At 41.3% G+C, this 115,343-nt stretch carries 107 protein-coding genes, 1 tRNA gene and 1 riboswitch (1 of these 109 running past the window's edge); of the genes, 75 read left to right on the top strand and 33 right to left on the bottom strand.

Annotation, left to right across the window (positions count from 1 at the left end; all coding sequences use genetic code 11):
* The 18 genes from JOC33_RS07830 to JOC33_RS07745 all read left to right on the top strand — a co-directional run.
* Positions 1-682, top strand: partial view of a helix-turn-helix domain-containing protein gene (locus tag JOC33_RS07830; RefSeq protein WP_205091936.1) — the 3' portion only. 263 nt of this gene lie to the left of the window's left edge; only the last 682 of its 945 coding nucleotides appear in the window; the start codon falls outside the window, past its left edge; the stop codon is at positions 680-682.
* A 141-nt stretch (positions 683-823) separates the two neighbouring features.
* Positions 824-1,402 (top strand): CDP-diacylglycerol--glycerol-3-phosphate 3-phosphatidyltransferase, encoded by a 579-nt coding sequence (gene pgsA, locus JOC33_RS07825; RefSeq protein WP_205091935.1) that lies wholly within the window; start codon positions 824-826, stop codon positions 1,400-1,402.
* Entirely contained in the window at positions 1,399-2,652 is a 1,254-nt protein-coding gene (locus tag JOC33_RS07820; protein WP_205091934.1) for a competence/damage-inducible protein A, read from the top strand. The genes pgsA and JOC33_RS07820 overlap by 4 nt, the downstream gene beginning before the upstream one ends.
* A gap of 161 nt (positions 2,653-2,813) precedes the next feature.
* Positions 2,814-3,857, top strand: a complete 1,044-nt coding sequence (gene recA / locus JOC33_RS07815) for a recombinase RecA (RefSeq protein WP_205091933.1) — start codon at positions 2,814-2,816, stop codon at positions 3,855-3,857.
* Positions 3,858-4,510: 653 nt separating this feature from the next.
* On the top strand, positions 4,511-6,076 hold the full coding sequence (gene rny / locus JOC33_RS07810) for a ribonuclease Y (protein WP_205091932.1): 1,566 nt from the start codon (positions 4,511-4,513) through the stop codon (positions 6,074-6,076).
* 117 nt (positions 6,077-6,193) lie between these two features.
* Entirely contained in the window at positions 6,194-6,991 is a 798-nt protein-coding gene (locus JOC33_RS07805; protein WP_205091931.1) for a TIGR00282 family metallophosphoesterase, read from the top strand.
* A 107-nt stretch (positions 6,992-7,098) separates the two neighbouring features.
* Positions 7,099-7,359: a stage V sporulation protein SpoVS gene (gene spoVS, locus JOC33_RS07800; protein ID WP_028782854.1), complete on the top strand. Its 261-nt coding sequence runs from the start codon at positions 7,099-7,101 to the stop codon at positions 7,357-7,359.
* Between the two features lie 106 nt (positions 7,360-7,465).
* On the top strand, positions 7,466-8,383 hold the full coding sequence (locus JOC33_RS07795; protein WP_205091930.1) for a membrane dipeptidase: 918 nt from the start codon (positions 7,466-7,468) through the stop codon (positions 8,381-8,383).
* A gap of 249 nt (positions 8,384-8,632) precedes the next feature.
* A complete protein-coding gene (locus JOC33_RS07790) occupies positions 8,633-10,378 on the top strand; it encodes a 2-oxoacid:acceptor oxidoreductase subunit alpha (RefSeq protein WP_205091929.1) in 1,746 nt (581 codons plus the stop codon).
* Positions 10,379-11,245, top strand: coding sequence for a 2-oxoacid:ferredoxin oxidoreductase subunit beta (locus JOC33_RS07785; RefSeq protein WP_205091928.1), 867 nt, complete (start codon positions 10,379-10,381; stop codon positions 11,243-11,245). It abuts the gene before it with no gap.
* Positions 11,246-11,604: 359 nt separating this feature from the next.
* The gene (gene tdh / locus JOC33_RS07780; protein WP_205091927.1) at positions 11,605-12,645 is read left to right on the top strand and encodes an L-threonine 3-dehydrogenase; all 1,041 of its coding nucleotides are present in this window, start codon (positions 11,605-11,607) and stop codon (positions 12,643-12,645) included.
* A gap of 167 nt (positions 12,646-12,812) precedes the next feature.
* Positions 12,813-13,988, top strand: a complete 1,176-nt coding sequence (locus JOC33_RS07775; RefSeq protein ID WP_205091926.1) for a glycine C-acetyltransferase — start codon at positions 12,813-12,815, stop codon at positions 13,986-13,988.
* A gap of 116 nt (positions 13,989-14,104) precedes the next feature.
* Positions 14,105-15,676, top strand: a complete 1,572-nt coding sequence (gene miaB / locus JOC33_RS07770) for a tRNA (N6-isopentenyl adenosine(37)-C2)-methylthiotransferase MiaB (RefSeq protein WP_205091925.1) — start codon at positions 14,105-14,107, stop codon at positions 15,674-15,676.
* A complete protein-coding gene (locus JOC33_RS07765) occupies positions 15,677-16,102 on the top strand; it encodes a YlbF/YmcA family competence regulator (protein ID WP_205091924.1) in 426 nt (141 codons plus the stop codon).
* A gap of 183 nt (positions 16,103-16,285) precedes the next feature.
* Positions 16,286-16,849: an outer spore coat protein CotE gene (locus JOC33_RS07760; protein ID WP_205091923.1), complete on the top strand. Its 564-nt coding sequence runs from the start codon at positions 16,286-16,288 to the stop codon at positions 16,847-16,849.
* A gap of 125 nt (positions 16,850-16,974) precedes the next feature.
* Positions 16,975-19,551, top strand: a complete 2,577-nt coding sequence (gene mutS / locus JOC33_RS07755) for a DNA mismatch repair protein MutS (protein WP_205091922.1) — start codon at positions 16,975-16,977, stop codon at positions 19,549-19,551.
* Between the two features lie 17 nt (positions 19,552-19,568).
* Positions 19,569-21,452, top strand: coding sequence for a DNA mismatch repair endonuclease MutL (gene mutL, locus JOC33_RS07750; RefSeq protein WP_205091921.1), 1,884 nt, complete (start codon positions 19,569-19,571; stop codon positions 21,450-21,452).
* A gap of 72 nt (positions 21,453-21,524) precedes the next feature.
* Complete coding sequence (locus JOC33_RS07745) at positions 21,525-22,073, top strand: hypothetical protein (RefSeq protein ID WP_205091920.1); 549 nt, start codon at positions 21,525-21,527, stop codon at positions 22,071-22,073.
* A gap of 39 nt (positions 22,074-22,112) precedes the next feature.
* Here JOC33_RS07745 and JOC33_RS07740 read toward each other — a convergent pair whose 3' ends face one another.
* Complete coding sequence (locus tag JOC33_RS07740) at positions 22,113-22,487, bottom strand: helix-turn-helix domain-containing protein (protein ID WP_205091919.1); 375 nt, start codon at positions 22,485-22,487, stop codon at positions 22,113-22,115.
* Positions 22,488-22,735: 248 nt separating this feature from the next.
* Between JOC33_RS07740 and miaA the strand changes: the two genes are divergently transcribed.
* The 7 genes from miaA to glnA all read left to right on the top strand — a co-directional run bounded on the left by miaA (position 22,736) and on the right by glnA (position 29,505).
* Positions 22,736-23,671 carry a tRNA (adenosine(37)-N6)-dimethylallyltransferase MiaA gene (gene miaA, locus JOC33_RS07735; RefSeq protein ID WP_205091918.1) on the top strand — a complete coding sequence of 312 codons (936 nt, stop codon included), beginning with the start codon at positions 22,736-22,738 and terminating at the stop codon, positions 23,669-23,671.
* A 39-nt stretch (positions 23,672-23,710) separates the two neighbouring features.
* Positions 23,711-23,935, top strand: a complete 225-nt coding sequence (gene hfq / locus JOC33_RS07730; protein ID WP_205091917.1) for an RNA chaperone Hfq — start codon at positions 23,711-23,713, stop codon at positions 23,933-23,935.
* Between the two features lie 136 nt (positions 23,936-24,071).
* Entirely contained in the window at positions 24,072-25,001 is a 930-nt protein-coding gene (locus JOC33_RS07725; protein WP_205091916.1) for an AAA family ATPase, read from the top strand.
* 69 nt (positions 25,002-25,070) lie between these two features.
* A complete protein-coding gene (gene hflX / locus JOC33_RS07720; protein WP_205092465.1) occupies positions 25,071-26,303 on the top strand; it encodes a GTPase HflX in 1,233 nt (410 codons plus the stop codon).
* A gap of 21 nt (positions 26,304-26,324) precedes the next feature.
* Positions 26,325-27,575, top strand: a complete 1,251-nt coding sequence (locus JOC33_RS07715) for a methionine gamma-lyase family protein (RefSeq protein ID WP_205091915.1) — start codon at positions 26,325-26,327, stop codon at positions 27,573-27,575.
* Positions 27,576-27,746: 171 nt separating this feature from the next.
* The gene (locus tag JOC33_RS07710) at positions 27,747-28,151 is read left to right on the top strand and encodes a MerR family transcriptional regulator (RefSeq protein WP_205091914.1); all 405 of its coding nucleotides are present in this window, start codon (positions 27,747-27,749) and stop codon (positions 28,149-28,151) included.
* Positions 28,152-28,173: 22 nt separating this feature from the next.
* Positions 28,174-29,505 carry a type I glutamate--ammonia ligase gene (gene glnA / locus JOC33_RS07705; protein WP_205091913.1) on the top strand — a complete coding sequence of 444 codons (1,332 nt, stop codon included), beginning with the start codon at positions 28,174-28,176 and terminating at the stop codon, positions 29,503-29,505.
* Between the two features lie 183 nt (positions 29,506-29,688).
* On the opposite strand, the gene JOC33_RS07700 is transcribed toward glnA, so the two are convergent.
* From JOC33_RS07700 to JOC33_RS07670, 7 genes are all read right to left on the bottom strand, one after another.
* Positions 29,689-31,068 (bottom strand): SLC13 family permease, encoded by a 1,380-nt coding sequence (locus tag JOC33_RS07700; RefSeq protein ID WP_239534063.1) that lies wholly within the window; start codon positions 31,066-31,068, stop codon positions 29,689-29,691.
* Positions 31,069-31,125: 57 nt separating this feature from the next.
* Positions 31,126-32,631, bottom strand: a complete 1,506-nt coding sequence (gene tcuA / locus JOC33_RS07695) for an FAD-dependent tricarballylate dehydrogenase TcuA (RefSeq protein ID WP_205091912.1) — start codon at positions 32,629-32,631, stop codon at positions 31,126-31,128.
* A gap of 12 nt (positions 32,632-32,643) precedes the next feature.
* Positions 32,644-34,149, bottom strand: coding sequence for a tripartite tricarboxylate transporter permease (locus JOC33_RS07690; protein ID WP_239534115.1), 1,506 nt, complete (start codon positions 34,147-34,149; stop codon positions 32,644-32,646).
* Between the two features lie 31 nt (positions 34,150-34,180).
* Positions 34,181-34,600, bottom strand: coding sequence for a tripartite tricarboxylate transporter TctB family protein (locus tag JOC33_RS07685; protein WP_239534062.1), 420 nt, complete (start codon positions 34,598-34,600; stop codon positions 34,181-34,183).
* Between the two features lie 101 nt (positions 34,601-34,701).
* On the bottom strand, positions 34,702-35,679 hold the full coding sequence (locus JOC33_RS07680; RefSeq protein ID WP_205091910.1) for a tripartite tricarboxylate transporter substrate binding protein: 978 nt from the start codon (positions 35,677-35,679) through the stop codon (positions 34,702-34,704).
* A 183-nt stretch (positions 35,680-35,862) separates the two neighbouring features.
* Positions 35,863-36,543, bottom strand: coding sequence for a response regulator (locus tag JOC33_RS07675; RefSeq protein ID WP_205091909.1), 681 nt, complete (start codon positions 36,541-36,543; stop codon positions 35,863-35,865).
* A gap of 16 nt (positions 36,544-36,559) precedes the next feature.
* On the bottom strand, positions 36,560-38,170 hold the full coding sequence (locus JOC33_RS07670; RefSeq protein WP_205091908.1) for a sensor histidine kinase: 1,611 nt from the start codon (positions 38,168-38,170) through the stop codon (positions 36,560-36,562).
* 344 nt (positions 38,171-38,514) lie between these two features.
* Between JOC33_RS07670 and JOC33_RS07665 the strand changes: the two genes are divergently transcribed.
* Positions 38,515-40,488: a methyl-accepting chemotaxis protein gene (locus JOC33_RS07665; RefSeq protein ID WP_205091907.1), complete on the top strand. Its 1,974-nt coding sequence runs from the start codon at positions 38,515-38,517 to the stop codon at positions 40,486-40,488.
* 88 nt (positions 40,489-40,576) lie between these two features.
* Here JOC33_RS07665 and lexA read toward each other — a convergent pair whose 3' ends face one another.
* Entirely contained in the window at positions 40,577-41,200 is a 624-nt protein-coding gene (gene lexA / locus JOC33_RS07660) for a transcriptional repressor LexA (RefSeq protein WP_205091906.1), read from the bottom strand.
* A gap of 301 nt (positions 41,201-41,501) precedes the next feature.
* Here lexA and JOC33_RS07655 point away from each other — a divergent pair, with 301 nt between their 5' ends.
* From JOC33_RS07655 to JOC33_RS07635, 5 genes are all read left to right on the top strand, one after another.
* The gene (locus tag JOC33_RS07655) at positions 41,502-42,155 is read left to right on the top strand and encodes a YneB family resolvase-like protein (protein ID WP_205091905.1); all 654 of its coding nucleotides are present in this window, start codon (positions 41,502-41,504) and stop codon (positions 42,153-42,155) included.
* Between the two features lie 111 nt (positions 42,156-42,266).
* Positions 42,267-42,500: a DUF896 domain-containing protein gene (locus JOC33_RS07650; RefSeq protein ID WP_205091904.1), complete on the top strand. Its 234-nt coding sequence runs from the start codon at positions 42,267-42,269 to the stop codon at positions 42,498-42,500.
* A 188-nt stretch (positions 42,501-42,688) separates the two neighbouring features.
* Positions 42,689-44,698 (top strand): transketolase, encoded by a 2,010-nt coding sequence (tkt, locus tag JOC33_RS07645; protein WP_205091903.1) that lies wholly within the window; start codon positions 42,689-42,691, stop codon positions 44,696-44,698.
* A 201-nt stretch (positions 44,699-44,899) separates the two neighbouring features.
* On the top strand, positions 44,900-45,322 hold the full coding sequence (gene sirA, locus JOC33_RS07640; RefSeq protein ID WP_205091902.1) for a sporulation inhibitor of replication protein SirA: 423 nt from the start codon (positions 44,900-44,902) through the stop codon (positions 45,320-45,322).
* 74 nt (positions 45,323-45,396) lie between these two features.
* Entirely contained in the window at positions 45,397-45,624 is a 228-nt protein-coding gene (locus JOC33_RS07635; protein ID WP_420825703.1) for a YneF family protein, read from the top strand.
* A gap of 43 nt (positions 45,625-45,667) precedes the next feature.
* On the opposite strand, the gene JOC33_RS07630 is transcribed toward JOC33_RS07635, so the two are convergent.
* On the bottom strand, positions 45,668-45,895 hold the full coding sequence (locus JOC33_RS07630) for a hypothetical protein (protein ID WP_205091901.1): 228 nt from the start codon (positions 45,893-45,895) through the stop codon (positions 45,668-45,670).
* Positions 45,896-46,151: 256 nt separating this feature from the next.
* Here JOC33_RS07630 and JOC33_RS07625 point away from each other — a divergent pair, with 256 nt between their 5' ends.
* The 3 genes from JOC33_RS07625 (at position 46,152) to JOC33_RS07615 (ending at position 47,913) form a co-directional block, all read left to right on the top strand.
* Entirely contained in the window at positions 46,152-46,856 is a 705-nt protein-coding gene (locus JOC33_RS07625) for a cytochrome c biogenesis CcdA family protein (RefSeq protein WP_205091900.1), read from the top strand.
* Positions 46,857-46,928: 72 nt separating this feature from the next.
* Positions 46,929-47,381, top strand: a complete 453-nt coding sequence (locus tag JOC33_RS07620) for a Na(+)/H(+) antiporter subunit B (RefSeq protein ID WP_205091899.1) — start codon at positions 46,929-46,931, stop codon at positions 47,379-47,381.
* Positions 47,382-47,427: 46 nt separating this feature from the next.
* A complete protein-coding gene (locus JOC33_RS07615; RefSeq protein WP_205091898.1) occupies positions 47,428-47,913 on the top strand; it encodes a CcdC family protein in 486 nt (161 codons plus the stop codon).
* 16 nt (positions 47,914-47,929) lie between these two features.
* Here the strand turns inward: JOC33_RS07615 and JOC33_RS07610 are convergent, their stop codons facing one another.
* On the bottom strand, positions 47,930-48,361 hold the full coding sequence (locus JOC33_RS07610) for a DUF2621 family protein (protein WP_205092461.1): 432 nt from the start codon (positions 48,359-48,361) through the stop codon (positions 47,930-47,932).
* Positions 48,362-48,467: 106 nt separating this feature from the next.
* Positions 48,468-48,564, bottom strand: a tRNA-Sec gene (locus JOC33_RS07605).
* A 154-nt stretch (positions 48,565-48,718) separates the two neighbouring features.
* Here JOC33_RS07605 and JOC33_RS07600 point away from each other — a divergent pair.
* Together JOC33_RS07600 and selB are read left to right on the top strand one after the other, a co-directional pair.
* Complete coding sequence (locus JOC33_RS07600; protein ID WP_205091897.1) at positions 48,719-49,819, top strand: ATP-binding protein; 1,101 nt, start codon at positions 48,719-48,721, stop codon at positions 49,817-49,819.
* 179 nt (positions 49,820-49,998) lie between these two features.
* Positions 49,999-51,915, top strand: coding sequence for a selenocysteine-specific translation elongation factor (gene selB / locus JOC33_RS07595; RefSeq protein WP_205091896.1), 1,917 nt, complete (start codon positions 49,999-50,001; stop codon positions 51,913-51,915).
* Positions 51,916-52,080: 165 nt separating this feature from the next.
* Here the strand turns inward: selB and selD are convergent, their stop codons facing one another.
* The gene (selD, locus tag JOC33_RS07590; protein WP_205091895.1) at positions 52,081-53,133 is read right to left on the bottom strand and encodes a selenide, water dikinase SelD; all 1,053 of its coding nucleotides are present in this window, start codon (positions 53,131-53,133) and stop codon (positions 52,081-52,083) included.
* A 134-nt stretch (positions 53,134-53,267) separates the two neighbouring features.
* Between selD and JOC33_RS20525 the strand changes: the two genes are divergently transcribed.
* Positions 53,268-53,507 (top strand): SelT/SelW/SelH family protein, encoded by a 240-nt coding sequence (locus tag JOC33_RS20525; RefSeq protein ID WP_338054488.1) that lies wholly within the window; start codon positions 53,268-53,270, stop codon positions 53,505-53,507.
* Between the two features lie 92 nt (positions 53,508-53,599).
* Positions 53,600-55,000 carry an L-seryl-tRNA(Sec) selenium transferase gene (gene selA, locus JOC33_RS07580; RefSeq protein WP_205091894.1) on the top strand — a complete coding sequence of 467 codons (1,401 nt, stop codon included), beginning with the start codon at positions 53,600-53,602 and terminating at the stop codon, positions 54,998-55,000.
* On the opposite strand, the gene JOC33_RS07575 is transcribed toward selA, so the two are convergent.
* Positions 54,988-55,095: a small acid-soluble spore protein P gene (locus JOC33_RS07575; protein WP_205091893.1), complete on the bottom strand. Its 108-nt coding sequence runs from the start codon at positions 55,093-55,095 to the stop codon at positions 54,988-54,990. The two genes, selA and JOC33_RS07575, sit on opposite strands and share 13 nt — an antisense overlap.
* Positions 55,096-55,199: 104 nt before the next feature.
* Between JOC33_RS07575 and JOC33_RS07570 the strand changes: the two genes are divergently transcribed.
* On the top strand, positions 55,200-55,457 hold the full coding sequence (locus tag JOC33_RS07570) for a hypothetical protein (protein WP_205091892.1): 258 nt from the start codon (positions 55,200-55,202) through the stop codon (positions 55,455-55,457).
* A gap of 49 nt (positions 55,458-55,506) precedes the next feature.
* Here JOC33_RS07570 and sspO read toward each other — a convergent pair whose 3' ends face one another.
* Entirely contained in the window at positions 55,507-55,656 is a 150-nt protein-coding gene (gene sspO / locus JOC33_RS07565; protein ID WP_205091891.1) for a small acid-soluble spore protein O, read from the bottom strand.
* 189 nt (positions 55,657-55,845) lie between these two features.
* Here sspO and acnA point away from each other — a divergent pair, with 189 nt between their 5' ends.
* The 8 genes from acnA (at position 55,846) to JOC33_RS07525 (ending at position 63,142) form a co-directional block, all read left to right on the top strand.
* Complete coding sequence (gene acnA, locus JOC33_RS07560) at positions 55,846-58,554, top strand: aconitate hydratase AcnA (RefSeq protein WP_205091890.1); 2,709 nt, start codon at positions 55,846-55,848, stop codon at positions 58,552-58,554.
* Between the two features lie 200 nt (positions 58,555-58,754).
* Positions 58,755-59,345, top strand: a complete 591-nt coding sequence (locus JOC33_RS07555) for a peroxiredoxin family protein (RefSeq protein WP_205091889.1) — start codon at positions 58,755-58,757, stop codon at positions 59,343-59,345.
* A gap of 51 nt (positions 59,346-59,396) precedes the next feature.
* A complete protein-coding gene (locus JOC33_RS07550; RefSeq protein WP_205091888.1) occupies positions 59,397-59,534 on the top strand; it encodes an FbpB family small basic protein in 138 nt (45 codons plus the stop codon).
* Positions 59,535-59,643: 109 nt separating this feature from the next.
* Positions 59,644-59,790, top strand: coding sequence for an acid-soluble spore protein N (locus tag JOC33_RS07545; protein ID WP_205091887.1), 147 nt, complete (start codon positions 59,644-59,646; stop codon positions 59,788-59,790).
* A gap of 10 nt (positions 59,791-59,800) precedes the next feature.
* On the top strand, positions 59,801-60,022 hold the full coding sequence (tlp, locus tag JOC33_RS07540) for a small acid-soluble spore protein Tlp (protein WP_205091886.1): 222 nt from the start codon (positions 59,801-59,803) through the stop codon (positions 60,020-60,022).
* A gap of 127 nt (positions 60,023-60,149) precedes the next feature.
* Complete coding sequence (locus tag JOC33_RS07535) at positions 60,150-62,420, top strand: AAA family ATPase (protein WP_205091885.1); 2,271 nt, start codon at positions 60,150-60,152, stop codon at positions 62,418-62,420.
* Between the two features lies 1 nt (position 62,421).
* Positions 62,422-62,841, top strand: a complete 420-nt coding sequence (locus JOC33_RS07530) for an acyl-CoA thioesterase (RefSeq protein WP_205091884.1) — start codon at positions 62,422-62,424, stop codon at positions 62,839-62,841.
* Between the two features lies 1 nt (position 62,842).
* Entirely contained in the window at positions 62,843-63,142 is a 300-nt protein-coding gene (locus tag JOC33_RS07525) for a hypothetical protein (protein ID WP_205091883.1), read from the top strand.
* Between the two features lie 55 nt (positions 63,143-63,197).
* On the opposite strand, the gene JOC33_RS07520 is transcribed toward JOC33_RS07525, so the two are convergent.
* From JOC33_RS07520 to plsY, 4 genes are all read right to left on the bottom strand, one after another.
* Entirely contained in the window at positions 63,198-63,485 is a 288-nt protein-coding gene (locus JOC33_RS07520; RefSeq protein WP_205091882.1) for a HesB/YadR/YfhF family protein, read from the bottom strand.
* A gap of 117 nt (positions 63,486-63,602) precedes the next feature.
* Positions 63,603-63,824, bottom strand: coding sequence for a membrane protein insertion efficiency factor YidD (gene yidD / locus JOC33_RS07515; protein ID WP_205091881.1), 222 nt, complete (start codon positions 63,822-63,824; stop codon positions 63,603-63,605).
* 10 nt (positions 63,825-63,834) lie between these two features.
* Positions 63,835-64,767: a GTP cyclohydrolase FolE2 gene (folE2, locus tag JOC33_RS07510; protein ID WP_205091880.1), complete on the bottom strand. Its 933-nt coding sequence runs from the start codon at positions 64,765-64,767 to the stop codon at positions 63,835-63,837.
* A gap of 291 nt (positions 64,768-65,058) precedes the next feature.
* Positions 65,059-65,640, bottom strand: coding sequence for a glycerol-3-phosphate 1-O-acyltransferase PlsY (gene plsY / locus JOC33_RS07505; RefSeq protein ID WP_205091879.1), 582 nt, complete (start codon positions 65,638-65,640; stop codon positions 65,059-65,061).
* A 273-nt stretch (positions 65,641-65,913) separates the two neighbouring features.
* Between plsY and JOC33_RS07500 the strand changes: the two genes are divergently transcribed.
* From JOC33_RS07500 to JOC33_RS07440, 13 genes are all read left to right on the top strand, one after another.
* The gene (locus JOC33_RS07500; protein ID WP_205092460.1) at positions 65,914-66,978 is read left to right on the top strand and encodes an ABC transporter ATP-binding protein; all 1,065 of its coding nucleotides are present in this window, start codon (positions 65,914-65,916) and stop codon (positions 66,976-66,978) included.
* Positions 66,978-68,498 carry an ABC transporter permease/substrate-binding protein gene (locus JOC33_RS07495; protein ID WP_205091878.1) on the top strand — a complete coding sequence of 507 codons (1,521 nt, stop codon included), beginning with the start codon at positions 66,978-66,980 and terminating at the stop codon, positions 68,496-68,498. The genes JOC33_RS07500 and JOC33_RS07495 overlap by 1 nt, the downstream gene beginning before the upstream one ends.
* 13 nt (positions 68,499-68,511) lie before the next feature.
* Positions 68,512-68,931, top strand: a complete 420-nt coding sequence (locus JOC33_RS07490) for a CoA-binding protein (RefSeq protein WP_205091877.1) — start codon at positions 68,512-68,514, stop codon at positions 68,929-68,931.
* Between the two features lie 205 nt (positions 68,932-69,136).
* Positions 69,137-71,089, top strand: coding sequence for a DNA topoisomerase IV subunit B (gene parE, locus JOC33_RS07485; protein ID WP_205091876.1), 1,953 nt, complete (start codon positions 69,137-69,139; stop codon positions 71,087-71,089).
* 14 nt (positions 71,090-71,103) lie between these two features.
* Positions 71,104-73,557 (top strand): DNA topoisomerase IV subunit A, encoded by a 2,454-nt coding sequence (gene parC, locus JOC33_RS07480; RefSeq protein ID WP_205091875.1) that lies wholly within the window; start codon positions 71,104-71,106, stop codon positions 73,555-73,557.
* Between the two features lie 159 nt (positions 73,558-73,716).
* Positions 73,717-74,346, top strand: a complete 630-nt coding sequence (locus JOC33_RS07475; RefSeq protein WP_205091874.1) for a TetR/AcrR family transcriptional regulator — start codon at positions 73,717-73,719, stop codon at positions 74,344-74,346.
* 86 nt (positions 74,347-74,432) lie between these two features.
* Positions 74,433-75,575, top strand: coding sequence for an acyl-CoA dehydrogenase (locus JOC33_RS07470; protein ID WP_205091873.1), 1,143 nt, complete (start codon positions 74,433-74,435; stop codon positions 75,573-75,575).
* Between the two features lie 22 nt (positions 75,576-75,597).
* On the top strand, positions 75,598-77,238 hold the full coding sequence (locus JOC33_RS07465) for an AMP-binding protein (RefSeq protein ID WP_205091872.1): 1,641 nt from the start codon (positions 75,598-75,600) through the stop codon (positions 77,236-77,238).
* A gap of 17 nt (positions 77,239-77,255) precedes the next feature.
* Positions 77,256-78,611 carry an acetyl-CoA carboxylase biotin carboxylase subunit gene (locus JOC33_RS07460; protein WP_205091871.1) on the top strand — a complete coding sequence of 452 codons (1,356 nt, stop codon included), beginning with the start codon at positions 77,256-77,258 and terminating at the stop codon, positions 78,609-78,611.
* Between the two features lie 12 nt (positions 78,612-78,623).
* Positions 78,624-78,836, top strand: coding sequence for an acetyl-CoA carboxylase biotin carboxyl carrier protein subunit (locus JOC33_RS07455; RefSeq protein ID WP_205091870.1), 213 nt, complete (start codon positions 78,624-78,626; stop codon positions 78,834-78,836).
* A gap of 16 nt (positions 78,837-78,852) precedes the next feature.
* A complete protein-coding gene (locus JOC33_RS07450; RefSeq protein ID WP_205091869.1) occupies positions 78,853-79,755 on the top strand; it encodes a hydroxymethylglutaryl-CoA lyase in 903 nt (300 codons plus the stop codon).
* Positions 79,756-79,773: 18 nt separating this feature from the next.
* Entirely contained in the window at positions 79,774-80,556 is a 783-nt protein-coding gene (locus JOC33_RS07445; RefSeq protein ID WP_205091868.1) for an enoyl-CoA hydratase, read from the top strand.
* Between the two features lie 16 nt (positions 80,557-80,572).
* Positions 80,573-82,102 (top strand): acyl-CoA carboxylase subunit beta, encoded by a 1,530-nt coding sequence (locus tag JOC33_RS07440; RefSeq protein WP_205091867.1) that lies wholly within the window; start codon positions 80,573-80,575, stop codon positions 82,100-82,102.
* Positions 82,103-82,160: 58 nt separating this feature from the next.
* Here JOC33_RS07440 and JOC33_RS07435 read toward each other — a convergent pair whose 3' ends face one another.
* Together JOC33_RS07435 and ppc are read right to left on the bottom strand one after the other, a co-directional pair.
* A complete protein-coding gene (locus JOC33_RS07435; RefSeq protein WP_205091866.1) occupies positions 82,161-83,651 on the bottom strand; it encodes a glycine betaine uptake BCCT transporter in 1,491 nt (496 codons plus the stop codon).
* Between the two features lie 419 nt (positions 83,652-84,070).
* Positions 84,071-86,830, bottom strand: a complete 2,760-nt coding sequence (gene ppc, locus JOC33_RS07430; protein WP_205091865.1) for a phosphoenolpyruvate carboxylase — start codon at positions 86,828-86,830, stop codon at positions 84,071-84,073.
* 260 nt (positions 86,831-87,090) lie between these two features.
* On the opposite strand from ppc, the gene JOC33_RS07425 reads away from it, so the two are divergent.
* Complete coding sequence (locus JOC33_RS07425; protein ID WP_205091864.1) at positions 87,091-88,158, top strand: AI-2E family transporter; 1,068 nt, start codon at positions 87,091-87,093, stop codon at positions 88,156-88,158.
* Between the two features lie 13 nt (positions 88,159-88,171).
* Here JOC33_RS07425 and JOC33_RS07420 read toward each other — a convergent pair whose 3' ends face one another.
* The 4 genes from JOC33_RS07420 to queC all read right to left on the bottom strand — a co-directional run bounded on the left by JOC33_RS07420 (position 88,172) and on the right by queC (position 91,323).
* Positions 88,172-89,236 (bottom strand): NAD(P)H-dependent flavin oxidoreductase, encoded by a 1,065-nt coding sequence (locus tag JOC33_RS07420; RefSeq protein ID WP_239534060.1) that lies wholly within the window; start codon positions 89,234-89,236, stop codon positions 88,172-88,174.
* Between the two features lie 218 nt (positions 89,237-89,454).
* On the bottom strand, positions 89,455-90,183 hold the full coding sequence (gene queE / locus JOC33_RS07415) for a 7-carboxy-7-deazaguanine synthase QueE (RefSeq protein ID WP_205091862.1): 729 nt from the start codon (positions 90,181-90,183) through the stop codon (positions 89,455-89,457).
* Positions 90,176-90,658 (bottom strand): 6-carboxytetrahydropterin synthase QueD, encoded by a 483-nt coding sequence (queD, locus tag JOC33_RS07410; protein ID WP_205091861.1) that lies wholly within the window; start codon positions 90,656-90,658, stop codon positions 90,176-90,178. Before queD ends, queE begins: the two co-directional genes overlap by 8 nt.
* Positions 90,655-91,323 carry a 7-cyano-7-deazaguanine synthase QueC gene (queC, locus tag JOC33_RS07405; RefSeq protein WP_205091860.1) on the bottom strand — a complete coding sequence of 223 codons (669 nt, stop codon included), beginning with the start codon at positions 91,321-91,323 and terminating at the stop codon, positions 90,655-90,657. The genes queD and queC overlap by 4 nt, the downstream gene beginning before the upstream one ends.
* 94 nt (positions 91,324-91,417) lie before the next feature.
* Positions 91,418-91,462, bottom strand: a riboswitch (PreQ1 riboswitch).
* A 234-nt stretch (positions 91,463-91,696) separates the two neighbouring features.
* Here queC and JOC33_RS07400 point away from each other — a divergent pair.
* Positions 91,697-92,257, top strand: coding sequence for an integrase (locus JOC33_RS07400; protein ID WP_205091859.1), 561 nt, complete (start codon positions 91,697-91,699; stop codon positions 92,255-92,257).
* 58 nt (positions 92,258-92,315) lie between these two features.
* On the opposite strand, the gene JOC33_RS07395 is transcribed toward JOC33_RS07400, so the two are convergent.
* Complete coding sequence (locus JOC33_RS07395; protein ID WP_239534059.1) at positions 92,316-94,277, bottom strand: AMP-binding protein; 1,962 nt, start codon at positions 94,275-94,277, stop codon at positions 92,316-92,318.
* A gap of 270 nt (positions 94,278-94,547) precedes the next feature.
* Here JOC33_RS07395 and JOC33_RS07390 point away from each other — a divergent pair, with 270 nt between their 5' ends.
* The 3 genes from JOC33_RS07390 (at position 94,548) to JOC33_RS07380 (ending at position 97,557) form a co-directional block, all read left to right on the top strand.
* Positions 94,548-95,696, top strand: coding sequence for an NAD-dependent epimerase/dehydratase family protein (locus tag JOC33_RS07390; RefSeq protein ID WP_205091858.1), 1,149 nt, complete (start codon positions 94,548-94,550; stop codon positions 95,694-95,696).
* A 12-nt stretch (positions 95,697-95,708) separates the two neighbouring features.
* Complete coding sequence (locus tag JOC33_RS07385; RefSeq protein ID WP_205091857.1) at positions 95,709-96,884, top strand: glycosyltransferase; 1,176 nt, start codon at positions 95,709-95,711, stop codon at positions 96,882-96,884.
* A gap of 157 nt (positions 96,885-97,041) precedes the next feature.
* A complete protein-coding gene (locus JOC33_RS07380) occupies positions 97,042-97,557 on the top strand; it encodes an AAA family ATPase (protein ID WP_205091856.1) in 516 nt (171 codons plus the stop codon).
* A gap of 460 nt (positions 97,558-98,017) precedes the next feature.
* Here the strand turns inward: JOC33_RS07380 and JOC33_RS07375 are convergent, their stop codons facing one another.
* From JOC33_RS07375 to JOC33_RS07360, 4 genes are all read right to left on the bottom strand, one after another.
* The gene (locus tag JOC33_RS07375) at positions 98,018-98,827 is read right to left on the bottom strand and encodes a formyltransferase family protein (RefSeq protein WP_205091855.1); all 810 of its coding nucleotides are present in this window, start codon (positions 98,825-98,827) and stop codon (positions 98,018-98,020) included.
* 27 nt (positions 98,828-98,854) lie between these two features.
* Positions 98,855-99,964 (bottom strand): UDP-N-acetylglucosamine 2-epimerase, encoded by a 1,110-nt coding sequence (neuC, locus tag JOC33_RS07370; protein WP_205091854.1) that lies wholly within the window; start codon positions 99,962-99,964, stop codon positions 98,855-98,857.
* Positions 99,961-101,016 (bottom strand): N-acetylneuraminate synthase family protein, encoded by a 1,056-nt coding sequence (locus JOC33_RS07365; protein WP_239534058.1) that lies wholly within the window; start codon positions 101,014-101,016, stop codon positions 99,961-99,963. Before JOC33_RS07365 ends, neuC begins: the two co-directional genes overlap by 4 nt.
* Positions 101,017-101,081: 65 nt before the next feature.
* A complete protein-coding gene (locus JOC33_RS07360; protein WP_205091853.1) occupies positions 101,082-102,185 on the bottom strand; it encodes a DegT/DnrJ/EryC1/StrS family aminotransferase in 1,104 nt (367 codons plus the stop codon).
* A 207-nt stretch (positions 102,186-102,392) separates the two neighbouring features.
* Between JOC33_RS07360 and JOC33_RS07355 the strand changes: the two genes are divergently transcribed.
* From JOC33_RS07355 to JOC33_RS07325, 7 genes are all read left to right on the top strand, one after another.
* The gene (locus JOC33_RS07355) at positions 102,393-103,415 is read left to right on the top strand and encodes an SDR family NAD(P)-dependent oxidoreductase (RefSeq protein WP_205091852.1); all 1,023 of its coding nucleotides are present in this window, start codon (positions 102,393-102,395) and stop codon (positions 103,413-103,415) included.
* A 251-nt stretch (positions 103,416-103,666) separates the two neighbouring features.
* On the top strand, positions 103,667-104,743 hold the full coding sequence (locus JOC33_RS07350) for a hypothetical protein (protein WP_205091851.1): 1,077 nt from the start codon (positions 103,667-103,669) through the stop codon (positions 104,741-104,743).
* A 15-nt stretch (positions 104,744-104,758) separates the two neighbouring features.
* A complete protein-coding gene (locus JOC33_RS07345) occupies positions 104,759-105,754 on the top strand; it encodes a Gfo/Idh/MocA family oxidoreductase (RefSeq protein WP_205091850.1) in 996 nt (331 codons plus the stop codon).
* Complete coding sequence (locus tag JOC33_RS07340) at positions 105,739-106,704, top strand: Gfo/Idh/MocA family protein (protein WP_205091849.1); 966 nt, start codon at positions 105,739-105,741, stop codon at positions 106,702-106,704. Before JOC33_RS07345 ends, JOC33_RS07340 begins: the two co-directional genes overlap by 16 nt.
* A gap of 19 nt (positions 106,705-106,723) precedes the next feature.
* A complete protein-coding gene (locus JOC33_RS07335) occupies positions 106,724-107,410 on the top strand; it encodes an acylneuraminate cytidylyltransferase family protein (protein WP_205091848.1) in 687 nt (228 codons plus the stop codon).
* 157 nt (positions 107,411-107,567) lie between these two features.
* Positions 107,568-109,004 carry a hypothetical protein gene (locus JOC33_RS07330; protein ID WP_205091847.1) on the top strand — a complete coding sequence of 479 codons (1,437 nt, stop codon included), beginning with the start codon at positions 107,568-107,570 and terminating at the stop codon, positions 109,002-109,004.
* A gap of 19 nt (positions 109,005-109,023) precedes the next feature.
* Positions 109,024-110,496, top strand: coding sequence for a UDP-N-acetylglucosamine 2-epimerase (locus JOC33_RS07325; protein WP_205091846.1), 1,473 nt, complete (start codon positions 109,024-109,026; stop codon positions 110,494-110,496).
* On the opposite strand, the gene JOC33_RS07320 is transcribed toward JOC33_RS07325, so the two are convergent.
* Complete coding sequence (locus JOC33_RS07320; RefSeq protein WP_205091845.1) at positions 110,484-111,551, bottom strand: YheC/YheD family protein; 1,068 nt, start codon at positions 111,549-111,551, stop codon at positions 110,484-110,486. The genes JOC33_RS07325 and JOC33_RS07320 overlap by 13 nt on opposite strands.
* 168 nt (positions 111,552-111,719) lie before the next feature.
* Here JOC33_RS07320 and JOC33_RS07315 point away from each other — a divergent pair, with 168 nt between their 5' ends.
* Positions 111,720-112,481 (top strand): YheC/YheD family protein, encoded by a 762-nt coding sequence (locus JOC33_RS07315; RefSeq protein ID WP_205091844.1) that lies wholly within the window; start codon positions 111,720-111,722, stop codon positions 112,479-112,481.
* 25 nt (positions 112,482-112,506) lie between these two features.
* On the opposite strand, the gene rlmN is transcribed toward JOC33_RS07315, so the two are convergent.
* A complete protein-coding gene (gene rlmN, locus JOC33_RS07310; protein WP_205091843.1) occupies positions 112,507-113,595 on the bottom strand; it encodes a dual-specificity RNA methyltransferase RlmN in 1,089 nt (362 codons plus the stop codon).
* Positions 113,596-113,700: 105 nt separating this feature from the next.
* A complete protein-coding gene (locus JOC33_RS07305) occupies positions 113,701-114,333 on the bottom strand; it encodes a DUF3889 domain-containing protein (RefSeq protein ID WP_205091842.1) in 633 nt (210 codons plus the stop codon).
* 161 nt (positions 114,334-114,494) lie between these two features.
* Here JOC33_RS07305 and JOC33_RS07300 point away from each other — a divergent pair, with 161 nt between their 5' ends.
* On the top strand, positions 114,495-114,785 hold the full coding sequence (locus tag JOC33_RS07300) for a hypothetical protein (protein ID WP_205091841.1): 291 nt from the start codon (positions 114,495-114,497) through the stop codon (positions 114,783-114,785).
* Positions 114,786-114,997: 212 nt separating this feature from the next.
* Entirely contained in the window at positions 114,998-115,249 is a 252-nt protein-coding gene (locus JOC33_RS07295; protein ID WP_205091840.1) for a DNA alkylation repair protein, read from the top strand.
* Positions 115,250-115,343 lie beyond the last annotated feature (94 nt).

Genomic DNA, 115,343 nt, shown 5'->3' with positions numbered 1-115,343 from the left:
TAGTCGAATGCAGCGTGCGAAAGAACAATCATCTTCAGGAGGTGGAGGCGGTTTTTCGAAGCTGTTTCCAACGATCATCACAATCTTCCTTGTAATTGTAATATTATTTGCTTTATGGTTTTTCTTAAGGGAACTTAATTCAGGGGCGGAAAAAAACAATCAGCCAAATGACGGTGACAGCGGAGATGAATTCATTATTGACGATTCCGTTGGTGAGGAAAATCAAGGCGGAACCTCTGATTCTGGACAAGAACAGGCCTCAGATGATAAGAATAATAAGGAAGAACAAAACAAAAATGAAAAATCGGATAACAAAGAGACATCTCCTGAAGAGGAGAAACCAGAAATGTCCATTAAGGTAACAGAGACAGGAAGTGGCAGCTTCCCACAGCACACCCTCGAGGTTTCTAATGCAGATAAAATCAACCTGTCAATTGAATTAGCAGGCGAATCTTACCTCGAAGTAAAACAATCTGCTGATGGAGAACCGATAATTCCAAGTGCTAATTACGGAAAATCAGATTCCCCGATAGAGGTTGACCTTTCCGGGAAAAAGCAGTTTTATTTAAAAGTCGGCTATACCCCGGCTACTAAAATTAAAATTAATGGAAAGGCAGTTGAATATCCTCTGCCGCCACAAGATAATATGTCGCAGAAATTATTATTCAATGTAACTGAATAAAAGCTGTTCCGAAAGTTTGTATAGACAGGAGGACATCCCTCCTGTCACACATCATGCCATTTTGGAACAGCTTTCTTTCTTTTTAAGGCATATATTGCAATAATCCTTTATTGTCATAGTAATAAATAGGAGTGAGAAAAGTTGAACATACCAAACAGAATTACCATTTCACGCATTTTACTTATACCGATTTTTATTGTTTTGATGAGTGCCCCATTTAACTGGGGCACCATTGAAATGGGGGAGCGGGATTTACCGTATGCCCATTTGGCAGGAGCACTTTTATTCATCATAGCTTCCACAACTGACTGGATTGATGGTTATTATGCAAGGAAACATAATCTTGTAACCAATCTGGGGAAATTTTTAGATCCTCTGGCTGATAAACTTCTAGTATCAGCAGCATTGATTTTATTGGTTGAACAGGGGCTTGCTCCGGCCTGGATTGTTATTATTATTATCAGTCGTGAATTTGCTGTCACTGGCCTGCGTCTCGTTGCTGCCGGAGAAGGGATGGTACTTGCAGCAAGTCAGATGGGTAAATTGAAAACCACTCTGCAAATCGTTGCAATATCTTTGCTGCTGCTTCATAATTGGCCTTTTGCATTCGTAGGTTTTCCACTTGGAATAATTACTTTGTATGCTGCCATGATCATTACGGTTGTTTCCGGGTTTGACTACTTTGCGAAAAACTGGCATGTGATGAGGGATTCTAAATGAAACGAACAGTGAAGGCTGAGATCATCGGAGTGGGAACAGAGTTGCTGCTTGGGCAAATCGCCAACACGAATGCACAATGGATTTCTTCCAGGCTTGCTGCTCAAGGAATAAATGTCTATTACCATAGCGTTGTGGGTGATAACCTTGATCGCTGTGCTGCTCAGTTCCGTGAGTCCCAGCACAGGTCTGATGTGATCATAGTGACTGGCGGTCTTGGACCTACAGAAGATGATATGACAAGAGATGCAGCTAAACTGTTGTTTGGCCGTGAATTGGTGGAAGATAAAGCCAGTATGGAACGGATAGAGAGTTTTTATGATCGTAATAACAGAACCATGTCCCCGAATAATCGCCGGCAGTCACTGGTCTTTCGCGATTCGATTGTGTTACAGAACCATGAGGGGATGGCTCCTGGTATGATTGTTCATCATGAAGGTGTGGTATGGGTTTTCCTTCCGGGGGTCCCTGGAGAAATGAAACATCTGATGGAAAATCATGTGCTGCCTCATTTCAGTGAACAGTTTGGTCTTGAAACAGAAATTGTTTCAGAAATGCTCCGTTTCATCGGTATCGGAGAGTCCCAATTGGAACACGAACTCTATGATATTATTCAAAAACAAACGAACCCTACTTTAGCCCCGCTTGCCAGTGAAGGGGAAGTGGGACTGCGTATTACGGCAAAAGCTGATTCAAGAAGGACAGCAGAAAAAAAGATTAAAACAGTAAAAAACAGAATTTTGAGCAGGGTCGGTGAATTTTACTATGGCTCTGATGAAATTACAATTCAGGAGAAAGTAGTTGAGCTATTAACCTCTAACAATAAAACAGTTACAGCAGCCGAAAGTCTGACAGGGGGAAGGTTCATCGAACAAATCGTTTCTATACCTGGAGCTTCAAAAATCTGTCACGGCGGGGTTATTGCCTATTCTGCCGATATGAAAAAGGAAATGTTAAAAGTTCCAAGTTTTCTTATCAAAAAATATGGAACAGTTAGTGAAGAGTGTGCCAGTGCTATGGCTTTGAACGCCCAGAGTCTAGTAAACTCAGATATTGCCATTAGTTTCACTGGTGTTGCCGGACCAGAAACCAGTGAAGGCAAAGATCCTGGTACTGTTTATATTAGTCTGCAGATGGGGGAACAAGAGCCGATTACAAAAAAATTCCAGTTTGCGGGAGGAAGAGAAACCGTGAGGACAAGGGCGGTTAAGAAAGGCTTTGAATTACTTTTCCATAACTTGAAAAAAGCATAAGTGTGTAATGTTTCCAAGCAAAAATAGCTTTTTTACAGGATAAAAAAGCCAATTCAAGGTATAAGGTTTATGAAAAAAACGGGAACATTTATTCGCTTTTTAGTTGGCAAATCGTCTAAAACAAGTTATGATTAGATTAGAAAAGTTGAAAGGGGAATAATATGAGTGATCGTAAACAGGCGTTAGATATGGCGCTTAGACAAATTGAAAAACAATTCGGTAAAGGTTCTGTCATGAAATTGGGGGAACAAGCTGAACAAAAGATAAATACTGTGCCAAGTGGATCGCTTTCCTTGGATGTAGCACTAGGGGTCGGCGGTTATCCCCGTGGACGGATTGTAGAAATATACGGTCCGGAATCTTCCGGTAAGACAACTGTTGCATTACATGCAATTGCAGAAGCACAAAGAAAAGGCGGACAGGCTGCTTTCATCGATGCTGAACATGCTCTCGATCCGGTTTATGCCCGTAAATTGGGTGTCGATGTCGATGAACTCTTGCTTTCCCAGCCAGATACAGGGGAACAGGCGCTTGAGATCGCTGAAGCTTTAGTTCGTAGTGGCGCTGTGGATATGGTCGTTATCGACTCTGTTGCTGCCCTTGTTCCAAAAGCAGAGATTGAAGGGGAAATGGGTGACGCACACGTGGGTCTTCAAGCACGTTTGATGTCCCAGGCCTTGCGTAAGCTTTCCGGTGCGATCAACAAGTCAAAAACCACAGCTATATTCATTAACCAAATTCGTGAAAAAGTCGGCGTCATGTTTGGTAATCCGGAAACTACTCCAGGCGGACGCGCACTAAAATTCTATTCTTCCGTGCGACTCGAGGTACGACGTGCTGAAACGTTGAAGCAGGGAAATGATATGGTCGGAAACCGTACGCGGATTAAGGTCGTTAAAAATAAGGTTGCCCCACCATTTAAACAGGCGGAAGTTGATATTATGTACGGCGAAGGCATTTCTGCTGAGGGTGAATTGATTGATATTGGTGCCTCTCTTGACATTGTTCAAAAAAGCGGTTCCTGGTATTCCTATAATGATGAACGGCTTGGCCAGGGACGTGAAAATGCCAAACAGTTCCTGAAAGAGAACCGGGATGTTTACCAGGAAATTAACGATCAGATCAGAAAGCATTACGATATGTATGAAGGCGCCACAGAAGAAAAAGAGTCCAGCGAAGAAAGTCAGGAATCGCTCGACGTGTAAGAAGTTCGGTCTATCCTTCAAAAACCTCGGAATTAAAACTTCCCGAGGTTTTTTTAGACCACACAGTATAATTTTAATAACGGTCTGTATGGAGCTTTTATCTCCTGCAGGCCGTTTTGCCTTTAATTTCAAAGAATTCTATGCCCTGAAATCCATCATTATAGTTGCCTTTCCTTTGTACAGGCTTAATTTCATGGATAATTGACGTTACAGCGAATCATTTACTTTTATGTAGTAATTCCATTGCACAAGAAAAAGAGTGACTTTCTATTATAAACCAGGAAGGAAAAGCCGAGAAAACTTGATTAGTAGTTATGAAGAGATAAAAAATTTTAACAATGAAGCTTGAGGCCGTTCCCGCGGTAAGCGATTCACGAGAATATATAACAAGCTATCAGCTTCATTAGATTAAACCGATTTTTTTCTGTTTGGATTTATTCCCTTGATTTAAAGGTTTTCATACCTTCAAGGAATATAATTCCAGAGTTAGGAATATATATTTGACGATTCCTTGACATTACCATTACACAAGCTTAAAATTAACGTGTATCATTTTCATTTTTTTATACACAAATCTAACAATTTTTGACTGAAAATGAACGTTTGTACATGCCGACAAATTGTACAATTTCATAGCAAGAGGAGGTGAAATCATGGATAGTATAGTATCCCTGCTCATCTTCATTTTGCTTGCCCTGATCGTCGGTATTGTTGTTGGTTATCTAATTCGGAAATCCATTGCGGAAGCGAAAATTTCTAGTGCTGAAGAATTGGCGAAACAGATTGTTGAGGAAGGGCGTCGTAATGCAGATGCCGCTAAAAAAGAGGCTCTGCTTGAGGCTAAAGATGAAAATCACAAGCTTCGTCAAGAAGCAGAAAATGAAGTTCGTGAACGCCGCATGGAGCTTCAAAAAACAGAAAACCGCTTGATGCACAAAGAAGAAAGTCTTGATCGTAAGAGTGAAACGCAGGACAAGCGTGAGCTCTCGCTCGAGAAAAAAGAGGAGACTCTTGCCGAAAGACAACAACAAATTGAAGAAATGGAAAGCAAAGTGAAAGCTATGCTGCAAGAGCAACAAACCGAGCTTGAACGCATTTCCGGCTTGACATCAGACCAGGCGAAACAGATCATTTTGGAACGCGTGGAGCAGGAAGTTTCCCATGAGTCCGCATTAATGATCAAGGAAGCAGAAAACCGCGCCAAGGAAGAAGCTGATAAGAAGGCGAAAAGCATTCTTTCACTTGCCATGCAGCGCTGCGCAGCCGATCACGTTGCAGAAACTACTGTATCTGTTGTAAATCTGCCTAACGACGAGATGAAAGGACGAATCATTGGTCGGGAAGGAAGAAACATCCGTACACTGGAAACATTGACGGGAATCGATTTGATTATCGATGATACTCCAGAGGCGGTTATCCTTTCTGGATTTGATCCGATTCGACGAGAAACTGCGCGGATAGCTCTTGAAAAACTGGTACAGGATGGACGAATTCACCCTGCGCGAATCGAGGAAATGGTTGACAAATCCCGCCGCGAGGTTGATGAATATATCCGCGAGGTCGGGGAACAGACTACTTTTGAAGTAGGTGTCCACGGCTTGCACCCTGATCTGGTGAAGATACTTGGCAGGTTGAAGTACCGTACCAGTTATGGTCAAAATGTACTGAAGCATTCCATGGAAGTTGCGTATCTCTCAGGCTTGCTTGCAGCTGAATTGGGAGAAGATGAAACACTAGCCCGCCGTGCCGGTCTGCTTCATGATATCGGAAAAGCAATCGACCATGAAGTGGAAGGAAGTCACGTGGAAATCGGTAAGGAGCTGGCAACTAAGTACAAGGAAAATGAAGTAGTCATCAACTCGATCGCTTCCCACCATGGGGACGAGGAACCGACTTCTATCATTTCTGTGTTAGTAGCCGCAGCTGATGCTCTTTCTGCTGCACGTCCGGGAGCACGAAGTGAAACACTTGAAAACTATATTAAACGTCTGGAGAAACTGGAAGAGATCTGTGAATCCCACGATGGGGTAGAGAAATCTTTCGCTATCCAGGCCGGACGTGAAGTTCGTATTATGGTTAAACCTGATGAAATTGATGATGTGACGGCTACTCAGGTAGCACGAAGCATTCGCAAACGAATCGAGGATGAATTGGATTATCCAGGTCATATCAAGGTTACTGTAATTCGTGAAACACGTTCTGTTGAATACGCAAAATAAAGTGGCCAAAAAGGCCACTTTATTTTTTTCTGCAGAGAGCTTAGGTTATTTTGACATCGATTATTTACTATGTAAAACTGAATGAGAAAAAGTGCAGAACAAGAAAGGATATGGAATATGAAAATTTTATTTATTGGTGATGTCGTTGGTTCCCCTGGCAGGGAAATGGTTCAGGAATACCTGCCAAAACTGAAAGCTAAATACCAGCCGACAGCAACCATTATTAATGGAGAAAATGCAGCGTCCGGGAAAGGTATTACGGAAAAAATTTACCGAAGTTTTCTGGAGTGGGGCGCAAATGCTGTGACATTAGGAAACCACGCATGGGATAAAAAAGAGATATTCGATTTTATAGATGATGCAGAATATATGGTGCGACCGGCAAATTATCCAGAAGACACACCTGGTAAAGGAATAACATTCATTAAAACTAATAAAGGGGAAATAGCAGTCATTAATCTCCAAGGACGTACTTTCCTTACTCCGAATGACGACCCTTTCCGGACAGTTGATAAAATGATTGAAACAGCGAAAAAACGGACGAACATCATCTTTTTGGATTTTCATGCGGAAGCGACCAGTGAAAAGCAGGCGATGGGCTGGTATGTGGACGGCCGTGTCAGCATCACTGTTGGGACACACACCCATGTACAGACTGCAGATAATCGTATCCTCCCTGGTGGTACCGGTTATATTACTGATGTCGGTATGACTGGACCATATGACGGTATTCTTGGTATGGAACGTGAGGCTGTTATGAAACGCTTTTTGACTAATCTTCCTGTACGTTTCGAAGTTCCAAAAAAGGGAAGGAAACAATTAAGCGCATTGTTGGCAGATGTAGATGAAGCGTCAGGGAAGGCAGTAAAACTACAAAGAATACTTATTAATGACGACCACCCCTTCTTCGGCTGATAATTTGAACTTTTCAAAAAATTCCTTCATAATGAAAAGGAATAATCTTCATCTCCAAGAATATAGTAGTTATAGGATAACTATAGTTTATGAAGGAGGAGCTAGTAATGGAAATATTAAAAGTCTCAGCTAAATCCAGTCCGAATTCAGTAGCAGGAGCTCTAGCAAACGTTCTGAGAGAACGCGGCTCAGCGGAGATACAGGCGATTGGTGCCGGTGCTTTAAACCAGGCTGTGAAAGCAGTTGCCATCGCCAGAGGATTTGTAGCGCCAAGCGGCGTAGATCTTATATGTATTCCAGCTTTTACCGATATCATGATTGATAATGAAGAGCGAACTGCCATCAAATTGATTGTCGAACCCCGCTGAAGCAAACAGGCTCTTCCAAATTTTCATTACGGACAAGACCACAGCCGTGCTGATTTAAGCACGGCTTAAAATATGCCTATTCAGTAAGGGAAGGTGTGGGTAGCAGGTGATTATTGACGCCCATTGTGATGCATTAGTCAAACTATGGCGGAAAAAACTCAACTTCCATGACAGCCCTGAATTGAAGGTTAATTATGAAAAGTGGAAAAAAAGTCCTGTTAAGGTGCAATGTTTTGCCGTATTTGTACCTGATAACGTTCCGGAAGAATCACAGTATTCTGCCGCACTTGAAATGATAGATATATTTTACAGGCAAATAATCGAACCGTACCCTGAAATAAAAGTAATAAAGAAAAGACAGGATATTAAAAAATTAAGACCCCATGAAAAAGGGGCAATTTTGACATTGGAAGGCTGTCATGCGATCGGATCAGATATAACCAAACTGAAAACATTAATCAGATTGGGCGTGAGGATAGTCGGCCTTACATGGAACCAGGCCAATGCTGTTTGTGACGGTATCGGTGAGAAAAGAGGAGCAGGGCTAAGCTCATTTGGTGAAGAAGTAGTAGAATATCTGAATCAGGAAAAGATATGGACTGATTTGTCTCATATTTCCTATAAAGGGTTTTGGGATGCGATTTCTATTAGTAGATATCCCATGGCATCCCATTCGAATGTTTACCAGATTGCTCCCCACAGGAGAAATCTTCATGATGAGCAAATCGCTGCACTGATTGACAGAAGGGGCTGGATTGGCGTTACTTTCGTCCCGGAATTTATTAATCTCACACATCGGGCTGCATTAACTGAATTAATTCCTCATATTGAATACATGATCAGAATGGGAGGAGCCGCTCATATTGGTTTCGGTTCAGACTTTGATGGAATCGAGGATATCGTTGAGGGTCTATATGATGTTACTGAGTTTGATAATATTATTAAAATACTTTGCCATAGACAAACAGACAATCTTGTAAAAAGATTAAGCTATGGAAATTTTATAGATAAATTTCCTCAATAATATGACTATAACTGTCTTACCATTAGGAATGTCTGCTTGAAAATTGATGATTGAAAGGATATGATTAGGACATATATCTCGCTCATAGCTTTCTGTCTTTGCAGCCTGAATGTACATAATTTCTATTTGCTTAATTGATGAAAAATGTAGATTCATAGAATTTAGCACCAGGGAGCATTTTCAAATAACGGAATTTTCAGTCTATGATGCGGCATATGACACTTGGAACCATTAAAAGGGGTGTAGTATATGGCTGAACAACTTTCATGGAAAGTTGGCGGACAACAGGGTGAAGGTATTGAAAGTACAGGTGAGATTTTCGCTATCACACTGAACCGGCTCGGATACTATTTGTATGGATACCGTCACTTTTCTTCACGCATAAAAGGGGGGCATACAAACAATAAAATACGTGTTTCCACATCACAAGTCAGATCCATTTCAGATGATCTTGATATACTGGTCGCCTTTGACCAGGAGACCATTGACATTAATGTCCATGAATTACATAGTAACGGAATTGTGCTGGCAGATGCAAAATTCAATCCCACGGTGCCGGAAGATAAGGATGTCACCCTTTATGCAGTGCCTTTTACTGAAATAGCCACTGAACTGGGTACATCTTTGATGAAAAACATGGTTGCTGTCGGAGCGTCAAGTGCCATCATGAATTTAGATCCGGAGGCTTTCCGGGAAGTAGTGGAAGAAATTTTTTCACGAAAAGGCCAGCAGGTTGTGGATAAAAATATGCAAGCCATCGAAAAAGGGGCAGCCTATGTGAAAAACCAGTCAAATGGCAGCCTGATGCAAATGGAACTGGCAAAAGCTGACGGAAAAAAACGGATGTTCATGATTGGGAATGATGCTATTGCTATGGGCTTTTTAGCAGGGGGATGCCGTTTTATGGCAGCATACCCGATTACACCAGCTTCTGAGATCATGGAATATATGATTAAGAAGCTCCCTGATTTAGGAGGAACGGTCATACAGACAGAAGATGAAATAGCTGCTGCCACAATGGCCATTGGTGCCAACTATGCAGGAGTCCGGACGATCACAGCATCAGCGGGACCAGGCTTATCCCTTATGATGGAGTCGATTGGGCTGGCAGGAATTACGGAGACACCGCTCGTCATCGTGGATACACAAAGAGGCGGTCCAAGTACAGGGCTCCCTACGAAACAAGAACAATCAGATTTGATGGCAATGATTTACGGGACCCACGGGGAGATACCGAAAGTGGTCATCGCACCTAGTACCGTTCAGGAAGCCTTCAGTGACGCAATTGAAGCATTGAATATTGCTGAAGAATATCAAGTACCGGTTATCCTGCTGTCTGATTTACAGTTGTCATTAGGAAAACAGACAGTTGAGCCGCTTGCTTATGAACAGATTCAGGTAAGAAGAGGAAAACTGGATGAAAACCCGGAACTCCCTGAACTGGGTAAAGGTGAATACTTCAAACGCTATGAAGTTACCAAAGATGGAATTTCTCCTAGAATTTTACCTGGTACTAAAAATGGTATTTTCCATGTAACTGGTGTTGAACACGATGAAACAGGAAAGCCTAGTGAACTTGCTTCCAATAGGAAAGCCCAAATGGATAAGCGTTTAAGGAAACTGGCGAAGTTACCAGAAGTATTTGATACACCGGTTTACTCCGATGCAATACATGAACATCCCGATGTTTTATTCGTAGGGTTCATTTCAACAAGAGGGGCGATTGAAGAAGCGAAAGCTCGCTTGGAAGAAGAAGGGATTCAAGTAAACCATGCTCATGTCAGGCTGATTCACCCTTTCCCGGGCGACGAGTTAAAGCCATTAGTAGAACGAGCGAAAAAAGTGATTGTCGTTGAGAATAACGCCACTGCCCAGTTAGCAAATATTATTAAAATGAACGTAGGAAACCATGATAAAATTACGAGTATTCTCAAATACGACGGTACCCCGTTCCTTCCGGGCGAAATCCATGAACGAAGCAAGGAGTTGTTATAAATGGCAACGTTTAAAGATTTCCGTAACAAAGTAAAACCGAATTGGTGCCCTGGTTGTGGAGATTTTTCAGTTCAGGCATCTATCCAGCGGGCAGCTGCAAACGTGGGCTTGGAACCGGAGGATCTGGCAGTTATTTCTGGTATTGGCTGTTCGGGCCGTATTTCCGGGTATATCAATTCATATGGCTTCCACGGTATTCATGGCCGTGTTTTACCGATTGCCCAAGGAGTAAAGATGGCCAACCGTAACTTGAAGGTTATCGCATCCGGTGGCGACGGCGACGGATTTGCAATTGGCATGGGTCATACGATTCATGCAATCAGACGTAACCTTGATATTACTTATATTGTTATGGATAACCAGATTTATGGACTTACCAAAGGACAGACATCTCCGAGAAGTGAAATGGGCTTCAAAACGAAAAGTACTCCCGAAGGATCGATTGAGTCGGCTGTCAATGTTATGGAGATGGCTTTGTCTGCAGGGGCTACTTTTGTAGCACAGAGTTTTTCCAGTGATCTGAAAGAATTGACTTCCCTCATTGAACAGGGTATCGAGCATGAAGGATTTTCCTTAATCAATGTTTTCAGTCCTTGTGTGACCTATAATAAAGTCAACACGTATGACTGGTTTAAAGAAAATCTGGTCAGCCTCGACGATATCGAAGGCTACGATAATTCGAACAGATCAAAAGCAATGTCCACTTTAATGGAGCATAATAGCCTGGTAAAAGGACTTATCTATCAAAACAAAACGCAGAAGTCTTATCAGGACCTAATTCATGGCTATGACGAGAATCCATTGAAAGATAGCGATTTAAAGATTGAAGAAGAGAAGTTTAATGAATTGATCGCTGAGTTCATGTAGAGCAGGAATAAAACGTAGCTCTCACATCTGATTTTTATTGATAGAGTATTATTGATAACATAGATTTATAATTTTAATCTTAATAAAAGCCTTGCCAGGACATTACCGGCAAGGCTTTTTTTCATATCGGCTGTCTCCAGTCCCCCTCCTCGAGGTCATACACAGACCCTATATGTAAAAAAAACTTCCCGATGAGACTTCAGTTAAGCTTGTCTGTGACTGGTAAGACGCCTCCGCTTTTGTTCAGTAGTCAATTGTCCATCTCATAAACACAGACGCTTTTGAAATTATTTGATAGCATGTTAGAATAGTTGGTAGAAACGTTTTCTACTAGATTCGTCAATAAAGGAGTGTTCGTTGTGAGTGGAACTATGAAAGCGATCGTTAAACACCAACGTGGAGTTGGAGCGGAATTGCAGGAAGTACCTATACCGGATGTAAAAGAAAATGAAGTATTGATAAAAGTGAAAGCGACTTCAATTTGTGGTACGGATGTCCATATATATAACTGGGATGAATGGTCAGCAAGCCGAGTACATCCTCCCTACGTATTTGGACATGAATTTTCCGGGGAAGTAGTCGAAGTAGGAGATAAAGTAAATACGATTGTTCCTGGTGACTATGTAAGCGCTGAAACACATTTAGTGTGTGGTCATTGCCCACAATGCCTTACAGGTAAATTCCATATTTGTGAGAATACAAAAATAATCGGTGTTGATACACAAGGATGCTTCGCAGAATACGTTGCATTGCCAGCACAGAACATTTGGAAAAACCCTGAAAATATGCCGAGTGATATTGCGTCTGTCCAGGAGCCGATGGGGAATGCCGTCCATACGGTGTTGAATGGAGAGGTTGCTGGAAAGTCTGTTGCAATCATTGGATGCGGACCTATCGGCCTAATGGCGGTTGGAGTAGCCAAAGCAGCAGGCGCCTCCCAGGTTCTTGCCTTTGATTTGAACAATTACCGCCTTGGATTAGCAGAGCAGATGGGAGCGACCACTCTAGTCAATTCCGGAGAAGAAGATCCAGTTAAAACAGCAAAATCCCTTACATCCGGTCATGGCGTGGATGTGGTTTGTGAAATGAGCGGCCACCCTGCTGCAATTGATCAGGGCTTTAAAATGATTACCAATGGCGGAAGAATGTCCATCTTAAGTCTGCCTACTAAACCGGTAAAAGTTGATATCACAAATGATATTGTTTTTAAAGGAATTGAAGTGCAAGGGATCACGGGAAGAAAAATGTATGAAACCTGGCAGCAGGTTTCCCGTCTGTTAAACTCAAACCAGGTAGACTTAACACCGATGATTACCCACCATCTGCCTTTAGAGGATTTCGAAAAAGGATTCCAATTGATGAACGAAGGAAAGTGTGGGAAAGTAGTATTGAAGCCATAAACGATTGGAAGATTGGGAAGTCTGCTCTTTCTTTCCATTTAAAGGCTTACCAATGTTTTTTGTTAAAAATAAAAGGTTTATGGGAAACTAACTGTAGGAGGAATCGACAGCCAGAAACCTTGGCTGTCGATCTAATACTTAAAATTAGTAAATAAGGAGGCGGAAGTATGAAAGGATTTGAATACTTACAAAAAGAATTGGATGAAATGAAAGACCAGGGGACATTTCGTGAATTGATTCCCCTAGAATCAGCTCAAGGATCCCGAGTGACCATTAAAGGTAAGGAAGTGATCCAGTTATCCTCAAATAACTACCTCGGACTTACATCCCATCCAAAAATGAAGGAAGCTGCCGAAAAAGCCAACAGAGAATACGGTGTTGGTACAGGATCTGTCAGGACTATTGCGGGCACATTGCAAATGCACCAGGAATACGAACGGAAGCTTGCCAAATTTAAGCATACAGAAGCGGCACTGGTATTCCAATCCGGTTTTACTACAAACCAGGGTGTTCTATCATCTATATTGACTGATAAAGATGTGGTAATCTCCGATGAGTTGAACCATGCTTCCATTATTGATGGAATACGTCTTACGAAAGCAGGAAGAAAAATTTATAAGCATGTCGATATGAAATCACTGGAAGAGAAGCTGAAGGAATCAGGTGATTACCGGACGAAACTTGTCGTCACGGATGGTGTCTTTTCCATGGACGGAAATATCGCTCCACTTCCTGAAATTGTTGAACTCGCCGAAAAATATGATGCACTTGTAATGGTCGATGACGCACACGCAAGCGGTGTGCTTGGCAAAAACGGCCGTGGAACGGTCAATCATTTTGGACTGGATGGCCGCGTCCATATCCAGGTCGGAACATTAAGTAAGGCAATCGGTGTGCTTGGCGGTTATGTAGCAAGCAGCCAGACTTTAAAGGAATATCTGATCCATAAAGGGCGCCCATTCCTTTTCAGTACTTCCCATCCACCGGCAGTAACAGCGGCATGTGATGCAGCCATCGATGTTCTTCTGGAGGAACCTGAACTTATTCAGAAACTGTGGGATAACACGAAGTTCTTCAAGGATGGCTTGAAGAATCTCGGCTTTGATACGGGGATCAGCGAAACGCCGGTAACTCCTGTTATGGTTGGGGATGATTCAAAAACACATCAGTTTTCCGATGAGCTATTCAATGAAGGCGTATTTGCTCAAGGAATTGTTTTCCCGACAGTCCAAAAAGGAAAAGGAAGAGTCCGTACCATTGTGACTGCTGAACATTCCCAGGAAGAACTTCAGGAAGCTCTTGACGCTTTTGAACGGGCGGGTAAAAAATTGAATATCATTTAAGCTTATTTGGCTGACCTGACTTTAAGGTCGGCCATTTCTTTTTGCCCACTTAATTTTTAGTGCAAATATTGATATAATATTGTAGTTAGATATGCAATAGGAAAGGAGCCCTGTTGATGAACGAGCAACAGCGTAAAGAAATGAGCCAAATCCGAGAGGCTGATTCAGCGGACGTAAAATCCGACCAGGATAACCTTCACCGGATTAAAAATAAAAAAAGTGAAGATTTTATTAAGTACTTTGAAACAAGCTATCAGCCTCCATCCTTAAAAGATGCCAAAAAGCGTGGTAAGGAAGAAGTACAAGTTCATTATGACTTTACGATACCGGAGGAAATGGCTGGTTTAGGAAAAGGCAAGAAATTCATGATTCGCACCTACGGCTGTCAGATGAATGAACATGACACGGAAGTAATGGCCGGTATGCTGGAAGAGATGGGATATGTTGCAACTGACGATACGAAGGAAGCAGATATCATCCTATTAAATACATGTGCCATCCGCGAGAATGCCGAAAATAAAGTATTCGGAGAAATTGGGCATCTGAAGCCATTGAAAACGGAAAACCCCGATCTGATCATCGGTGTGTGTGGTTGCATGTCCCAAGAGGAATCTGTTGTTAACCGCATCTTGAAAAAACATCATTTCATCGATCTTATTTTCGGAACGCACAATATACATCGTTTACCACAATTGGTAAAGGAAGCGATGTATGGGAAAGAAATGGTTGTCGAGGTTTGGTCTAAAGAAGGAGACATTATCGAAAACCTGCCGCGTTCAAGAAAAGGTAAAATCAAAGCCTGGGTCAATATCATGTACGGCTGTGATAAATTCTGTACCTACTGTATTGTTCCATACACGAGAGGGAAAGAAAGGAGCAGGCTTCCACAGGATATCATTCAGGAAGTCCGCCACCTGGCAGCACAAGGATACAAAGAAATCACCTTGCTTGGTCAAAATGTCAATGCGTATGGTAAAGATCTGGACATGGAGTATGGGCTTGGTGATTTGATGAACGAGATTCATAAAATTGATATTCCTAGGGTACGGTTCACTACCTCCCACCCCCGTGACTTTGATGACCGCCTGATTGAAGTACTGGCTAAAGGCGGAAACCTACTTGATCATATTCACTTGCCGGTCCAGTCTGGCAGCTCCAGTGTGCTGAAAATCATGGCCCGTAAATATACGCGTGAAAGTTACTTGGAGCTTGTCGATAAAATTAGATCAGCGATGCCGAATGCAACGTTGACGACTGATATCATCGTTGGTTTCCCGAATGAAACGGATGAACAATTCGAAGAAACGCTGTCTTTGGTGGAAGAAGTAGGATTTGAAGCAGCATATACCTTCATTTATTCACCACGGGAGGGGACTCCTGCAGCGAGAATGAAAGATAATATTCCGATGGAAGTGAAAAAAGAACGATTGCAGCGATTGAATGAACTAGTGAATAAACAGTCTGCTGAAGCAATGGAAAAATACGATGGTGAAATTGTCGATGTCCTTGTTGAAGGAGAAAGCAAGAAAAATCCAGATGTATTAGCTGGTTATACAAAGAGAAATAAACTCGTCAATTTCAAGGGTCCTAAATCAGCGATTGGACAGATTGTTAAAGTGAAAATTAATAATGCTAAGACCTGGTCCTTAGATGGAGAAATGGTCGAAGAAGCAGCAGAGGTGAATTAAATGGCAGAGTATACACGTCAGCAAGTGGTTGAGGAAGCTGAAAAACTCGCGAAAATGATGGCAAATATCGAAGAAATCGATCGTTTTAAACAAATTGAAGCAAAAATCAATGAGAATAAGAAAGTTCAAGAATATATTTCTCGTATTAAAGCATTGCAAAAGCAAGCAGTCAATTTCCAGGCTTATGGTAAAACAGAAGCATTACAAAAGGTAGAAAAAGAAATTGACAGGGTTCAGGATGAACTGGATTCTATTCCAATCGTTGAAGAATTCAAGCATTCACAAACAATCATCAACGATATCCTGCAAATGGTAACTACTACGATTGCTCGTGAGGTTTCCAACGAAGTCATCCGCTCGACAGGTGGAGATGTTCTAAAGGGAGAAACCGGTTCAAAAGTGAATAATAGTGCCTGCGGGCATTGATAGAAAAAAGCCGTTGAAAGGGAAAAATACCTTCAATGGCTTTTTTACGTACAATTGTCTGGGCTCTTGCATAGAATGAACTAAAACCTTATACAATATTCTGCTTGATCAAAACGGCATGTGCACATTTCGCCCAATTCAAGCATAGGATGTTGTGTATGACAAAGGGAGGTTTTAGGTGAGATGTCATTCTTTGACCAAGAGTACCGTGAAATCATCACGAAGGCTGTTTGTGGAAAAGGGAAAAAATTCACGCAATCAACTCACATCATTTCTCCGTCCCATCGTCCATCTAGCATTCTCGGTTGTTGGGTGATCAATCATATTTATCACGCCAAGAAAAAAGGGGATCACGTGGAAGTGACGGGCAGCTATGACGCGAATGTCTGGTATTCATATAACGATAATACCAAGACAGAAGTGGTGACAGAACGGGTCAACTACTGTGATCATGTGCCCCTGTACATCAAGGATGAAAACTGTATCAATGACGATCTTGAAGTGATTGCAAGGGTGTCACAGCAACCAAACTGTTTGGAATGCAATATCACCAGCAATGGCCAGAAGATTGCCGTGGAAGTAGAGAGAGAATTTTTTGTAGATGTCATTGGAGAAACAAAGCTGTGTGTCAAGGTAAACCCTGACGGCTGTGTCTGCGATGATGATGATTTTGACTTCGGGGATCTCTCCGATGAGGACTTTTCAGAAATCAATCCTGATTTCCTTGGAAGGAAGGAAGAAGAATAACGTTTATCAAATAATCCTTGCTTTTGCTGCGAGGGTTATTTTTTTATTTCTTCTTAATTCAACCCCATTTTCTATCTGTGCTATAATGATGCTAGCGAAAATATGTACGTTTTGGGGGATCTTTAATGGCAAAATATACACCAATGATGCAGCAGTACTTATCGATAAAGGCACAGCATAAGGATGCCTTTTTATTTTTTCGTCTCGGTGATTTTTATGAAATGTTTTTCGATGATGCGTTAAAAGCTTCAAGAGAACTGGAAATCACTCTCACAAGCCGGGACGGGGGGGATGAGCGTATTCCCATGTGCGGGGTTCCATATCATTCAGCAGCTAATTACATTAAAAGCTTGATCGAAAAAGGTTATAAAGTGGCTATTTGTGAACAGGTAGAGGATCCTAAAGCAGCAAAAGGTGTAGTAAAGCGGGAAGTCGTCCAACTGATTACGCCAGGTACGGTAATGGAAGGAAACATGCTTGATGATAAAGAAAACAATTACCTGGCGAGTATTACAACCTTTGATGACGGCAGTTTTACAGTTGCTTATAATGACCTGACTACCGGGGAAAACACCATTGCACTGATCCGAGAAGGCTGGGGATCCGTAGTCAGTGAATTATATAACCGTCCGGTCAAGGAAGTGGTTGTTGCCAGTTCACTGCCTGAAAAGTATCAGGAAGAACTTCAGCAGCGTTTAAATTACACAATTTCGTTTCAGGATGATACGAAAGTCGATCCTGCCTTTGACCACCTTTTCCTTAACATTAATCAACAGAAATACATAGAAGGCTTTGGACGGCTGCTCAATTATATCCGACACACCCAGAAAAGGTCGCTTGATCATTTACGGCCAGTGGAAACCATTGAGCTGAATACATTTATGTCGTTGGACATGTATTCGAAGCGGAACCTGGAGCTGATGGAAACGATTCGAAAGCAAGGAAAAGCCGGCAGTCTGCTCTGGGTAATAGATGATACGATAACTTCCATGGGCGCCCGGATGTTGAAAAAATGGCTGGAAAGGCCGCTATTGCAAAAAGAGGCAATCGAAAAGCGCCATGCACAACTGTCGGGGTTTTTAGATAATTATTTTGAACGGGAGGAACTACGGGAGCAGTTAAAGTCGGTGTATGATTTGGAACGATTATCCGGTAGAGTTTCCTTTGGCAATGTGAATGCAAGGGATTTAATTCAATTAAAGCAATCGCTTGCAAACATACCCGAAATTGTGCAATTACTGGAACGGTTTGAAAATGAGGAAATCAATGAACTTCAAAAAGGAATTGATTCGCTGCCGGAATTGTTTGAGCTGCTTGATGAAAGCCTGCATGAAGATCCGCCTGTAACGTTGAAGGAAGGCGGAATCATTAAAGATGGCTTTGATGCAAAGCTTGATAAATACCGGGATGCTGCGAGAAATGGCAAGCAATGGATTGCTGAACTGGAGCGAAAAGAACGGGAAGAGACGAAAATCAAATCCCTGAAAGTGGGATATAATCGTGTATTTGGCTATTATATCGAAGTAACAAAAGCAAATCTGCACCTGCTGCCAGAGGGAAAATATGAACGTAAGCAGACGCTTACCAATGCGGAACGTTATATCACTCCGGAGCTAAAAGAAAAAGAAACATTAATCCTGGAAGCTCAAGAAAAAAGTGTCGAGCTGGAATATGAATTGTTTTTGAGTCTGCGTGAAAAAGCCAAAGCTTACATTAAAAAGCTTCAATTACTGGCTGAACAAATCAGTGAAATAGATGTACTGCAAGGGTTTGCATCCATATCCGAGAAGAATGGCTACACACGTCCTTCCTTTAATACGGAACGTCTGATAGATATTAAAGACGGACGGCATCCAGTTGTTGAAAAAGTAATGAAGGAATCTACGTTTGTCCCTAATGATGTGTATATGGATGATCACACTGACGTCCTAGTCATAACCGGACCAAACATGTCAGGGAAAAGCACGTATATGCGCCAGCTTGCTTTAACCTCCATCATGGCACAAATTGGCTGCTATGTCCCATGTAAGGAAGCAAATTTGCCGATTTTTGACCAAATATTCACCCGGATTGGTGCTGCAGATGATCTTGTTTCTGGTCAAAGTACCTTTATGGTGGAAATGCTGGAAGCAAAGCATGCCTTAACAAACGCTACGGAAAACAGTATGATTCTGCTTGATGAAATTGGCAGGGGAACAAGCACATATGATGGAATGGCACTTGCTCAGGCGATTGTGGAGCATATTCATCATGAAATAAAAGCAAAAACATTATTCTCTACGCATTATCATGAATTGACTGAACTTGATCAGTCGTTAGAACGATTAATGAATGTACACGTAAGAGCGGAAGAATACCAGGGAAATGTTGTCTTTCTTCACCAAATCAGGGAAGGTGCTGCAGATGAAAGCTACGGCATTCATGTTGCCAGGCTGGCGGAACTGCCTGAGACACTGATCGATCGGGCCACTCACCTTCTTCATGAGTTTGAAAGCGGCGACCATTCTAAACAGGAATATGAAACAGCAGAAGAGCAATTGACACTGTTCAAAGAAGAAGCAGCTGCTACGAAAACATCGTTTAAAGGCAATTACAGTGATGAAGAATGGAAAAAACAACTTATAGAACTAGACCTCATGGAAATGACTCCGATGGATGCGATGAATGAGCTGTATAAATTGCAGAAACGACTTAAGAAATGACGCAGGGAGGGAGACCGATGGGGAAAATACAATTGATGCCCGATCAACTGGCGAATAAAATTGCTGCAGGAGAAGTGGTGGAGCGTCCAGCATCCGTCATAAAAGAGCTGGTCGAAAATAGTATTGATGCCGGGAGCAGCTGGATCAAAATCGATCTGATGGAAGCCGGTCTCCAGAAAATCCAGATCATCGATGATGGGGAAGGCATGACCGAAGAGGATTGTGAGCATGCATTTTTCCGCCATGCCACCAGCAAAATAAGAGACGAAAATGATTTGTTCCATGTGCGCACTCTCGGTTTCCGGGGGGAAGCCTTGGCGAGTATAGCTGCTGTCAGCAGGCTGGCAATTCAGAGCTCCGTAGGACAAGTGGCCGGAACCCGTCTCGAACTAGAAGGTGGAAAGCTTCTCCAAAGAGGGAAAAGCGATGCTAGAAAAGGCACAGAAATAACAGTGGAAGAATTGTTTTTTAATACACCCGCCAGGCTGAAATATATGAAAACAATCCATACTGAGCTTGGCCATATTACGGATATTTTGAACCGGATGGCATTGTCCCATCCCGAGGTGAAATTTGACTGCTCTCACAATGGGAAAAGGCTTTTTCAGACTTCCGGAAGGGGTGATCTTCTCCAGGTAATCGCGCAGATTTACGGGATGGGCGTAGCGCGGAAAATGATACCTATTAAGGCAGAGAGCCTTGATTTCACAATTGAAGGCTATATTGCAAAACCAGAAGTGACAAGGGCTTCTCGCAACTATATGTCCACTGTTATTAATGGACGTTATATTCGTAATATCACTTTGAACAAAGCGATAATGAAGGGTTATCATACCCTTTTGCCTATCGGCAGAAACCCCCTTGTGGTGCTTAATATAGAGATGGATCCAATCCTTGTGGATGTCAATGTCCATCCTGCTAAACTGGAGGTTCGGTTCAGCAAAGAGAAAGAGCTGTTTGATACAATTGAACAATCGATAAAAAAAGAATTAAGAAAAGAGTCGCTAATTCCTGAAGCACCTTCCCGGAAGAGTAAGAAACAGAAGTTACATTCTACCCAAAAATCGTTTGATTTTATGGAAGACAGGAAAGCGGAAACCAAGAAAGAAGATGCCCATTTGGAGCATAAAAACTCCTTTGAACAGTTTGTAACCTCGTTGCAAACAGATAATGGGAACAAGGAGGAAAATTTTGAATACCAAAAGCGGCAGGATGAAGCTGTCAGGGAAATGGCAGCTGAACCATTGGTTGGAAAAACAGATCATAATGAATCGCAGGAGAAAGAGGACAGGCAAGAAACCAATAACGGGAATGGGAACCGGGTACCTGTCCTGTACCCGATTGGTCAGCTTCACGGGACATATATTCTGGCGCAGAACGAAAATGGATTGTACATCGTAGACCAGCATGCTGCCCAGGAGAGAATAAAGTATGAATTTTTCCGTGACAAATTAGGCGAAACAACTAATGAGGTGCAGGAACTCCTCGTTCCAATGACATTTGATTTTTCCAAGAAAGAAGCACTCCGAATTGAAGAGCACCTGGAGGAATTGAAGAAAGTTGGTATCTTTTTCGAACCCTTCGGAGACACTTCTTTCATTATTAGAAACCATCCGAGCTGGTTTCCTGAAGGGCAGGAAGAAGCAGTTATTGATGATATGGTAGAGCAAATCATGCATGAGAACAAGATTGATATTAAGAAAATAAGAGAAGAAGCCGCTATATTGATGTCTTGTAAACGATCTATCAAAGCGAACCATTATTTAAATCATGAAGATATGAAACATTTATTAGATGATTTAAGGAGGTCGACCGATCCGTTCACTTGTCCCCATGGACGGCCGATCATCGTTCATTTTTCTGACTACGATATGGAAAAAATGTTCAAGCGGGTAATGTGATCAGAAAAAGGCTGAAGGAGGCGGAGGGCTGCCCTTCAGCTTTTTAAATTTGTAAGGAATTGGAGGATTACGATGTCACTATCTGTAAGAGTGGAAACGGATAATAAAAAAATTTGGGAAACGGCCGACTTGTTTGATGAAACGAATCGGACAGCAGAAATCCATCGTCTTTTCCAAGCAGCATATGACTATTATCGAGATGTGTTTGAGGACTATCATAAGGAAAAGGCAGTGGATAATTGGCTGAAAGGCTTAGAGAATCTAATAAAACAAGCATTCCACATTGCAAAAAAGGAAGTAGGGGAGGGGGAGAATCATGAAAAAGCAACCCTTGATGTTGCTTTGGAACTCCTCATTATTTACATTACAGATCATTATAAGATAGAAAACAAGGATTACGACTATCTGGTAGATCATAAGGAAACTTTACTAAATAACCGTATTGTAATAAAGCAGGATGACGTAGTGAGGTTTGATGAGTTCCTTAACGAAAATAATGAGGACAGGTTCGCACAGGAAATCACGCGTTACGAACGATATTTAAGTGCATTGGTTTTATCCAGGCATCCACACGTCCAAGACACGATTAAAAGAATTCTTGATAAACTGAATCTTCCTTAACGTACAGGCACTGGAAAAGGTTACATAACTGACATTATGTTAATCCTCCGTTTGTTCTGTTTTCTTTGATTGCCGGATGAAATCAAAGAAGTTTAAAATTTGGTCGATTTCTTCTTTGCTTAATTCCTCCCATACATGAACATAGAAGAAATCGGTCTCTTCAATCCCTTTTTCCTTCCATACATTATCAATTTTTTTCAGGATATCAAAAGGTTGATCGCTTCTGCCAAGTAAAAAATCAGTAGTGCAATCTAAAACATTAGCTAAGTCGATGACATTCTGCAGGTCCGGGAAAGTATACCCTCTTTCCCAATTAGAAATGACCTGGGAGGATTCACCGACATATTCAGCTAATGTTTTTTGCGTCCATTCATTGTGCATTCTTAAAAATTTGATTCGTTCAGAAATCACCATCCCAAAACCCTCCTTTGACAGTAGTTTATCATCAGCTAACGAAATACGATAGTGGCAAAAATACCGAATAACGCATTACGTTACAGCACAACTAACAAAATCCGTTAGCTGTGCATAACTTCCGGTTTTACCAACACCTAACGGAAAACGTTAGTGTGGTTGTAACGAAACTCGTTATAAGGGTGTGAATAAGCGTTATTTTATGTATAATAGCTAAGGAAGATTGAAGAATTGAGGTAATTTTATTTATGAAACCACTTGTTATATCTGTGGTTGGACCTACAGCTGTGGGTAAAACCAAATTAGGTGTTGAAATTGCAAAAAAATTTGATGGTGAGGTTATCAGTGGAGATTCTATGCAGATTTATCGCCATATGGATATAGGTACTGCTAAAGTATCGGAGGGAGAAGCTGAGGGCGTGCCGCATCATATGATTGATATCAAAAATCCCGAAGAACCTTTCTCTGTAGCGGAATTCCAGGAACGTGTTACCAGACATATTAACGACATCACCAAAAGAGGGAAGCTTCCGATTATCGTAGGGGGTACTGGATTGTATGTCCAGGCTGTACTTTATGGATTTCATTTTTCCGAGGAGAAACGAAATCCAGATGTTACTAAAGCACTTGAAGACGCGGTTGCTGATAAGGGTAATATGGAATTATATCGCCAGCTTAAGGAAGTTGATCCGAACCAGGCAAAAAAAATCCATCCGAACAATATACGGAGAGTGATCAGGGCGCTGGAGATTTATGAAACCACCGGAAAGACAATGAGCGAATATAAACAAGAGCAGGAAAGAGAGTCGCCTGTTCGGCCAATCATAATCGGTCTGGAAATGGACAGGGAATTATTATATCAACGGATTAATCAACGGGTAGACCACATGATGAAAGAAGGTCTCCTTGGAGAAGTGAAGAACTTGTATGAAAAAGGGCTGGAAAATGCTCAGTCCATGAAAGCTATCGGGTACAAAGAGTTCATTCCTTATTTTAACGGTGAATATGATTTGGACCGCGCTGTAGAACTGCTGAAAAGAAATTCCCGGAGATATGCAAAGAGGCAATACACTTATTTCCGAAATAAATTGGATGTACAATGGTATGAGGTTACCGAGGAGAATTATCATGAAAAGTTTGCAACAATTTTAGAAGATTTAGCAGGAATGATGGAATCAACCTAGAAATAAAAGTAATATAGATAGAAAAGAGGAGGAAGATTCATGGCTCAATCCGTTAATATTCAGGACAACTACTTAAATCAACTCAGAAAAGATCGTATTCAGGTAACAGTCTTTCTACTCAATGGGTTTCAATTGAGGGGGATTGTCAAAGCATTTGATAATTTCACAGTTTTACTGGAATCCGATGGGAAACAACAGCTGATTTTTAAGCATGCCATATCCACATTCGCTCCAGTTAAGAATATTACCTTGGATAAAGAGTGAATACTTTAAAAAACAGGCGTATATACGCCTGTTTTTTTATCGCTTGCCCTCTTAAAATGACGGATTATTAATCTGGGCGTTTGTCACAAATAAGCCGGTCCTGACGTATAGTGTTAGGGAATAAGGGGTGATCCAGGTGAATTCCCATTTGTCAGTCAAACAACAAGGCCAGATCAATATCATATTACGTGATCATAATAAACAGGCCGCAGAGGGAACTGCTGTACACGCAGAAACAGAAGCTAATCCCCACCCATTTCAAATTGTTGATGACCACTTGGCTTCTTTCGTTGGAATGGATCGGTTACGGGGAAAAGTAAAGGAAATTTATGCACAGGTTCTGATAGCGGAAAAACGGAAACAAGCTGGACTTTCGACAGATAATCAAGTTCTTCATATGATGTTCAGAGGGAATCCGGGTACTGGAAAGACAACAGTTGCAAGGGCGTTGGCGAAAATCTTCTATGATATGAAGCTTCTTTCAAAAGGGCATTTTGTCGAGGCGGACAGAGGTGACCTTGTTGGTGAATATATTGGTCATACCGCACAGAAAACAAAAGCCTTGATCAAAAAGTCGCTGGGTGGTGTCTTATTCATCGATGAAGCATATTCTCTTGCCAGGGGCGGCGAAAAGGATTTTGGGAAAGAAGCGGTAGATACGATCGTTAAATGTATGGAAGATCATCACAGCGAGTTCATTCTTATATTGGCGGGTTATCCTAAAGAAATGTCCCGTTTCCTATCTCTTAACCCCGGATTGAAATCAAGGTTTCCGATCACACTTGATTTTCCGGACTATACATCTGAGGAGTTACTGGAGATTTCAATGGACATGGTAAAAACAAAGGATTATAAGCTTTCAAAAGAGGCACAATGGAAATTAAAGAATCACTTTCACCAAATGCTTCAACGGTTGCCTCATAATTTTTCAAATGGCAGGTATGTAAGAAATCTCATTGAAGAAGCGATCCGAAAACACGCCACAAGGGTAATTGAACTTAGGAGCCCATCAAAAGAAACGTTAATGACTCTGGATGTTAGGGATATCGTTTTTGAGGAAAAATAGCTGGGATTATAAAAGAATCGACTCATTTGATATGATAAGGTAAGATGCTTACGGAAAGAGGTAGAAATGATGGCAGATAAAGAAAAAGTAGTGCTTGTTGCACGCAGTGAATCCATGCAGGACGAAAAAAGGTTTCAATCATCGCTTGAAGAGCTGCAATCTTTAACAGAAACTGCAGATGGAGAAGTGAGCAAGATATTCACACAAAAACGGGATCGTATCCATCCTGCCACTTATATCGGAGATGGAAAGCTAGATGAGATCAGGGAGTATATCTCTGGATATGATATCGACCTGGTGATATTTAATGAAGAATTGTCACCAGGTCAGCTCAAAAACATTACAGATAAGCTTGAAGTTCGAGTGATCGATCGCAGTCAGCTGATTCTGGATATTTTTGCCCAGCGCGCACAAACCAAAGAGGGAAAGCTGCAAGTAGAACTTGCGCAGTTACAGTATCTGCTCCCGAGGCTTATCGGGCAGGGGACTGCGCTTTCCCGTCTTGGGGGCGGAATTGGGACAAGGGGTCCCGGGGAAACCAAGCTTGAAAGCGACAGGCGTCACATCAGAAGGCGAATTGACGATATCAAAAGCCGGTTGAAGACAGTAGTCAAACAGAGAGAGCAGTACCGTAAGCGGAGGAAGGAAAACAGTGCATTTCAAATAGCAATCGTTGGCTATACGAACGCAGGGAAATCCACTTTTTTTAATCGGGCAACAGAAAGTGACTCTTTTGAGGAAAATTTACTTTTTGCGACGCTTGATCCGTTAACGAGGCAAATCCAGCTAGCTTCTGGGTTTACGGCGCTTCTCTCTGATACGGTAGGGTTCATTCAGGATTTGCCGACAACTTTAATTGCGGCCTTCCGATCGACATTGGAGGAAGTGACCGAGGCTGATTTCATAATCCACATGGTTGATGCCTCGCACCCTGATCATGAACAACATGAAAAGACAGTGCTTCGGCTGCTATCTGATTTAGATGCAGATCATCTGCCGATTTTGACTGTTTATAATAAGAAGGACTTGCTGCAAGACGATTTTATTCCTCATGCTTTTCCTTCTCTGACCGTGAGTGTTCACGATTCCATCGATATCAAACGGGTTCTGGATAAAGTAGAAGAAATGCTGAAAGAAGAGTGGGAAGATTATAAAGCTTTCATACCAGCCTCTCAAGGGAAAAAGCTTCAACAAGTAAAACGTGCAAGCATTGTGAGCAGTATGTATTTTGATGAAGATCGCGAAGGATATTTCATTACAGGAGCAATCCATGAAGAACATCCCTTGAAAAATCAACTATGAGAAAAGGAAGTAAACATATTTATGAATATCGAACAGACCGCAATAGATACTGAGGAAGCTATCCGCTCTATTCATTTAAATATCGATAAAATTGCAGAAGACAATCAAAAGCGGGTATTGGACTCATTTCAGAAATTAAAAGTCAGTGATAGTCATTTTAATCCCACCACAGGATACGGGTATGATGATTTTGGTCGTGACAAGTTGGAGGAACTATACGCTGACGTCTTTGGAGGAGAAGATGCCCTTGTCAGACCGCAGATTATTTCCGGGACTCATGCGATTACCACTGCTTTGTTTGGTGTATTAAGACCTGGCGATGAGCTGCTTTACATAACAGGTACCCCGTATGATACTTTGGAAAGCGTAATAGGGGAGACGGAGGAACGTGATATCGGTTCATTGAAGGATTTTGGAATCAACTATCGAGCTATTCCCCTTCACGCCAACAGAGAGGTCAATATCGAAGAAGTAACAAATGCGATTACCGATAATACGAAAATGATTGCTATCCAGCGTTCGAAAGGATATGCTGACAGACCTTCATTTTCGATAAGCCAATTGGAAAGCCTGATAACTTCCATTAAAGCAATAAAACCAGGTGCTGTCATCTTTGTCGACAATTGTTATGGAGAGTTTGCCGAAACAAGGGAGCCCCTTCATGCTGGGGCCGATTTAATTGCTGGATCTTTGATTAAGAATCCCGGCGGTGGTATAGCTAGAACTGGCGGATATATCGTTGGTCATAAAGATTTAATAGAGTTATGCAGCCACCGGCTGACTGCTCCTGGACTTGGTAAAGAAGTGGGGGCAAGTCTGAACATGCTGCAGGAAATGTATCAGGGGTTATTCTTGGCGCCTCATGTCGTAGGAGAAGCGATGAAAGGTGCTGTATTTACTGCGAAATACCTTGAAATGCTTGGGTTTTTGACGACTCCTTCCTTTGATGCTCCTCGTACAGATTTGATTCAGTCGGTTTCATTTGAAACAGCCGAGCAAATGATTGCTTTTTGCCAGGCAATCCAGCAGTCATCCCCGATAAATTCACACGTCACTCCGCATCCAAGTCCCATGCCGGGATATGAAAGCGATGTAATCATGGCGGCAGGTACTTTTATCCAGGGAGCTAGCTTGGAGTTAACAGCAGATGGCCCGATCAGACCTCCTTATACCGCATATGTACAGGGAGGATTGACGTATTCCCATGTCAAGATTGCAGTTAAAAATGCTGTAGCAAAAATGCATAATGCTGGTTTTTTAAAAGAAAGATAAGGGTAAAGACTGAGGTGGTAAACCACTTCAGTCTTTTTTTAGTCCCTATTCGTATAACCACCGTGACAGAATTTTTTAAAAATTTCATGTTATATTTCCTCACATCCGTTGACAACAATTATCTCACATGCGTATAATAGGTTTATAAATCGTTGAGGGAGGTGGCAGGCGATGAATGATGAAATCAGACGTTCGATGCCGTTATTCCCGATAGGGATTGTCAAATCTTTGACAGACCTTTCCGCAAGACAAATCAGATACTACGAAGAGCATGGCCTTATTAATCCGGCTCGGTCGGAAGGCAATCGTAGACAGTTCTCATTCAATGATGTGGACCGTCTCCTTGAAATCAAATCCCTGATAGAAAAAGGTGTGAATCTAGCCGGAATCAAACAGGTTCTCTCGATGAAAGAAGTTCCAGAGAATCGAGAAGTGGAACAGAGTAAAGTGGAAGAGATCCACAATGAACTATCAGAGAAAGAGTTGCGCCGAATGCTGCAACAGGAATTATTCAATGCAGGCAGACACGGCAAATCATCGTTAAGACAGGGAGAATTATCACGATTCTTCCATTAAATATTAGGAGGAGTAATAATCCATGGGTATAACCAGAAAAGAAGTTTACAAAAAAATTGAAGAAGAGAATGTAAAATTCATCCGTTTGCAATTCACTGACATGCTTGGGACAATTAAAAATGTGGAAATCCCTTTAAGTCAGCTGGACAAAGCACTGGATAATGAGATGATGTTCGATGGTTCTTCCATTGAAGGTTTCGTCCGGATCGAAGAATCTGACATGTACTTAATTCCTGATATTGACACTTTTGTAGTCTTTCCTTGGACCTCTGAAAAAGGAAAGGTAGCACGTTTCATTTGTGACATATATAATCCGGATATGACTCCATTTGAGGGTGACCCGAGAAATATTCTTAAGCGTAATCTGAAGAAAATGGAAGAACTCGGCTTTTCTGCTTTCAATATCGGTACAGAGCCGGAATTCTTTCTATTCAAATTGGATGAGCGCGGAGAACCTTCCATGGAACTGAATGATAAAGGCGGCTATTTTGACCTTGCGCCTACTGATCTTGGAGAAAATTGCCGTCGTGATATCGTGCTGGAACTGGAAGAGATGGGCTTTGAAATCGAAGCTTCTCACCACGAGGTTGCACCTGGCCAACACGAAATAGATTTCAAATATTCTGATGCTGTTAAACACTGTGATGATATCCAGACATTCAAGCTGGTTGTAAAAACCATCGCACGTAAACACGGACTGCATGCAACATTCATGCCGAAGCCACTGTTCGGGGTCAACGGTTCTGGGATGCATGCCAACATGTCCTTGTTCAAAGGTAAAGAAAATGCATTTTATGATACGAGCGGGGAACTTGAACTTTCTAAAGTCGCTTACCAATTCACCGCAGGTATCATCAAACATGCAACGAATTTCACAGCAGTCACAAACCCGACTGTCAACTCATACAAGCGTCTAGTGCCTGGATATGAAGCACCTTGTTATGTAGCATGGTCCGGACAAAACCGCAGCCCGCTTATCCGCGTTCCGACCTCTCGTGGCTTAAGCACACGTATCGAAGTACGCAGCGTTGATCCATCAGCAAACCCTTATATGGCAATGGCTGTACTACTGGCTTCTGGACTTGATGGAATAGAAAACAACCTGGAAGCACCTAAGCCCGTGGACCGTAATATCTATGTAATGGATAAAGAAGAGCGGGAGAAAAACGGGGTACAAGACTTGCCTGCAACTTTGTATGATGCTCTGGAACTGCTAAAGAAAGATGAGATATTGGTCAAAGCCCTGGGTGAACATTGCTTTGAACATTTTATTGAAGCAAAAGAAATCGAATGGGATATGTTCCGTACACAAGTACATCCTTGGGAACGAGAGCAATACCTATCTGTATACTAATATCATTTATTAAAACACCCTGCCGTAATAGAGGCAGGGTGTTTTCTTCTTAAGCTGTCTGTCCTTTTCATGTTTTCCTGACATAGAGTGATTTTACCTGGATGATGCCTTGCAGGAGACATGCACTAGTTTAGCAAAACTTGATAAACATAGATTGTAAGAGCTTTATAATTTAACTGCTCTTCATAAAACGAATCTCCAATAAAATAATACGGCCCCAATAATTAACATCAGCCATAATAAACTGGACGGGACTCCGATTTTCAGCAACTGTCTTTCAGTAAAATAACCGTAGGAAAAACTTATCAAGTGGACAGGGGACTGCGTAATTAGAAAGAAACCTGGAATTCCTGCTAAAAATACAGCCATCGCAACAATAAGTGGGGAGAAATTTTGCAAACCTTCACCAATTGATATTGCCAAAGGAAGCATAATGGTCAAATAACCAAGAATATTTACAAATATCATTCTGAGAATCGCTGTACATAAGACAAGAATCACTATCATTACAAATTCCGACCTGGTACTGATTGTACGAATAACCAAGTCAGCTATCCATGCTATCGTACCTGTCTGGATTAGCATTCCAGATACCATCAACGTACTTGAAAAAAATAACATCATATCCCAGTCGATCGATTTTCTGGCCAACTTCCATTCCCAAATGCCGATTCCTGGCAGGACTGTAAGTGAAGCTCCCAGTAAACCGATGAGAGGAATCGAAAAACCGTGAATTGTTTGTGTTGCCCATAATATAAGTACCATACTCATGATTATCATCATTTTTTTTTCAGAAATGCTTAGTTTTCCTAATTCGATAAGATGTTCATCCAATAATTTCAGCATTCGTTTTCTGTCAATCGCTTCTGGTGGTAAAACATAGATGAATACAAGCCAGAGCAATAAAATGTATACAACAATTGGCGGAACGAAATAGATAAGCCAAGTGACATAATCAATCCCGGCAACAATATTCGAGAACAAACCGAATGTATAAATAGTGGAGCTCGCCCCTGTTGCGACGAATGCCCCGGAAATAGCCGCCATATAGCTTATCCCAATAAATAGAGCGGCACCTATGTTATTTACGTTATTGATTCCATTTATATATTTTAATAAGCGGTCAAAGACAGATGAAACCAGGTTCGCTTTTCCTACGTTTGAAGGGATCAGTATGGAGAGAATCAGCAATAGAAGGAATGATATGAATATCAGCGCCCGGCCCGATCCTCTCGACATTTTTAACAATTGAAAAGAAACCCGGCTTGCAAGGCCCGATTCAATAAATGCCTGGGAAATGATAAAGGTAGAGAAAAGTAGCCAGACAACTTCAGAACTGAAATAAGCCAGAGTTTCCTGATAAGTGAAAAAATGAAAGGATAGTAGTAAAAAGAATAATAATGAACTGTAAGCCAGTGCAAACACACGGCTGATCCAAAGAATCTGAATTATGACTAAAGCAGCAATTGCCTGGAGTTTGATACCCCAATCAAAGATGGGCATGAAAAATAATAAATAGAGTATTCCAGTTATAAGCAGGATCATTGTTTTTTTATTCATCATATAAAATCTCCTATTATGTGTAAAAGCCACCATTGAAATATCTGGTGGCTTTTACTATTACGACAGTATGTTAGTTTCTTTCTGGACTCTTCCGGCTGCTGATTCACCAGCTGTTTTTCCAAAAACAGCACCTGACATCAGACCTGAACCCCCGGGATAATTTTCATAAAATATTCCGCCGACCATTTCTCCTGCAGCGTACAGGCCAGGAATTGGGTCGGTATTTTTGTTGAGAACTTCTCCATTCGTATTAACATGTAAACCGCCGAAAGAGAAGGTGATTCCGCAGGTAACAGGGTAAGCATAAAAAGGTGCTTGTTCTATTTTTAAAGACCAGTTGCTCTTTGGCGGTGTAATTCCTTTGGTGTCTTTATTATCTTTTATAGTGGGGTTATAGTTGCCCTCTTGAACGGCATCGTTATACTCGGCAATTGTTTGTAAAAACCTTTCCTTATTTACTGGAAGCTGACTGACTAATGCCTCCAGTGTTTCCGCATGATAACAGGTTGCCTCCGTAAGATCATATTCTTTCCGCAGCATTGGTCTGACTTGCTGGTCGTATATTTGATAAGCGATGTGACCAGGCTGCTTTAATATTTCTCTCCCGTATTTGGCATAGGTATAATTTCTGAAGTCAGCACCTTCATCAACGAACCTTTCGCCTTCTTTATTCACCATGATGCTTAGAGGATAAGAATGCTTTTTAAATATATCCCCCGGTTTTGTATAATCTCCCACCTTTGGTGCGTTGTAATCAGTACCTATTGAATGACAGCCAGACCATTCTCCATGTTTTTGTGCTCCAATGGCTATTGCCATTTCCAGGCCGTCACCAGTGTTAAACTCTGTTCCCCGGACGATCGCTTCTTCCCACTCTTTACCAATTTCTTTTCCGCGCATTTTTTTATCAGCTTCAAAGCTTCCGCATGCAAGAATAACATTCGAGGTTGGTACCTGAACCGATTGGCCGTCTTTATCAACCATAATGGAGGAAATTTGACCATTGTAGGTTACCAGTTGTTTGGCGCATGCCTCATACCAAATGTCAATTCCTGATTCTTTTGCTCTTGTAAAAAGGGTATCCATTAAGCCCATTCCGATATTTTTTGTTTTAACGGGAAGTCCGCCCCAGAAATGGAACATTCCATCCTTTTCAAAGGATTGATTATCGTAGTTTAAGACGAACTCTACTCCTAGTTCTTGCATCCACGAAATTGTAGTGTAAGAGTTATCCACTAAATGACCAGCTAATTCCGGGGTGGTTTTCCCGTTCGTCACGGTCATAAGATCATCATAGTAATCTTCTGTTTTATAGGAAGGCATTACTATCTTTTCTGCTTCCTCGTCTGACAAATCGGGTATCAATTTCCGTATATCCTCTAAATCATTGTAAGCAAAACGAATCGCTCCGTCCGTGAAAAAGGAGTTTCCTCCTCGCTTATGTTTTGGGCCTTTTTCTAATACCAAGACTTGTGCCCCTTTTTCTTTTGCTGAGATAGCAGCACATAAAGCAGCGTTTCCGGCTCCAACTACAACGACATCATATTTAACAGGTTTAGACACTTTTGGACCTCCTTAAGAAGTTTTTGTGAATTTTTCCTCAGCGCTATTTTTATTGTTTCTTTTTTTATTTACAAGTTTGATGATCAATGGATAACAAAGGGAAAGGATAGTTAGAATCATCAAGGCAATACTTACTCCGGATGAAAAGAATATTCCTAAACTGCCGCTTGAGGATAATACTGCCATTCGAAAGTTCTGTTCCATGTCAGCTCCAACAATTAATGCAAGCACAAGAGGGGCGATGGGAAAATCCAGCACTTTCATAAATAGTCCAAAAACACCAAAGATAAGCAATAAAAAGAAATCGATTGTGGAATAACTTAAGGTGTACGTTCCAATAAAGGCAAGCAGTACAATGATTGGGTAAAGCACTTTTGCAGGCGTATCGAGAATTTTCACCAATAAGCCTACTAATAGGATATTGATGATCACCAAAGCAATATTTCCTATAAACATACTGTTAATCAACGCCCATACTGTATCGGGCTGTTGTTCGAATAACAAGGGGCCTGGCCGCAATCCGAGCATGATCAAGGCACCTAACATAACAGCGGTGGTTCCTGAACCTGGTATTCCCATCGTCAGAAGCGGAATCATTGCTCCGACGGAAGCTGCATTGTTGGAAGATTCTGGCGCGGCCAACCCTTCTACGGCCCCTTCCCCATATTCTTCCGGGTTCTTTGCCAGCTGCTTTTGGGTCGTATAGCCAATCATTGATGCAATCGTGCCACCAGCTCCTGGTAAGACCCCAATAAGAAAGCCGATAGGACCACTTCTGATAATAGGCCATTTTGATCTTTTCCACTGATCTTTAGAAAACCAGACTTTACCGACTTTCTTTTTTTCTTTCTTTTGCTGATCGATATTTAAAAAGTTATAAAGTACTTCTCCGATTGCATATACACCGATGATGACGATTAAAAAGTCGATGCCATCACTGAAATGGGGAATGCCCATCGTGAAACGGTAAACACCTGTCTGGGTATCGATCCCGACTGTTGCCAATGCAAGACCGATCATCATGGCAAGAAAGCCTTTGACCATTTTTCCGACAGACAGTGCTACGATAGCTGAAAGAGTCAAAAGCATAAGCAGGAAATACTCGGCAGGACCGAACTTCAATGCGAAGTTTGCCAGAGGTTCAGCAAGGAAGAGGAATCCGAAAACAGCCATGATTCCTCCGATAAAGGATGCAACCGCAGATATGGCTAAAGCAGGTCCTGCCTGTCCTTTTTGCGCCATCGGATAACCATCAAAGGTCGCGGCGATTGCTGAACCATCCCCAGGTGTATTCAAAAGGATGGAGCTCCTGGAACCACCATACATAGCTCCATAATAGATAGCTGCCATTAATATAATGGCACTGACGGGATTCATACTGAATGTGATCGGTATGAGAACAGCTACTGCTGTTGCAGGACCAAGGCCAGGAAGCATACCGACAACCGTTCCCAAAAACCCTCCGATGACAATCCACATTATGTTAACCGGCTGTAAAGCGATGGATAGTCCGTCCATAAAACTATTAATATCCAAAACAGGTCACCTCCTAAGGTAAACTAACTCCAAGCAGCTCGCTGAATGCGTACCAGGAAATAATTGAAAAACTAAGTGTTACAACGATGTTAACCAGCCATTTCTTCCTACCATTTATATAGAATAGAAGGGCGCCTAAGTATAGGACAGTTGATACGAGAAAGCCGAGTATATTAAAAACAAAGGCATATACAACTCCAAAAAGAATTGTAAAACCGATCAATTTCGGAGTTCTTCCAGTTATGATCTGCCTGATATATTCATTGTCCTTATCCAAATTTTTCAGTTCCTGGATAAAATAAATCAAACTGAATAGTAGCATGAATATACTTAGTCCAGCTGGAAAATACATAGGGGCATTGGGGTTGCCCAGGTTTGCTTTCGGCAGGTTGAAGGATGCAATCAGGAAAGTAATACTATATAATATCAACAAAATGGGAACTCCTATCTTAATTCCTTTCAATGTCATTCACCTCATTCCAGGAAAGAATTTGCCTGCTGCCAATTCATGACAACAGGCAAGTTTTTGGTCAATCAGTTAATTAATCCAGAATCTTTCACAAGCTTTTGATATAATGCATGCTGTTCTTCCAAAAAGGCTTTCGTTTCTTTACTATTTTTATAGAACCCTTCCCAATCGTTATTATCTAATACTTTCTGCCATTCTTTCGTTTCAACCAGTTTGCTGAGTTTTTTGTCCCAGTAGGCAATCTCTTCTTCTGTCATATCTGGAGGTCCCATGATTCCTCTCCAGTGGGGGAAGACCATATCCACTCCTGCTTCTTTCCATGTAGGAACATCTTCTATACCTTTTACTGGTTTCTCAGAAGATACAGCAAGGATTTTGAGTTTGCCTGCAAGGTGCTGGTCTTTTACTTCGGACAGGGAAGTGGTTACAGCATCCACATGGCCGCCAAGAAGGGCAGTTACTACATCTCCACCGCCTTCATATACTAGGAAATTTAACTCTGATGGGTTGATTCCGAATTCGCTGGCAGCCTGGACCAAGGATAAGTGATCATCATTACCAAGTCCCGGACCCACGCCAATTTTGATGGAGGAAGGATCTTTTTTAGTTGCTTCCAGAAATTCAGAAGCTGTCTTGAACTTTGAATCAGCAGGAACAGCCAGGGCTTGCCATTCGGTTGCCAGTGTGGCTATCGGGGTAAAGTCTTTGTAAGTGAGTTCACTCTGGCCAAGAAGATTGTTAGTAAGAACAAGGCTTGAATTAACAGCCAGAGTATGGGAATCTTGTGACTTTAAGTATTGCCAGCCAACTTCTCCGCCTCCGCCAGGTTTATTGACGACATTGATATTTTGTTTGACTAAGTCCTGGCCAGTTAAGACGTTTTCCAATGATCGCGCAGTAAGATCCCAGCCACCGCCTGGCGAAGCAGGGGCAACAATTTCAATATTGTTAGTAGGGTATTCTTTATTACCAGCGGCATTTCCTGAACATGCTGCCAATAATAATACCAGTAAGAGGAAGGGGATTAATCCATGTTTTTTCATAACATTCGCTCCTTTGTATTTTTTAGCATCCACAAAGCAGTACTGCATGTTGAAAATGTGAATGACTAATTACACTTATCCTAACTTCCTTAACGAACGAGTGTAAACGTTTTCAAAATAATGTTTTTTAAATATTTAAAAAACATTTTGTGCATTTTGTTCACAAAATGTTTTAAGGAAGATTTATTTGATATAGTAGCGCCGCTCTGGTCTTCCGACAATTCCATAAATCTGTTCCACCCGGGCTTCACCCGCTCCGACTAAATATTCCAAATATCTTCGTGCAGTAGTTCTGGAAGCACCAATTCTTTTACCAGATTCTTCAGAAGTTATCCCTTCAGCTTCTTCCTTTAATAATTGTTTGATTTTTTCAAGGGTCCGATAATCTATCCCAGTGGGCAGGGAAGTTGCAGACTGATTTCCGGGCTGGTTTTCAGATGATCCAAAAACTTGAATAAGGATATCTGAGTTAATTTCATCTGTTGCTTGAAGCATTTTTTTCTTCTTTATATACCCGTTCAATGAAGAATGGAATTTTTCCATGGTAACCGGTTTTATCAAATAATCCTGGACACCATATTGGATTGCTTTTTCTAAAAATGATTTATCTGTTGCTGCTGTGATCATAATAATATCAATAGCAGGGTGTTTTTCTCTAATACTATGGAGCATTTCTGTTCCCAGCTTATCGGGCATATATACATCCAGAAGGAGCAAGTCAGCATCCTTTTGCTCCAATAAGTTTAACGTTTCTTCTGCGTTTAGTGCTTTGCCTACAAGCCTCATATTTTCCATCTTTCCAATGAATTCTTCATGAATTTGGGCCACCCGAAAGTCATCTTCAGCGATGATTACTCGAAACATTTCCACTCACTCCTCTTTATAATAGTTTAGCCTGACTTGATATCTTGGGCAGTATCACCGTAAATATGGTCCCTTCCTGCTCATTACTGGAGACTTCAATGGAACCATTGAGATAGTTTATTTCTTCCATTACATTGGAAAGGCCATAGCCTCTGTTCTTACCTTTTAAGGAAAATCCTTTTTGAAAGATTTTCTCTTCCATTCCATTTTTCAGTCCTGAGCCCTCATCCGCAATCTCAAATACGATATCATTTCCAAGGTCAGTTATGAAGAAACTGACCTTCTTATTTGGCTGATTCGAAACGGCATCAAATGCGTTGTTGATCAGATTTCCGATAATAATAAGAAGAGGGGATAGGCCGATGTGATCCGGTAACCTGTGAAGGGAGCTGCCTTCTTCAATAATAAAACTGATTTTCTTTTCGGATGCTTTGGCGAATTTACCAAGCAATATCGCCTGGATTTTTTCATCTCGGATTTCTTTGAAGAACATTTCCGTAACCTGTCCCTGTATTTCAGCTTCTTCCTGTATCAACGTAATAGCTTCTTGATATTTACCAAGTTGGATTAGCCCCATAATGACGTATAATTTACTGGTGAATTCGTGAGCCTGTGCACGTAGATCTTCAGAATACTGTCGTACCTCAGAAATAGCATCGATCATTTGCTTGATCTCCGTTTTATCGCGAAAGCTTACCACTGTCCCTGTTCTCTTGTCATTTTCCAATATTGGGCTGCTGTTGATAATGACTGTTTTATCGTGATACTGTAACTCTTTATTGACAAGACCGCGTTCTGAGTTTACCAGTTCCAAGAGTTTCGGAGAGGAAATCACCTCAAAAATACTTCTTCCTTCCACGAATTCAGGCAGGTCCAGTATTTCTCTTGCTGACATATTTGCCATGGTAATTCTCCCACAGTGATCAAAAGCGATCATCCCTTCTTTGACTGACTGAAGAACAGCATTTCTTTCCCTGTATAATGCTGCTATATCGTAAGGCTCCAGTCCAAGTGTATCTTTTCGAATGCTGCGCGCTAACAAAAAGCTTCCAGCTATACCAAGTATGAAGACTCCAGCTGATGCCGCGATGATTTTTTTAATATCATTGGAAATCTCCTGATATATGGTCTTCATTTTAAACTCGACTGCTACGGATCCTTCCACCTTCTTATAATCGCCGTAATCGATAATGATAGGGGAAATCCCCTTTAGAATCTGGTCATGTTCATTTTCGTTATTATACGTGGAGTAATCACTGCCAAAAACCAAGGCACGATAATGATCTTCCCTGACTGCTGTTCCAGGGGCATCATCCCCTGCGTATCCGTAGATCTCTCCTTGCCTGTTCAGGATTTTTATCGTAGCCGCATCAACTTCTTCCATGATCTGTCCAGCTAAATCGTTCATTTCCTCTGTAGGATTTCCGGAGATGAATGCATCCTGAATGGCAGGCATGTAAGAAAGCGTAATTGCTGTTTGCACGGCAATGTTTTCTGAGTTGCGCACATCTTCCTTTGATTCCATGTAAACGATCATAATTGTTACAAGACTAAGCACAAGCAGTAATAGAAAAGTGACCAAACCCAAAATCTTAACCTGCAGAGATACTCGTAGTAGTTTTTCCATACATCCCCCTTGAAAAAGAAATACTATCCTGTAATTCTAGCAATTTTGCAAAATTAAGACAATTTCTGCTTGTTTAAAAACATGCCCTGCTGGTGATAGGACACTGAAAAATGCGGTTTGCATATTACAAAATACCTATAAGTAACCTCAGGAAATCATAGGTAAAATGATACATCTTATTGATTTTCCGTATATGCTGCCGATATAAAATGTAGATCATCAGGAAGGGGAAATTAAAGGTGAGTATGATGGAGTTTATATCAGTAGTAAGGAGGTCAGGAGAACTGCAGGTACAACAATAAATACATAATGAGCAGGGGAACAATACGGGGAGGTCAGAGAGATTGAAAAAAATATTTCCATTTAAAAAATCTAAGTTACGTACCAAACTTATAATATCATTTTTATTTATTTTACTAATTCCAAGTGTAGCAATCGGATTCAGTTCTTATCAAAAAGCTCAGGCGGTTTTAGGAGATGAAATTCTTGAAAGTGCGAAAGAAGACGTAAATCTAGTAAATAAGAAAATAAACGAAACCTTTGAACCTAAACTGGTTGATGTCACTTTCTTCAGTAAGCTAAAGGTAAGTAACCATGAAGAAATTTCAGATCAAATTCATGAACAATTTGCTCAATACTTAGAACTTCATCCTGGGGTATCAGCTGTTTATTTAGGTACTGATGCAGGAGATATGGTAGTTGAACCCGCATTAGACTTGCCGGCTGATTATGATCCGAGGGAACGTGAGTGGTATAAAAAGGCAATGGAGAGCGAAGGTGAAGCCGTCATTACTGACCCATATGCTGATGCAGCATCGGATGCGATGATGATAACAATCGCGAAGTCTACGGCGGATGGAGCAGGGGTTATCGGGATTGATATTAATATTACTAAGATCGCCGAGTACACCAATGCTTTTGCTATAGGGGAAAATGGCTATGTGATTTTGCTTGATTCCCAAAATAGATACCTCGTGCATCCGACCAATAAAATAGGAACCGATCCAGAAGAAGAATGGACAGAGGCCGTTTTTAATAAGGATAGTGGGAAATACTCTTATACGCTTGATGGGGAAGAAAAAGAGTTAGCTTTCACAACCAATGAAATTACAGGCTGGAAGATACTGGGCACTATGTATAAAAATGAAATAACTGCAGCATCTTCGGATATTCTGATGACAACTTTACTTGTTATTTCTGCAGCTTTAGTAGCGGGCATCATGATAATTCTTATAATAGTAAGGTCTATCACACAGCCACTAACTTCCTTAACGGCAAGTGTGAAAAAGATCCGGGAAGGTGATCTATCACAGCCTATTGAAACGATTTCTAAAGATGAAATTGGACAGCTTGCCCAAGGTATAACAGATATGCAGAACAGCCTTAAAGAAGTCATCAATAATTTATCAAATGCATCAGAAAACTTATCTAGTCATAGTGAAGAATTGACCCAGTCAGCAACAGAAGTGAAAGATGGTTCCACACAAATTGCTTCCACTATGCAGGAACTTGCTTCAGGTACGGAATCACAGGCAAACAATGCAAATGACCTGTCAGTAGTAATGGAATCCTTCATGACTAAAATGCAGGAAGCGAACGAAAACGGTGAAGGTATTTACCTATCTTCTAAAGAGGTACTAAATTGGACATCCGAGGGTGCTGAGTTGATGGAGGGATCTGTCCGGCAGATGTCTGCCATCGATAAAATTGTACAAGAGGCTGTCCAGAAGGTGAAGGGGTTGGATGCCCAGTCACAGGAAATTACAAAACTGGTTTCTGTCATCAAAGATATTGCGGATCAAACCAACCTGCTGGCATTAAATGCAGCCATTGAAGCTGCTCGCGCTGGAGAACATGGAAAAGGGTTCGCAGTCGTGGCTGATGAAGTAAGAAAGCTCGCCGAACAAGTTGGCGTCTCTGTCAATGATATTACAGGTATTGTAAACAGCATACAGATAGAGACAACGGGAGTGGTCGAGTCACTGGAAGGTGGTTATGAAGAAGTAGAAAAAGGTGCAGCACAAATTAAGACTACCGGGGAAACCTTCACTGGAATTGACAAGGCTGTAAAAGAAATGGCAGAACGCATAAAAACAGTAACAAATAATTTAGCAGCAATGGTCTCAAGCAGTCAAGAAATGGGTACTTCTGTTGAAGAAATTGCCTCTGTAGCTGAAGAAGCTGCAGCGGGAGTTGAACAGACAGCAGCTTCTGCCCAGCAGGCAAGCAGTTCAATGGAAGAAGTTGCGGGAAGCTCAGATGAACTATCCCGCTTAGCAGAAGAATTAAACGGCCTGGTACGAAAGTTTAAAGTTTAAACAATAATTCCAGATGAAAAGGACCAAGTCAGCATAATGCTGGCTTGGTCTTTTTTTGTCCAATCACCGGGTTAATGAATGCCTTCGTTTAGTGGATGGTACGGTATAGACCAACTACTTTACCGAGTATATAAACGTCATTCAGTAAAATCGGTTCCATAGTGGCATTTTCCGGTTGCAGGCGGATATGGTTTTTCTCCTTGAAAAAACGCTTGACGGTCGCTTCTTCATCCTCTGTCATCGCTACGACGATTTCCCCGTTTTGAGCAGTCGACTGCTGCCTTACAATTACCATGTCTCCATCCAGTATACCTGCTTCAATCATACTTTCTCCTTCTACGACAAGTACAAACGTATTCTCTGTGCCACCGGCAAGACTGTCAGGCAGTGGTACATATTCCTCTATGTTCTCTACCGCAGTAATAGGGATACCAGCAGTAACCTTACCTATAACAGGGGCATAGGCAGCTTCACTTCGAGGGATACTCTGATCTTCTTCAAGCTCTAAAACTTCAATTGCCCGAGGTTTAGTGGGGTCACGACGGATGAAACCTTTTTTCTCCAAGCGGGCAAGATGCCCATGGACCGTAGAACTGGAGGCCAGTCCGACAGCCTGACCGATCTCACGGACAGAAGGTGGATAACCTTTATCAAGTACCTGCTCTTTTATAAATTCAAGTATTTCCTGCTGACGCTTCGATAATTTATTCATATAAGGCCACCTCGTACATATGTTTTTATTAATCACATTGTACCACGAACAAACATCAAAATACAAACATTCGTTCGAATAATCACTTGACAGGAACGAGTGTTCGTATATAATTAGAGTTAGAAAATACGAACACAGGTTCTTGAAGGAGGGGTAAGTATGTTTGAAAAGTTATCAAAATTAGACATTACTTATATACTGTTATTCGTAGGGAGTCTAGTTTTTTTATACGCTGCAATTGCCGTCAGCAGTTAAATATAAAAGCCTATCAATAATGCATCGAGTAAATGAGGGAACAGGAATGAAAGCAATCATCTATTGCCGCGTCAGCACAGAGAAAGAAACACAGGTCAGTTCACTGGCCCGTCAGGAATCAGAACTTACAGCCATGGCAAAAAATGAAGGTGTGGAAATCGTCGATGTCGTTAAAGAGAAAATGAGCGGATATGACATCGAACGGGAAGGAGTTTTCCGGATGCTTGACCTATTTTCAGAAGGACAAGCAGACACCCTCTTAATTCAGGATGAAACACGGCTTGGAAGAGGGAATACGAAAATCGCCCTGTTCCATCAGCTGCAAAAAATGGGGGTACAGGTGCTATCTCTTACTCATCAAGGGAAACTCCAATTGTCCGAATCGGATTCCATGGTGCTCCAAATCGTCAGTATTGTGGAAGAATATCAGAGGAAAATTCACAATATGAAAATCAAACGGGGTATGAAACAAGCTATCAAGGATGGGTTTGATCCCGGCGCGAATCTTAGTAATCAAAACCTCGCTAAAGGGCGGGAGCGTAAAGAATTCCCGGTTGAGGAAGTTGTAAGGTTGCGTAATAATAAGCTCACCTTCGCTGAAATTGCCGCTACACTTCGCGGGCTGGGACACGACGTATCCAAAGCGACTGTACACAGGCGCTACAGGGAATACGTGGCGCTTGAAAAACAGCAGAAATAACGTTAATATGTGTAAAAGGACAAGGGTCATCAGGCACTTGTCTTTTTCATGGACTAAGATTAATAGCCGTAAGAGTTGCTTGGATTACCAGGCAAAAAGGAGTGTGGCATTATGCTATCGAAAGAAAAAATTTCTCGAATCAACGAGCTTGCCAATAAATCAAAAAAACAGGATTTAACAGAAAGTGAAAAGAAAGAGCAGAAACAACTGCGACAGGAATATTTAAAGAATGTAAGAAAATCATTCAAGAATCAGCTGAAAGGGATGACTGTCATTGATCCGAAAGGAAACGACGTTACCCCTGATAAGTTGAAACGGATGCAGAAAAATGAAAAAAAGCATTAAACCTTAAAAGGACTGCTTCTTCGACATTATAAATTGGGAGGGGAAGCAGTCCTTGTTTATTCAGGGTTATTCGGGGCAGGTTAACTAATGGAAATTTTTAAAATGCGTGGACAATGCTTGTCTCGGCGTCTTTTTCATTATAGGATAATAATTGGTACATACAGCTGTTAGAAAGGGGAATGTATTTCATGTCAAATAGTATCGAGCAAAAATCTATTAATACAATTCGTACGTTGACGATTGATGCTGTCGAGAAAGCAAACTCAGGACACCCTGGTATGCCAATGGGGGCCGCTCCAATGGCCTATAATTTATGGACAGAACATATGAGCCATAACCCAAATAACTCTGATTGGTTTAACCGGGATCGTTTTGTATTGTCAGCAGGGCATGGTTCTATGCTGATCTATAGCCTGCTTCATTTGTCCGGTTACGACGTCTCTGTAGAGGACTTGAAAGAATTCAGGCAATGGGGTTCAAAAACGCCTGGACATCCCGAGTTCGGGCATACAGATGGTGTGGAAGCGACCACTGGTCCACTAGGTCAGGGAATTTCTATGTCTACAGGTATGGCTATGGCTGAAGCACACCTTGCCGGGAAATATAATACTGCAGACCATAAAGTGGTTGATCATTACACGTATTGCATATGCAGTGATGGTGATTTGATGGAAGGTGTCTCCCAGGAATCTGCTTCACTTGCCGGTCATTTAGGGTTAGGGAAGTTGATCGTACTGTATGATTCCAACGATATTTCCCTTGATGGTGATTTGAATCGCGCTTTCTCCGAAAGTGTTGAGGATCGCTATAAAGCATATGGATGGCAGGTCATCCGTGTGGAAGATGGAAACGATGTAGAAGCGATCCATAATGCAATTGAAGAAGCTAAAAGCAATACTGACCAGCCAACAATGATTGAAGTAAAAACAATTATTGGTTATGGTTCACCGAATAAATCGGGTAAATCGGCTTCCCATGGAGCGCCTTTGGGTGAAGAGGAAGCGACAGCTGCTAAACAGCATTACAAATGGGAGCATGAAGAAGCATTTCATGTGCCTGATGATGTCTATCAGGATTTCAAACGAAAAATTGTTGACTCCGGTGAACGGGCGGAGAAGGAATGGAACGAATTGTTCGAAGCCTATAAATCTGCCAATCCGGAATTAGCTGCGGAACTTGAACGAGCCATTAACGGTGATTTACCGGAAGACTGGCATAAAGCACTTCCAGTTTATAAGGCCGGAGAAGATAAATTAGCCACCCGTGCCTCTTCCGGGGAAGCAATAAATGCTTTATCTGAAGCAATTCCATATTTCTTCGGTGGAAGTGCTGACTTGGCTGGTTCCAATAAGACAACTGTCAAAGGGGAAGATGACTTCTCGAAACAAAATTATGCGGGACGAAACGTTTGGTTTGGTGTCCGTGAGTTTGCCATGGCCACTGCGCTGAATGGAATGGCACTTCACGGCGGCCTGAAAGCTTATGTAGGAACATTCTTTGTTTTCAGTGACTATATGCGTCCAGCCATTCGTCTTTCTGCACTTATGAACCTGCCAGTAAACTATGTATTTACACATGACTCGATTGCTGTCGGTGAAGACGGTCCGACACATGAACCGATTGAACAGCTGCCATCACTTCGTGCTATGCCGAACTTGTCTGTCATTCGCCCGGCAGATGGCAATGAATCCAGTGCGGCCTGGAGAGTAGCTCTTGAGTCCAAAACAACACCAACGGCATTTGTTCTGACTCGCCAAGGGCTTCCGACACTTAAAGGTACTGCTGAAAAAGCATATGAAGGCGTTAAAAAAGGCGCGTATGTCTTAAGCCCTTCAGATAAAGAAACACCAGATGGGTTATTGCTTGCGACAGGGTCTGAAGTACAGCTTGCTGTTAAAGCCCAGGATGAGTTAAAACAGAAAGGCTATGATGTCAGTGTCATCAGCATGCCTTCCTGGGATCGCTTCAATACTCAATCAGAAGCGTACAAAGAAAGTGTGCTTCCAAAAGCAGTCACCAAAAGGCTTGCTATCGAAATGGCTTCCCCGTTCGGATGGGAACGTTATGTAGGCATAGATGGTGAAGTAATTGGTATTGACACCTTTGGTGCTTCAGCACCAGGAGATGTGGTAATGGAAAAATACGGTTTCACTGTGGAAAATGTGGTTGCCAAAGCAGAAAAACTGTTTAATAACTAATATACCTGGTAACTGACATAATTAACCGGCAAGCGCTGTCTTATATTAGCGGCGCTTGTCTACTTATGAATAATGTCGAACTAATGCTTCTTATGTGAATACATACAATTCGACAAAACTCGATGTTTTCTTTTTCAGCATGCGACAGATTAATCAGGCGATTCCCGTTATAATATCCCTCATACAGGAGGGGTGGACCTGATGCATCTTTATTATGTTTATGCGATGAAAGAAGAAGTATCCAAAGAATATTACTATAAGACGGAGCTGTTGTTCCGTTTTTTAAAAGAATATCACCGAAACTCCCAACTTGAATTATATAAACTGCAGTTCCATTTTATAACTGAGCCATTTCCTTTGATAGACTTAGTCCGAATTCTCACCCGGTATCCCAGGGAAAGGATGAGCCTTATCCATGGACGCAAACTAACGAAGTGGGTTGAAAAGCGTGGTATAATAGAAATAACGAACGATATGTGTCTCATTCAGTGTGAAAGTTTCATGGAAGCAGAGCAGATGCTGTTTCAAAAATTGAGAGATATTGACGGATGTTTCTTTATAGCCGAATTTCATCTTGATCATTATGGATGGGTTTCCCCGCAAAGGAAAGAAATGCTATTATGATGGACAGGCTATTGTTTTTGTAATGCTGTTTTACTATACTGTATGGGAGACAACATGAAGGAGGAAGACTTAGAATGAGTTTGGGTATCGTATGGGTAATCACTATCGCTGTTTTGACTTTACTAGGTGGTGTCGCCCTGGGTTTCTTCATTGCGCGAAAATATATGATGAATTATTTAAAGAAGAACCCTCCAATCAATGAACAAATGCTGCGTACATTGATGATGCAGATGGGACAGAAACCATCGCAGAAGAAAATCAATCAGATGATGCGCTCCATGAATAATCAACAATCCAAATGACAAATACAAAAACCTTCTTTCTATGATGAGAAAGAAGGTTTTTTTATAGCTTATTGAATTGGGAGTCAGACTCTTCATAATTATTATTTATCCATAATTTTATGTTCGTCAATAGTGTAAAAGTATAAAAGAAATTGAGGGCAAGTACCGTAGCCAGGAGTGAATAGTCATCAAAATAGATTGTTTCATAATCTTTTATTGCCATTACTATAGTTGACTCGATGACGAGAAGGACGAAGCTCATCATTATCGATACAGCTACTCTTATCATTACGGAATTCCCTCCTTAGACGATTTTGAATAAAGCATTATAAAACGAAAAGCAATACAGAACGCCGGAATAAATTTACTATAATATAATTTCACAAAGTGTTCAATTTTTTCTTCAGCTGACATAGGAATAGGCTTTAGGAGGAACGAATGAAGAAGAGCAGGTAAGGGTTCATGAATTATCTGGATTGTTTAATCGTTTTTTCCTTTTTGGTTTGATAAAATAGGTTGGTAATGTAGAAGAGAGGTAGGGTTCTATGTCAGATATCAATATTTTTATCGCTTTCGGAGCAGGTTTTTTATCTTTTATTTCACCTTGTGTGCTCCCGTTATACCCAGCTTTTTTATCTTATATAACAGGTATGAGTGTCCAGGAATTAAAAGAAGACAACGCCATGCTGAAGCGCGCCAGTCTGATTCATACCTTGATGTTCCTGTTAGGGTTTTCCAGCATTTTTGTCATGCTAGGGTTCACTGCCTCGTTTATTTCCGAATTACTAATGGAAAACAGGGACATTATTCGACAGCTTGGTGCCATCCTAATCATCTTTTTTGGTTTTGTAATTGTCGGATTATTCAATTTTGACTTTTTAATGAAAGACAGGAAAATCACCTTCAAGAACCGCCCTGCTGGTTTTATTGGATCCTTTTTTATCGGAATGGCGTTTTCAATGGGTTGGACACCTTGTACAGGACCGATTTTAATGGTGGTCTTAAGCTTGGCAGCCTCTAATCCTGAGCTAGGAATGATCATGATGATTTCTTATTCTCTGGGCTTTTCCATACCATTTTTTATCTTATCGTTTTTTATTGGGAAAATGCGCTGGATAAGAAAAAACAGTACGAGAATTGTCAAAATCGGTGGATATGTTATGATCCTCATTGGAGTTGCGCTGTTTTTTGACTGGATGACGAAGTTAACATCGTATCTCGCAAGCCTGTTCGGCTTCCAGGGATTCTGATTCAGCAGGAATGATGGATTTCGACAAAAAGTTATATTATCATATTAATAACAGCATTAAAGGGGTATTTTTATGAGAATTAGGACGAACGATTTGATTTTAAGAACCACCACTTCGATCATCGCTTTTATTTTGCTGGGTTTTTCTTTGTATCTCTTCTTTGCAGGACATAACAAACCTGGAGGCGGGTTTATCGGGGGGTTAATGACTGCAGCTGCCATCGTGCTGATGTATATGGCATATGGGCTCGAGACAATGAAGAAAATCCTGCCGTGGAACTTCCGTTATTTTATTCCCGCAGGCCTGTTGATCGCTTTGGTCACAGGCATAGGGTCCTTTTTATTCGGTCAGCCATTTTTGAGTCATACTTTTGCTTATTTCCAGTTTCCTCTTGTAGGGAAGACAGAACTGGCGACGGCTATTTTATTTGATTTAGGCGTTTATCTGACAGTTATCGGTATCACGATGACTATCATCCTGACAATTGCAGAAGACGATGAAGAGCCAGCAAGCAATGTGGAGTAGGCACTAACTTTAAATGAAAATGGATGTAGGAAATGAGTGAAATGCAATGTTTTGGTTGGTAGCAAGTACGGTCCTGGCTGCCTGCATGGCAACAGGGATGATTTTTATCCGGATGAGAGCAGCCAGACGGCCGGCAAGTGTCAGAAAAATAATCTTGCCTCCTTTATTTATGAGTACAGGTGCGTTAATGTTTTTCGTTCCGATGTTTCAGGTAGAATGGGCACAGGTTGCTGAAGCAATAAGTGTTGGTATTCTGTTCTCCTTATTCCTTATCAAAACATCAACATTTGAAGTAAAAGAAGGAGAAGTATATCTGAAGCCTTCGCGCGCATTTGTATTTATCCTGTTTGGTCTGCTTGCTTTACGTATCGTCTTGAAGATGATAATCGGACAAAACATTTCCCTCGGCGAAACGAGCGGTATGTTTTTCCTTCTTGCTTTCGGTATGATCATCACCTGGAGGTTAGCTATGCTGTATAAGTTTTTAAAAATTGAAAAGACCATGAAAAGAAGCCTGTCTGGATCCTCGTGATCAGACAGGCTTCTTTTCATCGTTCGAATAAAGACTGATAAGGGGCTAAGTCGATTTCTTTCTGATTTAGCGTTTTAATAAGAAATTTATGATCCCGTTTTGGGGTTGCCAGAATATAACCTTCGATAATGACATCCTGCGTGATTTTTTCTCTTTTTTTCTCGAGAGCTACCTCACCAATTTTACTTGCTATCTTTTGGCGGGCTATATCACGGAACAATTCCGGGACCGGAGCTACCAGCTCTTCAAGCAGTTTTTTTTCCTGAGTATTCCACATATGACATGTCTTTTCTAAGTAATATTCTTCCCAATCCATTGTCGATTTACCGTCTTCTTTCGGCAGTCGCTTCAGGAATTTCCGGAACATGAAAAATCCGCCTATGGCTAATAGAATGATCATTATGAACGCCCAGCCAATGATAAAAAACGCAAATCCTCCTGACATAATACCACCTGTTTCATCATAGATTATCAATAGATGTATTTATTTCACATCTTAGGTCTAAAGTTTTATCTTTTTTGTCGTTTATAGTATGATGAAAAATAAGAAATATTGGCGGGACTGTGTGGGAATCGAACCCACCTGAGACGGCACGCGCCTCACAGGCAGTTTTGAAGACTGTGGCCAGCACCAGCATAGCATCCAGCCCCACAATTTAAGACTATTGACATAAGCAATTATAAAAGTTTAAGAGAAGATTGACAAGCCTTTCATGACTGACCTATCACAGGTTGTGTCCTTTTCTTCTTGAAGTGGCTTTTAAAAATGAGATACGATATATTTAGATAGAAAGGGGCGGGTAGGATGGGAAACCATGATATTGGATCAGCTTCCGATAAAAATGGAGATGGCTATCACCATCCATTTGATAATATAACCTCTCTGCCCGATTGTTTCCAGTCGTGGTTTGAATATAATAGCAATGATTTAATTACTGTTTTTGATGTCGAAGGAAAAATAAAGTTTGTATCCAAATCAGTCCAGCGCTGGTTAGGTTATGAAGCTGAAGAGATTATTGGTTCGCCTGCCAGAGAAATCATTCATATAAAAGATCATGAGAAAGTGAGGGGACTGATAGGGAAAAAACCGGATCAGACCCACCATGCAAACTTGCTCGTTAAAGACAGGGAAGGCAGGTATATTCTCATGCGGGCGGTGATTTCTAAAAAATATAACCCTCAGGACGACCGGAATTATATCCTTTCCGTCGCTCACCATATCACCGACAATGAAATGATGCAGGAGCAAATCCTTCATTCCGAAAAAATGACCGTTGCAGGCCAGCTGGCCGCAAGTGTGGCGCATGAAATCCGCAACCCACTGACCTCACTGAAAGGTTTTCTCCAATTATTACAGGCAGGAATTCAAAAAGAAGAAGAGTATTATAAAATCATGCTGGAAGAAATCGATAAAATGGAAGCAGTGACTTCTGAGCTTTTGTTTGTTTCCAAGCCTATGACTGATGAACGCGGAAGTGAATCCTTGAAAGAGATGCTTGAGGACGTCATTACCTTGATGGATACCCAGGCAAAAATGCAAAGTATTACTATGCGGGCTAAATTAGAAGAAGGTATCCATATTTTTTGTGACCGTTCTCAAATCAAGCAAGTATTTATTAATATTATTAAGAATGCCATTGAAGCAATGCAAGAGGGTGGATTATTGGAAATCACTACAAGAAAAGATGGAAATCGGGCACTGATTGATGTCATAGACGAAGGCCCTGGGATACCGGAAGATTTATTGAAAAAAATCACCGAACCATTTTTCACTACCAAAAAAAATGGTACAGGACTGGGCCTGATGATCAGCAATCAAATTCTTGATAAACATAACGGTTTTATGAAAATCAATTCAAATCCAAACATAGGTACCACCTTTCGACTGGTATTGCCTGCAGAGTGATACCTGTGACACGTTTGCCTGGCAAGCGTGTTTTTATACTATACGAAGGTTTAACTTTATTAAAGTATTAGTAAAACTTAGGCTTTCGCCAAAAGTACTTGGTGACAAGCCAAGTTTTTCTGACATGAAGCGCTTGCTTTTCTATTTTCTAACCCTCAATGTCACCAGGAGGTTAAACCATGCAGCATAATTATTTCACTATCGGTATGGCAGGGCATATCGATCACGGCAAAACTGCACTCACGAAAGCGCTGACGAAAGTAGATACGGACAGGCTTAAGGAAGAAAAGGAACGGAACATCTCCATCGAGCCAGGCTTCGCACCCCTCAAACTGAAAAACAAGTCCACACGAATTTCAATCATCGATGTGCCTGGTCATGAAAAATTCATCCGGCAAATGATTTCTGGTGTCGCCGGTATTGACTTAGTTCTTATCGTCATTGCAGGCGACGAAGGTATCATGCCCCAGACTAAAGAACATATGGATATCCTGTCATTATTAGGTATTGAAGAAGCGATCATCGTGATTACAAAAACAGATCTAATCGATGAAGAGCTGAAACATTTCGTTAAAGAGGACGTATTGTCATACATAAAAAATAAGAGCTATCGAAAGGCAGATATTCTTTTTGTTGACAGCCTCACAGGGAAGGGTATCAGAGAATTAGAACAGCTGATTGAACAAAAACTTTCTTCCATGAAGCCGAGGAGCAGTAAAGGTTCTTTCCGAATGCCTGTTGATCAATCTTTCACAATTAAAGGTCAGGGAACAATTGTAAGAGGGACAATTTATGAAGGAACCATTTCAACTGAAGAGATTATCACTCTTTTGCCCGAGGGGAAAAAAGCACGTATCAGACAAATGCAGGTACAGCATGAACCTGTCACTAAAGCTTATGCAGGTCAGCGTGCAGCCATTAATCTTGCTGATGTGGAGAAGGAAGAAGTAAACCGAGGGAATGTCATGGTTAAGAGTGATCATTTTCTGGTGACAACAACGATTGATGTTTTCTTCCAAGTCCTGCAAGGTATTCGTCACCCCATTAAGCAACGGTCACAGGTGAATATTTATACCGGTACAAGTGAAGTTACGGGAACAATTATTTTGTTTGACCGTAATGAAATAAAAGACGGGGAAACGGAAATCTATTGCCAGTTCCGTCTTGCCGCTCCTGTTGTGGTACGTCGGGGGGACCGTTTCATATTAAGACGACCGACCCCGGCCGAAACAGTAGGTGGAGGCCTAATCATTGATCCGAAAGGCCAGAAATATAAATTTGGGGATGAAACAGTTCAGAAACTAAAAGAAAAAAGCAAGCAATCGCCAGAGGAAATTATCGAATCGTTATTATCAGAGCATGGGGGGATGAATGAAAAAGATCTACTCGCGGAAGTGGCGATAACCAAAGAATACCTCCGAAAAATTCTTTCTAAAAAGCAGGAGCTAGGCAAACTTCTTTTCGTGCGTAACGGTTATATACTTACCAGCAGCGAAGAAGAATGTTATGCACAGTTTAGTACGGAGTTGCAGAACTTTCATAAAACCTATCCTTTACGGTTGGGTAAAAATAAACCAGAAGCAGCAAAGGCCTTGCCGTTTAGTAAAGAAGTCGCCGCGGAGCTGATCGAGAAATGGATAAAAGAAGGTAAAATTATTGCCTCCAAACAATTTCTTGCTGTTCCAGGATTTCAGCCATATTTTCCTCCTGAATGGGAAACCAGTATGGAGCGGCTGGAGGAAGAATGGATGAAAGACGGACTCGAAGTCGATACTTGGAAAGCCTATGGTAACAAGCATGGTATACCTGAAAAGTGGATGGACGAATTGGCGGTTTATTACCGCCAGACCGGGGGAGGATGGCAAATCGATGATAAACATCTTATATCGATGATCCCTATTAGAGATAAGTTCCAAAGTTTATATGGAGTCAGCGAGGATTTGTTTTCCCTGAAAGAAGCAAAGGAAATATTTTCAGTTTCACGCAAATACCTGGTGCCACTCCTTGAAAAAAGCGATGAAAATGGGCTGACAATAAGAAAAGACGGGATGAGAAAATGGTTGAAATCCCCTGATGCTTTTTTTAAAGATATATAAACTAACCTGGTCTGGTGCCCATGTGCTCAGATGTGAATCGTCTGCCATTAGGCTGTAACTTATTAATTAAAGAAAACAAAGGTAAAAACTACTCCGGTAAACTTCATGTTTTAAACCGGAGTAGTTTTCTATGTTCTTAAGCTTATGAACAGCAGGGGTTCCATTTTATGAGACATAAATGGATTTATCATTTTGTTCGATAACTTCACCAATAATGGATGCTTCAAAATCACTTCTCATTTGGAAATTTTTAAGAAAGTCTTCTGCCTCCCCATAAGGCATGGCAACCAATAGCCCGCCAGATGTAATGGCGTCGCACAATATAAGCTGTTGCACAGAAGTGATGCTTTTCTTATAACTCACTTTGTCATAGAGCCATGCATGATTGGATTTTGTGCCGCCTGGAACTACGCCTGATTCAGCAAGGTTTTCTGTTTCTTTTAATATGGGTACATCGCTATACCGGATATTCATACTAACCTTACTCCCGGCAGCCATTTCATAGGCATGACCTAACAAACCAAATCCTGTGACATCGGTTACTGCGTGGGTGTGATAGTTATGAAGCATTTCAGAAGCAGTCTTGTTTAACTGAGCCATCACATTTGTCACGATTTGGATCTGCTCCGGCTGTAATAGCTCTTTTTTAATAGCAGTAGTCTGAATCCCAACACCGACAGGCTTTGTCAGGAGGATGGCATCCCCTTGCTTAGCGGTGGAATTTTGAAAAATTTTCTTGGGGTGGGCAATACCTGTGACAGCCATGCCGAACTTCGGCTCTTGGTCATCAATAGAATGACCGCCAATAATGTCTCCGCCTGCTTCGGTCATTTTGTCATATGCGCCCTGAAGGATTTTCCCTAACATGTCTGGACCTAACTTTTTAATCGGATAACCGACGATGTTCAAGCCTGTTTTGACTATTCCACCCATAGCATAAATATCGCTTAAGGCGTTAGCTGCTGCAATCTGCCCAAACCAATAAGGGTCATCCACGATTGGTGTAAAGTAATCGACGGATTGAATCAGTGCAATTTCATCCGTAAGCTGATAAACTCCAGCGTCGTCATTAGTAGAGGAACCGACAAGTACATTCGGGCTGCTTTTAGCTGTATTGATTTGTCGCAGCACGTGCGACAGGTCTTCTGGACCTATTTTGCAGCCTCAGCCAGCTTTTGTAGATAAAGCTGTTAAACGGATTTTTTCTTCCTGGCTCATTTTCCCACCTCCTTAGAGAAATTATAATATAACAGGAACTCTAAGGGAAACTTATTACAGCCAGGTTGGATTCGTTGCTTTGTTTTTAGAATTTTTTTATAGTTAAGGAAAGCATATTTTGAGGAGGAATTCTGATGTCCTACAAGGTTTCGATTGAATTTTGTATGCAGTGAAATTATGCTCCTAAAGCTGCGAGTTGCGCAGAACAGTTATTCAACCATTTCCGAGGGGGAGTCACCCAATTAACCCTTGTACCTAGTTCCGGCGGGGCTTTTGAAGTCACTGTTAATGGGAAGAAGATCTACTCCAAACTAGAGTCAGGCATGTTTCCCGAGGTGGAGACGTTGATAAGTCAGATGGAAGAGGATAATTAAGATAAACAGCCGTTTCTGATAAAGAGGCGGCTGTTTATCTTTTTCTTTCAAATGGATATACTGGAGAAAATGATTTAAAGGATGATGAAGACGTGGAAGATCTTTTGAGGAAGTTACCACCTGTACACGAATTGCAAAGGGAAAGTTCCCTTTTGTCCATCCTTGATAAACATGCTGTTACAAAAAAACTTTGGACTTCCTGGATCCAGCGGGCAGTTGATGAGGTAAGAAAGGAAATTCAATCATTAAGCTATAATGGCCCTCATGAATTGAAAATGGAAATAATAAGTCGTGTACAGGGAATCGCAGAAACCTGGGCATCTCCCAGGCTTCAAAGGGTAATCAATGGAACAGGGACAGTAATACATACGAATTTAGGCCGTGCCCGATTGAGTGATCAGGCTGTCAAACAAGTCAGCACCGCAGCTCGTCATTTTACTAATCTGGAATTTGACCTCGAAAAAAGCACAAGAGGGTCGAGGCATACCATTATAGAGGATTTGATCAGGGAAGTTACAGGTGCGGAAGCAGCAATTGTTGTTAATAATAATGCCGCAGCCGTTTATTTTGTTCTAAGGACTTTCACTAAAAATAGGAAAGTAATTGTTTCTCGGGGAGAGCTTGTAGAAATCGGCGGCAGTTTCCGAGTGTCGAGTATAATGGAAGAAAGTGATGCAATACTTACCGAAATAGGAACTACCAATAAAACTCATTACACGGATTATTTGCAAGCAATTGATGACGAAACAAGAATGATAATGAAAGTTCATACCAGTAATTTCTTTATTAAAGGATTCACTGAATCACAGTCCAGTAAAGTGCTGGCTCCTTTAGCAAAAGAAAACGATTTAATCTATTATGAAGACCTGGGCAGCGGAAGCCTTTATGATTACCGGGCGAGCGGGATCGGCACTGAGCCTGTCGTAAAAGAAGTGGTTCATGATGGTGCTGACCTGGTATCTTTCAGTGGTGACAAATTATTAGGAGGTCCCCAGGCTGGAATTATTGCCGGAAAAAAACAATGGATTGATATTCTGAAAAAACATCAGCTGGCAAGGGTATTAAGAGTAGATAAAATGACGCTAGCTGCCTTAGAATCCACTTTAAAAGATTATTTAAAGGGAGAGGAGGCATTGCAAACCAACCCTGTATGGCGCGATATTAAAAAAACTCAAGAGGAAATAAAGACAAAGGTGGATAAGTTCCTGAATAGCGCGGATTCCTGTCATGGTATACATTTCGAAGGAAGACCATGCATTTCAAAAGTAGGAGGGGGCACTATGCCGGATGTGGAGCTGGCTAGTTATGGAGTTGCCGTCTATTCGGAAAACATGACAGCCGGAGAGCTGGAGCGCTCTTTACGCAGACAGCGTCCAGCCATCATAGGAAGAATAATGGACGAAACGTTTTACCTCGACTTTAGAACAATCGGTGATTCTGAAATCGAAGAAACTATATCTGCTTTCCAACAAATTTCCGATTACATGTCGTGAGAAGCATGTTTATTTTGCCGGGAGTGATTTTTGTTTTTTACTTTTTTGGAACCCTTTAATGGCTGGTTAGGCTTTTTTTCCTTTTGATGAGTCATTTTTCATTCACACTCCTTTCCTCATTAGCATCAGCCGATTCCATGTTCTCTATGTATGGATTTGACTGGATATGTACATGCTAGTCAAAAAAAGAGGTGGACATGTGAGTTATCATCAAAATAAACAAGAAGCTTTTCAACACGCTTCCAATAAAGTCAATGAAGCAGAAAGGTCTAGTGAAAGAGTGCTGTCATCCATTGGAGAAGCGGATTACGGCCGCGAGCTTGCTCATCTGAAGGAAGAAATCAACCAGGCTTACCAGCAGGTGGAAAAAGCCTTGACGGTGGCCAGTGAACATCAGGAAGAGCAGTTGATATCCTACAAAAATCAGCTTGATAAAATTATGAACCACATACAATAAGACAGACGTCCATTCAAGGGCGCCTGTCTTTTGCTTTTGTAACTTTGATTTATTGATTCTTCTTTCTTTTTTTATTGAAATGTCTTTCCTCGGAACTCAACGGTCTATTCTCGGCAGTCTCGTTATAACCTGCTCCGTTTCCCTGTGCTTTCGCAGCATTCATCCCTGGGCGGACGTGGTTGGCTTTGTCTTTTGTCATGGCTTTTCACCCCCTCAACCATAGTGTGACAAAATGCGACCGATTTATTTTACTTCTCCTATGTTTTCATTTACAATGATAGGTGCATATTTGTGGGCTTTTTACTTAAAAAGTAACAAATGAACCATTGGGGATGTAGAAACAGCAGTGTTTCTACGTTAATTTAAACAGAGGGGGTAATAGGAGAATATGGCAAACAATAATACTTACCAATCACGCAAACAATTTGAACTGAATGGTAAAACTTACAATTATTATCAATTAAAAGCATTAGAAGATGCAGGACTTGGCAAGATATCCCGTCTTCCATTTTCCATTAGGATTTTGCTTGAATCTTTACTTAGACAACATGATGGCCGTGTCATCAAAAATGAACATGTAGAAAGCCTTGCTAAATGGGGAACCAAAGATGCAAAAGGGGAAGATGTCCCTTTCAAGCCGTCTCGTGTAATCCTCCAGGATTTCACTGGTGTTCCTGCTGTAGTTGACCTCGCTTCACTAAGAAAAGCGATGGTTGATATGGGGGGCAGCCCTGATAAAATCAATCCTGAAGTACCTGTAGATCTAGTCATTGACCACTCAGTACAGGTTGATGCTTATGGTACGGAGAAAGCACTTGAAGTAAATATGGAACTTGAATTCGAACGTAACGAAGAACGTTATGAATTCTTGCACTGGGCACAAAAGGCGTTTGATAACTACCGAGCCGTCCCACCTGCGACAGGTATCGTCCATCAGGTGAACCTCGAATACATTGCAAATGTTGTCCATACCGTGGATAACGAAAACGGAGAAACCGAAACTTATCCTGATACATTAGTTGGTACTGATTCCCATACAACCATGATTAATGGTTTAGGCGTACTCGGCTGGGGAGTCGGCGGTATCGAAGCCGAAGCAGGAATGCTTGGCCAGCCATCTTATTTCCCTGCACCACAAGTTGTTGGTGTGAAGCTGAAAGGTAGCTTCCCTGAAGGGACAACAGCTACAGACCTTGCACTGAAAGTGACACAAAAACTACGTGAAAAGAAAGTTGTCGGCAAATTCGTTGAGTTCTTCGGTCCTGGCTTGCAGGATATGCCGCTTGCGGACCGGGCAACCATTTCCAACATGGCACCTGAATACGGTGCTACTTGCGGGTTTTTCCCTGTCGATAATGAATCCCTTGAATACCTGCGCCTGACAGGACGCAGTGAAGAGCACATCGATCTAGTGGAAAAATATTGCAAAGAGAACCAGCTTTGGTATTCTCCTGAGCTTCCGGATCCAGAATTCACAGAGCTAGTGGAAATTGACCTTGCTGAACTTGAGCCTAACTTGTCTGGTCCTAAGCGTCCACAAGACCTGATTCCACTATCTCAAATGAAAAAGTCTTTCAACGATTCACTGACTGCACCTACTGGTCCGCAAGGCTTCGGACTGGATGAAAAAGAGATCGATAAAGAAGCTAAAATCGAGCATCCTAACGGAAAGACATCTACAATGAAAACTGGTTCCGTAGCAATCGCTGCAATCACATCCTGTACGAACACATCCAACCCTTACGTTATGCTTGGAGCTGGGCTGGTAGCTAAAAAAGCAGTCGAAAAAGGCTTGGAAGTCCCTGCCTACGTTAAAACGTCTTTGGCACCAGGTTCCAAGGTTGTTACCCGTTACCTTGAAGACTCAGGTCTAATGAATTACTTGAACAACTTAGGCTTCAACCTGGTTGGATATGGCTGTACAACTTGTATTGGTAACTCCGGTCCGCTATCTCCAGAAATCGAGGAAGCGATTGCCGGAAACGATCTGACTGTTTCTTCCGTGTTGTCCGGAAACCGTAACTTCGAAGGACGGATTCATCCATTAGTGAAAGCAAATTATCTTGCTTCACCACCTCTTGTTGTAGCCTATGCATTGGCTGGAACGACAGACATTGATCTTTATAATGAGCCGATTGGTAAGGATAACGATGGAAACGATGTTTTCTTTAAAGATATCTGGCCGTCCATGGATGAAATCAAGGGTGAAATCTCCCGGGTTGTAACTCCTGAAATCTTCCGGAAAGAGTATGAGCGTGTATTCGATTCCAACGAAAAGTGGAACGAAATCGATACAACTGATGAGCCGTTGTATGATTGGAACAGTGATTCCACTTATATTCAAAATCCTCCATTCTTTGAAGGATTATCAAAGGAACCGGATACAGTGAAACCTCTCGAAAACCTGCGTGCAATTGGTAAATTCGGTGACTCTGTAACTACCGACCACATTTCACCAGCAGGGGCTATACCTAAAGATATGCCTGCCGGTGAATATTTGCAGGAGAAAGGTGTAACTCCTCGTGACTTCAACTCTTACGGTTCCCGTCGTGGTAACCATGAAGTTATGATGAGAGGTACATTCGCTAATATCCGCATCCGTAACGAACTGGCACCTGGCACTGAAGGTGGCTTTACCACTTACTGGCCGACTGAAGAGGTTATGCCTATCTATACTGCTGCCATGAAATATCAGCAGGACAATACTGATCTTCTGGTTATTGCCGGCAAAGATTATGGAATGGGAAGCTCTCGTGACTGGGCGGCCAAGGGTACGGATCTACTAGGCATTAAAACTGTCATCGCAGAAAGCTTTGAGCGTATCCATCGTTCTAATCTTGTCATGATGGGTGTATTGCCGCTTCAATTCCAGGAAGGCGATACAATTGAATCCCTCGGTCTTACCGGACGGGAAACTTTCAATGTAGAAGTGGGAGAAGACGTGAAACCACATGACCTCTTGAATGTAACAGCCGTGGATGAAGATGGCAGCAAGAAACAGTTCAAAGTTGTCGCGCGCTTTGACAGTGAAGTGGAAATTGATTACTACCGCCATGGTGGTATACTTCAAATGGTGCTGCGTAACAAACTTAACTAAGTAAACTTTTCAATCCGCATAGCCGCCGGCTATGCGGATTGTTTGTTTTTTGACAAAAATGTAACCATAAAAGCCTTTACAATATGTCAACCACTCCATAAACTAATAATGAAGTGATTTTTAAGGAGTAATAAAAATAAATCAACAGCAGTTTACATATTAATTAAGAAATGAGGAAGTTATTAAGGATGTGAGTCTAGATGGTTAAGCGCCTGGTGGCAGGAGCAGTGTTATTGATTTTATTTGGACTAGTTGTATATACGATAACATCAGAGAAGGAGCAGACAGGTCCAGAAGAATATAATGTTTCCGGCAAGACTGGCCAGGAAGGTACTGCAATGGTTCCTCCTAATTCTTCCGAAGGCTTGGAACCCGGAGATAGAGCACCTGACTTTGAACTCGAAACATTGGCTGGTGAAACGGTTAAACTTTCCGACTTAAAAGGGAAGAAAATCTTCCTGAATTTCTGGGCAACTTGGTGTCCTCCTTGCAAGGAAGAAATGCCAGAAATGCAAAAATTCCAGGAAGAGTTTGGTGATGAGGTGGTCATTTTGGCAGTTAACGTTACAGGAAGTGAGACCTCTGTAAAAAAAGTGAAGAAGTATATTGAGGAAAAAGGATATTCGTTCACCGTTGCTCTAGATAAAGAAGATGAAGTTACAGACCAGTACCACGCATTCACAATACCGACTACCTACTTTATCGGAACAGATGGGACAATTCAACAGAAGCGGAAGGTCGGCCCTATGACCTATGATTTTATGGTGGAAATGAAAGAAAAATTAAAATAGGGTATAATTTTCAGTCAATTGGGAATCATGGTAATAAAAGGAGAGATTCCCATGGCTAAAAAGCGAAAACCTACCTTCCAGGAACTTGTTCAGGAAAATAGGCAGCAGATTTTATCCGACCAGGAAATGATCATGAAAATTGAAACAAAAATTGATGAACGGCATCATCAGAAACTTCGTTCATCTTGACAGAGAAGAAGCAAATCGCCCTTTGGGAAATGATTTGCTTTTTTTGTAAGCATAAAGCAATACATACAAGCAAATATTATGTGTGAACGCCGCAAAAGGAGGGACCATTATGGGCAATCCGAGAAAACATGCACAAGCTTTCACACCAAGTCATTTAGGCACACAGCCAAGGGAATCTGGCGTAAATAATGGGAAGAAGATGGAAGTTAAAACGAATAAAGAACCTAAAGTCATACAGACAAAAGGTAAGAAATAGGAGGAAGAAGATGAGACAGAATCACCCCAATCCTGACGATAGAAGTGACAATATGGAGAAATTACAGGAAATGGTGCAAAACACCATTCAAAATATTGAGAAATCCCATGAAAACTATGAGCTTGCCAGTGAGAAAGATAAGCGCGATATAGAAAACAAAAACCGTAAACGAGAAGAATCCATCCAGGCTATGCGTAATGAAATCAAGGATGAAGCTCGTAACCAACAGTAATTTTAGACGCCTTCCCTCCGGGGTAAGGCGTTTTATATTTCAAAACATTGATTTTGCTATGCAAGTTCATCTACATCCATTATTCCATGTGATAAAATAAGGCAATGAACAGGAGGTATAAAAAGCAATGGTACAAAAAGACCTCGAAAAATTACAGCAATGGAAAACTATCGATCATACACCTCCCATTAGCGAAATGGAAGCATTGAAGTGGATGGATGACCTTGAGGAGGAAAACGATGACCTGCGTGCTCTCCTGTATGTAATACTTGCATGCCATAGGATTAAAAGGCATCCTGGGGGCGATGAGCTTTCTGATTATTTCATTAAGCAAGCCAAGTTGCTTGATCAGAAGTTACCACTCATTTCCCAGCTTAATATAGCAAGGCAATTGATGAAAGTCTATTACGGAATGGAAAAATTAAATTTTGACCAGTGGATCTTCCATGAGACCGATCATCACGGTACTAAAATGAATAAAACTCAAGGCTTACAGGAAATGTTAAAAAATTTGCTGGATGATTTTGACGATGAGCTTGTAAATGCAGATCTGGTAAATGCTTCTGAGAAAAGACTGCAATTGTACCAAGATATTCATGTTCAAATCAGAGAGCTTTCTGATCTTTTAGTTACAGCATATGAATTGATCGAAAATAGGAAAACTAATATTCCTGTCAAAGAAATAAATGAAAACCTTCGTTCGTTGTCCGCAAATCGTGACCAACTTCAATTACGCCTTCCGGATTTCTTAACCGGGCAATCTGAAATCGGAGCGTTGGCAAAACTGGATAGCATGATTGGCTTAAATGAAGTTAAGGGATACATCCATCGTTATTATCATTTCTTAAAATATCAGCAGGAAAGAAAAGATTATGGCTTTACCATGGTGGATGAACCTGGACTCCATATGATCATGACTGGAAACCCTGGCACAGGAAAAACAACGCTGGCAAGGCTTCTGGCCAATATTTATCATGAATTGGGAATACTAAAAACGAAAGAAGTAATTGAAGTGAATCGTTCCCACCTTGTCGGTTCTTACGTTGGCCAGAGCGAAGAAAATACCATGAACTATGTCAAACAGGCAAAGGGTGGCGTGCTTTTCATCGATGAAGCCTACAGTCTAAGCAGGGAAGGCCAAACAGGAAATGATTATGGCCAGGCAGTCATTGATACGCTGGTTTCAGCAATGACGAGCAGAGAATATGGGGATACATTTGCCGTCATTCTGGCAGGTTATCCGGAGGAAATGCGGCAATTCCTTTGGTCAAATCCCGGGTTACGCAGTAGATTTCCTGAGCAGAATCATATCGAACTACCTGATTATGATATGAATGAACTTTTGCAGATCGCTGAGAATGCTGCAATGGAAAATGATTATTTTTTCACCGATCAGGCTTTAACAGGATTGGAACAAGCGATAGATAAACAACGGGTAGATGAATCGTTCGGCAATGCGCGCACAGTCAGAAACCTGGTTTTAAAGACTATTTTCCAAAAAGGAGCTGCAGAGGATTCCAAAGAGCAGCTGCATTGGCTCGATCATATGCGTATCAGTGAAGAGGACCTGAGAACCGAAGCGTACGCTGATTCAGAACACCCACCACTTAATGAACTAGATGAACTTATTGGTTTGGAAAGTGTCAAAAAAGAAGTGAAAAAACTATCGTCATTTGTCCGTATACAACAAAAACGAAAGCAAAACGGATTGCCTCACGTACCAGTTCAACTTCATTCAGTTTTTACCGGTAATCCCGGAACAGGAAAATCAACAGTAGCAAAGATCTATGCAGGTATATTAAAGCAATGCGGCTTACTCAAACGCGGACATGTCATTACTTCTTCAAGAAGTGATCTTGTAGCTGGTTTTGTAGGACAAACTGCTATTAAAACAAAGAAGAAAATACGCGAAGCGCTGGGTGGAGTATTATTTATCGATGAAGCTTACTCCCTTTATAAAGGCGGCCGAGATGATTTTGGTAAGGAAGCCGTAGAAACATTGGTTGATGAAATGACGAAGCATGACGAAAACCTTGTGGTCATTCTGGCCGGGTACGATAAGGAGATGGATAAATTAATCGACAGCAACCCTGGCCTTGCGAGCCGTTTTAAAAAATATATCCATTTTCCCGATTATGATCCCCATGCATTACTGCAGATGACCATATACCAGTCAGGTCTTTATGAATATGAACTAGAAGAACAGGCGAAGAGCTTCCTTTTTGAAAAATTCCAAACCACGAATATAAGTGGAAATGGCAGGTTTGTGAACAACCTGATCAATGAAGCAATCCAATACCAGGCATTGCGATTGGAAAATGAAAAACAGATAGAAATGTCAGTATTATCAAAAGGTGATATGAAACAGGCATGGAATGACATACAGGGGGAGCAATAATATGTTAGAGACAAATACGTCTATTCGAGTTAGATATCAGGAAACAGATCAGATGGGTGTCGTCTATCACGCCAATTACCTTGTCTGGTTTGAGTTAGGAAGAACAGACTTCATTGAAGCCCTTGGCTTTAAGTATCATGAAATTGAGAAACAGGGAGTCGTTTCACCGGTTGTGGATGCGGATATCCAATTTAAAAAACCGGTTAGGTACGGGGAAGAAGCCCATGTTAAAACTTGGCTTGAGGATTATGATGGCTTGAGGATCACATATGGATATCAGATTTTCAATCAGCATGGGGAGCTTTCCGTTTCTGGGCATACCAGGCATGTAATTGTAAAAGAAGGGAGTTTCCGGCCAGTGTCAATCAGGCGTTCGTTTCCAAACTGGCATAAGGCATACCAGGAAGCATTGGAGGGGTGAAATGGCATTTGGAGTGGATCGTAAAGAGTTAAAGGAATGGAAGAGGAAAGTTCGTAATGGAGAAATCGCATTCTTAACTCACTTTTGGATAGATGATAGATTTCCAGGGTGCGATACCGTCACAAAAGTGGGCTGTTCCGATATTGAAAAATTAACAAAGTGGGGCAGTAAGCACGGTCTTCATAGTGCGTGGATCCATATGGATAAAACTTATCCCCACTTCGATCTTTTCGGTGATTCACAAGCAAAGATACTAAGAAAAGAAGGTTTGTGGGGTCATATAGAAAAGTTCCATCTTTAGTACGAAAAAAGGGCGGGAATACACTTATCCCGCCCTTTTGAAATGTGATAATAGATTATTCGTATTTGTATTCTGGCTCTTCCCATTTTTCATTATATTCTACTTTCAGAGACTTATCATCAAAATACCATTCATCAGATTCTTCAATGAAAAAGAGAACCCCATTAACTTCGGTTTCAGCAACCGGTTCAAAAGGTTCTTCTTGTCTAATTCCTAGTGAAAATCCCGGTTGCAGACCGCCTGAACCCCCATACCTGACAAAAAAGCGAATAAAAGTTTTACCGGTAATTTCCAGTTCTTCCTCGTACCAATTAGCTGCTTGCTCGGTAACTTCGATAATCATTACATCATCTCCTCAGCGAATACTTATCTCTACCCATACCACATCATATTAAATTGAAACTACACGTCACTGAGCTACAACAGGAAAAGCAGACTGTCAATGTCAGTCTGCTTTTTGTCATCTTTTCTTCTCAGGTACTGGATCAAATCCACCTCGGTGAAAAGGCTGGCACTTGGCAATTCTGACAACCGTTAAATATGCTCCTCTGAAGAATCCGAACCTGCGGAATGCTTCCAGGCTATATTGGGAGCAAGTCGGAAAAAATCGACAGGTGGGTGGTTTTAATGGACTGATAAACTTCTGGTAGAACCTGATCAATCCAATGAAAATATGCTTCATGGATCAACACCTAAACATGTTCTTGGTTTTTATCATAGCTTAGTTTTGCAACTGCATCGTGAAGATGGATGGATTCTTCATTACGGCACGAAACTGAAAAACTTTCAACAAATTCATACTCATAAAGATCTGCTGCTACAAGTCTGACAACATCTTCCACAAAACGAGGATTTTCATATGCCTGCTCTGTAACCATTTTTTCATCAGGTCTTTTTAGGACAGGGTGAACCCGCGCACTCGCATTACTCTCAGCAGCTTCCAGTAATGCCAGCTTCCAATCGGTTGCATTCTCATCAAAATCGTCCGTGAGTTTGACGTTGATGGATACATTCCCGCGTTGATTGTGGGCACTGTATTCACTGATTTCCTTCGAACATGGGCATAATGTAGTAATGGTAGCCGTCAGTCCAACTTCCAAATCATGCCCGGTGTCTTCATGGTAACTGACTTTCATATAGGCATCTGCATGGTTCATGCCACTTAGACCAGAAGAAGGACCTTTTCGTTCAAAAAACCATGGAAATGCCACTTCAATTTCTGCATCCGTCTGCTTCAAACGGACTGCCAGTTCTCTGGTGAACTTCTTCAACGTACTGATATCCACAGCAAATCCTTCCTGGTGGTACTGGTCCAATTGCTGGGTGAACCGGCTCATGTTTGTCCCCTTACTATCCTGGGTAATAGAGGAACCAAAGGAGAAGGTCCCGATAGTTGTCTGGATTTCCGGCGCCATTTGACTCGGAATTCTGATTGGGTGCTTGACATTAGCAATTCCTACGGTATCTATTTCAAATAAAAAATCTTGTTTTGAATTTTGAAGGTCGACCATCTGTTCTTTTTCCATTGGTTTGGTGCGAGGTCCTGGCTCTATCGATCCAAACAATTTATGACGCGCTGCTTTAGAAGGTAGTAGTTTTTTATTCTTCAAATTGGTCTTTTGCATAACATTGACTCCTTTCAAGCCACAGCAGTGTTTCTCATACCTCCGAGTATACATGATGGAAGGCATTTTATACAGTTTTCTGCTTTAATGAAAGTGCGTCATATCCCCCTGCTGCAAAGGATATTACCAAGCAAATCATACCATAATTTCGTTTGATTCCCCTATACTTTTTTATCATACCCCAAAATAAAAAGCCCAACAAAAAGAGCAGCCTGCCTTAATCGGCTATTGCTGCTCCTTCATTTTGAATGCAGAAAAAAACTCGTTTGCTTCTAAAAATTTGAATCTCTCTTACATCCAGGTTATTTTTGGTTCTGTTTTGTTGATGATTCGCTTGATATTGGTCCGATGCCGGTAAATCACAAACAAGGTAAGAAATGTAATTACGATGAAAAGACCATTATCAGCAATAAAAAAACTTACAGCCATGGAAATGATACCTGTAATCATGGAAGATAAGGAAACGAATTTCGTTAAATACAGCATGAGGAAAAAAGTGGCTATCATAATAACAAATACGAGTGGATTGGCACCAAGGATAACACCACCGGATGTAGCGACTGCTTTTCCTCCTCTAAAACTGGCAAAGACCGGATACATATGGCCAATGACTGCAAATATCCCAATAATAAGGGGATAAACATCAGCAGCGAATAAAACCGGAAGCACTGTTGCAAGCGTACCCTTAAGAATGTCGGCGCTCGTAACCAGCAGACCTGGTTTTTTTCCTAACACCCTGAAGGAATTGGTTCCGCCAAGATTACCACTGCCATGCTCACGAATGTCGATATTGTAACCGATTTTTCCAACGAGCAAACCAAAAGGAATCGAACCTAATAAATAAGCAATTATAGCAAAAATAACATATTCCATTATAAATCTCCTTTACCGTCTGTTCGTATATGTCTATTCTATCATGTATCCAACCATACATCAGATATTTCCTGCTGACTCAGCAAATCTGTTCATTATGTAACAACACAGTACCCGTGAAACAGTAAGCCGGCCTCTGCTATTATAAGCATGCTTAAGGAGCTTATCAAGACTATTATAGAAAACATTGCTATATCATTTGTTTTTTCTACATGTTTTCTCAATAATAAAATGGGGAATAAATATGTCATATGTTGTACTAGGGGGTCCATGATGATTGAATTTAATAATGTTACTAAAACCTATTCTGATGGCACGACAGCCGTCAAAAATATGAGCTTTAAAGTCAACGAAGGGGAATTGTTGACTTTGGTTGGTCCTAGTGGATGTGGAAAGACTACTACCATGAAAATGATCAATCGGCTTATTCAGCCTACTTCCGGATCTATTTTTATACATAATCAGGATATCCGGGAATATAACATCCATGAATTACGGTGGAACATTGGCTACGTCCTCCAACAAATCGCCTTGTTTCCCCATATGACAGTAGAGGAAAATATATCCATAGTTCCAGAGATGAAGAAATGGAAGAAAAAAGATGTCTCCAAACGCATCGATGAATTGATGGATATGGTCGGGCTCGACCCTGCAACTCACCGTAAAAGAAAGCCTGATGAACTCTCCGGTGGGCAACAGCAGCGCGTCGGGGTTATTCGTGCGCTTGCGGCTGATCCGGATTTTATACTAATGGATGAACCTTTCAGTGCGCTTGACCCGATCAGCCGTGAAAAACTGCAGCAGGATATCCGGGACCTGCAGCAGGAGATCCAAAAAACAATCGTTTTTGTTACCCATGATATGGACGAGGCATTGGCACTTGGTGATCGTGTGTGCCTAATGAAAGCAGGGGAAATCATTCAGCTTGATACCCCGCAGAATATGATACTTTCTCCTAAAAACGATTTCGTCAAAGACTTTATCGGAAACCGTAAATCTCCGTGGCAGACAGCTGTAGATGTGATGGTCGATCAGACTGCAAACCAGGTAATTTCCAAGACAAGCTTTGACAATGGGGAATATGAGAAACAGGGCACATATATTATCAAGGGAATTGACGGTACCTATTTTGGTGCCGTTAAGAACGGGAAAGAGGTAAAGCTTCCGACACTAAAAAATGATATACCATTAAAGAAAGCAGCTGAAAAATTTGAAGAACACAATGAAGAACTGCTGCCTGTCGTCAAGGGTGCCCAATTGGTTGGAACGATAAGTTACAGGGACATAGTACTCCACCTTAAAAAACATATTAAGACGGAAAATGGGGTGGTGCAGTGATGGGCGAGTTCATCGAAGTATTTCAACAACGTCAAGACGTCCTATGGCCAACAATTTGGGAGCATCTTCAAATTTCCATCATATCGCTTGTCATTGCCACATTAATATCCCTGCCTCTTGGTCTTATTCTGACGAGGAACCATAAGGTAGCAGAGCCGATCATCGGATTAACAGCCATCTTACAGACAATACCAAGTCTTGCCGTATTAGCATTTTTGATTCCGTTCTTTGGGATTGGACAGACACCTGCCATCATTGCATTATCCGCTTATGGGTTACTTCCGATTCTACGTAATACGTATACAGGCATCAAAGAAGTCGACCCGGCACTGAAAGAAGCGGCGACTGGCATGGGGATGACTTCTTTTCGTCGTTTGTCCCGTGTAGAATTGCCGATTGCTATGCCGGTAATCATGGCTGGTATCCGAACATCCATGGTATTAATTGTAGGTACGACCACTATTGCTGCTTTGATCGGTGCCGGGGGGCTGGGAGAAATCATCCTACTTGGGCTGGATCGTGGCGGTGATTTGAACCTTATCTTGCTCGGTGCCATTCCAGCCGCTCTATTAGCGATCATGATGGATTTGATTTTACGAATGTTTGAACGGACATCTGCAAAGTCCGGTTTCCGTTCTCTGATTTCCCTTTTGGTGGTCGCTGTATTGATCGCTGTCGGTCCACTGCTATTTGCCGGTGAGAAAAAAGCTGACATTACTATAGGAGCCAAGCTCGGTGCTGAACCTAGGATATTGATTAACATGTACAAACTATTAATTGAGGATGGGTCAAATCTTGAAGTTGAACTTATTCCAAACCTCGGGAAAACGGATGTGGTATTTTCTGCTCTGCAGGAAGGCAGCATCGATTTATATCCAGAATTCACGGGAACTGCATTAGTGACATTACTGGAACAGCAAGCGGAAAGTAACAATCCGGAGGAAGTTTATCACGCTGCGAAAAAAGGTATGCAGGAGAAGTTTAATATGGCATATCTGCAGCCAATGCAGTTCAATAATACCTATGCACTTGCCGTCCGAGAGGATTTTGCGAATCGATATGGATTGGAAACCATTGAAGACCTGCAGCCGATAGATAATCAGATGACAGCTGGGTTCACTCTTGAGTTCAAAGACCGTCAGGATGGATATCAGGGCATTAAACAGCTTTATAACATCCAATTCGGACAAGTGAAAACCATGGATCCTGGTCTCAGGCAGGGTGCGATAAAAAACAAGGAAGTAGACGTGATTGATGCTTACTCTACAGCAAGTTATATCGAAGCACTCAATTTGAAGGTGCTAAAAGATAATAAGAATCTGTTTCCTCCATATCAGGGTGCCCCACTATTGAGACAGGAAACGATTGAAAAATATCCAGAGCTTAAGGATATTTTAAACCAGCTTGGAGGCAAAATAACCGGGGATCAAATGAGAAAGATGAATTATCAAGTGGAACAAAAAGATAGATCCGCGGAAGAGGTCGCTCGTGAATTTCTAAAAGAACAAGGATTATTGTAAAGGAGGAGTTACTATGGGTTACCAGCATCCAGATCAGGAAACGATAAAAACGGCTTTATTAGAAACGAAAACCATAGCAGTCGTTGGATTATCAGATAAAGAACATCGAACTTCCTATCAGATAGCAAAAGCAATGCAGCAGGCAGGGTATCGTATAATTCCCGTCAATCCTACTGTAGAAGAAGTTTTGGGGGAAAAAGCTTATGATACATTGCAAGATGTCGATATAGACTTTGAGATGATTAATGTTTTCAGACGTTCTGAGTTTCTACCCGATCTTGCCAGAGATGCTGCCGAAACAAATGCTAAGATTTTCTGGGCCCAGCAAGGTGTACAAGATAGTTCGGCTTATGATTATTTGAAAGAACGAGGCTTTACGGTTATCATGGATACTTGCATTAAAGTAGCCCATGCTGTTCTGGTCGGTAGGTAATAAGCCTTCCTTAAACGTATTTTCAAGTAAAAAATCCCTGTTCATACAGGGATTTTTTACTGGTTTACATAAAAGAAACATTTGCGTCTTACGCCAAAAAGGCTAAAATAGAACAAGCAGCATTATTCGAAGATATTTACACGCTCGAACGTTTGTTCTATTATAAAGAGAGATAGGTTCGTTCTAGAAAGGAGACGTTGTCAAGTTGGTTAAACAAGCACAACAATACTCAGATGATTCGATACAAGTACTGGAGGGACTGGAAGCGGTTCGGAAGCGCCCGGGTATGTATATTGGCAGCACCGACCATCGCGGACTCCATCATCTCGTCCATGAAATCGTTGATAATGCCGTAGATGAAGCGTTAGCCGGCTATGGAGAAACGATTACGGTCACGGTCCATAAAGATGGCAGTTTGTCTGTGAAAGATGAGGGACGGGGCATGCCTACAGGAATGCATAAAATGGGGAAGCCAACTCCTGAAGTCATTTTAACTGTCCTGCATGCCGGAGGAAAATTCGGTCAAGGAGGATATAAAACCAGTGGCGGTCTTCATGGGGTCGGTGCTTCTGTAGTAAATGCCCTTTCAGAATGGCTGGAGGTTACCATCCATCGTGACGGGCAGACGTATATGCAGCGTTTTGAGAATGGTGGTGTCCCTGTTACATCTCTAGAGAGAAAAGGAACAACTAGGAAAAGTGGAACGATCATTCATTTCAAGCCTGACAGCTCTGTTTTTACGACAACAAATTTTAATTTTGAAACATTGTCCGAACGGTTACGTGAAGCGGCTTTTCTATTGAAAGGTGTAGAAATCAAGCTGGTCGACCAACGAAAGGATATGGAAGAAAGCTATCAATATGATGACGGACTGAAATCATTCGTCAGTTATCTCAATGAAGAAAAAGACACCCTGCATCCAGTTGTTTCATTCGAAGGAGAGCAGAACGGCATCGAAATTGACTTTGCTTTCCAATTCAATGACGGATTCGCAGAAAGCATGCTTTCATTCGTCAATAATGTACGTACCAAAGATGGGGGAACCCATGAATCTGGGGCAAAAACCGCAGTAACGAGAATTTTCAATGATCATGCACGGAAAACAGGGCAGTTGAAGGAAAAGGATAAGAATTTGGAAGGAAACGATATCAGGGAAGGTTTTACTGCGATAGTTTCTGCTCGTATACCGGAGGAGCTTTTACAATTTGAAGGGCAGACGAAAAGTAAACTGGGCACGTCCGAGGCGAGATCAGCTGTAGACGCTGTTGTTTCTGCAAAACTTTCGTACTTTTTGGAAGAGAACCCTGATATTGCAAGTCTTCTGATTAAAAAAGCAATCAGAGCAAAGGAAGCAAGGGAAGCTGCCCGGAAAGCCAGGGAAGACGCTCGTTCAGGAAAGAAAAAGAAGCGTAAAGAAACGATGCTGAGCGGAAAACTTACTCCTGCTCAGTCTCGTAATCCGAAGAAAAATGAGTTGTATCTAGTGGAGGGTGACTCTGCCGGAGGTTCGGCAAAACAGGGTCGTGATAGAAAATTCCAAGCAATTCTGCCGCTCCGCGGGAAAGTTATCAATACGGAGAAAGCAAAAATAGCGGACATTTTCAAGAATGAAGAAATCTCCACTATTATTCATACGATTGGCGCAGGTGTTGGAGGCGATTTTGACCTCGAAGACTGTAATTATGATAAAATCGTCATCATGACCGATGCCGATACGGACGGCGCTCATATCCAGGTGCTGCTTTTGACTTTCTTTTACCGTTATATGCGTCCTTTGGTGGAAGCTGGTAAAGTGTTTATCGCCTTGCCGCCTCTTTATAAGATTTCGAAAGGGAAAGGAAAAAAAGAGCAAATTGAGTATGCCTGGGACGAAGAAGGCATGGATAAAGCCGTTAAAAAATTCAAAAATGGTTATATCATCCAGCGTTATAAAGGTCTCGGTGAAATGAATGCTGACCAGCTCTGGGAAACGACGATGGACCCTGCAACAAGGACATTGATCCGGGTAACCATTGATGATCTGGCCCGGGCAGAACGACGGGTTACGACACTTATGGGAGACAAAGTAGAACCTAGACGTAAATGGATTGAATCCCATGTAGCGTTTGGATTAGAAGATGAAGTCAATATTTTAGAAAACGATAAACTTCATAACTAGAGGAGGATATTCTTTTGGCGGAAGTTGAGAACTACTTAGATTTACCACTGGAAGAGGTCATTGGCGACCGATTCGGAAGATACAGTAAATACATCATACAGGAGCGCGCTCTTCCGGATGCAAGGGATGGTTTGAAACCGGTTCAGCGGCGAATTCTTTTTGCTATGCATCAGGAAAAGAATACGCACGATAAAGCTTTCCGAAAATCGGCCAAAACGGTCGGTACCGTAATTGGTAATTACCATCCGCACGGGGATACGTCTGTATATGATGCCATGGTCCGGTTAAGCCAGGATTGGAAGGTACGGAAAGGACTTGTCGAAATGCACGGGAATAACGGAAGTGTGGATGGGGATCCACCAGCCGCCATGCGTTATACGGAAGCACGCCTATCCAGTATTTCCTCTGAGTTATTACGTGATATAGAAAAGGAAACAGTGGATTTCATTCCTAACTTTGATGATACGATATTTGAGCCAGTTGTCCTGCCGGCGAAATTCCCTAACCTTCTGGTTAATGGGTCGACAGGAATCTCCGCTGGGTATGCTACGGATATTCCGCCCCATAATATAGGCGAAGTCATCGATGCTGTTATTATGAAAATTGAAAAACAAGATGTCTCTATTGACGAGTTAATGACCAAGATGAAAGGTCCTGATTTCCCTACAGGGGGGATTATCCAGGGTATAGAAGGTATCAAGAAAGCGTACGAGACAGGTAAAGGCAAAATAGTCCTCCGTGGGCGTACCGAAATCGAGTCAATAAAAGGCAGCAAAGAACAAATTGTCATTGACGAAATTCCTTATGAAGTGAATAAAGCAAACCTCGTTAAACGTATGGATGAACTTCGGATTGACCGAAAAGTAGAAGGAATTGCGGAAGTCCGGGATGAAACTGACCGGACGGGACTTCGAATCGTAGTGGAATTAAAAAAAGATGCCAATAGTGAAGGTGTGTTGAATTATCTGTTCAAAAATACAGATTTGCAGGTAACCTATCATTTTAATATGGTAGCGATCAAGGATCGCACACCACAACTGCTTAATCTTCATCAAATCATTGATTCGTATATTTCCCACCAGAAAGATGTAGTGACAAGACAGGCTCAATACGACTTAAAAAAGGCGAAGGCACGTGCACATATTGTGGAAGGTCTTATCAAAGCAATTTCTATTCTGGATGAAGTGATTGCTACGATACGGGCTTCCAAGGATAAGGCAGATGCAAAAAATCGCTTGATTGATGCCTATGATTTCACTGAAGAACAAGCAGAAGCGATTGTTACCCTGCAGTTATATCGTCTGACTAACACAGATATCACAGCATTAGAAAAAGAAGCTGGCGAACTTAGAGACCGGATTGCATATCTGGAAGATATCCTGGCAAACGAACGGAAGCTTCTTCAAGTCATCAAAAATGATCTGAAAGCTCTGAAAAAGCAATACAAAGATGAACGCCGTACGAAAATTGAAGAAGAGATCGAAGAACTGAAAATCAATTTGGAGGTCATGGTAGCTAGTGAAGACATACTTGTTTCTGTGACACGTGACGGATATGTCAAACGTACCAGTCTTCGTTCCTATGCAGCATCGAACGGGGAGGATCTGGCAATCAAGGAAGGGGACCATCTGTTGCGGCTCCTTGAAATAAATACGACAGATAAGCTCCTGCTGTTTACGAATAAAGGGAACTACCTGTACCTTCCTGTCCATGAAATTCCAGATATAAGATGGAAGGATCTCGGACAGCATATTGCTAATCTCGTTCCGATCAACAATAACGAGCAGATAGTGGATGCTTACCCTGTCCGTGAGTTCAAGGATAATCAATTCTTATTGTTCTTCACAAAAAATGGCATGGTGAAAAAAAGTGAGCTTTCCCTTTACCAGGCTCAGCGTTATTCCAAACCCCTTGTTGCCATAAACCTGAAAGAAGATGACGAGGTCACCAACGTCTTCCTCACCTCTGGTCATTCGGATGTCTTACTTGCAACGAATAAAGGATATGGCCTCTGGTATCATGAGAGTGAAGTTAAGGCAGTCGGCCAAAGGGCTGCAGGTGTGAAAGCAATCAACCTGAAAGATGGGGATTATGTTGTTTCCGGACAAGTATTCGACGATTTGGCAGAGCCTTCGATTGTCATAGTCACTCACAGAGGAGCAATCAAACGGATGCGATTAAAAGAATTTGAACAGACGTCCAGGGCAAAACGGGGAGTTATCATGCTTAGGGAGTTGAAAAAGAATCCGCATCGGCTCATCAACATGATTTTGACCGAATCAGGGGATGAATTACAGGTGAAGAGCGCCAATGGTCAAGTACTTACTATAAATCCAATGCAGTTCAAAACAAATGACCGTTACAGTAATGGCTCATACGTCGTGGATATTGACCAAAGCGGAGAAGTGGTAGATATCTGGATGAAACCGACCTATGAAAAACCTTTTGAAGATAATCATCACTCCTAAATGTGAGCGTCCAGCCTGAATAGGCTTGGACGCTTTTTCTAGTCAGGTAGTTAAAATGAAAGTAGTAAATCACTTCAATTCATTCAACTCAGATTCATTTGTATTTTCTGAAAACTATGATAAAATATGGACAGATGTGATTGAGAAAGGGGATGATGTATGTCTGAGTTAAGAGAGTCCATCATGCGTACCTCTCTCGAGCTGTTTGAAAAACACGGCTTCCACGGGGTGACTGTAAACCAGATAGTCGCCGCTTCTAACACATCCAAAGGTGGATTCTATCATCATTTCCAATCAAAGGATGAACTGCTGTTTGTCATCCATGACACCTTTATTACCTATGTGTTGAAAGAAGCCAAGGCTGCCAATGAAATCCATCAATCACCTATCAATAAAATTCAGGCGATCGTCAAAGCTTTTGTGAGAGTATTTGACCTTTATAAGCCTCATATTTCCGTCTTTTATCAAGAAAGTATCTATTTGAAGCCAGAGTATGAAAAGCAAATGAAACGTAAGCGAGATGCTTTCAAGCAAATGGTTTTTCAAGTGATTAAGGAAGGACAGGAATCCGGTGACTTCAGAAGAGAACTTCCGATGGAAATCGTCGGGATGGCGATACTCGGTATGGTCAACTGGATATATAAATGGTATCAACGTGATGGAAAATACTCCATAGACCAAATCGCTGATGTCTATGTGGATTTTATCCTCCATGCGATTTTGCCTTCTTCTTCTCATCAACAACAAGTATTCGATTCACACTTGCTTGAACGTCCTTTTTTTTACTGAGAAAGGAAACCGCTTACATAATTTTTTGCCCGTTACAGACCAACCAGTCGGTCTTGTTAAAGCAGGGTATCTAAAGGGGGAGCATTATGAACTTTGAATTAACGAAAGAACAAGAGATGACGAGAAAAATGGTCCGTGATTTTGCGGAGAACGTCATTCAGCCAAGGGCTATTGATATCGACATTAATTCCAAGTTTCCTGAGGACATTTTTAAGGAAATCGGGAAGCTGGGACTGCTTGGCATTCCATTCCCTGAGGAGTACGGAGGGGCAGGGGGAGACACGATCACTTACGCCCTTGCTGTAGAAGAAATTGGCCGGGTTTGCGGGTCTACCGGCCTCAGTTATGCAGCTGCAGTATCCCTTGGTGCAAGTCCGATTTACTACTTCGGAACCGAAGAGCAAAAACAGGAATTCCTAGTTCCACTCGCAAAAGGAGAAGGACTGGCATCCTTCGGTTTAACGGAACCTAATGCGGGTTCGGATGCAGGCGGTACCCAGACACGTGCTGAACTTATTGGAGATGAATATATAATCAACGGGGAAAAATGCTGGATTACTAACGCAGAGTATGCCCGTTCGATTACTGTAACAGCAGTATCAGGAAAACGAGAAGACGGAAAGAATATCATATCTGCTTTTATCGTGCCTCGTGATACCCCAGGTCTTAAAATCAATAGCAATTATGACAAAATGGGTGTACGCGGTTCCAATACCTCGGAAATTATCCTGGAGGATGTCAAGGTACCTAAGGAAAACATATTAGGGGATCCAAAAAAAGGTTTTGGACAATTTTTATATACGCTTGATGGTGGCAGAATCTCCATTGCAGCACTCGGTGTGGGGATTGCCCAGGCTTCATTAGACAGGGCTCTAGCCTATGCCAAGGAAAGAAAGCAGTTCGGACAGCCGATTTCGAATTTCCAGGCCATTCAGTTCAAGCTTGCTGACATGGCCATGGAAGTAGAGCTTGCCAGGAATATGGTATTCAAAGCAGCATGGCTTAAGGACCAAGGGAAGCCATTTACTAAAGAATCCGCCTATGCCAAGCTGTTCGCTTCTGAAACCGCTTTCCGATCCGCGAATCAGGCGATCCAGATCCATGGCGGCTATGGTTATATGAGGGAATATGAAGTGGAACGATACTTGCGAGATGCGAAGCTTCTGGAAATTGGTGAAGGAACATCTGAAATCCAGCGTCTCGTCATTGCAAGGAAACTTGGATGCTAATCTCATATTAAGGAGGAACGCTATGTCATTATTGAAACTGACTGTCGGTGAATTGCTGGAGGAAAAGGTTAAAAACCACCCTGATCATGAGGCATTCGTCTACCCGGAACTCAATTTGCGAAAAACTTATGCTGAATTCGACCATCTCGTCAATGAAGCAGCTAAAGGATTCATGGCTCTAGGAATTGAAAAAGGGGATCATGTAGCTATCTGGGCAGACAATAAACCGGAATGGCTGATTTCCCAATTTGCAACTGGGAAAATGGGCGGGGTCCTGGTGACGGTAAATACTAACTATCGTGCACAGGAGCTGGAATATCTATTGAAACAATCCGATGCAACAACATTGATTCTGGCTGAAAGCTTTCGTGGTGCCTCCTACATCGATATTTTAAAAGAAGTTTGCCCAGAGATAGAAATATCCGAAAAAGGTGAGATTCAAAGCAGCCGGTTCCCTCATCTGAAAAACATTGTCACTCTGGGAGACAGGGAATATGACGGATGCTATACCTGGAGTGAAATGATTGTGATGGGACGTGAATTGCCGGATGATTCACTAGAGCAGCGTCATGCAAGTCTGTCTTATCAAGATGTCATTAATATGCAGTATACTTCCGGAACGACCGGCTTTCCGAAAGGTGTCATGCTAAGCCACTATAATATCGTAAACAATGGGAATCAGGTAGCGGATTCCATGAAGCTGACAGAAGAGGATCGTTTGTGCATCCCTGTCCCGTTTTTCCATTGTTTTGGCTGTGTGTTAGGGACAATGGCTGCCGTTTCAAAAGGGTCTACGATGGTGATATTAGAGCAATTTGATCCGGAAAAAGTGCTTGATGCCGTCGAAAAAGAAAAGTGTACTGCCCTCCATGGGGTTCCCACGATGTTCATAGCAGAATTGAACCATCCGAGATTTGCTTCGTTTAAAGCAGATACATTACGTACAGGAATAATGGCAGGATCCACTTGCCCAATGGAAGTAATGAAAGATGTCATCCATAAAATGGGGGCGGAAGAAATTACAATCGCTTACGGTCAGACGGAATCCTCTCCTGTTATCACTCAAACCCGAACAGATGACCCGGTTGAACGCCGAGTAAGCACTGTTGGCAAAGCACATCCGAATGTGGAAGTGAAGATTATCGAACCAGGTACGAATGAAGAAGTCGAACCGGGTGTACCGGGAGAACTATGTACAAAAGGATACCTCGTCATGGAAGGCTATTATAAAAACACTGAGGCAACAGAGACGGCTATTGATGAAGAAGGGTGGCTTCGTACTGGCGATATCGCTGTGATGGATGAACAGGGCTACATTGAAATCACTGGCCGGATTAAGGACATGATTATCCGCGGAGGCGAAAATGTATATCCACGAGAAATAGAAGAGTTTCTTTATCAGCACCCGAGTGTCCTGGATGTCCAGGTAGTCGGTGTACCTGACAGCAAGTATGGCGAAGAAATTATGGCCTGGATTATTGCAAAGGAAGGATCAGCTGTTACGGAGAAGGACATACGGGAATTTTGCGACGGGAAAATTTCGAAACATAAAATACCAAAATACATTCAATTTACAGACGAATACCCGATGACAGCAAGTGGCAAAATCCAAAAATTCAAATTGCGTGAAAATGCCCTTGATATGCTGCAATCGAAATCTTAACCGGAGGAGGCAGAAAATTGTTCACTAAAATTCTGATCGCAAACCGCGGAGAGATTGCTGCAAGAATCATTCGCACATGTAAGAAAATGGGGATTAATACTGTCGCTGTTTACTCGGAGGCAGACGAAGATGCTCCGTATGTTAAACAAGCCGATGAAAGCTTTCTGATTGGCAAACCTCGTGTGAACGAATCCTACTTGAACATTGAAAAAATACTTGATACGGCTAGAAAGTCGGGAGCAGAGGCCATACATCCCGGCTATGGACTATTGAGTGAAAATGCAGGCTTTGCCAGAAAGTGCCGTGAAGCCGGGTTGACATTTATTGGACCTTCCAGTGATGTCATAGCAAAAATGGGAGATAAAGTGGCAGCCAGGCAAGCGATGAAGGAAGCTGGTGTACCGATTGTTCCTGGGACGGATCAAGCTTTAAAAGATGTGGAAGAGGCTAAAGCATACGCCAATGAATTCGGCTATCCTGTCATGCTGAAAGCTGCTGCAGGCGGCGGAGGAATCGGCATGCAGGCTGTCAAAAATGATCAGGAACTGGAAAAGGCTTTTGAAGGGAATTCTAAGCGGGCTGCTTCGTTTTTCGGAGATGGCACCATGTTCCTTGAGAAGCAAATCCTTAACCCCCGCCATATTGAAATTCAGGTTCTGGGCGATGGTTTTGGTAACGCGGTACATTTATTTGAGCGGGAATGCTCGATCCAGAGACGACACCAAAAAGTACTAGAAGAAGCTCCATCCCCGTTTATTTCTCAAAAAACGCGAGATGAAATGGGAAATAAAGCTGTACAGGCTGTTAAAGCCTTATCTTATAAAAATGCCGGAACGATAGAATTTCTGGTAGATGAAGAAGAGAATTTTTATTTTCTTGAAATGAATACACGTCTTCAAGTTGAACATCCGGTGACTGAAGAAATCACTGGTCTGGATTTGGTGGAACAGCAGATTAAAATTGCTGATGGAGATCCTTTATCCTTTACACAAGATGACCTTGGTATAAAGGGTCATGCGATAGAAGTAAGGATATATGCAGAAGACCCAGAAAGGTTTTTCCCTTCTCCTGGTAATTTAACGAAGTTTGAAGTGCCAGAGGGAGATGGTATAAGAAATGAACTTGCTGTTCATGGAAATTCGAAGGTAACTCCGTTTTATGACCCAATGATAGCAAAGCTGGTTGTATATGGGATGGACCGTCACCAGGCGATTGACCGATTATCCAATGCTCTTGAGCGCTACCGGGCGGAAGGGATAAAGACGAATATTCCGATGCTGAAAAAAGTAGTGAACCATGAGCGGTTTAAAGCAGGAGACACGAAGACATCATTTGTTGAGGAATTTTATTTACCATCTTTAGCTGAAAAATAGGAGGTAACAATTATGACAGAAATCAAAGCATCAATGGCAGGAAGCGTTTGGAAGGTAGTTGCGGGGGAAGGAGATTCCGTGACAAACGGACAGGATATCGTCATTCTAGAATCTATGAAAATGGAAATTCCGATACCTGCTGAAGCAGAAGGTACGATCAAAGAATTAAAAGTGGGCGAAGGGGATTTTGTTAACGAAGGAGACGTAATTGCAATCATTGAATGAATAGGAGCGGTATGGAATGCTACACGTGCCTGAAAATGTAATCGTAAAGGAAGTAGGGCCAAGAGATGGTTTGCAGAATGAACCAGCTAATGTGGATACAGCTGATAAGGTTGCCTGGATTGATAAGCTGTCTGAAGCAGGCTTTTCTTACATTGAAATCAGCTCTTTTGTCCATCCTAAATGGATCCCTCAACTTTCTGACGCAAAAGAAGTAGCAGCAGCAATCAAAAGGCATCCAGGTATTACATATGCTGCTCTGGTACCGAATAGAAAAGGCCTCGAGCGTGCTATCGAGACAGATATTGATGAAGCATCTATATTTATGTCCAGCAGTGAAACACATAATAAAAAAAACATCAATAAATCACTTGAAGAAACCTATCCTGTCTTAAAGGAAGTAGTAGAGGGTGCTAAGTCAGCCGGAAAGAGTGTAAGGGGATATGTTTCCACAGTGTTTGGCTGTCCGTATGAGGGGGAGGTTCCTATTGATCAGATTCTCCGTGTATGTGATCGTTTATTTGAGATGGGGATAGACGAATTGTCTTTGGGGGATACAATTGGAGTAGCTGATCCAAAACAGGTCGATGAAACACTTACAGAAATAAAGAAACGCTTTTCATTTGACCGAATCGCCATGCATTTTCATAACACAAGAGGGATGGCACTTGCGAATGTGCTTGTTTCTTTGGAACATGGTGTCACTACGTTTGATGGCTCTGTCGGCGGTCTTGGCGGATGCCCGTATGCCAAGGGGGCTTCTGGTAATTTAGCGACGGATGATCTTATCCATATGCTGCACCAGATGGGGATCGGAACTGGCATTCAGCTGGAGAAGTTGACAGAAGCAGCTCGATTTATTCAGGAAAAAATAAATAAGCCATTGCCAAGTCATCAAATGCAGATGTTGAATCGGTCATAATGTTGAGGAGGGTCATGTGTGTCGGAACTATTAATACTCGAAAAAGCAGCTGATCATACTATGAAATTGACTTTGGACCGTCCCGATGCGGCCAATGCACTTTCCAAGCAGCTGCTTTACGAATTGAATGAAGTCCTTTGGGAATTAGAAAGAAATAAAGATATCCGGGCTCTTATTGTAACAGGAAGCGGAGAAAAAGCTTTCTGTGCAGGGGCTGATTTAAAAGAAAGAAAAGGTATGACTGAAGAGCAGGTTGTTGAGACCGTGTCCCTGATCGGCGACACCATAAAACGCCTCGAACGAATGCCTTTTCCCACGATAGCCGCTATAAACGGAGTAGCTTTCGGCGGGGGATTGGAAATGGCTCTTGCCTGTGATATCAGGGTATGTGCTGATACATCTAAGATGGGACTTACTGAAACATCGCTGGGTATCATTCCGGGAGCAGGGGGAACCCAGAGGCTGGCAAAGTTGATCGGTATCGGAAAAGCGAAGGAATTGATTTTCTCTGCCCGTCCGGTCGCCAGCCAGGAGGCACTTGAAATAGGATTAGTCGAATATATGTACGAGTCAAATGTACTCCAGGAAAAGTCCCTAAGTTTAGCAAAGCGAATTGCAGGCAATGCTCCGATAGCTCTTCGGCAGGCTAAAAAAGCGATTCATAACGGTTTTCAGACAGATATAGAAACAGGATTGCAGATTGAAAAGCTGTGCTATCAAGCTACTATCCCTACAAAAGACAGGCTGGAGGGGCTTCAGGCATTTAAAGAGAAAAGGAAACCCATCTATCGCGGGGAATAGAATAGGAGGACTACCTATGTCAATCAATGAAACATTACAAAAACGAGTAGAGGAAATAGCTAAAGGTGGTTCGGAGAAATACCACGCTAAAAATGAAGAAAAAGGTAAATTATTTGTCCGTAAACGGTTAGAGTTATTATTCGATGATGGTATAGATTTGGAGGATGCTTTTTTTGCCAACTGCATGGATGGGGCCTTGCCTTCTGATGGAGTTGTTACGGGCATTGGGAAGGTGAATGGACAAAAAGTATGTGTGATGGCCAATGACTCAACAGTAAAGGCAGGTTCATGGGGAGCGAGAACGGTTGAGAAAATCATTCGTATCCAGGAAACAGCTCTGAAACTGCAGCTTCCAATGTTGTATTTAGTAGATTCAGCAGGAGCGAGAATTACAGATCAGGTGGAAATGTTCCCTGGCAGAAGGGGAGCAGGGAGAATTTTTCACAATCAAATCAAACTATCAGGACGGGTTCCCCAGGTCTGCCTTTTATTCGGACCTTCGGCGGCTGGAGGCGCTTATATTCCGGCATTTTGCGATATAGTCGTCATGGTCGATGGTAATGCATCCATGTATCTCGGATCTCCACGAATGGCAGAAAAAGTCATTGGTGAAAAAGTAAGTCTCGAGGAAATGGGTGGGGCTAAAATGCATTGTTCCGTTTCCGGATGTGGCGATGTCCTTGCGAAAACAGAAGAAGAGGCAATCGCCTATACCCGTGATTACCTTACTTATTTTCCAGCGAACTATAAGGCTCTTCCTCCACACAAGGAATCTATAGCACCTGCGCAGGCAGAAAAGTCCATTAATGACCTGATTCCTCAAAATCAAAATGCTCCATTCGATATGTATCAATTTATAGACAGGTTGATTGATGATGGTTCTTTTTGTGAAATAAAGAAATTATTTGCCCCTGAAATTGTTACGGGGCTTGCCCGGATTGACGGACGCTCCATCGGTATCATTGCGAATCAGCCAAAAGCCAAAGGAGGAGTATTATTTCCTGATTCTGCAGATAAGGCGGCTAAATTTATGCAATTATGCGATGCGTTCAACATCCCTCTTTTATTCCTTGCTGATATTCCTGGGTTCATGATAGGGACGAGAGTGGAACGGGCAGGAATCATCAGGCATGGAGCCAAAATGCTGTCGGCAATGAGTGAAGCGACGGTACCGAAAATTTCTGTGGTTGTGAGAAAAGCGTATGGTGCAGGCCTCTATGCAATGGCCGGTCCAGCGTTTGAACCTGATTGCTGTCTAGCACTTCCAAGCGCTCAAATTGCTGTAATGGGGCCGGAGGCTGCAGTTAACGCGGTTTATGCAAATAAAATTGCAGAGCTTCCTGAAGAAGAACGTCCAGCCTTTATCAAAGAAAAACAGGAAGAATATAAAGAAAACATTGATATTTACCGACTCGCTTCTGAAATGGTTGTCGATGCCATCATCCAGCCCGACAATTTAAGGCAGGAATTAATACATCGGTATGAAATGTATAGCTCAAAAGAGGTTACTTTTACAGAACGTAAACATGGTGTTTATCCAGTTTAAACGATCAAAAACCCGATTGCTCAGATATTGAGCAATCGGGTTTTTGAATGTTTCCGGTTTATGTTTGTTTCTTTATTTCAGCCCGGTCCTTTTTTAATGCTTTAAATAAAGATATCACCATCAGAACCATGATGAAGGAAAAAGGGAATGCTGCTGAAATCAAGGCATTTTGTAACGCCTGAAGACCACCTGTATATAACAGTACAGCAGCAGTTGCTGACTGGGCAACTCCCCAGGTGAATTTTACTTTTTTATTAGGGTTCAAAGAACCTCCTGTGGTCTGCATCCCGAGCACAAAGGTAGCAGAATCTGCAGAAGTGATAAAGAAAGTCGCTATCAACATCATAGCAATGATGGATAACAGAAGGCTCATTGGATAATGATCGAATACTCCAAATAAGATCTGCTCATCTGCAAGGCCGGCTATATCTGTTCCTGCCTGCTGTAATTCAATAGCTGACATACCAAAGGCGGCAAACCACAAAAAGCTTACCAAGGAAGGAACAAGCAATACACCTGAAAGAAATTCACGGATCGATCTACCCTTAGAAACACGTGCTATAAAAATGCCGACAAAAGGAGACCAGGCAATCCACCATGCCCAGAAAAAGACTGTCCAGTCAAGGACCCATTGCTGCGCTTGTGAATCATGCGGAGCCAACCTGAGGCTTTCTTCCGGAAGATGTTGGATGTATGCTCCTAATGAATCTGTAAATGAATTCATGATACTTAGAGTGGGTCCAAGAATCATCATAATCCCAAACAGAATGGCGGCAAGTACCATGTTTGCATTACTTAAGTATTTAATTCCTTTACTTAATCCTGTATAAGCGGAAATCATAAACAGGACAGTGACGAAAATTATAATAACAAGCTGGACCCAGAATTGTTCTTCTATACCGGTAAGATAGGTAAGACCGCCATTTATTTGGGCTGCTCCGAACCCGAGAGTAGTGGCAACACCTACAATCGTAGCGAAAACAGCAACTACATCGACAATAATCCCCCAGGGCCCTTTCATTTTGTCGCCAAATAAAGGGATAAGTGTGGCACTTATCAGGCCGGGTGCACCATGTCTGAATTTAAAATAAGCAAGAATCAGACCTACTATCGCGTATATTCCCCAGGCATGAATTCCATAATGGAAGAAAGTGATTCTCATAGCATCTTTCAGCGCCTCTTCAGATCCCGGATCAGCAAGCGGGGGAGTAGAAGCGAATTGAGATAGTGGGGCTGCTGCTCCATAAAAAACGAGGCCGATTCCCATTCCCGCACTAAATAACATGGCGAACCATGTGGAATAGCTGAAATCAGGTTTATCATCCGGTTTTCCTAACTTTATTTTACCAAATGGGCTAAAAATCATATAAAGGCATATAACCACAAACAAGGTGACAATCAATAAGTAATACCAGCCGAAATGAACGGAGATATAACTTTGAATATTGCCAGTGATCGTTTCAAGAGCTTTTGGTGCTATGGATCCGATAAATACAGAGAATAAAGTGATTGCAAATGTAATCCAGAATACTGATGTTTGATTTTTCATATTTTTCTCCTTCCCATGATAGTTTACTGGTAATTATTTACCAGGTTTTAGTGATATGTCCTGGTCTGTTTAGCCTATACCCTTAACTTGCCCCATCAAACTTTTAATATGAACCCTTCGGCCTTTTCATCTCCCCATTGTTGATAAGGGGCAGAATAAAAAGACTCTGAGAAAAAAGCCAAATGTAAACCCGAACAATGTTAACTGTTCGGGTTCTTTTTAACAAGAATATTGTACTGCTTGATCAGCCTTCTCGAGTTGATAGTAGTATCCTCAGCTTCCGGCTATCTTCCAGAAGCTTCGGTTTATAATATCCCCATTGGGTTCTCGGGTATTGACTATACTGGAAACAAAACATATTCGATTATACATCTTAACATATACTATAACTCATGTCGCATTAACTTTTATACAAAGTATCAGCCTGTGTTTCTGAGACCGGCTGCAATCCCGCTGATGGTCAACAGGACCTCTGTCATTAAGTCATCGCTGGATACATTGGAATCGCGCAGTTCCTTGATCAATTCCACTTGTAAAAAGTTCAGAGGATCAACATACGGATTTCTTAATTTGACAGAATCCTGGATTGTCGGCTGATGGTCAAGCAGTTCTTGAGCTCCAGTGATTTCAAGCAGGATATCCTTTGTTTTGTTGTATTCCTCTAAGACATTGTTAAAGATTCGTTCCCCGAGTTCTCTGTCATTGACAAGCTCAATATATTCCTTCGCTGTCTGAATATCAGCCTTTGTCAGCGCCATCTGAAGATTGTCAATAGTAGAACGGAAGAATGGCCAATTGTGATACATTTGCTGCAAATGTTCAAGGTGTTTTTCACTTTGGCCGACATAACTTGCAAGTCCTGTGCCTGCTGCATACCAAGCGGGAATAAGCTGTCTATTCTGTGTCCACGCAAAGACCCATGGGATTGCCCGGAGGTTTTCAAACTTGGAACTGTCTTTTCGCTTCATCGGTCTTGAGCCAATATTCAGCTCGCTTAATTCCTGTAATGGGGTGGCTTCATTGAAATAAGTAAGGAAATCAGCGTCACCGAAAACGAGCGATTGATATTTTTTGAGGGAAACTTCTGCGATTTCTTCCATAGCATTTTCCCATGTTTCTTCCCGATGATGAGCCTGCTCAGATTCTTTAGAAACTTGAGCTGCACCCTCAACCAGGGTAGAGGCCGCCTGTTCAAGGCTTCGATAAGCAATATCCCTGATCAGATAACGGGAAGAAAGAACTTCTCCCTGCTCTGTAATTTTCACTCCATCACCCAGTGTTTCAGCAGGCTGGGAGAGGATACTGCGATTCAATGGACCGCCACCACGTCCTAGTGAACCACCGCGTCCATGGAAAAATTTAAGCCCTATCCCATACTCTTTGGCCATATCATGAATTTCCTGCTGGGCTTTGTAAAGCTTCCAGTTGGCTGTTAAAGTACCACCATCTTTACTGCCGTCCGAATAACCAAGCATGACTTCCTGGTGTTGGTTCAATTTCTGTAAATGCTTGCTATAGACGTCCATATTGAAAAGGGTCTTCAAAATCTCCGGGCCGGCAACCAGGTCATCGACAGTCTCTAGTAAAGGTGCAATATTTAAGACGCTTTCTACCTCACCGTTAGGATGAAGACGGTAAATACCTGCTTCTTTAGCCAGTACAAGCACTTCCAGTAAATCGCTGGCAGCCTCTGTCATACTGATTAGATAGACTTCAATGGATCGTTCTCCGAATACTTGATGGGCTTCTTTTATCGTTTGGAAAACCTTCAGCATTTCCTGAGTTTCTTCTGTATAATCTTCGTTCAATAATGTAATAGGCCGAGGATCTTCTAATACTTCCTGCAGCACCTTCAGTTTTTTCTCCTCAGGTAATTCACTGTAATTTTCCTCAATATTGACCTTATGAAGAATTTCGGTGATTGCTGCTTCATGCTCGCCACTATGGTTACGGATATCAAGGGTAGCCAAGTGGAAACCGAATAACTGGACTTGACGGATCAGCTTATTAAGCAATTTCAAATCGCGCTGCTTGGGCTGATGTTCATTGACACTTGTTTGGATCATTTTCAGGTCCTCTAACAATTCTTCAGCTGTATTATAACCAACTTCCTTTTTGCCAACTTGACGAAGCCGTTCAAGAATGATGGCAAATTTCCTGCGATAGACTTCTGTTGAAGCCCGCCATACTTTGCCCTCAGGAAGCAGTTTCTCCTCTTCCTTCACTGAAGAAAGGAGTTCTTCACTGACACGGACACGATTGGTAGAGTGACTGAACCGTTTCATAAGTTCGATAAGTACTTCTTCATATTTTTCCAGAGCAAGCTTTCTTTGTTTTTTCAATGTTTCCCAGGTGATTTCCGGAGTGACATTAGGGTTGCCGTCTCTGTCACCGCCAATCCAAGACCCGAACCGAAGAAAGTTAGGGACTGTCCAATCTTCATCCGGAAAGCTTTTGGCGAGTCTGTCTTCCAACTCCTGGTGAATATCTGGTAATACATCAAATAACGTTTCATCAAAATAATAAAGACCATTACGGACTTCATCCATTACTGTAGGCTTTCTCTCCCGCAATTCATCTGTCTGCCAAAGCACAGTAACCTCATTAATCAAGCTTTCCTGGATTCTTTCCCGTTCTTCATTTGTAAGTAGAGGGTGATCCAGCTGATTCAGTATGGTAGCTATCCGCTTCTGAATTTCTAGAACCGTACGCTTTGTAGCTTCTGTCGGGTGGGCTGTGATAATCAGCTCCAATGATAACTGATAGAGCACTTCCTGAATAACTTCTTTGGGAATCCCGTTTTCTTTTAAGGAATCAACTGCATTTTCCAGTGAAAAAGGCTGTGCCCCATGATCTTCCCGAAGCTGATATTCCCGGCGGCGTCGTACACGGTGGTTCTGTTCAGCAATATTTACAAGATGGAAATAGATTGAAAATGCGCGGATAACTTGGGAACGCATGGGGGGGTGGAGGTTGCTGATTTCCTGTTTCAGCCGTTTGTAAGTATCTTCCTCAGGCTGATTCCTGAGATCTTTTGTCAATTGCCTGATTGATTCTACTTTTTCTAAAAGTTCTTCGCCGCCATGATGGACGAGAATTTCACCTAGCATATTACCAAGCATATTCACATCATGACGTAAGGGTATAGTATGATCTTTTGTTGTTGTGTTTGTTGTCACGCTTTCACCATCCTAAGTAAATTTTTTTGATTTTCTTGGTCGATGCGTAAAAATGAACGCATTACCATGGTTTACTATATTATCAGAATTTTTAGGATAGTCAAATCAATCACATAAAAATTGTCGAATATACAGTTGTTTATAGTATTTTACAGTAAATGAGGCAGAGTAAAAGGAATGTTATAAACAATCCATTTAGTGGTATGGTATGTGAGATAAGTGAAGATTGACCATAGTGATTAGAAAAGGAGAGGTTTGTGGTGTGGGTCAGACATCCATTTTATAAGTACATCACAGCGGCGATTTTAATTTTAATTTGTATATTCTTTCTGGTTGAGCTGAATTTTTTTCAGCCGGTGAAAGTGATCATTAAAACGCTGTTTTATCCAATACTTATAGCAGGATTTTTATATTATATCATAAAACCATTTGTCCGTTTCCTTGCTAGATTTCGATATATTCCAAAGGTAGCAGCAATACTTCTCGTTTATGCCAGTGTGGCTGGAATTTTGTACTTAGGTTTCACCTTTCTCGCTGAAACGGTAAAAGGGCAGATTGCAGATATTACGAAAAATCTGCCTCAGGAATTAAAAAAAACGGCAGAAAAAACAGAAAAGACGATCGAAAACAACGATATGGGAATGGTTTCATTCAGTAATGTGAGACAGGAAGTTACCAGCTATTTTGGCAATATAGTAGAGAACCTTGGAAATAACATAACTGACGTTCTTGCCACGCTTACTGGAGCTACTACCGTCTTAATCATTGTCCCGTTTGTACTTTTCTACTTTTTAAAAGATGATCATCGGCTCACTCCATTTTTACTCAGGTTTATCCCCGAAAAACATGAAGGAGAAGGAAGGAAGATATTAAAAAACATTGACCAGACACTCGCTGCGTATATACTGGGCCAAATAACTGTCGCCGTTGTAGACGGGATCCTGATGTATATCGGTTATCTGATCATTGATCTAAACTATGCGCTTATCCTCGCACTGTTTGTAATGGTAACAGCAGTTGTGCCATTTTTTGGTCCAATCATAGGAGTTCTGCCTGCACTTGTAGTCGCTTTGACACAGGAACCTATGATGGCATTTTATGTGCTGGTTATTTTACTTATAGTTCAGCAGCTGGAAGGGAACCTGGTTGCCCCTGTGGTACTCGGTAATCGGCTTTCTGTTCATCCTCTAACCATTATTCTTTTGCTGATCGTAGCAGGGGCATTGTACGGCTTCATCGGAATGGTTATTGCCATACCCGTTTATTCTGTATTAAAAGTAACGGTAAAAAACTTTTATCAGTTTTACAGATTGCGACATTTAGAGTAGTATAAATCAGGCATCATAAATCTTTTAGCAATTTGTCAGTATCTGTGATGATTCCATTGATAAGCTCTCGGGCAGTTATATGTTTACTGAGCCTTGGGCTTTGTCCGGACCATAACGACATATACTCAGGCTTATCTTGTACGTAAGCGGCTTTTCTGATCGGTTTGGTCAGTGCATTTTGAATCGGATAGGGAGGAAGGGTATCTTCGTAGGGTGTCAGTTTACTTATGAATGTATTACGAATTCCCCTAGCCGGCTTCCCACTAAAAACGGAGGTAAGGATAGGATCCGTTTCTGAACTTGAAAGGATGGCTTTTTTATGCTGGGGTTTTGCACCACTTTCTTCGCACGTCAGGAAAGCAGTTCCCATCTGTACTCCATGGGCACCTAACATCCTGGCTGCCATAATACCCCTGGCATCCATGATTCCTCCCGCCGCAACTACAGGGATTTTTACATAATCGACAATCTGAGGTACAAGGGATAAAGTGCCTATCATCGCTTGAGAGAACGGCTTGCTGAATGTGCCGCGATGTCCTCCAGCTTCACTCCCTTGAGCAACCACGATATCCATCCCGGCATGTTCATTCATAATAGCTTCTTCGACTGTTGTAGCAGTCCCAATTAATATACAGTTCTTATTCTTTAAACGTGCGATGATGTTTGGAGAGGGGATGCCGAATGTAAAACTGTATATGGATATGCCTTCTTGAAGAAGGAGGTCAATATGTTGTTCCAGTTTTGAAGATTCGTGGGAGTAATCTAAAGATTCAATCCCTAATTCTTTGCAAATTGGATCGAGAAGACGTTTTGACTCTGTTATAGAGCTCTCATCAATTTCATACTTCTCCGGCACAAAAAGATTTACAGCAAATGGATGATCGGTCATCTTTTTAGTCTCTCGGATGGTATTTTTTAAATCAGCCGCTTCCATATAACCAGCTCCAATAGTACCAAGTGCTCCGTTATTAGACACTTCTGCAGCCAGTTGAGGGGTTGTGACGCCACCAGCCATGCCAGCTTGTACAATTGGATACTGAATATCCAATATATTGGTAAGTTCATTGTTAGACCACAAAAATATCCGCCTCCCAAATTTCATATATCTTTTACTGTTCGTGTTTTAAACTTAGTAGCAACTCCGAACAATAACAATAAAAACATTCTTTAACAAAAGTTTAAACAAACATCACATAGAAGGAAAGAGAGGAGTGTGAACTTTTAATAAGAAAATATTAAAACATAGAAAACGCCGGCGACGTGAAATGCCAGCGTTTTTGTCAATAACATAATAAATTAAACTCCACGTTTATTACCCCATAGGAGGGCATGGACCTGGGGGAGAACTCTAACATTATTTAAATCAGCTGAATTAACAACTTGATTGATCAGCCATTCATACTTTTGCAGCATTCTCCCGGTGAGCTTTTCATTGTCTGTTTCCCTCAGATCATCATTCCCTACCTGAAGAAAGAACGGAATATGCGGATAACGGTTATGAACTTTCTTGGCATAATCAAGATCTGCTTCATCAAAAACTACGACCTTTAAGCTTGTATGAGAAATTCGATCATTTTCTCCAAGGAGGTCAATGATCAAATCTAATTTTGACCAGTCTGTTTTCATTTTAGAGCTTGGGGGTTTCGGGGAAATAGTAAGATCATCAATATCAAGAAACCAATCCTGCCACTTACTGCCTTGTGTCTCTAATGCAACCTGAACACCGTCCTCGTGAAGAGGGTTAATCAGTTCCTGCAGGTTTGCCAGCAAGGCAGGGTTCCCTCCGGATATTGTTACATGATCAAATTGGCTGCCTCCGATTTTATATAGCTCTTCCCGCACTTCCTCAGGGGTCATTTTGCGGATTTCTTCCTTAGCACTGCCATCCCACGTAAATGCAGAATCACACCAGGCACAGCTATAATCACATCCGGCAGTCCGTACGAACATCGTTTTCCTTCCGACGACCATACCTTCCCCCTGAATAGTTGGACCGAAAATTTCCATCACAGGGAGTTTAGACATTTTCCATCCACTCCCGTCTAACTTCGGCGAAGCTGGATGGTGTCTCATAAAGCTTAACAAATTCTACTCTTAATCCATTGGCAGAAGAGGCAGAAATTGCTTCATTCATCTTTTCATAAATCCATACCACCATGTTTTCGGCAGTCGTATTCATATCAGGGAGGGTATCATTGAGATAGCGGTGATCGAGATGAACTTCAATCTGCTCTTTCCAAATCTGTTTAATGTCCCCAAAATCGATTACGATTCCAATGTCGTTAACAAAACCGCTGATACCAAATATCACTCTATAGGTATGCCCGTGAAGGTTTTTGCATTTGCCGTCATAACAATGGAGGTGATGAGCTGCATCAAATGTGAATTCCTTGCTTACCATTACTCGCTTATTGTGGTATTTCAGTTGTTCGCGTTTTATATCTTCATCAATTTTTTGTAGTTTTTCAACGATAGTAAAACCGTATTGACCAACTGTCATTCGCGCTCATTCCTTTCTCGTTGAGCCAGGTATGCTTCCAGTCCATTCCTTCGGAGCTTACAGGCCGGACATTCCCCACAGCCATCTCCGATAATCCCGTTATAGCATGTAAGCGTATTTTTTCTGATGAAATTAAATTCACCGAGCTTATCTGCAAGTTCCCATGTTTCTTTTTTATTCAGCCACATGAGAGGGGTGTGAATGACAAATTTCTCATCCATAGCTAGATTTACCGTAACATTCAGCGATTTTACAAATTCATCCCTGCAGTCAGGGTAACCGCTGAAATCCGTTTCGCAGACTCCGGTAATGATGTGTTTTGCCCCGATTTGATAAGCAAGGGCAGATGCAAATGATAAAAACATCAAATTCCTTCCTGGTACAAAGGTAGAAGGGAGTTCTCCTTCTTTGCCATCAGCTATCTCCATATCATTCCGAGTCAAGGCATTTGGAGCGAGTTGGCTAAGTAACGACATATCAAGCACATGGTTTTTGACTCCAGCTTTTGCAGCTATGGCTTTGGCAACATCAACTTCATTCGCATGCCTTTGGTTATAGTGAAACGTAACTGTCTCTACCTCATCAAATTTATCGAGGGCCCAGAACAAGCATGTGGTACTATCCTGCCCGCCACTGAAAACAACAATTGCCTTATTTTTATCCATAAAAAAATTCTCCTTTCCAAACAAGAGAATTCTATTTCACCCTATTGGACATTCACTGTAACTAAAAAAACCACACCTAAGGCCAGGTGCAGTTCCATCCTTAGTTTTTTATAGAGGGTGTTGCTAGAACCTCTCCTATGCACAACATGCATAGCCTTCTTAAATTTTCTGTATAAGTATAACAAATATCATTACAAAAGATAAGGGGGATTGATGTAATAGTTAAGCATGAAAAATTTCATAATACATATAGATAAATATAGAAAATCATCTATAATAGTATCTAGTCCTATTTTGTCGAATAAAGAACTCACCGAAATGGACCCAGCCACCTTTCATGAATATTAGACATCTATATAGAGAGAGGGACTGCATGAAAAAACGAGCATTAAAAAAGAAAATCAAAAAATTGATACATACAACCGTCGATCAGGCCGGTCTTCATTTACCAATCAGGCACAAACGGACGAATATTAATATGAGTTACGATTTTATTGAAGATGCTATTTATTTTGATATTAGAAGGTTAGTAAAAGCAAGAAAAGAAATGACTGAGATTGTGCCTATAGAAATATATGTACAAACATTGACGTTACACGAATTAGGTCACCAGCTGGATAGGGAAGCACTACTTGCTTCCATTCCTAGGACGATTGAGATTCTGAAAGCAAAAAGAAAGCATCCGATGTTCGAAAGGAGAAAAAATATAAATCTCTTCAAAATTGACATGGAAGCTCATGAGATGGATTACACTTTCGAAGAAACAGGCTGGGAAAATGCGGAGAAGCTGAACCGATTACATAATATCGTTGAATGGGACAGTTTCGAAAAGGTCAAAAAAAACAGCTTGCTCACTTACACTGTTTTCTATAATCGTGATTTACTTATTTATCAACAACTTTTAAAAGAACAACAGGAAGAGGCTGCAGGATAACTTAAAAAGGGCTGCTCCGTGAAGTCTATCAATGACTTACAGGGCAGCCTTTTGGTATTTATTTGGTTGTAGATGTTGCTTTACCGAGCTCTCTTATTTCATCGACGGCCTGTGGATTCTCCAGCGCACTAAGATCACCGGAATCCTTATTCAGATAAGCAGATTTGATTGCTCTCCGCATAACTTTTGCATTTCTCGTTTTTGGTAAATCTGATACGACGTGGACTGATTTTGGAGCTAAGGCTTTACCTAATTTATCGACGAGATGAGATTTAATTTCCTGTAATAAAGTTTCGAATTCTTGATAATCTGGGCGTAATACAACGAACCCGATAGCTTCTTCTCCTTTTACATCATGAGGTATTCCGATGACGCCCGCTTCGATGACAGCTGGATGTTCGACGAGCACCGATTCCACTTCCGCCGGACCGAGACGTTTTCCGGCAACATTCAATACATCATCAGATCTTCCAGTAATTGTATAAAAACCTTTCTCGTCCTGAATAACCCAATCTCCATGTACCCACGTATCTTTAAATTTGCTCCAGTAGGCCTTTTCATAACGCTCGTTTTCCTTGTAAAAACCATTGGTCATCCCGACCCAAGGCTGTCTTAGCACAAGTTCTCCAACATCGTTCTTTACAGGTTTGCCATCACTATTATACACGCCGACATCCATTCCAGGTAACGCTGCGTTGAAGGATACTGGTTCAATTGGTTTTACAAGGACATTTCCGAAAATACCTCCGGATATCTCTGTGCCTCCGGAATAATTGAATATCGGCACTTTTGATTTACCTGCATGCTGGAATAGCCATCGCCATGGTTCAGGATTCCAGGGTTCACCGGTAGAACCGATCATCTTCAAAGAAGAAAGGTTATGTTTTTCAATCCAATCTTCACCATGTTTCATTAATGCCCTTACTAAAGTAGGGGAGATGCCTAAATGAGTCACCGTATAGTCATCAACCATCTGCCATAAACGATCCGGTTCCGGGTAATCTGGTGTACCCTCAAACATTACGATAGAGGAGCCATTCAATAACCCCCCATAGACAAGGAACGGCCCCATCATCCATCCCATATCTGTATACCAGAACAACGTATCCTTCTTTTTCACGTCCATACAAATGCCCGCATCAAACGCTGATTTTATGGGGAACCCTCCGTGAGTATGCAAAGCGCCTTTTGGTTTTCCGGTTGTACCAGAGGTGTAGATAATCATAAAAGGCTCATGAGCATACGTTTCCTTCGTTTTGTAATCGTTTTCATTTTTGACGACAGCATCCCAGCGTACATCCTTGTCTGCATTCCAAGAAATATCGCTATTTGCACGTTCCACTACAATAATATGTTCTAAAGTAGGGCACTTTTCCGCAGCTTCATCTACTTCCTCTTTCATAGGAACTATTTTACCTCGACGGTAAAAACCATCAGCTGTAATGACTGCTTTTGCTTCAGCTGCATTGACTCTAGTCGCAATAGCATCTGCTTTATATCCGGAAAAAGCAGGGGAGAAGACAGCGCCAATTTTGGATATAGCAAGCATAGCAATCAAAGTTTCCGGCAGCATCGGCATGTAGATAGTCACGACATCTTTTTCTTCAATCCCAAGGTTTTCTAGTCCATGGGCACAAGCATTAACTTTCTTATATAACTCCTTATACGTATAGGTGATTTTGTCGCTATTATCACCTTCCCAGTATAGAGCAATATCGTTTTGTGTTTTAGGATCAAGTGCCCATTTGTCGACGGCATTATGGGCAACATTCATTTTTCCTCCAACGAACCAGTGCGGGTATTTAATGCCTTTGGAAAGGTCTAATGTCTGCCCGTATTGTTCATACCATTCTATATCCAATACTTTGGCTGCTTCATCCCAAAACCAGGCGATATCATCGATTGATTTTTCATAAAAATCATCATAGGAGTCAAACCCATGCTGGTTCATCCATTGATAAAGACGTGTTGATTTTTTTTGGTCATCTGTTGGTGTCCAAGCAGGCTGTTTGTTAGTCAAGTTTTATTTCCTCCTTTTAAAACAACATGAATTTTCAGAATGTTCCACTATAATTATAACTTATTTAGGCTATTTATTGAATCGACAATCAATAGGCGAAGCTGCAGAAGGAGAAAGAAGCGAATATCTTAAAAATGATTTGATTTGGAAAGGATATGTAAATTTGGGGGCGATTTTTCATAACTATATAAAATCGCTACCATATCTCCCTCAAAGAATGTTATCCTAATATGGAGAATTGTTATGATGAAGGTATTTAGGAGGGAAATTATGCGCATAGTAGTAGCAGGAGGAGATGGATTTTGCGGTTGGCCAACTGCATTATACCTATCGAAACAAGGACATGAAGTAACAATTATCGACAATTTATCACGTAGAAAATGGGATAATGAATTACACTCTAATTCTGTAACCCCTATAGCACCCCTAGAAGATAGGGTAAATAAATGGAAAGAAATCACAGGTAAAGAAATCAAGACTTATATCGGTGATTTGAATCATTATGATTTTCTGCGAGAAGTTTTTCGACAGGTTAAACCGGAAGCTTTCGTACACTTTGCCGAGCAGCGTTCTGCTCCATATTCTATGATTGATCGTGAGCATGCTGTATTTACCCAGCAAAATAATGTAATTGGAAATCTAAACGTCCTATACGCTATTAAAGAACTGGCACCAGAATGCCATTTAATCAAGCTTGGCACCATGGGCGAATATGGAACACCGAATATCGATATTGAAGAAGGATATATTGAAATTGAACATAAAGGCAGAAAAGATGTCCTGCCATATCCAAAACAGCCTGGTTCTTTTTATCATCTATCTAAAGTACATGACAGCCATAACATCATGTTCGCTTGTAAAATATGGGGGATTCGGGCAACTGATCTGAATCAGGGAGTTGTATATGGTTTACATACCGAAGAAACCAAACTGGATCCGATGCTCGTCAATCGAATTGATTATGACGGGGTCTTCGGAACTGCCTTGAACCGCTTTTTGATACAGGCTGCAACTGGACATGAGTTAACTGTGTACGGCACAGGGGGGCAGACAAGAGCATTCTTGAACATTGAAGATACCGTACGTTGTGTGGAAATCGCAGCAGAAAACCCGGCGGATCGTGGTGAATTCCGAGTCTTCAATCAGTTTACTGAATATTTCTCTGTCCAGGATCTGGCGGATAAAGTAAGTAAAGTGGCAGAAAAAGAAGGACTCCAAGCTGAAATTGCTCATTTGGAAAATCCAAGAGTGGAAGCTGAAGACCACTATTATCATGCTGTAAATACCAAGCTTCGTGACCTGGGACTGGAACCTCATTTATTGACGGATGATGTCCTACGTGATATTTTACAAGCGGTGTTAGCACACAAAGATCGAGTCATCCAAGAGAACATACTACCATCCACTACCTGGAAGTAAGGAGCTATTACTTTGAAAATCGCAATCATAACCGAAACATTCCTGCCATCAACCGACGGAGTAGTAACTAGGCTCAAGGAAGCCATTAAGTTTCTGAGAAAAGAGAATAATGAAGTCATAGTTATTGCCCCCGATTTAGGCGTCAAGGAGTATGAAGGTGCGATTGTGGAAGGCGTTAAGACCACCAGGTTGCCTTTTTACCGGTCAAAGGAATTTTCCATGCCGCAAAGAAAAGTAAAGGAACTTCTGACAAAACACGAACCGGATATCGTTCATGTCGTTAATCCGGCATTTGTTGGAGCTTCCGGCGTTTATTATGCCAACAAGCTTAACCTGCCTTTGTTAGCTTCTTACCATACCCATGTGCCAAAGTATATGGATTATTACCGCCTTTATCCGCTAAAGCCTGCAGTCTGGTGGTATTTCCGTAAACTGCACAATTTTTCAGATTTGAACCTTTGTACATCCAAAGCGATTCAGAAGGAACTTACCGACAAAAATTTTCCCAATGTTCACGTATGGGATCGTGGTGTCGATATCGAAAAGTATCATCCTGAGTATAAAAATGAGGATATGCGTCATCGCCTGACTGGGGGTAAGCCGGGTAATAAGCTGTTTGTTTTTGTAGGAAGACTTGCTGCTGAAAAAGAAATCCATAAGCTTAAGCCGTTATTAGAACAACGCAGCGATATTTCACTTGCTCTTGTAGGGGATGGCCCTGTCAGAAAACAATTAGAAGAAACATTTGCTGGAACAAATACTGTCTTTACAGGATTTCTTCATGGGGAGGAGCTATCCCAGGCATTTGCCTCAGGTGATGCTTTCATCTTCCCATCGGTAACAGAAACCTTAGGGCTGGTAATTCTAGAAGCCATGGCCTCAGGACTTCCGGTCATAGCCGCTAAAAGTGGACCGACCATGGAACAAGTAGTGGATGAACAGACAGGGTTACTTTATGAGAATGAAAATACGGATAGTTTACTTGAAGCGATTTCGAAACTGGAGAATGAAGAGCTGTACAAGCAGTTATGTGAGAATGCGCGTGCTGAAGCTGAAAAATTCAGCTGGCAGAAACCTTCAGAACAAATCCTTGATTTTTATTATCAAACCCTGAAAGAATATCAAAAGAACCAGGTAAATATTGCAAAAAAGAGTAAAATGAAAGTGACAGAACAGAACAAAACATGAAATAAACTGGCTGGCGCCGATTAAACAGGTTGCCAGCCTTTATAACGTTTTAACAGAAAAAAATATCTGACTTAAAACTTAGTAGCAACTCCGAACTAAAAAACCAAAAAACAATTTAATAAGACCAATGAAAAAACTTAACAAGAGGAGGGGAGTAATGCTGTTAAAATCTATCACTTACTTAAGAACCGATAACGATTGTTTCCCTTTCAATCTCGAAATATTAAAATCATTCGAATCACTTACATTCAAATCTCCAGTGACGATTTTAGTGGGGGAGAATGGAACGGGAAAATCCACACTGTTAGAAGCAATTGCAGCAAATGCGAACTCCATACATATTGGAAAGGAGACTAACAAAGCTGCTCTTCACCTTGGTAACAGACTTAAATTGAGTTGGAAATATCGCACAAATAAAGGCTTTGATGAACCGGAAGTGCCCTTATCACCAATGAAACAACTCAGCTTTCTTTCGCTATTAAAGGAAATGACAAGAGAAGAAGCGCAATTTATTATCGCAACACATTCTCCAATGATAATGGCATTTCCTAATGCTACCATTATCAGTTTAGATAGCAAAACTCCCACACAAGTTATCTATGAGGAATTAGAACATGTGCAGATCACCAGATCATTTCTTGAAAGCCCAGAACGATATTTAAGGCATTTATAGATGAACTTGCCTAATTAAATCGAAAATTGCCGAATGGAAGTTTTTGAAAAGAAAAGATGTTTCCATATCAACATACTTAACAGTATCGAAGCAACGACATGGATCACATCAGCAGAAAAGATAATTTAATTATTGGAGTTCTACCAGGCAAAAATTTATATGCCAACTTATTCACAGAAAACTTAGCTGAATAAATTACTGAACGAGTCAGAACTCAGCTGATAAATTTCGGCTCATAATATTTTATTTTCCATCTCAATAATATAAGTATACTCAGGAAATGAGATGGTTCATTTGTTTTGTTGTTTAACTTCCGATAATAAATATTATGTAAACTAAGATTAAATCATTTAAACAACTCAATATTTATCCTGCTCTTCTCTTTCAAAACTTTGCTAAATAAAAAATTTCGCCCATTACGAGCGAAATCATCTTAATTCATAAATGAAACTGCCTTGGCTTAATCTTTAGGTTTGTAGTGCATCATTTTTCCGAGTTCCTTCAATAGTTCTTTGTTGACTAGTGTATAATCTTCATTCCCGATCGTTATTTTTGCACCTTCATATGGCGGATACCAAAAAGCCCGAATTTTCCTGTTAATCACTTCGGTGTCATCATCTTTTTCAATGTATTTCATTTTCTCAAACATTTCCCGGTTGATATACCTTCCATATGCATGCTGTTGTTTCTCGGTTTCCAATGCTCTTCCTGCTGATATCTGACCGATGATTTCCTTGAATAATCCAAACATAATCACCTGGCTTTTTCGTTCCAGGCTTAGGGCTGTTTCCTTTTCCGGATCCATATGGAATTCGACTTTTTTGATGACATCACCGTCATCTATTTTTTTACTCATCATATGTGCTGTAACTCCATAAATACTTCTGCCATCCAGGATTGCCTGGTTATATCCACCCAAACCTTTATAATCCGGCAATGGAGCTGGATGAAAGTTAATCGATGCCATTTTCGGAAGCGTAAGTAATGGCTCTCTTACTTTTTGCCAGAATAAATAAGAAATTACCAGGTCTGTATCCTGAAATTCTCCGTTGTAAATATCTCCATAAAGTTCATTTACCGTTAATACTTTAATACCATGTTCCTGAGCACTTGCAAGAATCGACCCTTCTTCATGATCCAGATCTTTAAATGTCTGCGGGCCGACTGCAGCAGTAACAGAATGTCCCATTTCGAGCAAATATTCAAGTGCTTTAGCCCCCCAGGCTTTCCTCCCCAGTAAGATAACGTTTAGTTTGTGCTCGGTTTCCAAACAAATCAACTCCTAAATAATGCTGCCTTAGAGCCATTTCTTCAATTGACTGACAATCGTATCGGCAGGTGATGCAGTTACATCATATGGGTTTTCAGATTCTGTTCTTTTTGAATCAAGCAGCATGCGGATTTTTCTTTCAATTTTGTCACTTATATAAGGGGCAACATATACATTTCCGCCATGTTCTCTGTCAAGCTGCCTCTTACCAATGAGCAGATAAGGCAACTGAAAAAAAGGAGCTTCAATGATTCCACTGCTGCTATTACCAAGAATAATGTCTACTTGTGAGAGCAGAAACAAATATTCATCTGGCGGCAAGGATTCATAATAAAGGACATTTTTCATCTCTTGGGTAAACTTCTTTATTTCCTGCCTGAATACTCCCCCGCCAGCATCACTATTGGACCCCAGGATTATTAGATTGACCTCTGGAAGTGCTCTAAGCGCCTGTAATGCTGAATCAATTTGTGTCTGAAAAGGGGTGCTATCCTTTGAATCCGGGTGCATGACAAAAAGAAGGGAAGGTTTTTTTGATAAATTAAATTTATTTTGCCACCTTTCCCTTAATCGTGGCTCTATCTGTTGAATCGCTGTAATATCATGTTTCCGAAGAGAACCACTCACCGCAATTGTTTCAGCGTCCTCTCCCATCTTAATAAGTCGTTCTTTTGATTGATTTGTAGCAGGGAAATGATAGGTCGCAAGCTTTGATACTGCGTGACGGACTGCATCATCAGCAGATCCTGATTTTTCACCGCCATGGAGGTGAAATGTTTTAATATTTTGGTAGTGTGCTGCAGTCACAGCAGCGAGCATCTCTCCCCTGTCTCCTAAAAGGAGCACCCCATCTGGGCTGGAATGATAAAGAATGCTTGAAAACAGGATGATTGCTGTTCCCACTGACTGAGCCATTTCCTGTTTGGAGTCTCCTTTCAACAAAATAGGAGGTTTTGCAATGATAGTGAGATCATCTTTTTCAATCTCCTTGATGGTGCTCCCGTACTCCTCTACAACATGCATGCCAGTTACGACTAATTGCAGGTCAATATCTTTTTCTTTTTCTAATCGCAACAATAATGGGCGGTAAATGCCGTAATCAGCCCTTGTACCAGTGAAACAAATAATTTTCTTCATGTCTTTCTGCTCCTTGGACCATCCAAGTCAAAATCCTTCCAAGTCACAGGCTCTCCCTTTTGTTTAGGACGCAACAAATTGCGGCCGACGATTTCTTTGAACTCACACGCTTCCAAACCTTGTACTGGACGGAGATAGTATAGATCTTCTTTCGTAATTATATGGCCTTTTCTTAAAGCCTTATTGGCGTATATCCCCCTCCTTACAACTTTTTTCGTGTTTATTTCTGCGGGAGTTATTTGTTTCAATTCTTTACCGAGTGCTTTCTCGATGTTTCGGATTCCTTTAACCATGTCACTAAATTCATCCGGAGTCAGCGAGGCCTTGTGGTCCGGCCCATCCATTTCGCGATCAAGTGTGAAATGTTTTTCCAGTATTTTATATCCTAAAGAAGTTACGGCCCAGGGAATTTCTAAACCCATAGAATGATCGGAATAACCGATTATACAATTGAAGTTTTCACGGAAAACTTTAATCGCATTTAAATGGAGTTCTTCATACGGTGCCGGATAAGCAGATGTGCAATGGAGCAGTGATATCTCTGCGTCATCAGGCAGGAATTCCACTGCCCTTTTTATCTGGTCAATGGTCGCCATGCCGGTAGAAATAATCAATGGTTTTCCATAAGAAGCGAGTTGTTCCAGTAATGGGAAATGCGTCAAGTCTCCACTTCCTACCTTGAATGCATCTACACCAATAGAATCCAGTTCATGAGCACTTTCATTGTCAAATGGAGTAGAAAGAAAAGTGATATTATATTGTTCACAAACTTTTTTTAACCTTATAAACTCTTCTTTTGTAAGCTGATATTGCGCCAGCATATCCTTCTGATTTTTAAATCCAGCTTTTTTTTGATAGTCAGCGAGTTCTCCTTGTTCACTTACTAAATTATCGGCTTTGAAAGACTGGAATTTGACTGCATCCGCACCGGCATTCTTTGCTTTCTGAATTAATTTTTCAGCAAGCTCCATCGAACCATTATGATTGACTCCAATTTCTGCAATGATAAAAATGGGGGCCTCATTGCTTATCAGTTTGTTTCCAATTTTCAAAGCCTCCCCCTCCTTTCAGACTTAGCCTGCTTTGAAATCACATGAAGGAAATGAAATGATCGCATTTACAGTACATCTTTCAGCGTTTTAATGACTGTTTCTTGATCATTCGGATTAATACTTGTATAAAATGGCAGTGCCAATGTCCGTTCTGACATTTGCTCACTTACAGGATACATACCAGGTTTAAATCCAAATAACTGTCTGAAGCTTTTTTGCAAATGGATAGATGGAAAATATGGTTTTGCCTGTATTCCTTTTCTTTCAAGGTGCTTAATGATCTTCTGCCTGTTGCTTCCTTCCTTTAAAATAACAATGAATACAAACCAGCTCATCTTACATTCAGGCAACACCATTGGTGTAGTAACGGGCAATTGATATTGATTGATAAGATTCAGATAGCGATTGGCAGCAGCTTCACGCCTTCCCAGAATTTCATCCAACCGTTCCATTTGCCCGACACCCACTGCCGCCTGCAGTTCAGACATCCGGTAATTATAACCGACATATTCATGCTCCAGCCATTCACTCGTCTGGCTTCTTCCTTGATTGCGCAGGGCCGATGCCATTTCATAAATATCTTTCTGGTTGGTGAGAAGTACCCCTCCCTCCCCTGTTGTGATTTGTTTGTTCGGGTAAAAAGCAAAAACCCCTACGTCTCCTATTACGCCAGCAGGAGTACCATTCCATTCTGCTCCAATCGCCTCACAGGCGTCTTCTATCAGATATAATCCATCTTGATCAGCAATCTTTTTTATTTCATCCATGTTACAAGGCTGGCCAAAAATATGAACGGCAAGGATCGCTTTCGTTTGTTTGGTAATTAACTTTTTCACCGATTTTGGATCGATATTTAGAGTTTGTGGATCAATGTCCGCAAAAACTGGCTTGATTCCCTCATAAACCAGGCAATTTCCAGAAGCAATAAAGCTGTAAGGAGTAGTAATGACCTCGTCTCCGGCCTTGAGTCCAAGTGTTTTCACAGCAACATGCAGGGCACTAGTTCCACTGTTCATCGCAACTGCATATTTCACTGAGAATCTGCTCATGAACTGCCGTTCGAACCGGCGGGTTTTTTCACCCATGCTGAGCTGCCCGGAATCTAATACTTCCTCTACATACTTCTTTTCTTTCCAAGTGATATCAGGCTTAGATAAAGGAATCTTCATGCCAATCGAGTCCTTTCCGCAATAACAAAGGTGACATCCATGCTATTCATTGTATTAATCACGAGATTGTCCTATGCCACCACCCTTTACTGAAAGAAGCCGCCCGAATTACTTATAAGCCCTGCGGTTAGGCCTATGACGGTTTCACCCCACAAGAATACACATACCTTAATTATTAGTACTCAATAGAATAGAGGTGTACGTAAGTTGATAGATGAATCTAAATTAAAAAGTTACTTTCAAAATAAAAATATATTGGTTACCGGAGGGACCGGTTCCATTGGCCAGCAAATCGTCGCTTCTCTCTTGGCCTATAACCCCAGGAAAATTGTTGTATTCAGCAAGGATGACAGCAAACAGTATTTAATGAAACAGGCATATAAACAGCATGATAATATCTTTTACCTATTGGGGGATGTCAGGGATTATGACTCTGTGGAATACGCCACAAGAGGAATGGATTTGGTTTTCCATGTAGCGGCATTGAAACAGGTCCCCGTCTGTGAGGAAAACCCTCTGGAAGCCGTTAAAACAAATATAATGGGAAGCGAAAATGTCATACGTGCCTGTATTCACCATCAGGTCAAAAAGGTTGTTAATGTCAGCACAGATAAAGCTGTCAATCCTACTAACACAATGGGAGCAACAAAGCTCCTATCAGAGAAAATGTTCAAAAATGCAAATAGAAAATTGAACAACCATAATACTCTCTTTTGTTCTGTCAGGTTCGGGAATGTCCTGAATTCACGCGGCTCAGTTATTCCATTGTTTATGGAACAAGCGCGCCACGGGAAAGATTTGACGGTTACCGATCCCAGCATGTCCCGATTTATAATGACCATTGCTGATGCTGCCCAGCTCACCTTAAAATCGTCCTATTATTCCAAAGGTGGAGAAATTTTTATATTTAAAATGAAAGGAATTAACATATTACAGTTAGCGGAAGCTGTACAAAAATATATTCACCAAAAAGGCTCAACAAAGCCTAAGATAGAGCAGATCGGGAAGCGGCCAGGAGAAAAAATTTATGAAGAACTCATATATACCCATGAATTAGAACATATAATGGATGATGAAGAACTATACGTCATTCTCCCCGAGCACCATAACACCTACCATCATTTCAAGCAGGCTATGGCACCTTCCATCAGATCCGATCAGGTTTCCATGCTGGGCGAAAAAGAAATTATTGACATTCTGAAAAAACTCGACGTGGAAAAGGCAGATTGACCATGAAGGCAAAAAATCAGCTGATATGGAGACATACGTTCGATTTTTTTGATCTCTTTTTTCACATACATTATGAAAATATCCCGATTATTCTTCCGCTTTTTCGGGATTTTCAAAAACTTGTAGAACGCAACCTCCCTATTGCTCAAAAGCATTATCCAAGCTCTTCTTTTCACAGCAATATACAAGAAAGGTGTGAGCCGTACCTACTGAAAAATCCTCCCAGAAGTTTCAAAGAGGGTTTTTTATTAGTGCGTGCGGAGATGTATCCGTTAGTCGCAGATATTGACTGTCGCCCCATCGTTTATCTCGCCCACCACAAAAAAGAATATAATCGGATGCTAAAACAACCCGGGTGCCGGCCACTTTATTGTCTGACTGATCTGCCAGAAAAAAAAATTCCCCTTTCGAAAGAAGACCATGTTTCAAAACAGGTTACTATCGCCATCCAGCAATCCAACCTGCCATTTTTCAAAAAAAAGCTGTTTCGTCTATGGATGAAACAGGCTGTAAAAAAATTATTGATAAACATCCGGAAACTCGAAACAATATTTGATCGCCACCCTATATCTCAGACTCTTTACGGATCTACCGTAAATCGACACGGGGGATTGGTCACTACTTACGCCCAAGTAAAAAACATCGAAACCATCAACTACCAGCATGGAATTCTTGGGGAACTGGGTCACTTGCCTGTCAATGCAGATATCAATTTTGTGTGGGGAGAATCCCATGTCCATTACTTAAATTCCTTTGGTGTATCAGGTGAGAAGTTGAAGATTGCCCACCCCAAGTTTCCGAAAAGTCCCGGTCCATTTGGTAAACAAAATACATCTTTCACCAAAAAGAAGCCATCCGTCCTTGTGGCCCTACAGCCACTGGACGAAACATTCAATCAAAAAATGATCACTGCAATCGAAATAGCAGCAAGACAGATGAGCGGAAAAGTATCTGTACACTACAAACTGCATCCCGATCATCCAGTCAATTGCTATAACCATTTACTGCAATCCAACGAATCTCATATTCATCCGCATGGAACCAAGTCTTTACAGGAATTAATTCATAATGCCGATATCATCATTACCCATACATCCGCCGTTGCTTATGAAGCATTCCTGGCAAAAAAAGCCGTAGCCTTCTACTCTGCTCCAACGGACATTTATTATCTGTCAGGTTCGCCATTGTTTATCCATGACTTTCACTCAATTAAAAAACTGTTTACGAACCTGGCTGGTAACGCTGGTTATCATGAAAATCTGTTGAAGCGTGCTTTTTTGAAGGATAGCCACACGGAACCCTTCAATATTGACGACTATATCACTTAGAAAAGGATGATCTGTGTGAATGCCATCACTAAAATTGCTATCGTCGGTGCCGGCCAGATCGGAAGAAGACATATGCAGGCATTGAAAAGACTCGACCGTCCCGCCCATATCGCAATTGTAGATCCTTTCGAAGAATCTTTAGTTAAGGCAAAACGAATGTACGACAGTTCCTCACCTTCAACAAGTAAACTGACGATTTCCTATCATAAAAATATGTTGGATCTGGCAGACAACTTAGACGTTGCTATTATCGCTACTACTTCTGATGTCAGGGAAGATGTCATCATTCGATTGCTGAAGAATAGGCATGTTCGTTTTATCCTTTTGGAAAAGGTTGTATTTCAACACCCAAAGACTTTCTCTAGAATGAACTTGTTATTAAAAGACAAAGGGTGTAAAGCATGGGTGAATTGTCCTGTCCGTACTTACCCTGTCTTTCGTCAATTGAAGAAAAAAATCGAAGCCTATAACACAATGGGAAACATCAGTATGCTGACAAGTGGAACACACTGGAATATGGCTTCCAATGCCATCCATCACCTTGATTTGTTTTTCTACTTAACCGGAGAACACATCCACTCCCTTGACTCAGGATTACTGGATTCAAAGCTATTGGCAAGTAAACGGCAAGGGTTTTTTGAAGTAACCGGCACGCTGACTGGCAGTGGTGATTCTGGCAGCCATCTTCTCCTTTCCTCTTATTCAACCGGTTCAGCGCCACTGACCGTTCATTTAAGCTCCGCTTTCCTCCGGTTCACGGTCAACCTAACCGAAGGAAAAGCGTTGGTAGCGGAAGCGGATAAAAATTGGGAATGGAGCGAACTTGATTGCCATATACCATATCAGAGTGAACTGACGCACCTGATCGTCCAGAAGTTGCTGGATGAAGGAAATTGTGATTTGCCTGATTATTCTCTGTCCTGGAAGCTGCATATTCCTCTACTTGAGACCCTTATCAGTCATATCAATCAGCAAACGAACAGGGGGATTGAAGCATGTCCCATATCGTAAACGAAGTACTCTTAGTAGGAGCAGGAAATATAGCTGTAGAATATACGAAGGTATTGAAGGCACTTGGCATAGCACCTGTCTGTATTGGAAGGAGCCAGGAAACCTGTAGATATTATTATGAAAAGACGGGCGTCAGAGCACACTCCGGAGGACTGAAAAAATATTTATCAAAAAAGGTCCGATTGCCATCTGTCGCCATCAACTGTGTTAATGTCGATCAGCTTGCCGAAACTACCTCCGCCTTGTTAGAAAATGGCGTAAGTACTATTTTAGTGGAAAAGCCTGGCGGACTTGATGTAAACCAGCTAAAGAGAACCCATGAGCTCGCTTCCCAGTCAAATGGTCAGGTCTATATCGCATATAACAGGAGATTTTATTCCTCTACAGCTAAAGCTAAAAAAATAATCGAAGCAGATGGAGGCGTGCAATCGTTCCATTTTGACTTTACCGAACTCGGCCACCGTATCTTACATAGCACCGCCAGTACCCGCCTCAAGGAGAACTGGCTGCTTGCGAACTCTACCCATGTGATCGACCTTGCCTTCTTTTTAGGGGGGGAACCACAAGAGATTCATGCTTATAAGTCCGGAAATCTGTCCTGGCACCCCTCAGGTGCCATCTTTACCGGTTCAGGAAAAACAACGGATGGCGTATTGTTTTCTTACCATGCCAACTGGTCATCTCCAGGGAGATGGGGTGTTGAACTGACTACGACTAATCACCGTTTGAAACTGCAGCCATTAGAAACGTTGGCCGCACAGAAAATAGACACTTTTCAATTTCAACCTGTACCACTTGCGGATAAATTGGATCAGGAATATAAACCAGGATTATATCAATTAGTGAAAACATTCCTGGAAAACAAGAATGATTCCCGTTTAGTGACGATTGCCGATCAATACAATAAAACAAAGCACTGGTATGAAGCGATTAAAAACTCCACTAATTAAGATAAGAGGAGGAACAGTGATGACCAATGTATTGGGTATTACTTTAGCAAGAGGCGGATCGAAAAGACTGCCGGGAAAAAATATCAAAAAACTCCATGGAAAGCCTTTGATTAATTATACAATCGAGGCAGCGAAATTTTCCGTTTCAATCGACCGGCATATCATTTCCACTGATGATAAGAAAATAGCCGAGACAGCAGCATATGCAGGCGCGGAAGTCCCTTTTCTCAGACCTGCTCATCTTGCTGAGGACAAATCGGATCCTATTGATGCTTGTCTGCATGTACTCGAAGAATTAGAGAAAAGAGAACAATTTATCCCCGATATAATCGTGCTTTTGCAGCCTACTTCCCCTTTACGAACTTCTGATCATATTGACAAAGCACTTGGCGCGATGCTCCAGCACGATGCTGATGCAGTGATCAGCGTCACTCCATTTGAACACCCAGTAAATGCTTTGAGTCTTATCAACCTTCATGGCCACCTTGATTCGCTGGCAAACAACATTATGCTTGGAAATCAGCCATTATATCGAATTAATGGTGCGATTTATGCCATTAAATATCCTGTGTTTATGAAAGAAAAAGCGTTTTTTATCCGGAAAACGATTCCGTATGAAATGTCAGCTGAAAATTCGGTGGATATCGATACGGAAACGGACTTTGATATTGCCTCCTGCCTACTTGGAAAACGAAATAATCATTAATTATAATGTGATACCTTACAGCCTGATTTTACATCAGGCTTCTTTTATGTCTATTTAACGCAAGATGCCTGATAGTCAACCATACCTTACTGACAAGTTCTCATAGAATAGTAAGTGGATAGTTCGAGGATAAAAACAAACAAAGGAGTGAACAACTTTGTACAGTATAGAAGGATTAAATAACCACTTGATCATCCGGTATGGCCTGACCAAAGAATTTTTTGAGAAATTCAGTTCATTAAAATATGCCGGTATTGAACTGCCTTTAACGATGATTTATGATTATCACTTTCAGGTCCTGCCGCCATTCGTAAATAAATATATGAATAGTGCGAGGTATATTAGGAGAAAATCCTTTCCTTTTAAGTCTATGGCTGATGTACAGCAAGCATTATTCCGTACTCCGCGTGTCGCCAAGGATCTAAGTAAAGAACCAGAACGGAAAGCAATTCTTATCCCTGTTGGCCTCTTGGCCTACGCATTAAAGCATTTAAGAAAACACAAAGTAATCGTCCTCGATTCCAGAAATTCCTTAAAAGATAATAGAAAATTACCTTCCAATTTCAAAGTGATTGATTTAGGAGCTATTAAGATCCAAAAAAAGACTCTGGCAAACTTAAAGAAAAGAGCAGCATGGCTAATACAGCAACATGCTAATCATGAAATTTTCAGAACGAAACAATTTGAGAATATGCTTCTCACCCAGGTCACAAATTCATCTCGGAGAATACACGCTTTGCAAAAAATCATTATCGAAAATAATGTGAAAGTCATTTTGCATACGAACGAATATGTACAGCCTGGTAACACGCTTTCCCTTCTTGCTCGAAAATTTAATCTGCCGTTTATTAATTTACAGGATTATCTTACATCTGATGTTACAGTCATTCCATCCCGTGCAAGCCATTATTGTGTGTGGGGAGAACATACGAAAAACTGGATGGCATCAAGAGGAATTGCAGGAGACCATGTCATACCCGTAGGAAGCCTTCGGTTTGAAATGCAAGGCACAGGTAAGTTGAAGAGTAAAGACCAGTTTAAAAAGGCGTTGAATATAAAAGGAAACAACCAGATTCTTACTTACATCACCCAGGATTATTCACAACGTGAAAACCTGAAAATAATCCGCTGGCTAGTGGAATCCGTCAAAACACTGCCGATTACTGTTATTATTAAACCCCATAAGCGGGATCGGACCAGTTATGCCCGTTATCTTTCATCAAAAGTGGTTCTCTCCAATAGAAAAGTCCATTTATATGATATTTTAAACCATACTGATTATGTTACTACTATATCATCCAACGTGGCTCTGGAAGCTGCCATCCACAAAAAAGGACTTCTCATCATGCAGCCTAACATCCCATATAATTACCGCAGAAACTATAATGAATACTATAAACATTTGGCAAGGGCTGAGGCCGGGATCGTCATCACTAACCAACAAATATTATTGGAGTCGCTTTCTTCCCTGGTAGAAAATGATGAAGCAAAGGCAGAGTTGATTGAAAAAGGCCAGAAGTTTCTGGAACAATCCTTATCCACTGACTCCCTGCCTTCCACAAATATTAAGCGCTTAATAAGACGGCTGCTTTAACTAGAAAGGAGGTTTCTAATTGTACGGTGAAAATACTTTAACAGGCAAGTTTATTTTGAAGTATGGGTTGACACGCGAATTTCATCAGACATTCCGCCTGCTGAATTATTCAGGTATTTCTTTGCCACTGGCTATGACAGCTCCTTTTCAGCAGTTCATCAAGACTTATATTGAAAAAAACAATACCGTTCCTTTAGAGGAGCTGAAAAATAAATATGATATTCATTCCGTTTGTGATGCACAAAGAAAATTATTTATGGTGCCACAGCGAAAAAAAGACCTTTCCCGGCAGTCTGGCCGTAAAGGAATCATGATGCCTGGTTCTTTATTGCCTCTAGCAATAAAACGATTTCGAAAATACCCTGTTGTCCTGATTGTCACATCTTCTGCAGACAAAAGAAAACTAAATCAGCATCGACTGCCACCGAATTTTGACATCATTGATCTGACTACTTTACTGAAAAAAAACAATTCTAATCATGTAAAGAAGACATACGAAGACAAGATTAAAAAGGTTATCAGCCGGCGAAGAAATCATAGGGTTTTTGGGACGTCTGCTTTTCAAAATAAAATTACCAAATGGACTTCTATGGCTATTAAATATACAAAAGTATTAGAAAAAATAATTCTGGATAGAAATATTAAAATGATTCTAAGTATCGACCTTATTAGTATGCCATGGATGCTGCTCGCTCAATTATCCCATAAATACAAGCTGTCCTATATTTGGATCCAAAACTGGCTTTTGACCGATCATTCAGTGACACCGTCTCTGGCCGACCATCATTGTGTCTGGGGTGAGAATTATAAACAATGGCTAATAAATAAGGGTATCGATGAAAATAAAATATCTGTAGTAGGTAGTATCCGGTTTGAGCTGGAAAGCCCTACTACCCGCATGACTCGTAAAGAACTTTGCCAAAAACTGAACATTCCTGAAAAAAATACTCTCATTACCTTCACTACCCAAGGGACATTTACAAGCATGCTGTTTCCAAAGATAATGCCCTGGTTCAACAAAGTACTCAGAGAATTCCCTGTAACGATTATTATCAAATCAAGAACCCGAGATTTTTCTCTTTACAAAAAATACGAACGACACCCACAAGTGGTTTTATCCCCTTTACCCATACACCTCTATGACACCTTAAAAAATACAGACTATCTGATGACCATTTCGTCTACCACTTCTATTGAAGCGGCGAGCTTTAACAAAGGAATTATCGTACTGCAGCCAGATTTAAGTATTCATTTCGGGAAAGGTTATCAAGGGTACCATAATCATCTTGCCCGTGCTGATGCCGGTCCTGTCATTAGAAATGCCACTGATTTTTATAACGTTGTCAAACATCTACACAAGGATAAAAATGCAAAAGAGGCTATTGTAAAACAAAGTCAGTCATTCCTGAAAAATTCTCTGGATAGGACACAGCTTCCATCCATACAAATTTCCAGGATAGTGCACAAGTATCTAGGCGATCACTCACTTTGATTGAGTAACCATCTCGCATAACCGATTGGATGGAAATAAGTCATTTTCCAAACTTCTAACAGACCTGCTTCCTTAAAAGAGTATCGCTGATCACGGCCATTACACTCAATAAACATTGGAAACCCTTCCGATGTCAATCCGATATCAAGTCCAATATCAGCAAGGCTGGGAATATGGTGATCCAATACATGTGCCACATGCAGAGCTAATTCTTCTAAGCTTAACTTTACTTTTTCTTTATCGAGATCACAATCTTCCAAGATCATTTCTAACGAATAACATCTTCCCCCTCTCGCTACATTGGTTACAAATTTCCCTTTTCCTGCTGCCTTCCCTACCAGTCCAGTTACCTGCCATTCTCCATTTATATCTTTTTGGACAGCGGCTCTGATATCAAAAGCACTTCCATAAAAGGCAGCGAGAGGTATTTTTTCTTGCACAATATAGCCTCCAACCGTGCAGAGATCTTCTAATTTCTTTGGCCAAACTGCCTTTATGGAAAATGCCTGTCTGGACCTGCCATCATCCAAAGTCCAGGTACGCTCGGATTCACGTGTAAGCTTTGATACTCCAGACCCCAACGTGCCAAGGTCAGGCTTGATTATCAATTGCTTATGTTTTTTCATCATTACTTGCAGATTTTCTTTTGTTACTGGCATCGTATCAGGCTGATGTTTTGCCAACTTTGCATCGCTAATAAGTTTGTTGTAAATGTCCAACTTGCTATATCGAGTAATTTCGTTAAAAAAACTAACCCCTTCTTTTTTAAGTAACGTAAATTTGCGTTTATCCATGCCTGTTGTTCCTAACATTCGGTTATGGATAACCCGGGGTTTTTCTATTTTGATTTGTATATAATTATCTTTTTCTGTAGGTACAAGTGCTTTAACGAATTTGTGTCCTGGAATTAAATCGGCTAACCTCAAGTAGCAAAGGGAAACGCCATATTGATCACCAGCTTGTTCGTAAAAAGCTATATTCTCATGGGTGAACGCTTTTCTTTTGATACGGCTGTACAGTACCTCACTTACCAAGATACCTACTTTATCTTTCATGGTTACCTCCTAAATTTCGTCGATTCGAGACTCCTGTACTTATTCATTTTATGTAGTGTTTTCAGATAAAAGTATAGGCATTTGACTCACCCATTTTTTTGCTCGATTGAATAAAATGAAAAACATATCTAATTAATCAAGGTAAGATTTCGAATGGAGATAAAGGTGATGGGAAAATGGCAAATCAATAACAAATTTCATAAAAACCTCCTGCTTAAGAAGAATGCCCACCTCATTTCTGCATTGCCCGTAATGAAAGAATTTAATGAAGAGAACTTAGCTTCCATGCTCCAAACATATAAGACAGTTATCGTTAAACCTGTGAAAGGGTCGGCAGGAAAAGGTATATTTAAAATCAGTTTGCTTGATGATAGTAGTTATGAGCTAAAAATAATGAAAAAAGTGAAAAAACTAAATCAAATATCTGCCGTATTTAAATACTTGGCCAAAAAAAACAATGTTCACAGCCCATTCCTTATCCAGCAATATATCTTCTTGCTTGCAGATAAAGGAAACCCTGTTGACTACCGTGTCATCACCCAGCGGCTGTACGAAGGAAAGTCATGGGAAGTTACAGGAAAGTATGCCCGTATAGCACAGGACGGATATATGCTTACTAACTTTGCGCACGGGGCGAGCATTGTTCCAGTTGAAGACCAATTACATGCTCATCCCAATAAATCGGAGCTCTTGGACAAACTTGATAACATTGCATTATCAGCAGCAGAATCTCTTTCACACCATTTTTACAAGCATTGTATCTGGGGCTGTGACCTGGGGATAGATGTGCATGGTAAGGTGTGGATTATAGAGATAAATTCCCAGCCACAAATAAAAGGGTTTTTGGAACATCAAGCATTACTCCCCATGCACCAAAAGATCCTGAATTATAAAGCGAAGCGTTTGAAAGCAAAAAAAGCACAACGCTGAGAATGCGTTGTGCTTTTAATTTCGTTTAGTTAGCGGCTTTTTCTTTTTGCTGCTTTCTTTTTTTATCTTTTTTTACTTGTTTACTTCGCAATTGACCACATGCAGCATCAATATCTGTACCATTTTCATGGCGGATGACACAATTGATGCCGTTTTTCTTCAAGGTATCATAGAAACCAAGAATAGCTTCCTTTTCACTTCGTTGATACGAATGGTCATCTACCGGATTGTAAGGTATTAAGTTTACATAAGATAAATGTCGTTTATTCTTTAGAAGTTTTGCCAGCTGTTCGGCTTCCTCTTTATGATCATTCACATCCCGGAGCATAATATATTCGAAAGTGATTCTGCGATTCGTCTTCTCTAAATAATAATCGATCGCCGGCATCAATTTATCAAGTGGATATGCTTTGTTGATTTTCATAATCCGGGTCCGCAGTTCATCATTCGGAGCATGCAAGGACAATGCAAGGTTCACTTGTAGATCCTCATCAGCAAACTGATAGATCTGGTCAGCTAAACCACTTGTAGATACAGTAATTTTTCTTGCACCAATAGCCAGACCTTTTTGCGAATTGACAATGCGCAGGAAGTCCATTGTATTGTCATAATTATCAAATGGCTCACCTATCCCCATTACTACGATATGGCTCACTCTGTCTCCCTGTCCTTTATCATCCAAAGCATGCTGGACATTCATGATCTGTTCGACAATTTCTCCACTTGTCAAATCACGGCTTTTCTTCAATAAGCCACTTGCACAGAAAGAGCAGCCGATATTGCATCCTACCTGGGTAGTCACACAGACTGATAAGCCGTAATGGAACCTCATCAATACTGTCTCAATGACATTTCCATCCTGCAGTTTAAAGAGAAATTTAATTGTACCATCAGCTGACTCCTGTTTGACTTCTTGCTTCAGTGTCTGGATGACAAAGTTCTCCTCCAATAGCTGGATACATTCTTTATTGACATTGTGCATTTCAGAAAATTCTTTGACGCGTTTATTATATAGCCAATCCCATACCTGGGAAGCACGGAATTTCTTATGTCCTCGTTCCATCAGCCAATCAGTCAACTGATCGAATGTCAGATCATATATTGATTGCTTCATTCCTAACCCTCATTTCAATTTCGAGCATTCATTCCTATAGTACTAGAAGTATTGCCACGGTGCAAATACTTAATCATTTTAAGGGCTGGATTAATTCTGATCAAGTTATACTTCCCTGATATCAATAGAAAGTATGCGATCGTTAGTTGGGTTGTATGTTACCACGCCTTGAACATTTATTGTTTCCTGTTGGGATTGAAGGACATATTCATAAGTTTCCCGCATCTCATTGGCTGATACTTGTGTCTTACTTACTGTCTCATAATTGGTTATACCATAATTTGGATAGGCTGCCTGAGTAATTTCCAGTAAATATTTCCCCCACTTTTCCTCCTCTAATTCTGGCGACGGAGTAATTTCAACATTGATAATTCCAGCATCCAAATTTGCTCCGAGTGCTTGAAAGGCTTCACGATGAAGGTTAAGTTTGTTACGAGGATAATTTGGAACTTGATCGACAACCGTTACGATTACTTCCCTCCCATTAGCTGGATTTCGTACTTTTAGTGTCTGCCCGCATTGATATGGAGAATTTTGCCCGACAGCCACAGTCATATTGGCATTTTGGGACCAAGGAATTCCGCATTGAGTGACACTCCCACCCTCGGTCCATGATGCCTGCCCGGCCACTGTCTGTTGCCGGTATATTGGATAGTAATGGAACTGAGGATAAGCGCGATAAGGATTTGCACAAATTCTGTGATACGGAGATCCTCCGTAACAATAGTATGGAAACATACAAACTCCTCCTGTCTTTAGTTAAACGGCTTTTATAAACTATGCTTATGGCAGGTTGGCCTGTGACAGGATGGTACAGGCATGACGCCCGTCGTTCTATATTCCTTCTATTATTTTTTATATAATGGAGTCATATACTCTTTACTAGGAGGCTGCCAGTGATGGACAAAAAACAACTCGAACAGCAAATCATCCAAAATTACAAGAATGAAGAGCAAACAATGATATTGATATTTGCTCAATGGTGCATCAATCATAACCTCGATCCATCTGCCATATACCAAAAAGCTTATCCCGATCAGGTTAATAATCGAGCTTTAGAAGAAGCGATTGCTTCCACGGTTCCTAAACAGGAAGCTCAGGATATTCCCAATCAGACACTGATAGATGTACTGTCGGTATTTGGAAATGAAGATTTAGCTTTCGTGGTTACTGAGGAAATTGAAAAATGAATAGAGGTAACTGATAATGTCATTAATAATCTATAATTAATCATTTTGTTAAACCTTAGAAAAAGATGAAAAGGTCTGTTTGGATATAAAACTCCAATCAGCCCTTGTTAATAACCCATTTCTAAACCTTCTGTTTATCAGAAACCTAGAAAAAATAAGGGTTTTTTATAATCTGGAAAGAATCGGGAATAATATATGGCGGAGGTGTTATAATGGCAAAACCATATTTATGCCCTGGCTGTAAAACTAATCGTTCCCGGTTTAATAAAATCCAGCAGGTAGCATCTGCAGTAAAATTGGATCCCGGCAGTGGTGAGATGATGGAATCCTATACAGAAGATAATTTAGATCCTTTCCACATGGGGTATAAAGGTCCAGAATACAAAATCCAATGTGGTTCCTGCGGGCTAATTGAAGACGAACATACCTTTATAAAACACGCAGAATTCAATCCAAGAAAATAAAAAAGCACTTACCCTAAGTGCTTTTTTTACATTCCAAATGTATAAAATTTCTCTGCTGAGATGACTTACGACGTTGTGTTAATTTTAAAGTTCT

Origin of the sequence: Thalassobacillus pellis (genome assembly GCF_016908295.1) — a bacterium.
In the GTDB taxonomy this organism is placed as follows: domain Bacteria; phylum Bacillota; class Bacilli; order Bacillales; family Halobacillaceae; genus Thalassobacillus; species Thalassobacillus pellis.
Note: the sequence above shows the minus strand (reverse complement) of the source record. Positions and strands in the feature narration are given on the sequence as shown.

Bases quoted from the DNA above. Each gene is read 5' to 3' on its own strand.
- tlp (WP_205091886.1), top strand. From the start codon at position 59,801: ATGAGACAGAATCACCCCAATCCTGACGATAGAAGTGACAATATGGAG.
- recA (WP_205091933.1), top strand. From the start codon at position 2,814: ATGAGTGATCGTAAACAGGCGTTAGATATGGCGCTTAGACAAATTGAA.
- JOC33_RS07655 (WP_205091905.1), top strand. From the start codon at position 41,502: ATGAAAGCAATCATCTATTGCCGCGTCAGCACAGAGAAAGAAACACAG.
- miaA (WP_205091918.1), top strand. From the start codon at position 22,736: ATGAAACCACTTGTTATATCTGTGGTTGGACCTACAGCTGTGGGTAAA.
- mutS (WP_205091922.1), top strand. From the start codon at position 16,975: ATGGCAAAATATACACCAATGATGCAGCAGTACTTATCGATAAAGGCA.
- JOC33_RS07650 (WP_205091904.1), top strand. From the start codon at position 42,267: ATGCTATCGAAAGAAAAAATTTCTCGAATCAACGAGCTTGCCAATAAA.
- sirA (WP_205091902.1), top strand. From the start codon at position 44,900: ATGCATCTTTATTATGTTTATGCGATGAAAGAAGAAGTATCCAAAGAA.
- plsY (WP_205091879.1), bottom strand. From the start codon at position 65,640: ATGGAATATGTTATTTTTGCTATAATTGCTTATTTATTAGGTTCGATT.
- JOC33_RS07390 (WP_205091858.1), top strand. From the start codon at position 94,548: ATGCGCATAGTAGTAGCAGGAGGAGATGGATTTTGCGGTTGGCCAACT.
- tkt (WP_205091903.1), top strand. From the start codon at position 42,689: ATGTCAAATAGTATCGAGCAAAAATCTATTAATACAATTCGTACGTTG.
- JOC33_RS07525 (WP_205091883.1), top strand. From the start codon at position 62,843: ATGGCATTTGGAGTGGATCGTAAAGAGTTAAAGGAATGGAAGAGGAAA.
- JOC33_RS07530 (WP_205091884.1), top strand. From the start codon at position 62,422: ATGTTAGAGACAAATACGTCTATTCGAGTTAGATATCAGGAAACAGAT.
- JOC33_RS07635 (WP_420825703.1), top strand. From the start codon at position 45,397: ATGAGTTTGGGTATCGTATGGGTAATCACTATCGCTGTTTTGACTTTA.
- JOC33_RS07805 (WP_205091931.1), top strand. From the start codon at position 6,194: ATGAAAATTTTATTTATTGGTGATGTCGTTGGTTCCCCTGGCAGGGAA.
- JOC33_RS07520 (WP_205091882.1), bottom strand. From the start codon at position 63,485: ATGATTATCGAAGTTACCGAGCAAGCAGCTAATTGGTACGAGGAAGAA.
- spoVS (WP_028782854.1), top strand. From the start codon at position 7,099: ATGGAAATATTAAAAGTCTCAGCTAAATCCAGTCCGAATTCAGTAGCA.
- JOC33_RS07675 (WP_205091909.1), bottom strand. From the start codon at position 36,543: ATGTTTCGAGTAATCATCGCTGAAGATGACTTTCGGGTGGCCCAAATT.
- JOC33_RS07775 (WP_205091926.1), top strand. From the start codon at position 12,813: ATGAAAGGATTTGAATACTTACAAAAAGAATTGGATGAAATGAAAGAC.
- JOC33_RS07615 (WP_205091898.1), top strand. From the start codon at position 47,428: ATGTTTTGGTTGGTAGCAAGTACGGTCCTGGCTGCCTGCATGGCAACA.
- JOC33_RS07470 (WP_205091873.1), top strand. From the start codon at position 74,433: ATGAACTTTGAATTAACGAAAGAACAAGAGATGACGAGAAAAATGGTC.
- JOC33_RS07740 (WP_205091919.1), bottom strand. From the start codon at position 22,487: ATGGTGATTTCTGAACGAATCAAATTTTTAAGAATGCACAATGAATGG.
- JOC33_RS07475 (WP_205091874.1), top strand. From the start codon at position 73,717: ATGTCTGAGTTAAGAGAGTCCATCATGCGTACCTCTCTCGAGCTGTTT.
- JOC33_RS07300 (WP_205091841.1), top strand. From the start codon at position 114,495: ATGGACAAAAAACAACTCGAACAGCAAATCATCCAAAATTACAAGAAT.
- JOC33_RS07465 (WP_205091872.1), top strand. From the start codon at position 75,598: ATGTCATTATTGAAACTGACTGTCGGTGAATTGCTGGAGGAAAAGGTT.
- JOC33_RS07305 (WP_205091842.1), bottom strand. From the start codon at position 114,333: ATGTTTCCATACTATTGTTACGGAGGATCTCCGTATCACAGAATTTGT.
- JOC33_RS07400 (WP_205091859.1), top strand. From the start codon at position 91,697: ATGAAAAAACGAGCATTAAAAAAGAAAATCAAAAAATTGATACATACA.
- JOC33_RS07670 (WP_205091908.1), bottom strand. From the start codon at position 38,170: ATGGAAAAACTACTACGAGTATCTCTGCAGGTTAAGATTTTGGGTTTG.
- neuC (WP_205091854.1), bottom strand. From the start codon at position 99,964: ATGAAGAAAATTATTTGTTTCACTGGTACAAGGGCTGATTACGGCATT.
- JOC33_RS07295 (WP_205091840.1), top strand. From the start codon at position 114,998: ATGGCAAAACCATATTTATGCCCTGGCTGTAAAACTAATCGTTCCCGG.
- JOC33_RS07550 (WP_205091888.1), top strand. From the start codon at position 59,397: ATGGCTAAAAAGCGAAAACCTACCTTCCAGGAACTTGTTCAGGAAAAT.
- JOC33_RS07340 (WP_205091849.1), top strand. From the start codon at position 105,739: ATGTCCCATATCGTAAACGAAGTACTCTTAGTAGGAGCAGGAAATATA.
- JOC33_RS07440 (WP_205091867.1), top strand. From the start codon at position 80,573: ATGTCAATCAATGAAACATTACAAAAACGAGTAGAGGAAATAGCTAAA.
- queD (WP_205091861.1), bottom strand. From the start codon at position 90,658: ATGACAGTTGGTCAATACGGTTTTACTATCGTTGAAAAACTACAAAAA.
- JOC33_RS07575 (WP_205091893.1), bottom strand. From the start codon at position 55,095: ATGACTCATCAAAAGGAAAAAAAGCCTAACCAGCCATTAAAGGGTTCC.
- hflX (WP_205092465.1), top strand. From the start codon at position 25,071: ATGGCAGATAAAGAAAAAGTAGTGCTTGTTGCACGCAGTGAATCCATG.
- JOC33_RS07785 (WP_205091928.1), top strand. From the start codon at position 10,379: ATGGCAACGTTTAAAGATTTCCGTAACAAAGTAAAACCGAATTGGTGC.
- queC (WP_205091860.1), bottom strand. From the start codon at position 91,323: ATGGATAAAAATAAGGCAATTGTTGTTTTCAGTGGCGGGCAGGATAGT.
- miaB (WP_205091925.1), top strand. From the start codon at position 14,105: ATGAACGAGCAACAGCGTAAAGAAATGAGCCAAATCCGAGAGGCTGAT.
- lexA (WP_205091906.1), bottom strand. From the start codon at position 41,200: ATGAATAAATTATCGAAGCGTCAGCAGGAAATACTTGAATTTATAAAA.
- acnA (WP_205091890.1), top strand. From the start codon at position 55,846: ATGGCAAACAATAATACTTACCAATCACGCAAACAATTTGAACTGAAT.
- JOC33_RS07495 (WP_205091878.1), top strand. From the start codon at position 66,978: ATGGGCGAGTTCATCGAAGTATTTCAACAACGTCAAGACGTCCTATGG.
- sspO (WP_205091891.1), bottom strand. From the start codon at position 55,656: ATGACAAAAGACAAAGCCAACCACGTCCGCCCAGGGATGAATGCTGCG.
- JOC33_RS07545 (WP_205091887.1), top strand. From the start codon at position 59,644: ATGGGCAATCCGAGAAAACATGCACAAGCTTTCACACCAAGTCATTTA.
- mutL (WP_205091921.1), top strand. From the start codon at position 19,569: ATGGGGAAAATACAATTGATGCCCGATCAACTGGCGAATAAAATTGCT.
- JOC33_RS07690 (WP_239534115.1), bottom strand. From the start codon at position 34,149: ATGGACGGACTATCCATCGCTTTACAGCCGGTTAACATAATGTGGATT.
- JOC33_RS07555 (WP_205091889.1), top strand. From the start codon at position 58,755: ATGGTTAAGCGCCTGGTGGCAGGAGCAGTGTTATTGATTTTATTTGGA.
- JOC33_RS07620 (WP_205091899.1), top strand. From the start codon at position 46,929: ATGAGAATTAGGACGAACGATTTGATTTTAAGAACCACCACTTCGATC.
- JOC33_RS07435 (WP_205091866.1), bottom strand. From the start codon at position 83,651: ATGAAAAATCAAACATCAGTATTCTGGATTACATTTGCAATCACTTTA.
- JOC33_RS07535 (WP_205091885.1), top strand. From the start codon at position 60,150: ATGGTACAAAAAGACCTCGAAAAATTACAGCAATGGAAAACTATCGAT.
- rny (WP_205091932.1), top strand. From the start codon at position 4,511: ATGGATAGTATAGTATCCCTGCTCATCTTCATTTTGCTTGCCCTGATC.
- JOC33_RS07600 (WP_205091897.1), top strand. From the start codon at position 48,719: ATGGGAAACCATGATATTGGATCAGCTTCCGATAAAAATGGAGATGGC.
- JOC33_RS07380 (WP_205091856.1), top strand. From the start codon at position 97,042: ATGCTGTTAAAATCTATCACTTACTTAAGAACCGATAACGATTGTTTC.
- JOC33_RS07710 (WP_205091914.1), top strand. From the start codon at position 27,747: ATGAATGATGAAATCAGACGTTCGATGCCGTTATTCCCGATAGGGATT.
- JOC33_RS07320 (WP_205091845.1), bottom strand. From the start codon at position 111,551: ATGAAAGATAAAGTAGGTATCTTGGTAAGTGAGGTACTGTACAGCCGT.
- JOC33_RS07360 (WP_205091853.1), bottom strand. From the start codon at position 102,185: ATGAAGATTCCTTTATCTAAGCCTGATATCACTTGGAAAGAAAAGAAG.
- JOC33_RS07625 (WP_205091900.1), top strand. From the start codon at position 46,152: ATGTCAGATATCAATATTTTTATCGCTTTCGGAGCAGGTTTTTTATCT.
- JOC33_RS07630 (WP_205091901.1), bottom strand. From the start codon at position 45,895: ATGATAAGAGTAGCTGTATCGATAATGATGAGCTTCGTCCTTCTCGTC.
- JOC33_RS07760 (WP_205091923.1), top strand. From the start codon at position 16,286: ATGTCATTCTTTGACCAAGAGTACCGTGAAATCATCACGAAGGCTGTT.
- JOC33_RS07490 (WP_205091877.1), top strand. From the start codon at position 68,512: ATGGGTTACCAGCATCCAGATCAGGAAACGATAAAAACGGCTTTATTA.
- yidD (WP_205091881.1), bottom strand. From the start codon at position 63,824: ATGAAGCATATTTTCATTGGATTGATCAGGTTCTACCAGAAGTTTATC.
- JOC33_RS07790 (WP_205091929.1), top strand. From the start codon at position 8,633: ATGGCTGAACAACTTTCATGGAAAGTTGGCGGACAACAGGGTGAAGGT.
- selB (WP_205091896.1), top strand. From the start codon at position 49,999: ATGCAGCATAATTATTTCACTATCGGTATGGCAGGGCATATCGATCAC.
- JOC33_RS07700 (WP_239534063.1), bottom strand. From the start codon at position 31,068: ATGATGAATAAAAAAACAATGATCCTGCTTATAACTGGAATACTCTAT.
- hfq (WP_205091917.1), top strand. From the start codon at position 23,711: ATGGCTCAATCCGTTAATATTCAGGACAACTACTTAAATCAACTCAGA.
- JOC33_RS07715 (WP_205091915.1), top strand. From the start codon at position 26,325: ATGAATATCGAACAGACCGCAATAGATACTGAGGAAGCTATCCGCTCT.
- JOC33_RS07450 (WP_205091869.1), top strand. From the start codon at position 78,853: ATGCTACACGTGCCTGAAAATGTAATCGTAAAGGAAGTAGGGCCAAGA.
- queE (WP_205091862.1), bottom strand. From the start codon at position 90,183: ATGTCTAAACTCCCTGTGATGGAAATTTTCGGTCCAACTATTCAGGGG.
- rlmN (WP_205091843.1), bottom strand. From the start codon at position 113,595: ATGAAGCAATCAATATATGATCTGACATTCGATCAGTTGACTGATTGG.
- JOC33_RS07315 (WP_205091844.1), top strand. From the start codon at position 111,720: ATGGGAAAATGGCAAATCAATAACAAATTTCATAAAAACCTCCTGCTT.
- JOC33_RS07745 (WP_205091920.1), top strand. From the start codon at position 21,525: ATGTCACTATCTGTAAGAGTGGAAACGGATAATAAAAAAATTTGGGAA.
- JOC33_RS07765 (WP_205091924.1), top strand. From the start codon at position 15,677: ATGGCAGAGTATACACGTCAGCAAGTGGTTGAGGAAGCTGAAAAACTC.
- JOC33_RS07335 (WP_205091848.1), top strand. From the start codon at position 106,724: ATGACCAATGTATTGGGTATTACTTTAGCAAGAGGCGGATCGAAAAGA.
- JOC33_RS07455 (WP_205091870.1), top strand. From the start codon at position 78,624: ATGACAGAAATCAAAGCATCAATGGCAGGAAGCGTTTGGAAGGTAGTT.
- JOC33_RS07820 (WP_205091934.1), top strand. From the start codon at position 1,399: ATGAAACGAACAGTGAAGGCTGAGATCATCGGAGTGGGAACAGAGTTG.
- folE2 (WP_205091880.1), bottom strand. From the start codon at position 64,767: ATGCAAAAGACCAATTTGAAGAATAAAAAACTACTACCTTCTAAAGCA.
- JOC33_RS07500 (WP_205092460.1), top strand. From the start codon at position 65,914: ATGATTGAATTTAATAATGTTACTAAAACCTATTCTGATGGCACGACA.
- JOC33_RS07680 (WP_205091910.1), bottom strand. From the start codon at position 35,679: ATGAAAAAACATGGATTAATCCCCTTCCTCTTACTGGTATTATTATTG.
- glnA (WP_205091913.1), top strand. From the start codon at position 28,174: ATGGGTATAACCAGAAAAGAAGTTTACAAAAAAATTGAAGAAGAGAAT.